Genomic DNA, 115,343 nt, shown 5'->3' with positions numbered 1-115,343 from the left:
ATTTTAGAATCACTTTCAAGCACATTGGTTGACGGAGAGTAAGTCAACTCTTTCTTTTCAAGACGATCAGAGGCGCCATTGGTATTAAAAAAGTCGTTCAACAAAGCGTCAACTGGATTGATACCATAAACCGGGCGATTTACATTTACTAGTTTCATAATTTGTTTCCTCCTAACTAATTGTTTGTTTCTGATTTATATTTTTTCAAAAATTTCATTCGTTTTGACTGCCTAATTTCAAGTTCTGTTCCAATAGTAACTTTCAGACAAATCGTTCAAATCAGGACTCAAGACTATGTCATTATTTCCGAATGCAGCAAAAATATCAAGCCATTTCGTCATGTTGTATATTATTCTAAATACGTTGTTTTGATTTTAGAGCGCTCCGAATTGCAAAATGTTACTACTTTTGCAGCAAAATTTAGAACTATGCGCATTGACATTTTAACCGTTGTACCCGAATTACTGGAAAGTCCCTTTAGCCATTCAATCATCAAACGTGGACAGGACAAAGGATTAGTTGAAATCCATCTGCATAATATTCGCGATTTTTCGACCGACAAACATAAGCGCACCGATGACTATGCGTTTAGCGGCGGCGCGGGCATGGTTATGACCATCCAGCCCATTGAAGCGGCTATTGAGCATTTGAAATCGCAGCGCGAATACGATGAAATTATTTACACCAGTCCGGATGGAGAGCAATTTTCACAAGGAATCGCCAATCAACTTTCGTTAAAAGGCAACCTGATGATTCTTTGCGGCCACTACAAAGGCGTGGATCAGCGTGTCCGGGAGCATTTAATCACTCGTGAGCTTTCCATTGGAGATTACGTACTTACCGGAGGAGAATTGGCTGCAGCTGTTATGGCAGACAGTATTGTTAGGCTGATTCCTGGCGTAATTTCGGACGAAACATCAGCTCTTACCGATTCTTTTCAGGACAATTTGCTGAGCCCACCGGTTTATACCCGGCCTGCCGACTACAAAGGCTGGAAAGTTCCTGAAGTTTTAATCAGCGGTAACGACCGTAAAATCAACGAGTGGAAAGAAAAGCAAGCCTACGAACGCACCAAAAAACTTCGCCCTGACTTACTTAAAGGAAACTAACCCCGTCGGCAAATCACATTATACGGACACATACGGCACTTTCGGTCGTCTTCTGTTTGTGTGTACACATTGTCTTTGCTAAAGATTTCGGCTAAGAATTCATCCAGGCTCGCCTGAAAAGCTTGGGCTACTTGCTGGTAATGGAGCAATTCATTTCCACGCAGCACCTCCGGATGAAACTCATCGCCAAAAAAGTCATCGATTTTATAAATAGTCGGAAGCAAGTTTGTTTGGCCGGTTGATCGTTGAAATATTTCAGAATAAATAAGGGTCTGAAAAATTTCTTTGGGCCTTCCGTGTTTATCCCGTTCATAAAACTGGCTGATCTCTTTGAAGCTCAGTTTCAGGCTACGCCCCGTCTTGTAATCGATAATCCGGGTTCCGCTGGCGGTTTCATCAATCCGGTCAATTGTTCCTCCCATCAAAATCTGCTGTTTCCGATCTCCCAGATCAACATCAAACAGAGCCTCGTATTGCCCTTCCAACGCCACTACCCGAAACGGAGCAAAGGCCAGGTCATTCATCAGCAACTGGCGCAAATAAGTTTCCAGATGATCTTTCACAAGAATATTTTTTCCCGCTATCCGAACGTCATTCAAATTCTTATCCTTATAATATTCCTTGGCAAAAGCCGCCCGGATCACCTGTTCAATTTTTGACTTATTTACCAACAAAGCTTTCAAATGATCTTTTTGAACTTCTTTCCCCACAAAATCCAGGTAGAGCAACTCCATGGCATAGTGAAACAAGTTTCCGAATAAACGAGGGTCCACATCCTCCAGAACATCATCGGTTTCTTTAATGAAGGCGATATGCTTAAAGTAAAACTTTAACTTGCAGTCTAGATAGGTATTTAGTGCGCTGGGACTTAGTTTGCGTTCCGTATAATTCTGAAGTAACTTTTCCTGATGCGCCGCCGTAGCCGGAATTGCAATCGGAGCATTGCCCGATGACTTAAAATTGAAATCGAAATAATATTCTTTGGGCTTCACTTCCGAATCATACTTAAGCTGAAACAAATAGCGGCTCATCTCTCCCGAATTCAACCCGTCAGTGGCGGAGTTGTACACCAACACCACTTCTTCGGCCCGATGCAACAGACGGTAAAAATAATAAGCATACATGGCATCGTGCTCTTCGTAAGCAGGCAAGCCAAAAGCCTTTCTCAGGTGATATGGAATAAATGAATGGACAGGCGTTGACTTGGGCATTTTGCCTTCGTTTACAGAAAATAACACGACCTTTTTGAAGTCGAGCAAGCGCGTTTCCAAAAAACCCATTACCTGTAATCCGGTCAATGGCTCCCCTTCAAAAGGAATGGAAACCCGCTGAAGGTATTGAACAAGCAAGCGAAAGAACAAGGAAACCGATACTTTGGCATCTCCCAGCTCTGCAAGCGTATCGACCAATCGCTGAATGGAGAGATAAGCCTGATAAAGGTACTCTCCTTCCAGTTTTATGGGGCTCTCTTCCCCACTCGAGAAACGCAAACCCAACATGCGAAGAATATCCATAAAGTAGTGCGCACAATCCTTCCAATTGGATGGAGAGGAAAAAAGCAGACTCAGCAAAGCATTGCGCTCCAATTCCTGTTTTCGGATGTAAATTTTGTTTTTACTCAGAATCTCAGCGACTAATCCCTTAGTCTCATCACTCGCAACCAGCTGGTGCTTCAGCAAGGCCAAAACCGGCCGATGATAAAAAGCTGACTCGCCATCCATTCTGCGACTGTTTTTCTGCAAGTCAATCAGCAAGGTGATCAAGCTGTAAACAGGCGTACTCTGCAGCGCATACCCCATGGTTATATTAATCTGCTTGAAACGGGCTCCGGCTGCGGAAATCACCGGCACCAGCATACTTTCATCAGATAATACCAGAGCCGTATCATCAAAACGATTGGCCTTAATATCCTCCTGAAACAAGTTTCGATAATGAATAACTTGCGCCTGCGCCACTTGCCCAGGTACCGACACCAAACTAATTTTGGTATTCTTTTGTGCTCCTGCATCCAACTCAAAACCTTCAGGAGCCGGAAATTCCAATCTGTTTCGACGAATAAAAAGCCCGGCTTCCTGCGAAGAGTCATTCAGCAGCTGCTCCTCATAATCCCAAAAGAAAAGCGCTTTTCCGGCTGACTGGAACCGCTTAAACAAATTATTTTCGCAACGATTTAAGGCATTGAAACCCACAAAAACAAACTGATCACCTTCCGGCAAACCAATTTCGCCATCTTCAAGCTTTTCAACGATTTCACGGTAAACCAAGCCTGTGTAGCCCGAATTCTGCTTCAGCAGTTCCTGGCGAAACCGTTTATAAATGGCAGGTAACTTATTCCAGAAAGCCACAAACTTGTCACGATTCACCGAACTCTCCGAACGCCCAAGACTTCCCCAAAAAGATTCAATTGCTTTTTTTTGTTCTTCAGTCAGGTAATCAAAGCGGGATTCCACTTCTTTGATGTCTTCAATATTCTGAAACAAATCACTGGAATCCAGTCTGTATTTATCGATATCATTAAAATCATTAAGCAGAATTTCCCCCCAAAAGAAAAAGTCATCCAGACTTTCCTCATGCCCTGTTTCGGCCACATAAATGCGGTGCAAATGCAGAATCAGACTAATCTGGTCTGATATTTGCATTCCCGACATTCGTGACACCAATTCGTCGATTGTTATGGCTTCGGGCCCAATAATCGGCGATTCGACCAGTTCATTTAAATAAGCATTAAAGAAAACACTGGCTCGCCGACTCGGAAACACCAACGAAATGCGGTTAATGTCAGAACCATAAGTGGCAAATAAATAACGGGCTACCTGGGTTAAAAAAGGGGTCATGCTAAAAGATTTGTTGTTAAAGATAATACTAAAATTCAGCCGAGCAGAATAGATTTTTTACCATTTGAAATAAAGCGATCAGAATGAATAAATTATAAATTTAAAATAATGACTATGAAAACGAGCAGATTAATTTTGATACTTCTTGTATTTAGCCTGAGTGGCTTTGCGCAAACTGAACTTAATCCATTGGTTTCAACGCCCTATATTGAAGTAACCGGAGAAGGTGAAATGGAAGTGGTTCCGAATGAGATTTTCCTTCAATTTACTTTAAAAGAGCGCTATGAGGGAAAAACCAAAATAAACATTGAAGACCTGGAGAAGAAATTGAAACAACACTTGAAGGTCAACAAGTTTGATTTAAGTAAACTTAGCCTGGCTAATGCTGACGCTGATTTTGTAACCATCAAACGGAAAAACAAAGATGTACTGGCCTCGAAAAACTACTTACTGGAAGTTGGCAGTACCAGCGAACTGGCAAACGTTTGGGAAATTCTGGATGAAATTGATGCACTGAATGCCCACATTCATCGCGTTGATCACAGCCAAATGGACGATTTCAAAAAAGAAGTCAAAATCAAGGCTATTCAAGATGCCCGTGAAAAAGCCAGCTATTTGCTCGAAGCTGTTGACCACAAACTGGGGAAAGTGCTCTTCATCCAGGAGCGGGCAAGCTTCATCCAGCCTTACGCAAAAAACATCCAAATTCGAGGAACAGCTGCCATGATGGATGAAAGCAGCATGGAATCGGAGCCCGAAATTTCATTCGAAAAAATGAAACTCAACTACAAAGTATTTACGCGCTTCGCCATTAGCGAATAGCCCGTCAATCCAGGCATTCAAGCCTTCGAAAGAAGCACTCGGGAATGCCTGGATTTTCTTGTTTTTCACCCCGATTAAAACTAACTTCACCCGGACCAATAGTAAGCAAAACTAAACCTTTCAGAAAAAATTCCGACTTATGAAAACACGAATCAGCCTGCTGTTAACCGTCCTTTCTTTTTCGGTTTTGGCACAAACTCCGGCTTTTGATAAAAACGCGGAACTTGGCCGGGGAATCAACCTGGGCAATATGTTTGAAGCGCCTAGCGAAGAAGCCTGGGGCAACCCGTTCAAGGATCAATACATGTTGACCATAGCCAGTATGGGCTTTGATCATGTCCGTATTCCCATTCGTTGGGAAACCGAAGAGCGGAGTTTAGCACACTCCCCCTACACCATTGACGATGCTTTCTTACAACGCATTCAGCACGTAGTCGATTTAGCCCTTAAAAACAAGATGCACGCAATTATCAACATGCATCACCATGAAGCCTTGTTTGAAAATCCGGAGGAAGAAAAGCCCCGATTTCTGGCCATGTGGGAGCAGCTCTCCACTCATTTTGCAGATTATCCAGACAGCTTGATTTTTGAACTATTGAATGAGCCACACAACAACCTAACCGCTGAAAAATGGAATGTATTTTTGGCCGAGGCTCTTCAGACTGTCCGCCGCACCAACCCCAATCGCTTTATTTTAGTCGGAACTGCTGAATATGGAGGACTTGGCGGTTTGTCAAAATTGCAAGTTCCGAACGACGATCGGCTCATACTGACCCTCCATTACTACAATCCCTTTTCGTTTACCCATCAAGGTGCCGAATGGGTTGGTCCTGAAGCTGACCAGTGGCTGGGAACAGAATGGCATGACACTGAAACGGAACGGCAAAAAGTACAAGCTGACTTTGAAGCAGCAATCCAGTTTAGCACCATCAACAACATCCCGGTTCATGTCGGTGAATTTGGAGCTTACAACCGGGCCGACATGGCCTCGCGCGTGCGTTGGACCACCTACCTTGCCCGGTATTTTGAGTCTCAAAACTTTAGCTGGGCCTACTGGGAATTTAGTGCCGGCTTTGGCATCTTCAGGCCTGCAACTCTGACCTTCAGGCACGAACTGGTTGACGCCTTACTGAAAAATGAGCTACCCGAGCCAACACCGGTTAACCGAAAAGAACTGTTTAAGACAGAGTTTAACCAGAATGGCGACCTGGAAGGCTGGAAACTGTACAACAACTCAGGCGCTTCTTCCACAGGCTTAGTCAGCCAGGGAGAGCTATCACTCGAAATCACCAATGGCGGAACTGAAAACTGGCACATTCAGCTTGTCCTCAGCGATTTGGCTTTAGAAAAAGGCAAAACCTATGAAGTGCAGTATAAAGCAAAGGCCAGCGATGGCAGACCAGTCAGTATTTACACCGGAATGAATCAGGAACCATGGACCTCTTATAGTGGCAACTCCACATTCAACATGACTGCGGAGTTACAGACTTATTCGTTCAGTTTTCAAATGCAAAACGATACGGACTCCAAAGCCCGTCTTGTCTTCGACCTAGGAGATTCAAGCACCAATTTTGTTTTGGATGAAATCGGGCTTTATGAAATCAGCCATGGCACGGACAGCTCAGCTCTAAAAAAGAAAAAATCCTATTTCTACCCGAATCCAACCAATGGCATTCTTAACTTCACCAAAGCCGATAGTGCCGGAAGAACCTCCATTTACAACTACTCCGGGCAACTAGTTATGCAGAAAATCATTTCCACTGATTTACAGATTGATTTAAATGAACTCCCCCATGGGCGCTACCTGATCCGATGGCCACACCAAGGCACCGTGCTATCGGGAAAGCTGATCAAATCGAATTAACAAGCTAGCGAGCTGCGGCAACATCTTCCACAGTAACCGGAGGAAGCTCATTCCCAAAATTGGCACGAACATAAGAAACCACATCTGCCACTTCCTTATCAGACAAAAAATCGTGCGGGGGCATCAAATTATTATACACTTCTCCATTGACTTCAATCTCTCCACTTTGACCATTAAGGACAACCTGAATTATTTTAGCCTGATCCTTTGTCCACTCATTTGGCCCAACCGAAGGATACATGCCAGGAACACCTGAACCATCGGCTTGGTGGCAGGTCAGGCAATACTTTTCATAAACAGACTTACCAGGATGAACTTGCTCCACGGGCCCGGAATCAGCACTTTCCAGCGATTGTTGAAATTTTTCAGCTTGTTGATCACTGGTTGACGAACTACTTTGCGTGCACGAACTCCCAACAAGTGCAACGATAAACGGGATGGAAATAATAAATGCTCTCACAAATTCTTTATTAAAAATTGATACTTCTGACTTTCTATCTTGAAACATGCTTTTGGATTTGTTTGTGGTAAGATTAGAGGGCTGATAAATTCAATGAAACCGAATCTTTCTCGTCACTATTCATACATAATTCTCCAAACCCTCCCTTGCACATCATCGGTAACAAACAACGAACCATCGGGTCCTTGCGCCAATCCGCAGGGACGATAGGCCGCATCACGCGGACTGCTCACTTCATCGATACCTGCAAATCCATCGGCAAAGACTTCCCAATCTCCTGATGGCAGTTTCCCCTCAAAAGGGACAAAGGCCACAAAGTAGCCTTCCTGCACTTCCGGGGCGCGGTTCCACGAACCATGAAACGCGATAAAAGCTCCGTTTTTGTATCGCTCAGGAAACATGTCTCCGGTGTAAAACAATAAATCGTTAGGTGCCAAATGTGCCGGAAATGCCATGATTGGATCATCTTTATCCTCACAGCGGCCCAACATATGCCCATCGCCGCCGTACTCGGGAGCCAACACTTTTCCCTGCTGCATCGGATCATAATAGCAGTAAGGCCAGCCAAAATCGGAATCCTCTTCAACCAATAAAAACTCTTCAGCAGGAAGCTCTGCATTTTGCTTAGCATCATATAAATCCGGAAAAAGCTGACTCAGCTGGTCCCGCCCATGCTGCACTGCAAACAAGCTATTCTCGGTCGTGTTCCAGTCTATCGCAACGGCATGTCGGATTCCTGTTGCGTAGCGTTCCCCATCCAATACCTGATCTTGGTTAAGCTGATCAGCTTTAAATCGCCAAATACCACCATGCCGCTCCAACAGCGGACAAGGATCCATGCCCGGCGAACCTTTCGTTCGGCTTTGTTCCATACAAGCATTTGAAGGGGCACCAACTGTTACATACAAATTTCCGGTCTGATCAAAAATCAATGGTTTGGCGGCATGCTGACTGTTGTGAGGCAAGCCCTGAACAATAATTTCTTCGGCATCGTGCGGCAAAAGTTGACTATAAATCATAGGATATCGTACCACCAGGGTATCTGCCCCGAAGTACAGATAATCATCATTCAAGGCAATTCCCGTTCCATGATGTTTCCCAAAATACTGAATCAAGTCGGCTCGTCCGTCATTTGTGGTATCCCGAAGACAAACGATACCTCCCTCTTTTTTAGGGCGGTTCAAAGAAATATAAATATCTCCCTTGCGATTCACCTGAATATGCCGGGCATGCCCAAGTGTGTCTGCAACAACAAGAGCCGAAAACCCATCTGGCAAAATCAGTCCGCCATTGTCTGCATCGGGCTTAATCACATCAAGTTTGTGATCTCCTGGGTTACAGCTAACCAGGCCAATGAGAAAAAAACAAAACGCGAAAACCCTCATAATCTATTCTTTAAAGTGATGCCGGCTCAAATAAGAATCTTCTATGATAAACCAATGCTTTAAACAGCAAAAGGCACCTAAGAGCTGTGTTGCTTATTGCCGGATAATCATTCAATTAATTTAAACTGAAAACAAGACAAGAAATAATTTGTTTAACTGTGCTACCGTTGCGAACGGTGCCATTAAGTATAATCAACCTCAAATGAGCTCACCGATTGTTTTAATCAAAATCAGAAAAGCCGGTCCGGCACCAGCTTAGCTCGCATGTTTCAAAGGCTAACTCAGCAAATATTGCAACCTAGCCAATATCTATCCGGTATAAACATTCTCGAGTTAGAACCGGGGAAATAGCTCGTAAGTACTCTTTCAGCGAATGCGTTATAAAACACCTTTCTGTTCTTTGCACAAAAGAAATGAATCAAAGCACGTTTTTCCTTTGAATACGCAACTTTTTTTATAAAATTAGTCTCTAGTATATAATGCATTCTGTTTGATAGCTAAAAAATGATGAACCAAGCCCCAAATAACACTCCCAAAAGACTGACCAGATGGATACTGGCGTTTTTCATTGGGCTGGTCATCATAGGTGGGACACTGCTATTTTTGTGGGCTGACAAACTAATACAAAAGGAACTGAACGCCTGGTTGAAAGCTAAAACGGCAAACCAATACGTACTTCACTTTGAAGATTTATCGGTCAACCTGTTCACCCGAAGCATCCGGATTCAAGAGATCGAAATCAAAAAGAAATCCGCAAGCCAAACGGCTGATTTTCTGCAAGCAGAAGCCATTTCAGTGAAAAGGATCAACCTGTACAAGCTACTCACGAAGAATGAGCTACACATCCGGGAACTCGAGATTAATTCACCGGTCTGGACCTTAAAAACAGATAGTACAAAATCCAAAAGCTCTTATGCATTCGTTAAGGAACTTCGTTCCGTTTTTGGTCAAGACCTGCAGTCCTTGGCCATCGATAAGATTAGCCTGACAAACGCCGGATTCATTGACAATCAGCTATCCAACCAGCTGCAGCCCAAAAGCCTGAGAGCCCTGAATCTAAACATTGGGATTTCGAATTTTTACACCGATTCCTCTTTGATCCGTCAAAAAGATGACTTCTTCCGGGCCGATGACATTTTCCTCAGCCTGGATAACTACAGAAAAGCATTAAGCGATAGCATTCACGAACTTAGCATTCAAAACATTCAGTATTCACTAAAAAGCAATGACATTATTGGCCGATCCATTAAACTGTCGCCAACCAGGCAACAACCAACCAGCCGAACCCAATACTTAGTAACAATTCCGGAAATTTCCATCAAATCGAATCAGTTCAACAAGCTGTTTCAGCAGGATAGCATTCACATTGATTCTTTGTTTTTGCATCAGGCCGACATTAAGGTAATTCCTGTGGAAAATGCACCGGAAATGAACTTCAGGCAAATGAAGGAATTCGATTTGTACCAGCTGGCAGAAGGCGAATTCACACAACTTAGCATTGACCATTTGTCGATGAATGCACGCAAACTCCAAATTGACCGAAAAAGCGAAGACAAGGCAAGCATGCAAGAGTTTTATGACTTAAACGTTCATCTGGACAAGTTTGTACTCAATGAGCAGTCATTTAACGATCCCGATCGAATTCTTTATGCGAAGGAGTTTTACCTTCAGCTGGACAACTATTACTTGCTGATGAATGATCAGGTTCACCGCTTTGATGCCACCAACATCATCGCTTCTACTCAAACGAATTCCATACAGGCCGATCAGTTACAGCTAAAACCTAACCAAAATCCATCCACTACCTTAACCCGGGTAGACATGGAATGCGACAGCATCCGCCTCCGGGATATTGACCTGAAAAGGTTGTTTCACAAACGCGAAATGCCCTTACAGTCCATTCTCGCCTATTCGCCCAAGGTTCTTATTAACCAAGGGCAGAAAAAACAAAAAGCTTCGCGCGAAACAAACAGTTTGCTGTACTATTTCATTCGCAACTACATCAAAGGAGTTTATGCCAGTGTTGTTGACTTTGACGAGGGGCGTGTGGTCGTTTTATCTGACGAAGGATCGCAGCAATCCGGGGAGATCTCGTCAAACTTTGATTTCAAGCTCACCGACTTCTCGCTGGATTCCATCAGTGCCGAGCGCACCGATAAGCTGTTTTTTGCAACCAACATTGAACTGACCTTCTCCGACTACAACATGAAGCTGGTGGATCAGATTCACCGCCTGCAAATTGACCGGATTGATGTTTCATCGTACAACAACCGGGCTAGCTTAACCAATTTCAGGCTGTCTCCAGACGATCCGAAGAAGAATGCCCGGCTACTGAAAAAATTCAACCGCTCACAAATTTATGAGATCACCATTCCGCATTTGATTTTGAGCAATACAAATATCCACCAGGCATTTTTTCGAAAAAAGCTGCAAATCAATAATTTTTCAATCATAGAGCCAAGCATCTCCCTTGAGGTGTTTTCACGCCCAAATAAAGAAGCCAAGAGGAACAGCCCGCAAGAGCTTTACGAACTGCTAAACAACTACATCGAAAACATTTCTATCGGAAAGATTGAAGTTCCCAATGGCAACATCCAACTGGTAACACACAGCCGAAAAGGAAAAACCAGCTCATTTAACAACAAGTTTAGTGTTGAACTGGAAAACTTTCTGCTCAATGCCGCCGAAATTGAAAAGAGCCGTTTGTTTTTTGCGGATGATTTTGAGCTTAAAATTGAAGATCAGTTGTTCCAGCTGTCAGACAATGTGCACAACCTTCAGGCCAGTGAGATTGGCATCTCTTCCAAAAAATCGCAAATCTACATACGAAATGCCATTTTGTATCCCGACATAACCAGCAAGATTTATGGCGACTTGCCAATGCATTTTCACATCAACATCCCTGAAATCAAACTACAGGGTGTCGACTTGGAGGAAGCTTATTTTGAGCAACAACTGGATGTTGACCGATTTTTAATCAATCAGCCGGAGATAAATCTATACCGGTCAGAAGTCCCTCAAAAACAGGTAGATTTTAAAGATGTTGTTGTTCCCTTGCCCAAAGAAATGCAGCGCTTGACAATTACCCAATTCAAGCTGACCGGAGGAAAAATCAATATCTTCAAAACCAATGAACTTCAGGAAAGTAAAATTTTGACATCCAACTTACAAATGATTGGCGATAACAACAGTCTTATCAGTCATACCGCCAATACGCCTGCGGCATTTAAATCAGACAATATTTCAACCTCCTTAAGTCAGGTTATTTTCAAACCCGAAAAAGGAAATGTGGATTACACCGCCGACTCGGTGCACTTTTCAACGCGCAAACGTGACCTGACCCTACGCAACCTGCTGCTGACAAACAATGCAGCAACAGCCGGAAAGGGCTTTGTTGAACTCAAGGTGCCGGGACTAACGTTCAAAGAAGTTGACATTCAGCAGGTACTGAATGAGAAAAACCTTCATTTTGAATCGATTCAGGCCGAGAGGCCGCAGCTGACCATTCAGAAAAGTGACAACAGCAATTCCCGGGTTAACCTGTTTCAACTGAAAATTCCGTCAGACATTTCGCCCTTATTTTCTGAAATTGCAGCTCATCAAATTCATTTAACTGATGGCGAATTGATTAGCCGTGTGGGCAATACAACCAAGCACTTTCCGAATCTACAGGTTGAATTGCAAGAATTTAAGCTGGATACTATTCCTGCTGAGCATTTGCTGGGAGCGCAATCGGTGAAGCTGAACCTTAAAAATTATGCTTTCTCTGATAAAGCTAACCTGTACAATTTTCACCTGGGAGACATTCAGTTCAACAACCAGGATAACCAGCTGTCCATTGAGGACATCCAAATTACCCCCCGCTACAGCAAGCAACAATTTCAAACGGTTATTCCTTTCGAAACCGATCATTATCAGGGCTCCATCAACCGGCTGGATTTGATCAACCTCGACTTAAAAAGATGGTACCAGCAGGGAGAACTAACAGCTTCGCAGCTCATTGCCGATGGCGGCACACTCAACATTTACCGGGATAAACGCACAGCAGATGATCCGAACAAACACTCAAAAATGCCACAGGAAATTCTTAAGGACATGGCATTGCCCATTTATTTTGACACCCTGAAATTAACCAATTACGACTTGTATTATGAAGAGCAGGCACCCGAGCGTCCTTTCCCGGGTCTCGTTTACTTCCGCGACATGACCATTCGGGCATTTCCGGTAACCAATCTGCCTTACCTGGCCAATGCAAAACCAGCGTTAAACGTCAAGGCCAGTGCCTGGCTTATGGGCGAATCGTTGATGGAAGTCAGCATGAAGTATGATTTACGCTCTCTGGTCAATCAGTTTCAGGTTTCAGGGCATCTTTCTCCTTTCGATTTGACTTACTTGAATCCGGTAACCCGAAATGCCGCAGGCATCGCAGTCCGCTCCGGCCAATTGGACCGCTTTGAGTTCGATTTTATTGCCGATCAGGAATTGGCCCAAGGACAACTAAAGTTTGCTTATGACAACCTTCGAATAGCCATATTGGAGCAAAAGGATGGCGACACCAAAGAGGCTAAATTCCTAAGTTTCCTCACCAATAGTTTGGTGTTAAAATCCAAGCATCCGCGCACACGCATTCTTCTGCCCGATGATATTTACTTCAAACGCGATCCTCAAAAGTCAGTTGTCAACTACTGGTGGAAATCCATTTTTAGCGGAGCAAAAAACACCTTTGGCATCAAGGAAGAAAAAGAAGAATAGATTCAAACTCTCTTCTACTGACAGCCCATTAGAATTCAGGCAAACCAATGGCAGACCCTACTTTCCATGGAAACTAAAAGCATACGTTTTTAGGCTACTTCATTCTTAGCAAAAGCCTTATTAAATCTATGATAAAACTGAAGGCTTAATTCTTCCTGGTGGTTTCCAGACGACGCACGCGATAAGGCTTTTTCCCCTGCCCTTCGTAGTAAGTCCGCATCAACATTTCAGCCACAATGCCAATGGTCATCAGTTGAATACCACCCATTAACAAAATCATTCCTAAAATAAGGATTGGTTTTCCCCAAATGTCGTAGCCAAAAAGCTTTAAAATCAGAAGATAAAAATTGATTAAGAATCCCAAGGCAAGGGTAACAATCCCAATTCCACCAAAGAAGTGCATGGGCCGTTGCATGTATTTTTTAAAGAATACCATCAAAACCAAGTCACTGAATACACGTGTGGTCCGGCTTAAATTATATTTTGATTTTCCGAACTCGCGGGCCCGGTGGTTTACGTCAACCTGCGTTAAACGGGTCGATCCTTCCAAAGCCAAAAGGGCCGGAATAAACCGGTGCAATTCACCATAAATATGAATGCTTTTAATGGCTTCGTGAGTAAATACCTTCAAAGTACATCCTAAATCTTTCATCCGGATTCCGGTGGCTTCGCGAATAAGGTAATTGGCCACTTTGCTGGGAAGTTTGCGCAAAAAAGCGCCATCTTTCCTGTTGGCACGCACACCGGCAACCATGTCCCACTCCCCTTCAGCCGCCATTTTCAGCATCATGGGAATATCATTCGGATCATTCTGCAAATCGCCATCAATCAAAGCAATGTATTCGCCGGTTGCCGCATCGATACCCGCCTGAAGCGCTGAGCTTTGCCCATAATTTTTCTTCAACTCCAACAACAAGAAATGCTCATCGTTAATGGCCCGAACTTCTTCGCGCGTCCGGTCGGTTGATCCGTCATCCACAAAAATAGCTTCGTAGTCGAAATCTTTAAGGGCTGATTTTATTTGTTCGCTAAGTGGTTTAATGTTCAACTCTTCGTTGTACACACAAATAACCAAACTTAATTGCTTCATAGATTTTCTGTTTATGGCGATAATAGGATATCTTTGCCGAAATTTTTATTATTTAGCGCCACGAAATTAAGAAAAAGCCTGAAAGTTATCTAATAGAATGTTCATTAAAATAGAAATCCACTCATGATCAAACAAATAAGTAACTCCCGATATTATCCATGGTTTGTTTTCCTTATCGCTCTGGCACTTTACCTTTCAAACCTTGGCGGGAGCAGCATTTACATTTTGGATGAAGCCAAAAATGCCACCTGTGCGGCTGAAATGTTTGAGCGATCTGATGTGATTGTTCCCACATTTAACCAGGAACTGCGCACCGACAAGCCGCCATTGCACTATTTCTTCATGATGTTGAGTTATTCCATCTTTGGGGTAAATGCTTTTGCCGCGCGGTTTTTCTCAGCCGTTTTCGGAGCACTTACCATCCTGATCACCTTTCTGTTTGTCCGTCGGTTTCATTCTGAAAAAGCAGCCTTATGGAGCAGTTTTGTTTTACTGTCGTCCATTCATCTCACCATCCAGTTTCACCTGGCTGTGCCCGATCCCTACCTGATTTTCTTTTTCACAGCCAGTATTTATGCGTTCTATGCCGCGGTAAAGGAAAAACGCCTTTCCTACCTGCTGTTGTTGTATATTTCAATAGGACTCGGAACCTTATCAAAAGGCCCGGTAGCCATCGGTTTGCCCGGATTGGTTTTCCTGCTATTCCTGATTTTCAGCAAACGGTTTAAGTGGAGCGAAATCAGTCAGCTGCGTCCGTTCATGGGAGCTGCCATTGTTTTGCTCATTGCCTTGCCCTGGTACATTCTGGTACACCTGAAAACCAATGGACTCTGGTCCGAAGGTTTTTTCCTGAAACACAACCTGGGCCGTTTTTCCAGCGAAATGGAAGGCCATGGCGGATTATTTATTCTCACCCTTTTCTTTGTACTGATCGGTTTGTTTCCCTTTTCTGCATTCATCATTCAAACCCTGAAAAAAGCTTTTGCCAACCGAAAAGACGATTTTACATTATTGAGCTTGGTGACAGGCATCACCATTGTGGTGTTCTTTTCCATTTCGCGTACCAAATTGCCCAACTATACAGTTCCGGCCTATCCCTTTTTCGCCATTCTGATTGGTCTGTGGCTCTCGCAGCTCAAAATGAATGAAGTACGCCTGAAGGGAAGCATGCTCGGACTTCTCATTTTTAGTCTGCTGCTGGTTCCAGCCTTGTACATCGGAATTAAGTTTGATCCGGCGCTGGCTCATTTGAATTACCTGGCGTTGTATTTCTTTCCTATTCCCGTAGGAATGTTGTTCGCCTATTTCTTATTCTCCAGACAGCAAATCAAGCGGTCATTGCAGGTGGTTGGACTAAGTACCATGCTGGGAGCCCTAAGCTTCATTACCATTGTGTTTCCTCGAATTGACCAGGAAAATCCGGTGGCTAAGAGCATTCATTTGCTGGAAGGCAAAGAAGTACGTTACTATGAGAAGTTCAACCCGTCCTTTTCGTTTTATCTGCAGAAGGAAATTGAATATCTTGAACCGGAACAATTTGCCAGTTTCTTTAAGGAGTACCCTGATGGGGTGATTATTTCGACTAAACGTAAATTAGAGGGTGTTGCCTTGCCCGATGATGTTGAAGTTGCCTTCTCATCGCGCGACATTATGGAACGCCCCACTACCGTATTGCTGACTCGTAAACAATAAGCGAGTCAGTCCCCAAAGCACCTTTATTACCGGCTATCGGCAAAACTTATTTCGAAATGAAGAGCCACTAATGGTTCGCGGAAAGAATAGGTTGAATGCTAGTCGAGATGAAGGTGCTTTTTTAGTCGCAATGAGAAAAGCAAAGAGGCAAAAGCCAAACCACTTAAGAAGCCAATCCACACTCCCATTGCGCCAAATTCAAGCACTATTCCAAAGAGGTAACTAATGGGTAAGCCAAAGCCCATGTAACTGATAAAGGCCATAAACATGGGGTGCTTTACATCAGACAATCCCCGCAAGGATGCCAATAAAATTACCTGAATCCCATCAAATACCTGAAAAAGGGCGGCAACAATCAATAGGTTTGCAGCAATGACAAGCACGGCAGCATCTTCGGTAAATAAAAATGGAAGCTGATAGCGTAACAACACAAAGACAACCCCCATGGATGCCATAAACAGGATGACCAGATGAAAAGAAGCATAAATACTCTGACGCAGGCGCAAACGGTTATTCGCTCCCCTGTTATGACTAACCAAGATGGTTGTTCCGGCCCCAAGCCCCAAGCTAATCATGTAGGAGAACGAGGCCAGCCCGATAGCAACCTGGTGAGCAGCCAACGCTTCCTTACTAATCCAGCCCATCATAATGGCTCCAAAACTGAAAGTACTGACTTCTACAATGATTTGCAATCCAATTGGGAAACCAACAGCAAACACCTGTTTCAACATCTTCAGTTTTATCCGGGCATGGTAGGCAATCCGAAATTCCTGTTTGTATTGCTTGTTTTTCAAAATAAAAGGAATCAACATCAAAGGCATCAAAATGCGCGAAATGAGCGTTGCAATACCGGCACCATTCAACCCCCACTCCGGAAATCCGAATTTCCCATAGATCAGCAAATAATTTAAAACGATGTTGACCAAATTTGATGTGAGGGTAATGTACATCGCGATCTTGGTGTTTCCCACGCCCTCCAAAAACTGCTTGAATGTGTAGAAAATTAGCATCGGGAACAAGGATGCCACCAACAACAGGTAATAAGGCCGTGCCTGTGCCACCACCTCGGCGGGTTGTCCCATGCGGTCAAGGAATAAGCTTAAAATTGCCATCACTAAAGTTATCACCAGCGTTGTTACCCCATGAACCACCAAGCCATTTTTCAAGTATTCGCCCACCTCTTGCTCTTTTTTCTGGCTATACACATGGCCTACCAGAGGTGTCAAGCCCAAGGTAATTCCGATTCCCAGCAGCATACCAATATGAAAAATATTGATGGAAAATGCCGCAGCAGCCAATTCAACGGTGCCCACATGGCCAACCATCATATTATCAACTAAACTCACGGTTACCTGGCCAACCTGAGACAAAATAACCGGAAAAGCCAAATGCAGGCTTCTTCGGTACAAGGGGATGTAATCAGAAAATTTCACGGATACAATTCAATTTAAACTGACTTAAACCGTTTGACAAGCCAAAGGTTCAAGCCTTAAAACATGCCAAAGCGCGCAAAAATAAGCCGATGCTTTGGTTTTATAAAGAAAACCTGCAATTAAATTTCAGTATCACTACATTCCGCTGTTTTGCACCTTCAGATCTCCAAAGTATTAAACGTTTTTGAGCTCAGGCACGGGCAAATTTCGTACTGTTCTTCACATTGGGTGGCTTGTTTGACGAGTGTCTCCAATAAAAATTCTCCCCTGCTTTGGTTCCTTCCCTGAAAGCAATTTTGCATAACCAGATCTGTTTTTATTAATTATCATAACTGTTTATTTTAAAAGGACTTTAATCAATACGATGAAAAAACGAATGGTGTTAGCCTTTGAAAGAGCACTGACTGATAAATCAGACTGCAAAACAAGGCTGTCACCATGTAAAGGCACTGTTAGCAGGACTCTTTCATGCGTTTATGTCTTTAAATTCTTCAAACAACAAGCACATAACAACCAACTCAATTCATAACATAACTATTGATCAGACGACGAGTAAATCGCTCTAAAAACAGCCTGAAAGTTGATTTTCAGACACGAACTTTTTTGCAGAAATAGGCGAATTAATGACCGAATGAAGAAACTTTTTAAGGCGAATATGGTTTTTAAGTTAGACTTAGAAACTGGAAAGAGACTATTTAATAATACAAATTATTTGAAGTATTAAAAGTTAATTATGAGGAAAATCAACAAGATCCTGGTTGCCAACCGGGGTGAAATTGCTGTCCGAATCATGCGCACCTGTCGTGAAATGGGCATAGCAACTGTTGCTGTTTTTTCTGATGCCGACCGGACTTCGATGCATGTGCGTTATGCTGACGAAGCCTACCACATCGGTCCGGCCCCATCAAAAGACAGTTATTTAAAATCTGATAAAATAATAGAGGTTGCTTTACAATCAAAAGCCGATGCCATTCACCCTGGTTACGGCTTTTTATCTGAAAACGCCAAGTTTGCCCAGCTCTGTAATGAAAATGATATCATTTTCATTGGGCCAACTCCGGAAGTTATCGAAAAAATGGGTGATAAAATTGAAGCCCGAAAAGCCATGATTGCCGCCGGGGTTCCCGTTGTTCCGGGAACAACTGAAGCTATTCAGTCGGAAGAGGAAGCCATTGAAACCATCAAAACCATTGGCTTGCCCGTAATGATTAAAGCTTCTGCCGGAGGAGGTGGTAAAGGCATGCGCCTGGTTGAAAAAGAAGCCGACATCCTTTCCGGTGTTCGCTCAGCCCGCTCCGAAGCCTTGGCTTCCTTTGGCGATGATGCCGTATACATTGAAAAATACGTTACCTCTCCACACCACATTGAGTTTCAAATTCTGGGCGACCAGCACGGCAATGCCATTCATTTATTTGAACGGGAGTGCTCCATTCAGCGCAGACACCAGAAAATGGTGGAAGAAACCCCTTCTGTTTTAATGACCGAAGAGTTGCGCGAGCAAATGGGAAAACATGCCGTTGATGCAGCCAAGGCAGTCAATTACGTTGGAGCCGGAACCATTGAATTTCTGGTGGACAACAAGCTCAACTATTACTTTCTGGAGATGAATACCCGCCTGCAGGTGGAACATCCCATTACCGAGCGTGTTACCGGAGTTGACCTGGTCAAAAAACAAATACAGGTAGCCGAAGGACAACCGTTAAACCTTGCGCAAGACGAATTAAGACAAAAGGGACATGCCATTGAATGTCGGATTTATGCCGAAGATTCAGACAATAACTTCATGCCAAGTCCCGGCCGCGTGCATTCCATTACCCAACCTTTGGGACTGGGGGTACGAACCGATGGCTACGTCTATGAGGGCTATGAAATCCCGATTCATTATGACCCGATGATTTCCAAGCTGATTGTTTGGGCTGAAACCCGTGGAGAAGCCATTCAACGTATGCGAAGAGCCCTCTATGAGTACAAAATCACAGGAATCCGAACATCGCTGAAATTCCTTGAAAGAATCATGGAATCCGAAGATTTTATCTCCGGAAACTATGACACCAACTTCATCGAGAAGAACCGAAGTACATTACTGGCCGACGATTCCAACGAAGATGAATCGCAGGACATGGTTATCATTGCAGCCTACTTCGACTTCATCAACCGGAAAAACAAAGTGATTCCAAGCAAGGAACTCAATCCGGCCAAAAACCGTTGGAAAAAATATACTTACCAAAAGAATTTTGATCGTTTATAAAACAGACTATTATGCCTATTGAAATCAAATTAGGTGATCGCATTGCATCTGTTAAAATCCTGAATCAAAACGAGAACCTAATCGAGATCATGGTCGATGATAAGGTTTATAACGTTGATTTGATGCATAATGACGAAGGAACTTTTTCAATTATTGAGAATAACCGTTCCCATAATATTTCCCTGGTTCCGTCTCAAAAACCCAAGTCATACACTGCTCACACCCTTTACAACACCTACGACCTGGAGATAATCGATGCTGAGGCTCGTTACATCCGAAATCGCGGAGCGGGCACACTCAGCCAAAGCGAAAAGCAAATTTCGGCTCCTATGCCGGGAAAAATTGTAAAAGTGCTTGTAAAAGAAGGCGAAGCAGTAAGCCAGGGACAAACAGCCGTAATCATTTCGGCCATGAAAATGGAAAGTGAATACAAAGTAGCGGTTGATGGGATGGTTAAAGCCGTTAATGTTGCCGATGGCGACACGGTTGAGTCCAACCAGGTATTAATTGAAATTGATTAATGGAATAAACTATGGATTTAAAAAGCAAGTTTGAACATTTTGAACAACTCAATAAAGAAGCAGAAAGTGGCGGTGGCCAGGAACGTGTTGAGAAGCAACACGCAGCTGGAAAAAAAACGGCCCGCGAACGTGTAGAAGAATTGCTGGATCCCGGCACATTCAATGAAATTGACAAGTTTGTGCTACACCGCGCCACCGACTTTGGCATTGATAAAAAGAAATTTCGCGGCGATGGCGTTGTCACTGGTTATGGAAAAATTCATGATCGTTTGGTGTATGTTTTTGCTCAGGATTTTACCGTTTTTGGCGGAACTATGAGCCGTTCCAACGCCGATAAGATTGTCAAAATTCAGAAAATGGCCATCGAAAACGGAGCGCCGCTTATCGGACTTAATGATTCCGGAGGTGCCCGTATCCAGGAAGGTGTGCAAAGTTTGGCCGGCTATGCCGACATTTTTTACAACAATGTACTCTCATCCGGGGTCATTCCACAAATCAGCACCATTCTGGGGCCCTGTGCCGGAGGAGCCGTTTACTCTCCTGCCCTTACCGACTTTATTTTCATGGTTAATGAAACGAGCCACATGTTTGTTACCGGTCCGGATGTCATCAAAACCGTGACGCATGAAAATGTTACCAAAGAAGATTTGGGAGGAGCCGTTACCCACAGTTCCAAAAGTGGCGTAGCCCACTTTACCGGAGAAAACGAAGAGCAAACCATCATGATGGTGCGTGAACTGGTAAGTTTCATCCCTTCCAACAATATGGAAGATCCGCCGGTTCAAACCACAACTGACCCCATCGACCGAAAAATAGAAGCCTTGCATGATGTTGTTCCGGCTGATCCGAACAAACCTTACGACATGAAGGACATCATTTATAAAATTGTGGATGATGAGCACTTTTTAGAAGTTCAGCCCAATTATGCCTCCAATATCATTATTGGCTTTGCCCGTTTTGACGGAAGGTCTGTGGGAATTGTCGCCAACCAGCCATCGGTTCTGGCCGGAGTGCTCGACATCAACTCATCGGCTAAGGCAGCACGTTTTGTGCGCTTCTGCGATGCCTTCAACATTCCCTTAGTTACCTTGGTGGATGTACCCGGATTCCTGCCCGGAACACAGCAGGAGTTTGGTGGAATTATCAAACACGGCGCCAAATTACTCTATGCCTTTGCAGAAGCAACAGTTCCTAAAATTACGCTCATCACGCGTAAAGCCTATGGCGGTGCATATGATGTGATGTCGAGCAAGCACATTGGCGGCGATATCAACTACGCCTACCCAACTGCCGAGATTGCTGTTATGGGACCTGAAGGAGCCATTAATATACTGAACCGGAACCTGACCAACGAGGAAGAAAAAGCCAAGGCTGTTGAAGAATATCGCGATGCCTTTGCCAATCCTTACCGAGCTGCCTCGCTGGGCTATATTGATGAAATTATTTATCCGGAAGACACGCGGATCAAAATCATCAACGCCTTGGATATGACGCGCAACAAACGCAAATCCAATTTACCACGCAAACACGGAAATATTCCATTATAAAACAACAAATACAGTGTTGCCCGAAGATTCGATGCATTTTCGGGCACACTTTATTGAAGGTTAACTCTTTCCCTCAAATAGTCATCTACAACAAGTTCGTACTCTCCACCCGACGACAAAACAGGCTCAACCTTCGCCATTTTACAGGCTCTAAACAAGCGCTTCGCAAAGACCAAAAATCTTCCTGCTCATTCAAACCACAGGCTAAACAAATATCCGTGACGAGCGTTGTTTAGAATATTTCAGACAGAATAGTCATAAACATTAAAATACAATCAATGCTCTTAGAAAAAGCCGGAATGCTTACAGCAAGCGATCAAAAGAATACCGAAGTTCTGAACGACTATTATGTCGCTTACTTAAGCCGTCAATTAAGCATCTTGGGTAAACGCGAAGTGCATAATGGCCGTGCCCATTTTGGGATTTTTGGAGATGGAAAAGAAGTGGCTCAGATTGCCTATGCCAAAACCTTTCAAAAGGGAGATTGGCGATCGGGGTATTACCGCGACCAGACTTTTATGCTGGCCTTAGGCTTAATGCAACCAGAGGAGTTCTTCGCAATGATCTATGGTGATACGGATGATCAGATCAACCCTTCAACCGGCGGTCGAAACTTCAACAACCACTTCTGCACTGCAAACATTAACGAAGAAGGAGAAATAAAAGACTTAGCCAACCGCTATAATTCCAGTTCCGATATCAGCTCTACCGGAGGCCAAATGCCCCGATTGCTCGGACTTGCTCAGGCTTCAAAAATGGTGCGGAACGACAAGTCGCTGAAGAAACACCTGAACAACAATGTCACCGGAAACGAAGTGGCTTTTGGAAGTATTGGTGATGCCAGCACCTCCGAAGGAATGTTTTTTGAAACCATTAACGCCGCCGGGGTATTGCAAGTTCCGATGGCCGTTGCGGTTTATGACGATGGGTTTGGAATCAGCGTTCCGATTGAACTTCAAACTACCAAATCCAGTATTTCGGAAGCACTCAAAGGTTTTCAAAAACAAAAGGACACCAACGGCATCCTGATTTACACCTGCAAAGGATGGGATTATCCGGAGCTGGTAAAAACCTTTTCTGAAGGCATTAAGCAATGCCGGAAAACTCATACGCCCGTACTTTTCCACGTGCAGGAAGTTACCCAGCTGCTAGGCCATTCCACTTCCGGATCGCACGAACGCTACAAAACAAAGGAGCGGCTGGAATGGGAAAAAGAATACGATGGTATTTACCAGTTCAAACTCTGGTTGATTGAAACTGGCCAGGCCGATATGGACACCATCACTCAACTGGAAAAAAAGGCTGAAAAGGTTGCCCGTGAAGCGCGCAAAAAAGCCTGGGCCAACTACACCAATGGTTATAAGCAAGAAGTGCAAAGCCTGGAAGAAATTTTGCTTCAACTCAAAAAACAATCTAGCGGAACCGTTGATCTGCTGGACGAGCTGGTGGAAATTAAGCAACGTACCTTCCCTACCCGCCGCAAGTACCTTAGTTTTGCCCAACGACTTTATTATGATATTCACCTTCAGGACAATCTGAAACACGAACGTCAGTTGCTGCATCAGTGGATTGAGCAGTTCAAAGCACAAAGTGCCGGGTTCTACAACCAGCAATTATACCGCGAAGGGGCTGACTCTGCTATAAAGGTAAAAGCAGTGCCTGCCACCTATACGGAGCAGCCGGAAGTCGTCAATGGCTCCGGTATCCTGAACCGGAATTTTGATGTGCTGTTTCAAAAATACCCGAACCTTGTCACTTTTGGACAAGACACTGGTAAGCTGGGCGGAGTAAACCAAGGGATGAAAGGGATGCAGGAGAAATACGGCGCCCACCGGGTAGCTGATGCCGGTATTCGCGAAACCACCATCATCGGCCAAGGTATTGGTCTGGCCATGCGCGGATTTCGACCCATTGCTGAAATTCAGTACCTCGATTACCTGATTTACGCCCATTCTACCTTGAGTGACGATTTAGCCAGCATGCAATACCGGACCAAAGGCAAACAAGCAGCACCGCTTATCATTCGCACCCGTGGGCATCAGCTGCAGGGCATGTGGCATGCCGGTTCGCCTATGCAAATGTTGCTCGGCTCACTGCGCGGACTCTATTTGTGCGTACCACGCAACATGACACAGGCAGCAGGCTTTTACAACACTTTGCTGGCAGCCAACGATCCCGCGCTGGTCATTGAGCCCCTGAAAGGCTATAACATGAAAGAAGCCCTGCCCGACAACCTGGGCGAATTCACCGTACCTTTAGGAGTTCCTGAAGTGATGGTTGAAGGAACCGACGTTACCTTGGTTACCTATGCCTGGAATGTCAACCATGCGGTTAAAGCGGCCGAACTTCTGCAAACCAAGGGAATTTCAGTGGAAGTGATTGACGTGCAAACCCTGATGCCTTTTGATATAGATCACCGCATTCTGGAGTCTATCAAAAAAACCGGGAAAGTAGTTTTTGTCGATGAAGATGTTCCGGGAGGCGGAACCGCTTACATGCTACAAAAAGTGATGGAAGAGCAAAAAGCCTTCGATTACCTTGATACGGCTCCAAGAACACTGTCGGCGAAAGAACACCGTCCGGCCTATGGTATTGATGGAGAATTTTTCTCCAAACCCAATGTGGAGCAAATTTTTGAAAGCATCTACGAAATGATGCGCGAAGTGGATGTAAAAAAATATCCCAGTTTGCATTAAATGAAGAAGAGACTATCAAATTTTACTTTAGGAACAGTCTCTTATAATTTCCGAAAATTTGAGGTGGCCTACTTGACCATTTCCTTTTTAAGGACAGCTGCTTTGATCAAAATGCTCCATGCAGGAATTGTCTATTTATACTAGAATAAATAGACAATTCCATAATTAGTAGATATGATCTAACAAACCTGCGGAGTTAGCAGTCTAAGATTCAAAAAATGGCCTTGGCGTTGAAAACTTGTTATAGCAAGACCAAGGGTAAAATACTTACTAAAAGTAACCACTTGATGTGCTAATCGCTAAAGCGATAAACCTTAGGGTTGCAGAATCAGCTCCTTGAGCGTTTCAATCCACAAAGGATGGTCGTTCAAACTTTCCACCAACTGAATTTTTTCGCCTCCGTGTTCTTCAAACAATTCCTGGTATTCAACTCCTAGTTCAATAGTGGTTTCCAGACAGTCAGCCACAAAAGCCGGCGCTACAAACAACATCCGCTTCACCCCTTCTTTGGCTTTCTGAATGACCAGCTCATCTGAAAAAGGCTTGAGCCAGTTTTTGGTTAAGCGCGACTGGAACGAAACCGAGTAATCTTCCCGCTTCAAGTTCAGTGCATTGGCCAGCAAGCGAGTTGTTTCGTAACAGGTAGCTTTGTAACAGTATTTTCCGTGTGCAGGCATTGCTTGCTCGCAAGTACATTTGGTCGAAGCAATCTCCGGGTGCACCTTATCAACCTGCCGGTTGGGCAATCCATGGTAGGAGAACACAATATGATCGTAATCTTCCGGATGATAAGATTTAATGCGCTCGGAGAAGGCCTTGATAAACGTTGGATGATCGTAAAACTGGCTAACCATTCTGATCTCAGGAATTACATTCCACCGGGCTACTTCCTGCGAAACAAACTGGGCAATCGTTCCCGTTGTTGAAGAAGCGTACTGTGGAAACACCGGAATAACAATCATACGGCCAAAGCGTTGATCACGCACTTCACGCAATACCTTTCGCAAATGAGGGTTCTGGTAACGCATAGCTGTAAAAACCTGAAATTCGTCTCCCAGCGCTGCCTGAAGTTTTTCCCGGTTCTTTTCGGCATTTACCAGCAACGGCGATCCTTCCGGTGTCCAAAGCATTTCGTAAAGCTTGGTAGACTTGGGTGCCCGAAAAGGGACAATGATCAAATTAACCAGCAGCTTTTGCGGAATCAGTGGCAGGTCAATCACTCTCCGGTCGTTCAAAAACTCGAATAAATACCGACGCACAGCCGGTACTTTAGGTTCATCGGGCGTACCCACGTTTACCAGTAAAACAGCGGTTCTTTTTGAGTTATCCATCGTTTGCATTCCTGTTAGGTTAATGATTCCAAATTAAATCAGACCAGATGAATCCAGTCAATATCTTTTTTTAACAAGCTTAAAGTCTCTTCTTCGTACGACCCTTTTTCAGCCTGAAAATCGTACGTCCAGGCAGCCATTGGGGGCATGCTTAAAAGGATTGATTCCGTGCGACCATTCGACTCCAAACCAAACTTGGTTCCGCGGTCATACAGCAGGTTAAACTCCACGTACCGGCCTCTTCGCAGGTCTTGCCATTGCTTTTCGACTTCTGAAAACTGTCGATCACGATTGGAATTTAGCAGCTGAATATAGATGCGCGGATAGGCTTCAGCCAAGGCTTGGGTAAAAGCAAAGAACTTGGTAAAGCTAGCCTCATCGGCTCCATCCTGATGGTCGAAGAAAATACCACCCACACCTCGGGTTTCCTGGCGATGGGGCAAGTAGAAATAAGTATCAGCCCATTGCTTATAGTCGGGGTAAAAGTTTTCATCATACGCATCGCACACCTTTTTCAACTCCTGGTGAAACCAACTGGCTTCCGCTTTATTCACATAGTGCGGTGTCAGGTCTATTCCTCCGCCAAACCAGGCTTTGCCTGAACTAAGTTGAAAATAGCGCACATTCATATGCGTAATCGGGGCATGTGGGTTTTTAGGATGAATGATGGAGGAGATTCCGGTTGCAAAATAGGCTTCACCTTCGTCAATTCGCAAGGCTTGGCGCATGCGTTCACTCACTTTTCCGCTTACGGCCGAAAAGTTTACCGCTGCCTTTTCAATGGCATCTCCCTGGTCCATGACCATGGTATAGCCATGTCCGATTTCTTTCTCCCAATAGTCCGTTTTAAAAACAGCCTGTCCATCAGCCGTTTCCAGTTCTGTACAAATTTGTTGTTGAAGCTTCCGGTAAGTGGAAGCCACGAGGTCATTTCTCATGTTGGTCTTTTATTAAAGCTATCCAACCGATTCCGCCAGCTTTCGTCCTTGTTTCATTCGGTCAGCCATTCCAATGCCATCACGAATGTTTCCTCCCAGAAGTAATCCGGGATAAGAGGCCTCGATGGAATCGATAGCCGCCAGACGTTCAGCTGACTCAAAACCGTATTGCGGAATAGCATGCTGATAACGATTAATAACCAACAAATCTGGTTGCCATTTTGTTAAGCCCATCATGCTTTTTAGCTCTTTTTCAACCAATGCTTTAAGCTCATCATCCGACAAATCAACCATTTCCGGCTTTCGGACACCACCTAAAAATGTAGACAACAAGGCTCCTCCTTTGGGGGCACGGCCTTTCAGGAAAGAAGACAAGAACAAAACCCCCAGGATATCGCGATTCTCATGAAATGGAATTAAACCGCCAAATGCTTTGATAGGAATACCCTCCCACTGGTTAAAGCCCACGGAAACCTGCACCACCCGTGCATAAGGCATTGCTTCAATTTTTTCAAGTTTTCCGGAAGGCAGAAATGGAAATAAAGAGCGTAAAGCAAATCCCCCTACCGTTGATATCACATAATCGAATTCTCCAAGCGATTCGTTTCCATTCATAAGCTGGTATTTCTCTGCTGCCTGCGCCACCTTCAAGTCCGTTAAGCTTAAATGAATGTGTTCTTCTCCTATCGCACTGTTCAGGGCATTAATCAGCGAGGACAATCCCCCTTTCATGGAAAAAACTTCTTTGGTGGCTTTTTTGTCCCAGTCGGTCTTGGGTTCTTTGGCCTTTTTAATCGACCCGCCAATGAAACTGCCATAAGTCTGCTCCAGATTGTACAGTTTTGGCAAAGCATATTTTACCACCAGCTTAGCCGGATCTCCGGAGTAAACACCAAGAATAAACGGGTCAATGGCATATTTCAGAAAGCTCTCGCCCATGCGACGACGCACCAACTCTGCCAAGGTTTCATTCGGATTGGTTCCGGGTTTCCGGAATGGCTCTCCCAGTATACGAAACTTATCGTACCAGGTAAACAAAGGCGTTTTTATTCCGCCCAGCAACCCCGAAGGAATAGCATGCCAACGGTCATCTTTCCAAATCCAACGGAATTTGGCATCCTCATCAGCAATTTCCAATTCGCAAGCGCCACCCAGATCTTCAATCAAAGCAGCAGCTTCAGGTTGTCCGAGCACCCCGGTGCTGGGACCATTCTCATAAAGAAAACCATTTTCAGACCGGGTTTGAATGACACCGCCCACATGATCGGCCCGTTCAAAAATCTGAACATCAATTCCTTTTTTCTGAAGATAATAGGCGGTTGTTAAGCCTGTCAAGCCGGCCCCAATTACTGCTACTTTTTTATTCATTGTATTCTATTTTCAATTCGCACCTAAGTCCTGATGTCACAAGCATCCGTCTTAAGCGGCTCGTTTCAGCACAAGCCAACTATAATTTCGTTACACTGATTTGGAGAATTTCTGGATACTCCCTTCCAGCCGGATGTCGAATACCGCCGCAATATTTCGGAGCACAAAACGGCCCAGGTCGGTAATCACAATCTCTTCGGTGGTGTACGACAGCAGATCATCTTTCACAAACTCATCCAGCTTGCTTTCTTCAAAATTCAACAGCGCTTTCAGTCCATCCACCTCAAGGTTAAACTGGCTGGCCACCTGCTTCCACGACAAGTACTGATTGCACATCACTTCGTTGATAATCTGCCGAATTATCTTATCGGTTTCCGAAAGCGCATAGCCTTTCACCACCTGTATTTCGCCTGCATTTATCGAATCAATATACTCTTTCACTGTTCGTGCATTTTGCGCATATACATTCTCCAACTGGCTGATTCCGGTAACACCAAAAGCATATACCTGACCGGTAGTTTCGCGCGTGCAATAGCCCTGAAAATTCCGATGCAAGGAACGATTTTTCAGAGCAATGGTCATATCGTCGTCGGGTTTGGCGTAATGATCCAAGCCAATGGGCACATAGCCCGCTCCGGTCATCTTTGCCCAGGCCACCTCAAACATTTTCACTTTTTCTTCGGGTTCTGGCAGACCATACGACTCAAGCTTTTGCTGCGCTTTTTTCACCCAAGGAACATGGGCATAGGAAAAAGTAACCAAGCGATCGGGATTGATGGCTGCTGCTTTCTCCATGGTTTCGGCAAATGAGGCTGCCGTTTGATAAGGCAAGCCGTAAATAAAATCCAGATTAACCGACACGCCCGGATGCTTTCGGATCATGCCAACCAAATCAGCAATCGGTATTTCAGGCACTTCACGGTGCACGGCATTCAGCACTTTCTCCTGAAAATCCTGAACACCCAGGCTAATACGGGTAAAGCCAAAAGATGCCAAATCGTTAATGTAGGCTTCGTCCAAATGCGCCGGATTACATTCAATGGCGATTTCAGGTTTATCAATAAACTGGTAATTGGACGTAAAAAGCTCCATGATTTCACCAATATAGCTTGATGGCAAAACATTGGGCGTTCCTCCCCCCCAGTGAATCTGTGATATCTTCCGGTTCTTATCGATCAACTTTCCAAGCATGTGAATTTCCTTTTTCAGGGCTTCCACATACGTTTTCATCATATCCTGATCTTTGGTAATATGCGTATTACATCCGCAATACAAACACAACTGCGTACAAAACGGAATATGCAGGTAAATGGAAATATTCTCGGGTTGCGTGTGGTTTGATTCCTTTACCGCCTGCAAATAATCCGCTGTTGTAAAATCATCGGTAAAAAAATTGGCGGGTGGATAACTGGTATAACGAGGAACCGGAACATTATACTTATCGATCAATGCTAAAGGGATTCTCATGTGTCTTGAATTGTTTGTTTTTTAGCTTCATTGGCGCCTGCATGCACAGCAGGCCAGACATTTACCGGCAACGCTCTCTTCAACAAAGGCATGGTGGTAAATTTATTCTATGCGAAAATAACAGAACTCCGTGTAAAACAAGCTTCCAAAAGTCAGTTTTTCCGGGCTTTAAATCTGTTAATCCTATTCAGATGAAGAATCATCCGGACGAACGAAAATAAGCATAAAAAAACAGAACCTAAATTTTTAGCCTTACTCTAGCAACTAATTCACGGATAAAAAGTAATTTGGCTTTATCTAAAAAAATTAATTGATGAACAAACACATTTTAAATCTGCTTGCCATTTTCCTGGTGCTGAACTGCTTGGCGCAAGAAAACAAAAGCAAAGGAAAAGTAGAAGTTTACGACAAAGGCAAAGGGTACTATTACGAATCTATTCTGAAAGATGTAACAGCGGTAGATGAACAGTTGGAAGAAACCACGCCGTTTATCCGTTTCAACATGGATCAGTCGGATTTGGACCTTCCCAATGATCCATCGCTCTACCGAACCGTATGGTGTCAGCCAACCGAGTCGCAAGGCAATGCCGGCTCTTGCTGGTCGTTTTCAACCACTTCGTTTTACGAATCGGAGATTTTTAGGGAAACCGGAAAAAAAGTGGCCTTATCGGAAATTTACACCGTTTACTGGGAGTATGTTGAAAAAGCCCGGCGCTACATTGAAAAGCGAGGCGAATCCTTGTTTGATGAAGGTTCGGAGGGCAATGCTGTTGCCCGCATTATGAACCGCTATGGGGTAGTGCCCGAATCAGCTTACACAGGTTTGCTCCACAACCGCAAGTTTCACACCCACGCCAAAATGATGGAAGAAATGCGTGGTTTTCTGGAGTCCATGAAAAAGTCGAATGCCTGGAACGTAAACTATGGGCTGGAAACCATTAAGGCAATTATGAATCACTACATTGGCGAACCGCCTGTTGAGTTTACAGTGGAAGGCAAAACTTACACCCCAAAAAGCTACATGACTGACTATTTGAAACTGAACCCGGATGATTTTGTCGAAATTTTATCCTATAAGCAAGAGCCTTACTGGGAGCAGGTTGAATACAAAGTACCGGACAACTGGTGGCACAGCGACGAATACTACAATGTTCCGCTGGATGTGTATATGAAAATTATCAAACAGGCAATCAAAGATGGCTACTCGATGAGTATTGGCGGCGATGTTTCAGAAACTGGCTTTAGCCGTGAAACCAACTGTGCCATGATTCCTGATTATGATATCCCTTCGGAATACATCAATGAAGATGCCCGGCAATTTCGTTTTTCCAACGAAACAACGACCGACGATCATGGCATGCACCTGGTGGGCGTGCTGGAAAACTACAAAAACAGCGGCAAAGATTGGTATTTGATAAAAGACTCCAGCTCGGGCTCGCGCAATGTAGGCGAAGACGATCCGAAATTTGGCTACTACTTTTTTCACGAAGATTACATCAAGCTAAAAATGATGGGGTTCACCATTCATAAAGATGCCGTAAAAGCAATTCTGCAAAAGTTTTAAGTAAACAATACTTCTAAAAGAGCTCCTGTTAAAGGGGCTTTTTTTATTTCTGAAAAAATGAAAGTTCATCATTTATCTAAAAAAATGATCAGACCAACCACCTGTTTTGATTGAAATTATTATTTTCAGGGCTGCAAAAATCAAAGGGAAGGCTCACCCCCTCCCTGTTCAATACAATTTTCACAACAAACCAGACTTAATAAATTTAGAATGATGGAAAAGAAATTTACTCCACCCACTTCAATGCTTAAAACATTTATCCCAATTCTTGTAGTTATTCTAAGTTTTACCTCCTGCCAACAGGAAAAAACAGCGAATGGCCCCATCTACAAAAGGGATTACAAGGAAGCAATTTTAGAAAGCCGAAAGGAATTAGGAGCCCACCTCATGACCAGCTTTACCCCCGGAGGCTCGGTTTCGGTTTCGGTTGATGGCGAGTTGGTGTGGTCCGAAGGACTCGGTTATGCCAACAAAGAACTGAAAGCTCCGACACAGCGCAATACCAAATTCCGCATTGGCAACAGCTCTCAGCTTTTTACAGCCTACCTCATTGCCAAAATGCAGGAAGAAAACCAGCTCCATATTGACAGCAGCTTTTATACCTACATTCCCGACTTCCCTAAAAAGCGCGCAGATTTTACCTTGCGCATGCTGATGAACCAGGTAGCCGGTTTCCCGGAAAGCTCAAACCGCGAAGCTCAACAGCTCGACAAGAAAATCAGAACCTTGAAAGACTACATCAAGCTTCACGAAAACGATTCGTTGGTTTACCAACCCGACAGCTACTTTCTGCAATCGAATTTAAGCCTGGCGTTGCTTGGAATTTTAGCAGAAGACATCAGTCAAAAAAGGTTTGCAGACTTGATACAGGAAACGATTATTGACACCCTCCAATTGAACAACACCCAATTGGATAACACCATGGCAATCATTGAAAACCGCAGCAATACTTACGACCGTGATTACATTGCCCGGTTAACCAATGCGCCTCAAATCAACCTTAACCCGCTGGCTCCGGCCTTAGGAATGCTATCAACAGCTGATGACCTGAATCTGGCCGCCCAACAGCTTCTGGAGCCAGGATTTTTCAATGAAGAAACACTCCAGTTATTTTACGAGCCTTACCAATTAAGCACCGGACAACGGTTAAATTCAAGCTTTGGCTGGCTGGTTATTACCGACCGCGAAGGCCGCAAAGTAATTGGTCAGGCTGGCAGCACTACCGGGGGAGCTTCGGCCATTGCCGTTTACCCCGAGCAGAAATTGGTGGTTACTCTCTGTGCCAACCTGGGAAGCGATTTTGAAGATTTGCCGGTGATGCAAATTGCCAATCACTTCCTGAAAATTATAGATCCCAAAGAAGACGCTAAACAAGAATAAAAAAGGAAACCGGGTCAATCCATGATTAACCCGGTTTTTTATTTTCAGTGCCTGAAGCCTCATCTACCAAATGTCCACGCCAAATCCGACACTGTAAATGGGTTCCCATGATTTGTAGGGCGAATTTTTATCCTGAATTACATCAAACAAAACCTGAAAGCTTATAAAAGAGCGGTCAGAAAGCACCTGCCGGTAGCCTCCTCCCACATAAAAAAAAGGAATGAAACTTCGCTCTTCCCGGTTAAAGGAATAATACTCCATGTTGATCATCGAAAACTCACTATGAAGATAAAATTGGGGAATGATGTTGTATTGCCCAAACAATCGCCCGCCATACTGGCTGGCCGTGAGATTCCCATCAGGATACTTGTAGCGGGTATATTGATATTCAATTCCTGCACCGGCATAAAACTGATCGGTTAAGCGGGCACCAATGATCGGACTAATGTTAATGTTGGTATAACTCCCTAGCGAAAGCCCGACACTGCCACCTGTAAAAAGCTTATCACGAAAGCGAACTTCTTTTTCCGGATTGCCACTTGGCTGCCCAAAGGTCAGCAAGTAAGCTCCTAAAAACACTGTGCTCAATAAAAACTTCAACGAATTCATAACGCAATCATTTGGAGGGTAGAAACTCCCTTCAAGTTACGCAAAAGTTCCCCTTACTTCCAAAGCTGCAGTTTCTTTTGAAACAGCTTTGCTGAAAAAAGGACAGCGTACTGGAGCCTTCGCTTCCGCCAAAAGTGCCTAGGAGGCCTGCATCTCTAAATTCAACTTTCGATGCAGGTAACTAAGCCTGAAGTGAAACATTAACGCACAAATACTTAAGCCCACCGGGAAGCCCATCCAAATGCCAATTTCATTGAATCCGCCATGAAAAGCTGCCCAATAACTAAACGGAATAGTGATGATGAAATAGCAAATAAAAGTAAGAATTCCCGGAATCGTGGCATCAGCCATTCCCCGTAAAATACCCGAGTAAATGATTTGAATGGCATCAAAAAGCTGAAAGATAGCCAACACGATAATCATTTGCGAGGCAAGCCGGATCACTTCCGCATCGGTCGTAAACAAAGTTGGCAGCCAGTTGCTCAAGCTCACAAAGGACATGGAAATAATAACCACCATTCCCAACACAATCTGAATCGAAGCATTGGAAGCTCTTTTCAGCAGCGAGGGTACCTGACGTCCGGCAAGTTGGCTGATACGAATGGTTGTGCTCACACCAATTCCCTGGTAAAGCATAAAACCAAAAGTGGAAAGGCTAATCACAATCTGATGTGCAGCCAGTCCGGTTTCGCTGATCCAGCCCATCATAATACCGGCCACAATAAACGCCGAAGACTCCGAAAACATATGCAATCCCATAGGAATGCCGAGCTTGATTATCTTAAGCGTGGAGGCGGTTACCGACTTCACATTAGCAACAACCGACTGCAGTTGCTCGCGATAAAGCTTACGGACAAATATGAGCATCCCCACAGCCATTAACACCCGGGCAATCAAGGTTGACCAACCTGCACCAACAAGTCCCAGTTCAGGCGCTCCCCATTTCCCAAAAATCAGCATGTAGTTCCCTAGAATATTCACAACATTGGCCCCCAGGGTAATCATCATGGCCAGTTTGGTGTTCGACAAACCATCAGCAAACTGTTTTCCGCTCAAAAACAGCATCAAAGGCACAATGGAAAGTCCGATAACACTAAAGTAGTGCCGTGAATAGTCAAGAATACTTTCGGGCTGATGCATAAATGGCATCGCCGAATACAACAGCAGGCAAGCCATAGCCAGCAAAACCGCCATAATGCTGTTGGCAGCAAAAGCCGCTTTCTTCAGCGACAACAGTTCCGCATAATCATTCGAACCGTTAGCCTTCCCGGTTAAGGGAGTAATGGCCATCGCAAATCCCATCCCAAAAATCAGGGGAAGCGAAAACAGGGTATTGGCAAACGCTGCTGCTGCCAGTTCTGTTTTGCCCAAACGGCCAATCATCATATTATCGGCCAAACCAACCGTAATCTGTCCAATTTGCGCCACAATTACCGGCAGGGCAAGCCTACGGGTTTCGGCATAGTGAGGACGATACAAACGCCAAATTCGTTTCATAACTAACAATAAATAAATGGTTGTGATTGAGCGAGACCTTGCCCCTTAATACATACACGACAGGCAGGAGTTAAGCATAGTTTTCAAGCTTCAAGGTGAGAAGCGCTCCCCTGTTGGAAGTTTCATGTAATTAAGGTCGCTAAAAACGGCGGCGAAAGTAATTGTTCTCACGCTGACAAAAAAATAATAGCGAACCAGAATGAAGAAAGGAAAGAAAAAATTAAGGTTTGAAATCCGGAGCTTCATGTTTCACTCCCATTTCAAACCTTAAACAAAAAAATTTAAAAAACTAAGTGGTGCTTTGTTAGTTGACCAACTGGCCTTCTTCCATGATCAGCTCATAAAAATAGCCGGCACCAAAATCTTTATTAAGGGTTACTACGCCTTCAAAAGTATGCTCCTGCCCAACTTCTGCCATCTGGTCCGAAGTAATGGTCAGGTCATAATCCTCGCCGTGCTTAGTTCCATCCTGAATGTGAATCCAGTTGCGCGACATGATGTTTTTATTCACTTTGACAACCTTTCCTTTTACGCGTACGCGTTTTCCTTCGTAATTTCCTTTGGAAGCATACAATTCACCGATTGTCACTCCACCTTCAGCAGGCTCCACTTCAATATTGGAATCAAACGATTCGATGGCTTTCCCTAATGGTTCTTTTTTGGAAGCCACCGGAGCACTCTTCTGAATGGGGTCTTTACTCAGCTTCTGAACAAAAAAGATCGAATCAAACACCCGCCCCAAGGCTTTGCTCTCAAAATCCTTCATTTCCAAAGCTGAAGCATAATAATATTTTTCGCCCACTTTTGCTTCCTGACGACTCACCGCAATCCAAAAGTCCTCACGATTTTCTGAAACTTTTAAGTAAGTATAGCTATCGGTTTGAATCACTTCTTTAACTTCCACCTGGTGCATGAGCGAGCTAGTGTCGAGCGGTTGAACGGATTCTTTCTTTTTCTGAACGCAAGAGCCCATCAGCAGGCTACTCATTAACAATACAATAAATAATCTCATAAGTTACTACATTTTATTTCACAGATAAAAACTTAACAGGACAGTAAAAGTAAACAAACACTTCAAAAGAAAGTTAAATACGACATTGATATTTATCCGATTTTGGTCAGTGGCTGCTTCAAACTGATCCCCTCCAACTGAGCCAAAGACCATTAAAATTTGTCTCAAAAAGCGCTTACCGGTTTTAAGCTCATTCCCTGCTGTTATAAAAGCGATTCAGAATAGCCCCGTCGTTTGTTTCTTTTGAGAGTGATTCAATGGTGTGTTTGGGCACATCGTAAACATCCAGCAAAATCAACCCGTCCAAACAGTTGTTAAATTTTGGATCAACATTAAATCCAATGATTTTGGCGTTTAAACGAATGTATTTTTTCAACAAAACCGGAAGTCCCGGATTTTGGAGGTCAACATCGCCAATAAAGCGATCGAGCTTATTAATGTCATTCAGATTTTCCATAATCACGTTCATATCCGGATCCTGGCTTTTAAACTTGAAAGCTTTTCGGGGAGTTACCAAACGGGCATTTTGCCAATCGAAATGATGCAACATGATAAATTTAATGATCAGCTCTTTCGAGCTTTTCGAATAGTTGGCACTAATACTTACCGGGCCAATCAGGTAACGGTACTCCGGGTTTTTCAGCAGAAAGTACAAAATGCCTTTCCACAGCAAAAACAAGGGCAAAGGCTGACGTTGGTATTCCTTCACCACAAACGAACGGCCTAGCTCAAGCGACTCCCGAAGAATCGGCTCAAAGGCCTCCTTCAGTTTAAACAGGCTTTGAATATAAAACCCGCGCACACCAAACTCATGCAAAATATCGGCTCCTTTACCTATTCGGTAGGCTCCAACCAGTTTCTCCGCCTCATCGTCCCAAATAAAAAGTTGATGGTAATACAAATCAAACTCGTCCAGATCAATGCCCCGGTTGGTGCCCTCTCCCACTTCGCGAAAGGTAATTTCGCGCAAGCGGCCAATTTCATAAAGCACGGTTGGTATTTCGCTGGATGGCGCACAGAACACCTGGAAATTCTTAACCTGAAACAACAAACGTTCGCTTTTCAATCCGGCAATCTCGCTGACCACCAACTCGGTTGATGAAGCCTTGACGATTTCTTCTATGCGCCGTTGTCTTTTCAACGAATAATTGAAAAAACGTCGAATTTCAATCTGCGACTTCAAACTGTAAGTCTTCGCCCGCAGGAAGCGCCCAAACTGGTATACCTCGGGAAAACCAGCTTGCTCATTCACCGATATGGGCGACCCGATTCGAACTTTAACTGGCCGGCGTCTTTTGTTCAGCAATTCCGAAGGAAGTTTTACTTGCTGCAGGTTCGGATTAATCCGCCCAATCAGATGAAACAACCGGCTGTTGTGCCCTCCAAAATAAACAGGAACAACAGGCACCTGGGCGTGTTTTATAAACCGAAGAGAGACATATTGCCACTGGCGGTCAGTAATCTTGTTGTTCGCCTGGTAACCCGAAACCTCTCCAGCAGGAAAAATACATAAGCCTCCACTAGCTTTCAGGTGCTGAAGGGCATTTTTAATTCCTCCAACATCTGATTGTTCGCTCTTTCGTGCGTCAAATGGATTAACCGGCAGGAAAAATTCGCTGATGGGCTCAACTTTTTTCAGCAAAAAATCAGCCATCACTTTAATGTCCGGCCGAACCAGGCTAAGTATTTTTATCAGCAAAATACCGTCAAGCCCACCAAACGGATGGTTGGCAACCACTATAAACGGCCCGGTTTTAGGAATCTTACGCAACTCTGACTCATCAAATTCATATTTAATTTCCAGGATTTTAATCAATTCATCGATAAACGCTATCCCCTGCTTATCGGCAATTTGACCATAAATGCGGTTAAGCTTGTTGAACCGTAACACATACATGATAAATTTAGCGAGGTTTTCTCCTCCAAGGTAAGCCAGGTACGGACTTGCTTTAAGAATGTCTTTGGGTTTTACGATTTCCATAGTTAACCAGATTAAGCACGCATTAAATTTAAGAAGGATACGGCTTACTTTTGCAAAAGCGGATGGGTTCTTAAACATATCCGCCTCTAAAAAAAGAGGACAAAGTCTTTTAAATCAATAAAAGCAGGTTAACTTTGCACATTGAATATTAAGAAAGGATAATACGTGAATCAGTTATACGATAAATATCAGACAACCGATTGGTTGCCTACAACCAAAAAGGAAATTGAAGAACGCGGCTGGGACGAGGTCGATGTGATTTTATTTACAGGCGACGCATACGTTGACCACCCTTCGTTTGGAGCTGCCGTAATTGGACGGGTTTTGGAAGCCGAAGGCCTGCGCGTGGCCATTGTTCCGCAACCCAACTGGCAGGATGATTTGCGTGACTTCAAAAAATTGGGAGCTCCCCGACTTTATTTTGCAGTTACTTCAGGAAACATGGACTCCATGGTAAACCACTATACCGCCAACAAACGCAAGCGCTCAAAAGACGCCTATACGCCCGGCGGTCAGCACGACAAACGTCCGGATTATGCAGCAACAGTTTACTGCAATATTCTGAAAGAATTGTACCCCGACACCCCAATCATGCTGGGTGGAATTGAAGCATCGCTGCGCCGGGTTACCCATTACGATTATTGGCAAAATAAGCTGAAGCCCTCTATTTTGAAAGAGGCAAAAGCAGATTTGCTGTTCTATGGCATGGGCGAAAAATCAATCATTGACTTTACGCGTCTGATTCAACGGGGCGTTGACGCGCGCACCATTACCAATCTGCCCCAAACGGCCTTTTTGATTGAAAAAGATGCGCCATACGCAACCAACAAGAAATGGAATAACATTGATTTGTATTCGCACGAGGAATGCTTAAGCGATAAAAAGAAGTTTGCCAAAAACTTTATGCATATCGAAGAAGAGTCGAATAAAACGGAAGCGAACAAAATCACGCAGCACATCGGCAATCAACAGGTGGTTGTCAATCCGCCCTGGCCCCCCTTGGTTGAAAAGGAAATTGACCGGTATTACGATTTGCCGTACACCCGCTTGCCGCACCCCAAATACAAAAACAAGGGCACCATTCCGGCTTACGAAATGATTCGCCATTCCATCAACATACACCGTGGCTGTTTTGGAGGTTGTACTTTTTGTACCATTTCCGCACACCAAGGAAAATTCATCGCCAGCCGTTCCGAAAGGAGCATTCTGAAGGAGCTGGACCAGGTTACCCAGATGCCCGACTTTAAAGGATATATTTCCGACTTGGGTGGCCCGTCAGCCAACATGTACAAAATGAAAGGGATTCATGAAGAAATTTGCCGCAAGTGCAAGCGTCCCTCGTGCATCTTCCCCGACATATGCAAGAATCTGGACATTAATCACAAACCCATGCTCGACCTGTACCGCAAAGTTCGTCAGCACCCTAAAATCAAGAAAGCCTTTGTGGGCAGCGGCATTCGTTACGACATGATTCTGCACGAAACCAAAGACAAGCAGGTCAATAAAACAAACATGACTTACTTGCGCGAAGTTGTAAAGCACCACGTTTCAGGGCGATTGAAAGTGGCTCCGGAACATACTTCCGACGACGTGCTAAAAATCATGCGTAAGCCTTCATTTAAGCTGTTTTACAAACTGAATAAGACCTTTAACGAAATAAATAAACAGGAAGGCCTGAATCAGCAATTGATCCCCTATTTTATTTCGAGCCACCCGGGTTGCCACAACTCCGACATGGCCAACCTGGCTGCAGAAACCAAGCAACTCGATTTTAAACTAGAGCAAGTGCAGGACTTTACACCTACACCAATGACCTTGGCGACCGTCATTTATTACACGGGCTACCATCCATATACCATGGAAAAGGTTTTTACGCCCAAGTCCAAGAAGGAAAAACTATCGCAACGCAAATTTTTCTTTTGGTACAAAAAGGAGTACAAACAGCAAATACGGCAAGAATTGATTAAGTTGAACCGTAAAGATTTATTAAAGAAAATATTGGATTAACTAAACAAAATCACTTATTGCTGAGTTTTCAATCACAGGGTTTCTGAATTGACCAAAAGCCCTGTAATTGGGAACGCTAACCTTTTATTCCCCATATACAATGAATACAAGACTGATACTCTTAGGATTATTTATGCTGACACTGTCGGGTTGTGCCGAGATGCAGCAAATGGCCAGAACCATTTATGATGAGCAGAAACCATTGTCGACAACAGAAATTATCGCCGGACTAAAACAAGCGCTGGTGGTTGGAACCGACAGCTCAGTTGCCGAACTATCTGCCATTGATGGTTACTTAAAAGATGAAGCAGTAAAGATTTTGCTCCCCCCTGAGGCGGATATGATCACCAACAACCTGAGCAAACTTCCCGGTGGACAACAGCTGGTTGATAAAGTAATTACCAGCATCAACTCCGCAGCTTCAGATGCGGCCAAAGAAGCTACGCCAATTCTGATTAACAGCATCAAATCAATGAGTATTCAGGATGCAGCCAGTCTGCTTACCGGTGGCGATTATGCTGCAACGGAATACTTGAAACGCACCAATTATGATGCACTGGTAGCACTCTATCAACCCAAGATTGAGGGATCGCTGAACAAGAAAATCATTGGCAACTATTCGGCTCAACAGTCGTGGGACGAAATGACGGGAAAATGGAACCAAGTGGCCGGCACCTTCGTTGGGCAGCTTGCTGAACTTGAAACGGTAGAGACCAATCTGAGTGCCTACCTCACCCAACGAGCCTTGGATGGCTTGTTTCTGAAAATTGGAGAAACCGAGAAAAACATCCGGCAAGATCCGGCTGCCCGGGTAACCGACCTACTGAAAAGGGTATTCGCCCGTCAATAAATTGACCAGAAAAGAAGTCCTTAGCCTGGAGCTACTAACGATCAACTGGATAAGCTTACAAACTACTGATGGATGAATTTCAGCACTTAACAAACTGGTGTACGGAGTTCATCCATCAGCAGTCAAACTCCCTATCAAAATTATTCAAACAGCCTACCCTGCCAGGTGTTTCGTTCCGCCAACCGCTTTTCAACCTTAACCACAAATTCAAAATTCTTCAAACCCCATTTGGGAGCAATTAGTAGGTTTTTGGAAGTTTGGCTAACAAATCGCTCAACCACAATTTCAGGGTTCAACAATTCCAGGTAATCCACAATCAGCTCCACATACTCCTCTGCTGTAAACAAGTGAAAATCCTCCGGCTGTCGGGCAAACTCAACGGCCATTTGGGTTCCTTTATGAATTTGCAACTGATGCAGTTTTAGATTCTCAACCGGCAATTGCGAAATTTCCCGCGCCTGATTCAGCAAGTCATTCCGCGTTTCTCCAGGAAGTCCCAAAATCAAATGCGCACAAGTATGAATGTTGCGGCTGGAAGTTTGCTCAATGGCCCACTTCGCCTGCGCAAAATGATGTCCGCGATTAATGCGATCCAGCGTTTTGTCCTGAACCGACTCCACGCCATATTCCACCATCACATAATAGTCCTTGGAAAGCTCAGCCAGATAATCCAGGATTTCCGGAGTCACACAGTCCGGACGAGTTCCAAGCACCAAGCCAATAACCTGAGGATGCGCCAAGGCTTCCTGATACCTTTGTTTCAACACCTCCAAGTCAGCATAAGTATTCGAATACGCTTGGAAATAGGCTAAGAACCGCATGGTTGGATACTTACGGGAGTAAAAATCAATGCCCTGCTGAACCTGCACGGCAATGCTTTTTTCCGGTCCGCAATAGTCGGGTTGGAAAGACTTGTTGTTGCAATATGAACATCCGTTTCGCGCCTTGACCCCATCCCTGTTCGGGCAGGTAAAGCCAGCATCTACAGCTACTTTTTGCACTCTTCCGTTAAACTTATTTTTAAAATAAGTCGGAAAATCATTAAATCGTTTGTCATGTCCCCAGGGGAAATTCTGATCCGTCATAAATAAATTTGTCCGACAAAAGTAAGGCAAATCTGAAAGAAAAAAGACAATATATGCCTCAAAGATCAATTCGCAAGAAGTCAACCAAATACCCCAGATAATCTATCGCTCTGGAAATGAAAAGTCAATCCGGCCTTATCAACAAATGTTGAAAACTTTAAAACCTTGGCATCGCTTATTGGTTCTATTTCTACAAGCTATTTTTTACCTTTAACGTAATCCGTAAAACAACAACCTATGTTTAATGCAGAAGATTTGGTTTTCATTGAAGAGCGCGGAAGTGATTTAACAACCGTCAAAAAACAAGTAAGAAATTTCGAGCAAGGTTTTCCCTACCTTGAAATAATACAAGCAGCCACAATTGGCAAAGGCATCATCCAACTAAACGAGGATCATGCACAACAGTTTATTGATTTTTTTGAGCACAAACTCGAAAAAGGTATCAGCCTGCTAAAGTTTGTGCCGGCCTCCGGGGCAGCCAGCCGCATGTTTAAAAGTCTGTTTACAGCCAAAGCCCGTCTCGAAAACGGAACCCCTGAAAAAGAGGTGCTACAAGACAAGGAGGTGCAGTGCTTCTTTAACGGACTTAAAAAATTTGCCTTTTATGCTGACCTTGAACGATTAACCGGCAAACCAGTAGAACAGCTTTCAGCCCTTGAAGTACTCAATTTGGTGCTCACTGAGCAAGGACTGAACTACGGCAATCTTCCCAAGGGCTTACTGAAATTTCATCAGTATCAGGATCACTCCCGAACCTCCTTTGAAGAACATTGCGCCGAGGGAGCGCTGTACGCCAAAGACCAACAGGGCAAAGTACAAATGCATTTTACGGTTTCGCCCGAGCATAAACCGGTATTTGAGGCGCACCTGAAAGCCATCAAAAGCAAGTACGAAAAGCTGTTTGGTGTGCACTATGAAGTATCTTTTAGCCAGCAAAAACCGGCGACCGACACGATTGCGGTAGACCTGAACAACAAGCCCTTCCGAAACGGAGACAACAGCCTGCTTTTTCGCCCGGGAGGCCACGGTGCATTAATTGACAACCTGAATGACCTGGATGCAGACCTCATTTTTATAAAAAACATCGACAATGTGGTACCCGATTACCTCAAGGCCGAAACCATCAAGTACAAAAAGGCTCTGGCAGGTTTGCTGCTGAACTACCAGAAACGAATTTTCAATTATCAGCGCGTGCTGGACGAAAGACACTACACGGCACTTGATTGCAAGTTTTACGCGGAAGCATCTGCTTTCCTCGAAAATGTTTTAAACGTAAAACCACCCACGAATCAATATTATGCGGAAAAAGAAGAATTGTATCATTACCTGAAATCGAAGTTCAACCGCCCCATTCGTGTATGCGGCATGGTAAAGAATGAAGGCGAACCCGGCGGCGGCCCCTTTTGGGCAAAAAATGCCGATGAGTCAATTTCGCTTCAGGTAGTTGAAAGCTCCCAAATCAATCTTGAGGACAAAAAACAGGCTGACATTGTAAAGCATGCCACCCACTTCAACCCGGTGGATTTAATTTGTGGAACAAAAAACTACCTCGGAGAACCTTATGATTTGTTATTGCTAAGAGACCCCAGAACCGGATTTATATCCTACAAGTCTAAAGATGGCAAAGAACTCAAAGCGCAGGAACTTCCGGGGCTTTGGAATGGAGCCATGGCGGATTGGAACACCCTGTTTGTTGAAGTTCCGATACTGACTTTCAACCCGGTAAAAACCGTGAACGACTTATTACGAAAAGAGCATCAGCCCGATTAAGTAATTCTAAAAAGTATTATTAAATTTGCAGCTGCATTTTTTTGGGATTCTATGGAAGAAGATTCAAGAGACTTTTACGACAGTGAGGAAATAGGAGAAGCCGTTAAACGCTTTGAAAGGATGATGAAGGCCAACCAAGTTGACTATTTTGATGTTTTTGAAGTAGAAGGCATTGTGGATTATTTTATGGATGAAGGCCAAATGTCAATGGCCAACCTGGCAATTGACAATGGATTGAAAATTCATCCGTCTTCCACTTCACTCCAAATTAAAAAAGCACAGCTCCTTTTGGTGGATGGCAAAGTGGATGAATCACTGGCCATCGTTAATGTTGTTGAGTTAATCGAAGACAGCAACCCCGACATTTTCCTGATCAAAGGCTCGGCCTTAATCATGGAGGGCTTGGTTGAAGAAGCCATTACCGCTTTTGAGCAAGCCATCATGTACAACTACGATGAGAAAGATGAACTGCTTTACAATATCGGAATCACCTTAGGACAGGCCGGAGAAGTCAAAAAAGCCGTTACGTTTTTAGAGCGGGCACACACTGCCAACCCCAAAAACGAGCAGGTTCTTTACGAGCTGGCTTATTATTGCGACAAAGATGATCAGGATGAAAAAAGCATCCTTTATTACAACAAATACCTTGACATTGATCCATTCAATCCCTCGGTTTGGTACAACCTTGGCATCACTTTTAACCGAATTGGTGAGCATGACAAAGCCATTGAAGCCTACGATTTCTCGATTGCCCTAAACGATCAGTTTGAACAGGCCCTGTTCAACAAAGCCAATGCATTGTCGAACAACAACCAATACGAAGAAGCCATTGAATGCTACCTGGAGTATTTGAAAAGCGATAAAAACAATGATGATGCCTACTGCTATTTAGGTGAATGCTACCTGAACATGGATCAGTACAACGATGCATTGGCCAATTACAAAAAAGCATTACGCATCAATAAAAATAATGCCAATGCCTGGTATGGTTCAAGCTTGATCCGATGGATTGAAAACGACCTGCCCGAAAGTCAAACGCTGGTCAAAAAAGCCCTCAAGCTGGATGACACCAATCCGGACTTCTGGCTTATGTACGGGAAAATAAATCATGAACTGGCGGCTTACGAGCAAGGAGAATCAGCCTTTGAAATGGCAACGTCGCTGGATCCGGACAACCGCGAAAGCTGGATTGCCTATGCTGAGATGCAGTACCATCGTGGTATGTTGCAGCAATCCATTAATATCTTGAAAAAAGCACTGGAAGTAATTGCCGACGATTCAAATATCAATTACCGGTTAACAGCTTACCTGCTTGAAAATAATGAAGAACGCTCCGCAACGGATTATTTTGAAATAGCCCTAAGAGCCGATTTCAATAGTTACCGCGATTTATTTGACTATTATCCCAAAGCACAGCAAAACGAGTCGATCAAACAACTCATAAAAGAATACCAATCAACCAATTATTAAAAATGAATTTCAACTTACCCTTTATTCCTGGACGTCCTGAAAAGCCAAGATCATCAGGCATTACGATGGTGATGGACAAAGGGCTTAGCCTCCGCGAAGCCGAAGACTTATGCGAAGTCGCATCAGAATACACTGATTTTGTCAAGCTAGGATTTGGTACCGGCCTGCTAACTCCAGGTGTAAAAGAGAAAATCAAACTGTATCAGCAAGCAGGCATTAAACCCTACTTTGGAGGTACACTGTTCGAAGCATTTATTGCCCGCAATATGTTTGACGACTACCGCAAATTTATTACTGAAAGTGGTGTTGAAACAGCCGAAGTGTCTGACGGTGTTCTTCCCATTGAGCATGACAAAAAATGCGAATACATCAACCTGCTGGCAAAAGATTTTCAGATTTTTTCAGAAGTCGGAACCAAATTAAAAGGCAAGGAGATTAGCAACGAAGAGTGGGTTTCCTGGATGAAAACAGAATTGGAAGCCGGTGCCTGGAAAGTCATTGCTGAAGCACGCGAAAGCGGAAACATGGGTATCTACAAAGAAGATGGCTCAGCCAACAGCCAACTCATCATGGACATTAAAAAAGAAATTGACACCGAACATATTTTATGGGAAGCCCCGCTTAAAAGCCAGCAAGTATGGTTTATCAAATTGTTGGGCTCCAATGTCAACCTGGGGAATATTTCCCAATCGGAAGTCATTCCATTGGAAACACTCCGAAGAGGTCTTCGCGGCGATACGCTGCTAAGCTTCATTCCTTAAACAAGCAGTTTATAGATTATACCCTCTAAACCATCAAGATTCTCTTGGTGGTTTTTTTTTGCAAACTAGCTACCAGCGCCTTACACAACAGCGCTCAGCGAACACTCCCCTTTACGTTCTTCAAAAAAGAACATATTTTCACTTCCCGAATGCAAACCTGACCTTCCTTTTATTTATTCTAAATAAAGAAAAACAGCTTTAAAACATCTAAATAGCTACATATTTTATCACCAAAAATTTGATATCTTAAGCCTATCACAGGAAACCTTTAGCCCTTGTTTTTGTTAAGGAAGATGTAAATATTAAACCGGAAATTACAACCGATTAAAAAACCACAATATGTTTGATTTAGATTTAATAAAGAAAACCTACGAGAATTTTGGCCCTCGTATAACCAAAGCCAGAAACATTTTAAAAAAACCACTCACACTTTCTGAAAAGATTTTGTACACGCACCTTTTCAATCCTGAAGAAGTTGTCAATTTTAAACGTGGCGTTGACTACGTTGATTTTGCGCCCGACCGGGTAGCCATGCAGGATGCAACGGCTCAAATGGCTCTGCTTCAGTTCATGAACTCAGGCAAAAGCCGGACCGCAGTTCCATCTACGGTGCATTGCGATCACTTAATCCAAGCCAGTGTGGGCGGACGAACAGACCTAAAATTTGCCCTCGAAAGCAATAAGGAGGTGTTCAATTTTTTGGAGTCTGTCTCCAATAAATACGGCATCGGATTTTGGAAACCGGGTGCCGGAATTATTCACCAGGTGGTGCTTGAGAATTATGCATTCCCCGGTGGAATGATGATCGGAACCGATTCGCATACAGTAAATGCCGGCGGGTTGGGCATGGTGGCTATTGGTGTCGGTGGTGCCGATGCGGTAGACGTAATGGCCGGTATGGCTTGGGAACTTAAATTTCCCAAATTAATCGGTGTAAAACTCACTGGAAAATTAAACGGCTGGACAGCCCCAAAAGACATTATACTAAAAGTAGCTGGCATACTGACCGTAAAAGGCGGAACAGGTGCTATTATTGAATATTTCGGAGAAGGTGCGGAATCACTTTCTGCAACCGGCAAAGGAACCATCTGTAACATGGGTGCCGAAGTTGGGGCAACCACATCAACCTTTGGCTACGACCAAAGCATGGAACGTTACTTACGGGCAACCGACCGCGCAGAAGTCGCCGATTTGGCCAATGGCATTAAAGAACATTTAACTGCCGACCCCGAAGTTTACGCTCAACCTGAAAAGTACTTCGATCAACTGATCGAAATCAACCTGGATGAGTTGGAACCTCACTTAAACGGGCCGTTTACGCCCGATTTGGCAACTCCAATTTCACAAGTCGCTAAAGTTGCGAAGGAAAAAGGATGGCCAACCAAAATTGAAGTTGGACTGATTGGTTCCTGTACCAATTCATCCTACGAAGATATTTCGCGTGCGGCATCACTGGCACAGCAAGCGGTCGACAAAAAGCTGAAGACCAAATCGGAATTTACCATTACTCCGGGCTCGGAGCAAGTGCGCTACACCATCGAGCGTGATGGATTTATCGATATTTTCAATAAGATTGGAGCAAGTGTTTTTGCGAATGCTTGCGGCCCATGCATCGGACAATGGAACCGCCCGGGGGCCGAAAAAGGAGAAAAGAACACGATTGTGCACTCGTTCAACCGTAACTTCTCTAAACGGGCTGACGGAAACCCCAACACCCATGCCTTTGTAGCTTCTCCGGAACTGGTTACCGCCTTGGCTATTGCTGGTGACTTAACCTTTAACCCGCTCACCGATAAGTTGCTTAATGAGGATGGAAAAGAAGTTAAACTGGATCCGCCAACAGGAGAAGAATTGCCCAGCAAGGGCTTTGCTGTTGAAGATGCCGGTTATCAGGCACCTGCCGAGGATGGCTCTTCAGTTGAAGTCATTGTTTCCCCCGATTCAGAGCGTTTACAACTGCTGAAAGCTTTCGAACCGTGGGATGGTCAAAACCTGAATGGAGCGAAACTGCTGATCAAAGCCGAAGGAAAATGCACCACCGACCACATCTCGATGGCTGGTCCCTGGTTACGCTTCCGTGGGCACCTGAACAACATCTCCAACAACATGCTGATTGGTGCGGTAAATGCCTTTAACAGCGAAACCAACAAGGTGAAAAATCAACTGACAGGAGGCTATGATGAAGTGCCTAAAGTGCAACGCGCTTACAAAGCTGCAGGTATTCCAACCGTTGTTGTTGGTGACCACAATTATGGCGAAGGATCTTCACGCGAACATGCGGCCATGGAGCCTCGCCACCTGGGAGTTAAAGCGGTAATTGTAAAATCCTTTGCCCGGATTCATGAAACCAACCTGAAAAAACAAGGAATGCTGGCACTTACTTTTGCCCAGGAAGCCGATTACGATAAAATTCAGGAAGATGACATCTTTAATTTCATCAACCTGGCTGACTTTGCTCCTGGCAAACCTGTGCAGTTACAGTTGGTTCATGCCGATGGTTCACAAGAAACAATCGAATTAAATCATACTTACAACGCCCAGCAAATTGAATGGTACAAGGCGGGCTCAGCGTTAAATCTGATCAAACAACAAAATAACTAATCAAAATAAGACACCCGTAATGGATAAAATTAAAGTAGCAAATCCAGTTGTTGAACTGGACGGAGATGAAATGACCCGGGTTATTTGGTCATTTATTAAAGAAAAACTCATTTTCCCTTACCTCGATCTGGATATAAAATACTACGATCTGGGAATGGAAAAGCGCGATGAGACGGATGATCAAATTACTGTGGACGCGGCTCACGCCATCAAAAAGTATGGTGTGGGAATTAAGTGTGCCACCATTACTCCTGATGAATTGCGTGTAACCGAGTTCAATTTGAAAAACATGTGGCGTTCGCCGAATGGTACCATCCGTAACATTCTGGGAGGAACTGTTTTCCGCGAACCCATTATCATTAATAACATCCCGCGCCTGGTTCCCGGGTGGAAAAAACCCATTTGCATTGGTCGTCATGCCTTTGGTGACCAATACCGGGCAACCGACTTCCTGACTAAAGGAAAAGGCAAACTTACCATCACCTTCACCCCTGAAGATGGTGGCGAAGTGCAATCGTATGATGTGTATGACTTTGAAGGCGATGGAATAGCCATGGCTATGTACAACACCGATGAATCAATAATTGGATTCGCCCGGGCTTGTATGAATCAGGCACTAAGCAAAAAATGGCCCCTGTACATGTCCACCAAAAATACCATTCTGAAAAAGTACGATGGCCGCTTTAAGGATCTGTTTGAAAAAGTCTTCAATGAAGAATTCAAAGAAAAATTTGAGGCAGCCGGCATCACCTATGAACACCGTTTGATTGATGACATGGTTGCAGCCGCAATGAAGTGGGAAGGAGGCTTTGTGTGGGCTTGTAAAAACTACGATGGGGATGTACAGTCAGATACCGTAGCACAAGGGTTTGGTTCTTTAGGACTGATGACCTCTACGCTGATAACGCCCGATGGAAAAACCATGGAAGCTGAAGCAGCCCACGGCACGGTAACCCGCCACTATCGCCAGCATCAACAAGGAAATCCCACGTCAACCAACCCCATTGCGTCAATTTTTGCATGGACGAGAGGCCTGGCCTTCCGTGGAAAATTGGATGAGAACCAGGCATTGATTGACTTTGCCAACACCTTGGAGCAGGTATGTGTTGAAACGGTTGAAAGTGGCAAAATGACCAAAGACCTGGCACTGATTATTCACGAGAAAGACCTTAAGCAGGAACATTACCTGACAACCGAGGAATTCTTAAATGCCATCGATCAAAACCTGAAAAGCAAAATAACAGCTATAACTCATGGGAGAAAAGATTAAACTTGAAAATGGTCGTTTGATAGTTCCTGATCATCCCATCATTCCCTTTATCCAGGGTGATGGGATTGGCAAGGACATTACCAAGCCGGCCCAAAGCGTATTGGATGCCGCTGTTGAGAAAGCTTATGGTTCTTCCCGAAAACTCATTTGGAAAGAAGTTTTGGCCGGACAAAAGGCATTCAAAGCAACTGGCGATTACCTGCCTCAAGAAACGCTGGATTCCTTTAAAGAGCACTTGGTTGGTATAAAAGGGCCGCTCGAAACCCCTGTTGGCGGCGGCATTCGCTCGCTTAACGTAGCCCTGCGGCAAACACTTGACTTATACGTTTGCCTACGCCCGGTACGTTGGTTTAAAGGGGTCCCCTCTCCTGTTCGCTACCCCTCCATGGTTGATATGCATATCTTCCGGGAAAACACCGAAGACATTTATGCTGGTATCGAATTTGAAATTGGCGATGAGAAAACGAAAAAGTTTCAGGATTTTCTGATCAATGAAATGGGCATAAGCACCCAAATACGTTTTCCGGAAAGCAGCGCTTATGGCGTTAAGCCAATTTCCAAAGATGGCTCCGAGCGATTGGTTCGCTCAGCCATTCAGTATGCCATTACTCGTCATCTCCCATCTGTAACCTTGGTCCATAAAGGAAACATTATGAAGTTTACCGAAGGTGCTTTTAAAAACTGGGGATATGACCTGGCTGAATCGGAATTTGGCAAACAGGTTTTCACCTGGCGCCAGTATCAGCAAATTCAAGCGGAAAAAGGACAGCTTGATGCTTCCAAAGCACTGGAAGAAGCCAAAAAATCCGGAAAAGTCATCATTAAAGATACGATAACCGATGCCTTTTTACAGGATAGCTTGTTACATCCCTATGACCATTCGGTGATTGCCACCATGAACTTAAATGGCGATTACATTTCTGATCAGCTTGCAGCCATGGTCGGCGGCATAGGCATCTCACCAGGCGCCAACATCAACTACCAAAGTGGGTTTGCCATTTTTGAAGCTACCCATGGAACTGCTCCTGATATTGCCGGAACTGGGAAAGCCAACCCCAGCTCCTTGCTTTTGTCCGGAGTGATGATGTTGGAATACCTCGGATGGCATGAGGCTGCTGAACATGTGTTTGATGCCATGGAGCACACCTTTTCCAAACGTCGGGTCACTTCAGATTTGCACACCATGATGGAAAGCGCAACCTTGCTGTCTACTACGGAGTTTGCTGATGAAATAATCCGAAACATTCACTAACTTAAAAGAGAAATCAAACTAAAATACTTTTTAAAATGGAATACATTAAGAATAGGTTTTATCAAAAGGCGAGCAAATGCGTTAGCGAGTACCAACGGATCAAAAATGAGCATGGTGATAAAGTGATTGCCAATGTTACTATTGGTCAGGTAATGACAGGGATGAAAGGCGTTCCCAGCTTAATTACTGACACTTCTAAGTTAGACCCAACCACCGGAATTCGCTTTCGCGGATATACCATCCCGGAACTACGCGAAAAGCTACCCCGCTTAAACCCAGACGGAGAACCACTTCCCGAAGGCTTGTTTTACCTGATGCTCATTGGCGAAATACCAGAACGCGATGATGTTTTAAATATTAGCAAGGACTGGGCCACTCGTGCACATGTACCTCAGCATGTTTTTGACGTGATTGACGCCATTCCGAAGAACTCACGTCCCATGACTCAGTTCAGTTCGGCCATCCTCAGTATGGCTACGGATTCTATTTTTCAAAAAGCTTATCGCGCAGGCGTTCATAAAAAATACTATTGGGACACGACCTATGAAGATGTGATGAACCTGATTGCCCGTCTGCCGCGAATTGCCGCATACATTTACCGTCGTCAGTTTTTCAACGATGAACACATTGAGCCGGATCCACGCTTGGACTGGGCCGGTAACCTGGCACATATGATGGGACACGACAGCGAAGAAGTAAAGCGTTTGCTTCGTTTGTACATGGTTATTCATGCCGATCATGAAGGAGGAAATGTTTCAGCACATACCACCCATTTGGTTGGATCAGCACTTAGTAACCCCTACTATGCTTATGCCGCTGGTATGCTTGGCTTAGCAGGCCCGCTTCATGGTTATGCCAACCAGGAGGTCATCAACTGGATTTTTAGCATGATGCAGGAATTGGACACGGATAGCCCAAGCGAAGAGCAAATTGTAGCCTACACCAAACGTACATTGGATGAAGGACGCGTCATTCCAGGTTATGGGCACGCCGTACTTCGCCAAACCGATCCCCGTTTTACGGCACAACAAGAATTTGCCAAGAAATATGTAAAAGATGATAAGCTCATCAACATTGTGAATACGCTTCACCGTGTCGTTCCTCCAATTCTGGAAGCCACTGGCAAAGTTAAAAACCCTTGGCCTAATGTTGATGCTTACTCGGGCTCCTTGTTGTATTACTATGGCGTGAAAGAACATTCCTTCTACACCGTCCTGTTTGGCGTGTCCAGAGCACTCGGAGTTTTGGCCAGCTTGGTAATGGATCGGCTGTACGGTCTTCCAATTGAACGGCCATCATCTTTCCCGCTCAAGTGGTACCATGAAAAAGCAGGAGAACAAACTCCTCCTAGATGCTAATTCAATAAAATTATATAGCTCTGAAATGCTCTCTTTTACCGGAGAGCATTTTTTTTGCCCAACAACCTAGCTTCACGATAAACCAAGCACAGGCTCATCCATAAAAACCGAAATCCATCTACTACTATCCGGTTTCTCTTTTGCAAAACACTTGCAATTGTTACATTTACTGATAAAAATCACAGCATGTCATGCTTGGCTCACCTTAATTTGCAATAAAAACCGAAACTTATGGCCTTCCTTCAAAAAGAAAAATTATTTACAGTACAATGGTTCAAGGAGTATAGCTTCATCACCATTGGTGCTTTTATTCTTGCAGTTGGTTTTGTCTATTTCATTTCACCACATAAGATTGTTCCTGGTGGCGTATACGGTATTGCTATCGTTGTGCACTACCTTACTGAAGGTGTTTTTTCTTTTTGGCCCGAAGGAATTCCCATCGGACTGTTTGGCTTGATCTTAAACATTCCGTTAACCATTGCCGGAATTAAAATCCTGGGCCCCCGCTTTGGCGTAAAAACAGTGATTGGCTTTGTACTTTCATCCGTATTTATGGATCTGATAACTTACATGCGTGCTGATGGCAATGCTCCTTTAGTTGAAGACGTATTACTATCCTGTGTGTTTGGAGGCGTGCTTATTGGCTTTGGTTTAGGCCTCATTTTTAAGTCACGTGCCACCTCTGGCGGATCGGATATTATTGCCATGATCATTGCCAAGTACACCGGCATCCAACTTGGGCAACTCCTGATTTATGTTGATTCAGCCATCGTTCTGATTGGGCTTGCAGCTTTTGGCGAATGGCAAATTCCCCTCTACTCCTGGTTGGTGATCTACATCACGGGCCGTGCTATTGACATTACCATCGAAGGATCTAATTACAACAAGGCTTTGTTTATCATTTCCGACAAACATGATGAAATCAAAAATAAAATTCTGGTCGATCTGGAACGTGGAGGAACTTACTTGAAAGGGCAAGGAATGTTTAGCGGCGAAGAGAAAGAAATTATTTATACCGTTGTCAGCCGTCGCGAAGTGATTATTTTGGAACAATACATTAGTCAAATTGACCCGAATGCCTTTATTACCGTAATGGACACCAGCGAAATTCTGGGGGAAGGATTTCAGAACCTAAAAGTGAAAATTGACCCATAAGTATATTTTATTTCTTCAGCAAAAGGAAAGTTAGGGCACAAATGCTTAATTTAGTAGGTCAAAAACCTGTTACTAGTTATTATTCCCATGAAAGCTTTTCTTCTTACACTCCTGTTGTCTGTTTCAATCCTTTTTGCCAATGCTCAATCTGTTGGACTTGTTCTTAGCGGTGGCGGAGCAAAAGGTCTGGCACACATTGGTGTTATTCGGGCAATGGAAGAAAACAACATCCCTATTGACTACATTTCCGGAACTTCCATGGGGGCTATTGTAGGCGGACTTTATGCTGCCGGTTACACCCCCGATGAAATGGAAGAGCTCTTCCAGTCGGAACAGTTTATGTTTTGGGCCACCGGAAAAATACAGGAAGAATACCGCTACTACTTCAGAAAACTGGAACAAACCCCGGCGTGGCTGAATCTTGATCTTCAGAAAACAGAAGATAGACTTAAGATTTTACTGCCGACCAATATTATCCCTGAAGAGCAAATTGACTTTGCCTTTATGGAGATGTTTTCATCCACCAACGCCGTGTGCAACTATGATTTTAACAACCTGATGGTTCCTTTTTTGTGCATTGCGACCGATATTTATGAAAACAAAGAGGTTGAACTGAGGGATGGCGATTTAGGAGAAGCTATCCGTGCTTCCATGACCTTTCCTCTTTATTTTAAACCCATTACAATTGATGGTGTTTTGGTGTTTGACGGCGGAATTGTCAATAACTTTCCGGTTAAAAATACCATTGAAGCCTTTCAACCCGACATCATTATTGGACATAAAGTTGCCAACAACTCAAAACAACCAAGTCAGGATGACGTAATGGCACAGCTGGAAAACATGATCATGCAAAAAACCGATTATGAAGTTCCGGAAAATAAAGGGCTTTTGCTGGAAACCTCCTTTTCCAATGTCAACTTACTTGATTTCAACAAAATTTTGACCATTGAAGAGGCCGGCTACAAAACCACGCTGGCTCAAATGGATAGCATCAAAATGCTCATAAAAAGAAGAGTTTCTCAAGAAACCCTGACACAAAAACGACGAAACTTCAATCTTCGGAAACCGGAACTGCTGTTTCAAAACATACAGGTTGAAGGCGTTACCGACCCCATGCAGCGCAAATACATCATACAGAGTGTGAAGCACAAAAACAATGTGATCAACCTGGATGAACTTCGACATGAATATTTTAAACTTGTGGCCGATCCTCAGCTCCGGTCGATCCGCCCGGTCTCCTTTTATAACAAAGAAACCGGCTATTTTGACCTGCACCTGAAAGTAACGAAAGAAAAGTCGCTGGAAATCAAGTTTGGTGGCAATGTTTCAACCAAGCCCATCAACCAAGGCTTCCTGAGTCTGGACTACCTGTTTTTTGATAACCGGGCCTATACCTTGAGTACTAACATTTATTTTGGACGTTTTTACAGTTCAATAAAAGCCGGTGGACGCATTGATTTTCCCACCAGTCTTCCGTTTTACCTTTCGGGCTACCTCACCCTTAACCGCTGGGATTTTTTCACCAGCAGCAACGAATTTTTCTTTGAAGATGTAAGTTCTCCCTATATTATTCAGGATGAAAACAACGTTCGCTTCGAACTTGGTTTTCCGGTGAAAACCCATGGAAAGCTAACCCTTGGCACCAGCTTCTCGTCGGCAGCAGACGCTTATTATTTTAATGAATCGATTAAAAAAGATGATAGCTCTGAAGAAACAAAGTTCGATGCTTTTTCGACCAAAATCAGCTTTGAGCGTAATTCTCAAAACTACAAGCAATATGCCACCGAAGGCTTGTCTTCGGAATTGAATTTTACTTACACCGTTGGCAGTGAGAAACACAAACCAGGCACCAATTCTCCTCTTAACCGGGAGTATAACGGCTCGCAAGATTATTACACGCTAAAGGCCAAATATGAACGCTACTACCCCATCAGCCGGAATTTCAGCCTGGGTTTTGAAGTTGATGGCGTGTTTAGCAACAAAAAGTTTCTGAATAACTATACGGCAACCATGCTCGCAGCCAATACTTTTTCACCAACTCCTTTTAGTCAAACCCTGTTTATGAAGAAATACCGGGCCAATAAATACCTGGCTTCCGGCTTAAAAACAATTTTTAACCTCAGCAACCAAATGCACTTCCGCCTTGAAGGCTATTCATTTACTCCGGCCCAGGAAATCATCCTTGGTGAGAATTTTCAGGCAGCCTATGCCTCTGATTATTTTTCAACCTTAAACCTAATGGCAATGGGAGGTCTTGTTTATCATTCCGGACTTGGGCCATTAAGTTTAACGCTGAATTATTTCGACAAAGAGAATACGAAATTTTATGTGGTGTTCAGCTTTGGCTATGTCCTTTTCAATAAACGGGGGTATTAATATAAAAAAAGGCTGTTCAGTTATAGTAATAACCAAACAGCCCAACCAATTATTTTTTTCTGTTTTTAAGATTTTCTCTTTTGATAAAACCTAACCCAGTCCACATCAAACTGATGGGAAGCTGACTGGCTATCCTGAATAACCAGCGATGTTAAGTTCAAAAACATCGGATAGTCCGGAACATTGGAATTTACTGCAAACAACTCCTTGTCATTGATTTTCCAGCTAAGCTTGCCTTTTTCCCAAACCATGGAGAAAATGTACAGCTTGCCGGCTGATAAGCCCGACAAGGAAAAGTTCACTTCTGCCTGCCCTGCTGGTGAAGCACTTAAGCCAAACTGACTCTTGGCCCCACACTCGAATAAATTAAGCCGTGCCCCATTTTGTTCGCCTCCCAAGTAAAAAACATCCTGAAAGTTCTTATCCGGGTTATACTTAATTTTGGCTTCTAAAATACCATATTGAGCTTCAAAAATTCCACCTGTGGTCAGGCTGTCCGACGAATAATCCATTTCCTTTTCAACAAAACCCAAAACCGGGTTCCAAACCAAGCCTTTCCGCTTTTCCTTTTTGACTTGAATTCGAAGGCGTTCCCCGGCTATTTGTACATTTTTCCCATCGGCGAAAGCCTGTAAATCGCCATGTTGCGAAAAATTCTTTCCGACGGTCTTCTCGGCCCAATAATTAATGGTTTTCCATTTGGACCGATCCAACTCCGTGTTCTCAAACTGGTCCTCAAAAACCAGTTCCCAGTTTTTAGGAAAATCCAGAGCATTGGTATTCTTGTATTTTTGATAGAGCTGTATTTCCGGCTTATTTTTCAATTCCAGGTAACGCTGTTCTTCTTTGTGCTCCTGACTTTTCTCCCATTTCTTCGGGTCTTCCAGGTAGTTTTTGCGCTCTTTAAATTCGTCCGACTCAATCACAGCTTTCAGCTCATTAAAGGTACGTCGTTCCTCTGATTTCTGCATGTGCAGATAGTTCTTATAAGCTGCTGAATTGGGGTATTTCAGGAAGAACTGTACATCGGCTGATGCTTTTAGCTGCTTAAACTCTTCCCTAAGGGCTTTGCTTTCTTCTTCGGAAGCACCTGCTCCTTGTTGGATAATTCTTTCCAGTTCGAAATAACGATCCAAGTCATTTCCCTCTTTCAGATTTTCGTAGCGTTTCAAATCGGCCGAATCTGCCACCTGCAAGTATTGCTGCAAGCGTTTGTTTCGTTTTAGTTTGTTAAACTGTTTCAATTGCCGCTCTTCAGAGCTGCCTTTAAATTTCAATTTTTTCAGTTGTGCCTTCGCTTTCTTGAAAGAACCAGACTTTACTTTTTCTTCCAACAGCAAAAACTCTTTCAGTTCATCCGATTGTTCAACTTGTACAAATACATGATAATCTTTCCAAAGAGAGTCTTTTTGCGATTCGATCTTTGAAGTGGCTTTAATACCGCCAAAGGTATTTAGCAGAAACAGTTTTAGAGACATGTTGATCCTTTTACTTCAGGTTTATGAGATTTAAAAATAATAATAAAAAAGTTAGTTAGTAACATTTTTTAGCATCTCTCAGAAAAATATTAATTTCAACACCTGAAAAACAATCCTGCACCTATGAAAATGAATAAACGTACGCTCCTCTTTCTGTTTGTTTTAAGCTTTATCTTCCACTTTCCAATCTTTGCTCAGGATTATTTCAAGGATGGTGGAGAAGCGGGAAAGACTTACCTGCTTATGGCGCATCCTACAGTAGAGAACATAAAAACCATGAAATACCTGATCGACAATAATATTCTGTTTGTAGGCGAAACAGAGATTGTTGGCGTTTACTATAGTTTCGAAAACTACAACTACAGCCAGTCGGTGGATTACATTCATGAAAATGAACTGGAGAATTTCCACCTTCAACACTTAACAGGCATGTTAACGCCGGAAAACATTTATACGGAAAATGACTTCTCGGCCAATTTTGAGATTATCTTTCAGCAAACCCTGGGCATCTTTTTCTTTGGTGGTCCCGATATTCAGCCAGCTTTATACCAGGAAGAAAATAACTATGCAGTCGTTACCGATCCTTACAGGCACTTGTTCGAGCTTAGCTTTCTGTTTCATCTTCTGGGAGGACCTCAAAACCCCGACTTTGTGCCGCTGCTGGAGCAGAACCCCAAATATTTTATTGGTGGATTTTGCCTGGGTATGCAAAGTATGAATGTGGCCACCGGTGGAACTTTGGTTCAGGATATTCCGGCTGAAGTATACGGGATTGATGAGCCGGCCGAAATTGTTCAATTAGAACAGGATAAAATACACCGGAACTACTGGCAGGAAATTTTTGAAAATGACCAGTTGATGTCTGTCAGCTTTCATCACCTGCATTTGCCAGAAGATGGTTTTTTTAGAAATGACGTGAAGTGGCGTGGAACCACCTCTCCGCCTGTACTCAGTTCTCACCACCAGGCCGTTGAAAACTTAAATGACTGCTGGGAAGTAACAGCTTGGTCAAAAGACAAAAAAGTCATTGAAGGCATTCGCCATAAAAAGTACCCCAATGTTTTTGCCTTCCAATTTCATCCTGAAGATACAACCTTGTTTGCTCCGGCAGACTCCTTGCTGTTCTCTCCTTCTGATCAACCCCGAACATACAACGAACGGATTGGAGCGGAAGGGGTGAAATTTCATAAAAAGATATGGCGATTGATATCCAAATCCATTCAATAAACCGACACCTGATTATTCTACAAAAAATTCTATTTTTGCAGCTCAAATAAAATGTATGGGCTTAAAAGACGAGATTAAACGCAGAAGAACTTTTGGAATTGTAAGTCATCCGGATGCCGGAAAAACAACCCTGACAGAAAAGCTTCTGCTCTTTGGTGGCGCCATTCGCGTAGCCGGAGCTGTAAAAAGTAATAAAATCAAAAAAGGAGCCACTTCCGACTTCATGGAAATTGAGCGGCAAAGGGGAATCTCGGTAGCCACTTCGGTTATGGGCTTCGAATACCGGGATTATAAAATCAATATCCTGGATACTCCGGGTCACCAGGATTTCCAGGAAGACACGTTCCGGACACTTACTGCGGTTGACAGTGTTATTATTGTCATTGATGCAGCCAAGGGGGTAGAACCACAAACTGAAAAGTTGATGAATGTTTGCCGAATGCGCAAAACACCCGTCATTGTTTTTATTAATAAGCTCGACCGCCCAACTCAGGATACATTTGACCTGTTGGATGAAATTGAAAATCAACTTCAGATTAAAACCCGCCCTTTAAGCTGGCCCATCAACAGTGGTCCCGACTTTAAAGGCGTATATAACATATACAACCAAAGCCTTCGCCTGTTCGATGCTAATGTGCAGGAAATTGAAGAAGGAATCGCCTTTAAAGACATCAACAGTCCGGAGCTTGAAAAATACATTGGCGATGATGCCGATGAGTTACGCGAAGAACTGGAACTGGTGGAAGGCGTTTATCCCGAATTTAATCACGAAGACTACTTACAAGGTAACCTCGCTCCGGTATTTTTTGGTAGTGCCCTTTACAATTTCGGAGTTCAGGAGTTATTGGATGCTTTTGTAGAAATAGCCCCTACTCCTCGTCCTAGCTTTACGGAAGAGCGGGAAGTAAAACCAGAAGAGGATCAGTTTAGTGGGTTCATTTTCAAAATTCACGCGAATATTGACCCCAACCACCGCAGCCGAATTGCCTTCGTAAAGATCTGCTCCGGAAAGTTTGAACGAAACAAACCCTACAAACACATCCGCAGCGGAAAATCACTCCGCATATCAAGTCCCACTGCTTTTATGGCTTCTCAAAAAGAAATCATTGAAGAGGCCTATCCGGGTGATATCATTGGTGTTCCTGACTCCGGAAACCTGGTTATTGGCGATTCTATTACCGGGGGTGAAGAAATTCATTTTAAAGGTCTGCCCAGCTTCTCGCCCGAACTGTTCCGCTACATTGAAAATGCGGATCCAATGAAATCGAAGCAATTAGCCAAGGGAATTGACCAGCTGATGGACGAAGGTGTTGCACAGCTGTTCACCAACCAATTTAACGGTCGAAAAATTATTGGAACCGTAGGTCAGCTTCAGTTTGAAGTAATTGAGTATCGTTTGCTGCACGAATATGGCGCAAAATGTCGCTTTGAAAACCTGCCCATGCACAAAGCCTGCTGGATTGAGTGCAGCGATCCTAAGCGTCTCCGCGAATTTAAACAACGGAAACATCAGAAAATGGCAACTGACAAACGCGGACGTGACGTATTCATGGCCGATTCCAGCTTCATTCTGCAAATGGCCCAGGATGAGTTTAAAGACATCAAGTTCCATTTTACCAGCGAATTTTAGGTAACAGGCGGACTTTTAGTCCGCTTGCCTTTCAAGGTATATTTTTCTACTTTTAGAAAAAACATGACAGACTGACTATGGAAATTCTAACCCTTAATTTTACCGATGGCGATCTGTTTTCCTATATTCTTCTGCCACTATTAATTTTCTTTGCCCGCATTAGTGATGTAACCGTTGGAACCCTTCGTATTGTGATGGTCTCCAAAGGACAAAAACTAATCGCTCCCCTACTTGGATTTTTCGAGGTCATTATCTGGTTGATTACCATGAGTAAAATCATCCAAAACATTGACAATTGGGTCGCTTATGTTGCCTATGGTGCCGGGTTTGCAACCGGAAATTATGTTGGATTAATTATTGAAGAAAAGTTGGCTGTTGGCATTGTTCAACTTCAGATTATAACCCGAAAGAGTGCCCAGAATTTAATTGCCAAGCTGAAAGCCAGTGGCTATGGCATTACTCACCATGAAGCCCAGGGAGCTGTCGAAAAAGTCGCTGTCATCTATACCATCATCAAACGTAATGAATTAAACAAAGTGCTTGAAATCATGCGCACTTACAACCCCAACGCATTTTATTCCATTGAAGACGTCAAATCGATCGGCAAGAGCATGCCCCAACAGGTAAAAGGCAGTTTTCGGTGGCGCAAAGGGAAATAAGTTTCTTCCTTCCTGTTCCTCCTTTTAGCATTGTGTACGGAACGTTATCAAAAGCTTCAGATTCTTAAAAAACAAAAACAAAAAAGATCAATTCTTAAATAAAATTCTGATATTTGTCAGACTTTTTTAAACTTCTCAAACAAAGCTAAAATCATAACATCAAAAAATTTAATAATATGTTTAAGATTCAAACCTTAAATAAGATTGATCCTGTTGGTTTAAAAAACTTCCCTTTAGATCAATACGAAATTGCCAGTGAGTTTTCAAATCCCGATGGAATTATTGTGCGCAGCATGAAAATGCACGACATGGAATTGCCATCAAACCTGAAAGCCATTGCCCGTGCGGGAGCAGGTGTCAATAATATTCCAATTGAAAAATGCACCAACCAGGGTGTTGTTGTTTTTAATACTCCCGGAGCCAATGCCCACGCTGTAAAAGAATTAACCATTGCCGGCCTCCTGCTGGCTTCGCGCGATATTGCAGGTTCTATTGAATGGGCCAAAACATTGATTGGCAAGGGCGATGAAGTTCCTGCTTTAATTGAAGCAGGCAAGAAGAACTTTGCCGGACAAGAGATTCGTGGAAAAACGCTGGCTGTTATCGGACTGGGTGCTATTGGTGTTTTAGTGGCCAACGCCGCACAAGCTCTTGGCATGAATGTTTTAGGATATGACCCGTTTATTTCGGTAAAACATGCCTGGAAACTAAGCCGCAATGTAAAACAAGCCGAAGGCATGGAATCGTTGCTTGCTAATGCAGACTACGTAACCCTGCAGATCCCCTTAACTCCGGAAACCAAAGGTTTTATCAATAAGGATAAATTCAAGATGATGAAAGACGGCGTTCGGGTGCTCAACTTCGCGCGTGGAGGTCTGGTGAACAACCAGGATTTGGCCGCTGCTATTGAGGCAGGTAAAGTTGCACGCTACATCACGGATTTTCCCGATGAAGAAACCCTGAAAATGGACAAGGTAATTTCCATTCCTCACCTGGGAGCTTCAACGGCTGAATCGGAAACCAACTGCGCTGTGATGGCTGTTGATGAAATCAGAGAATTCCTGGAAAACGGCAATATCATTAACTCGGTAAATTTTCCTGCAGCTGAAATGGAGCGCACAGGAGGAGCACGTATTGTGGTGGCTAACAAAAACGTCCCCAATATGGTTAGCCAAATCTCGACCTTATTAGCTGGCGAGGGCTACAACATTGCCAACATGCTTAACCGCAACAAAGCAGACATTGCTTACAACATCATTGATGTTGACCGAAAAGAAGCTGATCTTTCCTTAATTGACAAAATTGGAGCAATCGATGGAGTCATCATGGTAAGAATCATTCAATAAGGATCTTACAACACAAACGGATACCGGCTCGCATTAAGCTTTTTGCTTTATTCAGCCGGTATCTTTCTTTTTATTCTTCTCACTTCGTAAATAATCTTAATTTTGCAAGCGTTTGAAAAAACGCACTAGAACTGGATAATTTTAATTCTGGCAAAAAATAGAATCATGAGTAACAAGTTGATCGAAAAAGCTGCAGATAATGTTCGCATTCTTTCTGCCGCAATGGTTGAAAAAGCAAAATCCGGCCATCCTGGTGGTGCCATGGGCGGAGCTGATTTTGTAAGCGTATTGTATTCTGAGTTTTTGAACTACGACCCTTCAGACATGAGCTGGGCTAATCGTGACCGCTTCTTTTTGGATCCGGGACACATGTCGCCCATGTTGTATTCCATTTTGTCTTTAACAGGCAAATACAGTATGGAAGACCTGGCAAACTTCCGCCAGTGGGGAAGCGTTACCCCCGGGCATCCCGAGGTGGATGTTGAGCGCGGCGTTGAAAATACGTCTGGTCCGCTGGGACAAGGACACACCATGGCCGTTGGTGCAGCAATTGTTGAGCGCTTTATGGTAGCTCGTTTTGGCGAATGGATGGCTCATAAAACCTACGCTTTCATTTCAGACGGTGGTATTCAGGAAGAAATTTCGCAGGGAGCCGGACGAATTGCCGGATTTTTGGGATTGAGCAACCTGGTCATGTTCTATGATTCAAACGATATCCAGCTTTCAACAGAAACAGACGAGGTATCAACTGAAGATACTGCTAAAAAATACGAAGCCTGGGGATGGAATGTCCTCACAATTGATGGCAACAGCCACGATGCTCTTCGTGAGGCTCTGAAAACAGCTAACGCAGAAACTGAAAAGCCAACCCTGATTATTGGTAAAACCATTATGGGTAAAGGTGCGATGACAGAAACTGGCGAAAGTTTCGAACGCAAAGTTTCAACACACGGACAGCCTCTGGGAGCTGCAGGAGCATCATTAGACAAAACAATTGCCAACTTGGGCGGCGATCCTAAAAACCCGTTCCAAATCTTCCCTGAAGTGGAAGACTTATTCAAAAAGCGCAACGAAGAGCTAATTGCAGCAGCAGCTGTGAAGAAAGCCGAGCAAGCCGAATGGGCAAAAGCCAATCCGGAACTGGCCCAAAAACTGGAGAAATTCTACTCACAAGAAGCGCCTGAATTTGACTTTAGCAAAATCCAACAAAAAGCGGGAACAGCCACTCGTGCTGCTTCGGCAACCGTATTGGCCGCTTTTGCTGAAGAGGTTGAAAATATGATCGTATCTTCAGCTGACTTGTCAAACTCAGACAAAACCGATGGTTTCCTGAAGAAAACAACTGCTTTCAGCAAAGGTGACTTCACTGGAGCTTTCCTTCAAGCTGGTGTTTGTGAGTTAACCATGGCCTCCATCATGAATGGTATGGCCCTGCACGGCGGTGTAATTCCGGTGTGCGGTACTTTCTTTGTTTTCAGCGATTACCAAAAACCAGCTATCCGAATGGCTGCCTTGATGGAATTGCCTGTAAAATACGTATGGACACACGATGCTTTCCGCGTAGGAGAAGATGGTCCTACCCACCAGCCTGTTGAGCAAGAGGCTCAAATTCGTCTGATGGAGAAATTGAAAAACCACAAAGGTGAAAATTCAACCTTGGTATTGCGTCCGGCTGATGCAGAAGAAACAACAGTAGCCTGGAAACTGGCTTTGGAGAACACAAAAACGCCAACAGCATTAATCCTGTCGCGTCAGAACATTCCGAACCTTCCGGGTGAAAATCGTTATGCCGATGCGTTAAAATCGGAAAAAGGTGCTTACATCGTTACTGATTCTGAAGGAACACCGGATGTTATTTTGCTGGCCAGTGGATCTGAAGTTGCCACATTGGTTGCCGGAGCTGAATTACTGGAAAAAGAAAACATCAAATGCCGCATTGTTTCAGTTCCTTCCGAAGGACTATTCAGAAGCCAAACACCTGAATACCAAAATGAAGTACTGCCAGCAGGCGTGAAAAAATTTGGTTTGACTGCTGGCTTGCCTGTTAACCTTGAAGGGTTGGTTGGCGCTGATGGAACTGTTTTCGGATTGGATTCGTTTGGATTCTCAGCCCCTTACACGGTGCTGGATGAGAAATTAGGATTCAACGCACAAAACGTTTACAATCAACTGAAAAAGCTGTTAGCTTAATCACACACTATAATAAATCAGAAAAGGCCGGAATAACCGGCCTTTTTTTGTTTCTTACTAAAAGTACTGAGTTAAAAAATGGACCATTAAATCCTATCGTTTTAACACAATACGGTAACGGGCTTTTCCCTTTTCAAGATGTTCGAGGGCTTCATTCACCTGTTCCATCGGAAATTCTTCAACCATCGGGTAAATGGCATGACGCTTACAGAAATCAAGCATGGTGCGTGTTAAAGCAGGACTACCCAGCGGACTTCCACCAACCGATTTTTCTCCGATGATCAATGAGAAAGCCGGAATAGCCATGGGCTCCAGTACCGCTCCTACCGTATGAAATTTACCTTTTGGAGCCAACGTTGACAAATAGGCATTCCAGTCAAGCGTTACATTGGTTGTGTTTAAAATGAAATCAAGCGTTCCGGCAATACTCTCCAACTGCTTCGGATCGCGCGAATTAATAACTTTAGTTGCTCCCATGGCTTTGATTTGCTCCTCCTTGTCCGGACTGGAACTAAATGCGACCACTTCACAGCCCCACTTATTTAAAAATTTCAACGCCATATGACCAAGTCCTCCAATTCCAATCACCCCCACTTTATCGGTTGGTTTTATTCCCCAATGCACAATCGGATTAAAAACGGTTATGCCTCCACATAGCAGCGGACCGGCTTTTTGACTATCCACTCCATCAGGAATAGCAATGGCCCACGACCAGTGGCACCTCACATAATCCGCAAACCCGCCATGACGCCCCACAATGGTGCCTTCAACAGTATAACACAAGTTATGGCTGCCACTCATACATTGGTCGCAATGCATACATGACCCCGAGTTCCAGCCTAGTCCAACACGATCTCCTTCCTTAATATTTTTAACCTCCAGCCCAACACTCACCACTTCTCCAATCACTTCGTGCCCGGGAACAAACGGGTATTGCGTCATTCCCCATTCGTTGTTAAGCATACTTAAATCCGAATGGCAAATTCCGCAGTAATGAACTTTAATATCGACCTGATCCGAACCGATATCCGGCAATTCGTAAGAAAAAGGAACGAGCTTTCCTCCTGGCTCATTCGCTGCATAGGCATTTACTGTTCTCATAATATCTGTCGTTTATTATTAATATTCGGAAGTGAGCATTAAGCCACTGTCAAAAGGAGTTGATAAAATCCGGACAACCGACAACTTGAGGTATTTATATGAATAAAATCCTCGGCATGCCCTGGTGTGAAAATCTTGGCGAACAAAAACCAATAAGGGATTCCTGTTCGCTAAGATTCGTTTGAGTTACGGCTTAATGATCGCTGCCGAATCAGCCGCCTGAAAAAAATGAATTGCTTTTCCATCTTTAAAAGTCCAGGTATGTGTGGCATTGGCCTTGAACTTTTTCCCTGTAGCTTTCCAGGTTCCCGTGTAATGACCAACCATCACAATTTTATCTCCGCCATCAACGAAGTCAAAAACTTCAATTTTAAAGTTTTCATAATACTCCGGAATGAGTGCCAAAACCTCATCTACAACAGTTTGTGCGCCTACATAGCGACCATCATCATTTACATACGGAAAACCGATACATTCTTCCCAAACAATATCTTTATGCCAAGAAGAAAGAACTCCTTTAATGTTACCAGACGCAAAATCCTGGTAGCCCTTTTTTAAAATCTCTAAATTACCCATGTTACCCATTTAAAATTTGTTTCCATTACCCCTGATTTCTCAATCTGCTTAATCTTGCAGCCGCTGGTCTTTTCCATTGCACAATCGAACTCTTTCATGCATTTCCGAGTCCAGCTAAAGCAATAGCAGTACGAATGAACACTTCATTCAACGAATAAAGAGAAGCGATTTTTGGCGAATCATACAGTTTAAGACAGGCAGTGAGTTTGAGAGAGAACGGACTATCAATCAGTCCCATAGTCTTGCAAATGAGGAATCAAGTTACGCCTTATCTAAATTAATTCAAAATAATAGGCTGATTTATTTTGAGTAAAAAAAGAAGCCTGCCTGGGACAAATAATCATCAGTACAACACACGAAAAAAGGCCGGGATTTTTCCCGACCTTCCTATATCTTCGATAGCAGAAACGAAAGCTAAGCAAAATCAAGCTGTCGTCTATTTCCGTTTTGATTTATCTGTTGGTTATTTTACCACTTTTAACCAAGCGCTGGCCATCAGCTGAGCTCCGGCCATCGAAGGGTGAACTCCGTCCCCACTCCAGTAGGTTGCCGGCGCATAGTTCATGGCCTTTTCGAAAATCTTTTGATAAGGAACAAACAAGGTTTTGTATTCGTCAGCCAATTTTTTGGCAACTTGCTGGTAAGGTGTAAATTCCTCCATCCAGCCTTCGCCAATGGCTGATCCGCCAGGAACAGAGAACGGCTCACAAATCACCAAAGTCACTTCAGGCAGGGCCTCTTTCGTGCGTTTCAGCAAAGCCCGGAAATCGTTTTCGTACACCTGCACCGTTCCTTCGTAGTTTCCGTTACGCTTGTGCCAGTAGTCATTCACACCAATCAGAATACTTAAAACGTCTGGTTTCAGATCCAGGCAGTCTTCATACCAACGGTCATGCAGCTGATACACTTTATTTCCACTAATTCCTCGGTTATAAATCGTCAGGTTCTTCTCAGCCTGCTTGGTCAATAAACTCGCTCCCGCCATCAGGGCATATCCATTTCCAAAAGAACTGGCGTCATTGGGGAGCTGCCTTTCCCGGTTTCTTCCGGCATCAGTAATCGAATCGCCCTGAAAAAGAACAGTCCCATCTTGAGGCAAGATTGCAAACTGATCCTTTTTTTTCTTTTTCTTTTCAGGTACGGTGGCCGACAAAATCATTGGGATGCTGGCAATTCCGGCCGCCTGAACAGCAGAGCGTCTAAAAAATTTTCTTCTTGATAAACTCATAATTTAGTTGCGTTAGATATTTTTGAATAAACACGACCCGTTCTGGAACCGGGACTTTGGGCGCTTCAACCAACTGCTAGCCTAGCTCCTGGTATGTCTTTTCAATTAATTTGTGAATTTGGCATGCCTCTTCAAAGGACTCCGTTCAAATCCTATCCTCTCTGTAAATATCTTTCCAGGGGGCATCAAAAAAAACACCGGAAAATAACGATATTTTTTAGCATTGTCAACCAGAAACTTTGGATTTTGAAATCTCCGATAGCGCGCAAATGCCTGTTGATCCGGAATCCCGCGGTCAGCAAAGGCCCATCCCGCCCCTTGCTAGGTGTTATAACTGAATCTTCGATAAACTAAAGAAAATCATTCGCACGAAGAATTAACTGTTCCAGGCGTACCGAAATCGCCGGTTGAATAGGCAAGTGTCGATGAACACCAGTTCAAACCATCCTGAGCGGCCACTGCATCACGAACTACCGGATCAAGCTGAATAGACTTCCCTTCTCTATCAGGCACAAAACTTCCAGCCCCATAGTCTACAGAGCATATGACAAGTCCATCTGTTCCATCAGTCCCATACGTATTTAGTAAAAGTTCATCTCCTCCGTTTACCAAGCCTATACTACTGCCATACACATAATCAACACGGTCTGCTGCTAATGTAGTTCTCCCCAGAACAGCATAAGCTTCAGGAGGCAAAATCAGATCTGTTGCTATTTGATGAAATGCATTGGTTGAACCTCGTCTAAGTACAAGGTCTTTCAAATTAATTTCTTCAGCTGAATTATTAAACACTTCAATCCATTCTCCTTCAGAGTCTACTATAGCTCCAGGATTATACATGATCTCCGTAATCAGCAAATCACCAAGAGCTAATTCTCTACTACCTCCATTTGCCCCATCTGAAAAGGTAACTATTTCAGTCTCCACCATGTCTGATTGTGAAATATTGAAAAGAGCACGACCATCATCCACCGATGCATCTATATGAATTTCATAATGTTTACCCAACTGAGGACTGTTAATTGTACCGCTAATTGTTTTGGGTTGACTGGTTACTCCATCTCCAGACCTAAGTTCTGATTCAATGTTTAAAGGTCCAGCATTAAAATAGCCAGCTCTTTCCTCCCCTTTGGTGAATATTAGGCTTCCGCCTGCATTGCTCACTGTAGTGCTGTAATCGGTAAAAGAACTAATCACCTGGTCGGAATATAAAACAGTCACCATGATATTTGCCAACGAACAGGCAATATCTACTTGGGTTGTTTCTCCCTCCATTATAGTAAATGATTCAGATTCACCATAATAATAAGGAGCGTCAAATGCAGCAACTGGATTGTCCTGCGAGAAGGCAGTTGCATAGTATTCACCTGTGGATAGTTCAAGCACCTCCGGAATATCAAGCACACTATCAAAGGTCATAACAGGTTCAGTACTCCCAATACTGAATATTTCCACACCAAAATTACCTGTAGATACTGATTTCAAAGGATTGTTGACTTCTTTTACGACTAAAGACAAGCCCACTTTAAGTTTTAGTTTTCCGGTAATCTCTTCAGGTAAGGGTTCATTGTTACGGCAAGCGCTTGTTAAAAGACAAATGGTGACAACTACTATCGCGTAAATGGACTTCTGATTGATTGATTTCATGGTAGTTAAAATTTGTTTTACAAAACAATTTATAACTCTTCCTGAAATAAGTCAAGAATAAACTGAAATTTAGAATCATTCTAACTAACTGATTGTTAACTAAAAAATCAAAGGATAGCAATACTATTTAGAAGAAATAAGTTTACTGACTCTGAACTTACAGCTTGATCGTTAATAAAAATATTCTTTACATTTTTTAAATATCCAACGTCCCTAGTGAAACAAGATTTTCTTTAAAAGAGTAAATAGAATAGTCGATAAATGACAACAGAAATTGCATCAGGAAGAATTTTATTTCATCGTAAAATATTCAGCCATAAATCCTGTTATAATTTTACCGCAGTCAATTTTTCACTACAGAACATCGAATTTGCTTAATTCCCTATGCAAGGTGAGATGAAGTCAACAACTATCTTTTTATGTTAGACGATGAAAAGCTGTTTAAAGATAATTTAACGTCAAAATCCAGATACAAATTAGGGGAATTTCAAAAAATAGTATACTTTCGTCGACCGAATCGTGTGCGAACACGGTTTTTTTATGCGTCAATTTCGTGTGCGAACACGGTTCTTTTTAAATAACTCAAAAACAATAAAATGAAGCTTAATAGATCAAACGTAAAAGATGCAGCTCAATATCCTACCCGAATTCTTCAGTTTGGAGAAGGTAATTTCTTAAGAGCCTTTGCCGATTGGATAGTACAAAAAATGAATAATGAAATCGGGTTTAACGCCGGAATTGATGTCGTTCAACCCCTTCCCGGTGGCATGGTGGATTTGCTGAACCAGCAAGACGGTCTGTATCATGTTTACCTGAAAGGAATTAAAAACGGGAAACCGGTTAAGGAATATGAATTTATTCAATGTTTGAATAAAGGGATCAATCCATACACCGAATTCGGAACGTACCGCGAATCCGTTGTTAATCCGGATTTACGCTTTGTGATTTCGAATACCACGGAGGCCGGTATTGCTTATGATCCGACTGACTCACTGGACATGAAGCCCCAAAAATCTTTCCCTGCTAAAGTAACGGCTCTGCTGTACGAGCGCTTTAAAGCTTTTGAAGGGGCCCAGGATAAAGGACTCATTTTCTTCACCTGCGAATTGATAGACCGCAATGGTGATATGCTGAAAAAATATGTGTTGCAACATGCCGACAACTGGCAGTTGGGCAATACATTCAAGCAATGGGTGGACACAGCCTGTGCATTTTGCAACACGTTGGTCGACCGCATTGTACCCGGATTCCCGAAAGATGATATCAAAGAAATTCAAGCCGAGCTGGGCTACGAAGACAACTTGGTTGTTGTGGGCGAATATTTTCACCTGTGGGTGATTGAGGCGCCCGAGTGGGTTGCCGATGAATTTCCTGCTGCCAAAGCTGGTCTTGATGTAAAATTTGTAAAAGATATGACCCGTTTCCGCGAACAAAAAGTTCAGGTACTCAACGGCTGCCACACCGGAAGCTATGCGGTATCGTACTTAAGTGGTATTGAAACGGTGCGCGAAGCTTATGACAACCTGGAAACAGGAAGTTTCATGAAAGAATTGGTTTACGATGAAGTTTTGACGGTTCTGGATGGCTCAGAGAAAGAATTGAAAAACTTTGCCGGTAAAATTCTGGAGCGCTTTTCAAACCCTTACATTCGTCACCAATGGCAAAGTATTGCTCTGAATGCCATGTCGAAATGGGAAACACGTAACCTCCCCTCTTTACGCAATTTTGTGAAGCTTCATAACATGCTGCCACAAAAGCTGGTATTCTCGCTGGCTGCTATGATTGCCTATTTCAAAGGCGAAGCTGAAGGTAAGAGCTACCCTATTCAGGAAGATCAGTGGATTCTGGATTTTTACAAAGAAGCTTGGGAAGCCTGCGATGGCCGTCCTATTTCAATTTACCAGTTAGTTGAAAAAGTGCTGGCTCTGGACAAAGTCTGGAAACAAAACCTGAATGAAATTCCAAACTTAACAATCACCGTTAGCCACTACCTTTTCCTGATTCAGCAGGTAGGCATGAAAAAAGCTGTAAAAGCTGTGCTGAGCGAAAATAACCCGCTGATGGAAATGACCATCGAAGGAAAAGCCAAAGAAGCTGAGGCTACAATTAATTAGGAAAACATGGCAAATACCATTAAAATAAATGCGCAGGACAACGTTGTCATCGCATTAAAAGACTTTTCTGCCGGAGAGTTCATCGAACTGGAAGATCAGAAAATCACCTTAAAAACAGATGTTCCACGAGGACATAAAATTGCTCTGAAAACCATCGCTAAAGGGGACAACATCATGAAATATGGTGTCCCCATTGGACATGCCACCGAAGCGATTCAGGCCGGTGACCACGTTCATGTACACAACACAAAAACCAACTTGTCGGGAACGATGGAGTATAAGTTCAATCAAAAATTGAATCCCCTGCAAGCTGTGGAAGAAGAGCGAAGCTTTAAAGGTTTCCAACGAAGCAATGGTCAGGTTGGTATCCGCAACGAGCTGTGGATTGTACCAACCGTGGGCTGTGTAAATGGGCAGGCCGATCAGATCATTAGCCAGTTTAAGGCCAGCCATCCGGCAAACGACATTGATAATGTGCAGGTATTCAGACACAGTTATGGCTGTTCTCAATTGGGCGATGACCATGAAAACACCCAGAAGGCTCTGGCCAACCTCATCAACCATCCCAATGCCGGCGGTGTGCTGGTGATGGGCTTAGGATGCGAAAACAATCAAATCAGCCATCTCAAAAAGTTTATTGGTGATTACGATGAGCAGCGTATCAAGTTTTTGGTAGCTCAGGAAGTTGAAGATGAAGTGGAAAAAGGGCTGCAGCTTTTGGAAGAGTTGTACGAGGTTATGCGTTACGATCAACGCACCGATTGTCCGGTTTCAGCCTTAAAAATTGGTCTGAAATGTGGAGGATCTGATGGCTTGTCCGGAATTACAGCTAACCCGCTGGTGGGCTCGCTATCCGACTTCCTGATCGCCCGCGGAGGCACCACCATTCTGACGGAAGTACCAGAAATGTTTGGAGCCGAACACTTGCTAATGGAGCGCTCAGCCAACAAGGAAGTCTTTGACAAAACAGTTCATCTGATTAATGACTTTAAAGAATATTACCTGAGACACAAGCTTCCGGTATACGAAAACCCATCACCCGGTAACAAGCAAGGTGGTATTACCACACTCGAAGATAAATCGCTGGGATGTACCCAAAAAGGAGGAACAGCAACTATTGTTGATGTGCTGGGCTATGCTGAACCACTGCGCAAAAATGGGTTAAACCTGCTTTCGTCGCCGGGTAACGACTTGGTTGCCGCCTCTGCACTTGGCTTCAGCGGATGCCAGTTGGTACTGTTCACCACCGGACGTGGCACCCCTTTCGGTAGCTTTGTGCCAACCATGAAAATAGCCACGAACACAGCACTTTACGAAAAGAAAACAAACTGGATTGACTTTAATGCAGGAAAACTTCTTGAAGGTTGTTCCATGGAAGAATTGACCAACGAATTATTTAACGAAATAATTTTCGTCGCAGAAGGTAAAAAATTAAAACATGAGCTTAGCGGGTTCAAAGAAATTGCTATCTTTAAAACCGGAATAACCCTGTAAAAGATTAAAATATCCCCTCGGGTAGGGGTAGTTAGTAGTAATTGAGTAGTAGTAGTAAAAATCCCTTCGGAGTGCCGGAGGGATTTTGTTTTATATAGCTGACCCTACTTAATGACAAAAAATAATGCCTGCTAAATTACTTTAACAGGCATTACTCCAATGTTCAGCCACTCCCCTCTTTTCTCAAAAGAGAAAGAATAGACCTGACAGATGCTCAATTACTCAGCTAACAATTTATCAGCCATCGCATTGGCCATTTCAATGCATTCCTGGTACTTATCTTTTTTCAAAGCGCCTTTTTCTTCTACGGGCTGATAAACCAAATCCCAGTTAATTTTTTCGGCAAACTTCATCAGGTTTTTCACACCACCACCATTCCAGGCAAAGTTACCAAACACGCCCAGGTAATGATCTTTAACTCCCATATGCTCAATGGTTGTCAGCAAGGTTTGCACATTGGGGAACATGGCATTGTTGTAGGCACAGCTTCCAACAATAAACCCTTTGTATTTAAAAATATCGTTGATGATGTATGAATCGTGCGTTTTAGATGAATCGTAAACACGAATGTTTTTAATTCCACGCTCACTTAGCTGACGAGCAATTACCTCAGCCATTTTTTGCGTATTTCCATACATCGAGCCATACACAATCACCACCCCTCTTTCAGTATCGTAGGTGCTCCATTTGTTGTAACGGCTCAGCACCCAATCCAAATCCGTACGCCAGATTGGTCCGTGTGTAGCCGCAATCATCTGGATATCCAAAGGAGCCAGTTTTTTGATGGCGCGCTGCGTATGTGGGCAGTATTTACCGACAATGTTGGTGAAGTAGCGCATGATTTCAACCTCATAAAAATCCAGGTTAATTTCATCGTCAAAAACACCACCATCCAACGTTCCGTAGCTACCAAAGGCATCACCCGAAAACAGAATTTTGTTGGTTTCATCATAAGTCACCATCGTTTCGGGCCAGTGCACCATCGGAATGGTTTGAAATTGAAGCTTCACTTTTCCAAGATCCAGAGTTGATCCGTCGTTTACCTCCAACGTATTTTCAGGTTTGAAGTAAAAACTTTCCACAAAACCGAATGTCTTTTTATTTCCAATCAGCGTAATATTCGGATACTTGGTTTTTACGGCTTTGATGGCTCCTGAGTGGTCCGGCTCCATGTGATTGATGATCAAATAATCAACCTGACGGTCACCGATCAATGTTTCAATCTGATCCAGGTAATCATCAATGAACTGACGCTCTACCGTATCAACCAAAGCGATTTTCTCATCAACAATTAAATACGAGTTGTACGAAACGCCGTGAGGAATTGGCCAGATGTTTTCAAACAAGGTTGTTCTTCGGTCGTTATAACCTAAGTAGTAAATATTTTCAGCAAGCTTAACCTGATGCATAATTATCTAATTTTTTAAAGTCATTCTTCGGGTCACGAAAATAACGAATTTAGCCCAGACCTGAACCTCCGGGCTTTCAATTCTTCAAAAATTAAGGTAAAGCTCACACAGCCGAAAAGTCCCAGAAAAGATTATTTTTGTAACCTAACTACGAAATTAGAGAAGATATAATGGATTTGAAATCGAATAATCGTTTACACCTTTTCCCAAAGCTCAACAAATGGGTGCTTATTTTTTTTGCTGCCGCGTTTATCGTTGCCGGTCTACGTGGGTACCAGCTTTTTCAATACATTTTTGCTGAAAACGTGAAACAGTCCGGAAGCATTACCATTCCCAAGGAAGCGACCTTCCAGGAAGTGCTGGATTCGCTGAATGCACATCAAATTTTAGAAAATGAGAAAGCGTTTCGATGGGTGGCTAAAAAGAAGAACTACCCTGCGGCCATCAAAAAAGGAAAATATGTTTTCAACCGGGGCATGAACACCAATCAGATTGTGAACATGCTGCGGGCAGGTAATCAGAAACCGGTAACCCTTACGTTCAACAATCTGCGTTTTATTGATGAGCTGGCCGGTTCAATTGCCCAGCGCCTGGAGCCGGATTCCATCGAATTTCTGACTTACCTGAACGACAGCAATGTTATTGCAGCAAATGGGTTTGACCGCTACTCGTTTCACGCCATGTTTATCCCAAACACCTATGAGTTTTACTGGACCACAACTCCGGAACAATTCGTTGAACGCATGCACTCGGAATACCAGCGTTTCTGGAACAAAGAGCGTCTGGCTAAGGCTGAAGCCCTGGGCCTAACTCCGGTTCAAGTTTCAACCGTAGCCTCCATTGTTCAGGAAGAAACCATTAAAGCCGATGAAAAGCCCCGAGTGGCTGGCCTCTACCTGAATCGTATTAAGCGGGGTATGCTTTTGCAAGCCGACCCAACCATTAAGTTTGCTGTGGGTGATTTCAGCATCAAGCGCGTGCTGAACAAACACCTTGAGGTCGATTCGCCCTACAACACCTACAAGCATGCAGGACTACCTCCGGGTCCCATCAACTTTCCGGAAATATCAAGCATAGAAGCCGTGCTAAATGCGGAAAATCACAGCTACTTGTACATGTGCGCCAGCGACGAATTTAACGGATACCATAACTTTGCACGCACGCTTCGGGAACACAACAAAAATGCCCGTCGTTACCAGCAAGCCTTGAATGCAAAGAAAATATGGAAATAACTTTCAGGCATAGTTTGGCAACAGGAAATGCCCGCGCAAACAAGCTTTCCTAAGACGAAAAAAGCGGAATTGTAGATACAATTCCGCTTTTTTCATTTAACATGCGTAAAGCTTCGTTTGCCAATCTTCAATTTTAATATTGATGAAAAGCGTCTGATATAAATGACAGGACTACTGGCAATGACTCGCGCCAGTAAGTCCAGGTGTGACCTCCTTGCCGAATGCGAAATTCATGCGGAATTCCTTTTTTACGCATGGCAATGTGCACCAGTGAATTTCCTTCAAACAGAAAATCATCATCGCCGCAATCAATAAACCAGCGCACCGCGTTTTTTTGATCTTCCGGCATGCTCTCAATTAAAGCCAAGGCACTGTACTTTTGATAGTAAGCTTCGATTTCCTCATCCGTAGCGCCCGTTTCACCCCAGCGCTCATAGTATTTCCGGGCATCTGCTTTAGTTACCGGCCCCATGGCTGCACTCAACGGACAAGCCGACGAAAATAACTCAGGATGATGCATGGCGTACATGAAAGTACCGCCACCACCCATGGAGAGTCCGGCAATGGCCCGGTAGCGCTTTTCACTTTTAATCCGGTATTTCTTTTCTACATGAGGCATCAACTCACTGAAAAAGAAATCTTCGTAACGCCAGTCTCCTTTGATGTTGTTAAAATAACCACGCTGCCCCGTATTGGCATCCGGCATAACAATAATCATCGCTGTGGCCGAACCGTTCAGAATGGCTTCATCAGCAATACGCAACACTTCGCCAAACTGAACCCAGCCTGTCTGATCATCACCTGCTCCATGAAGCAAATACAAAACCGGATAGCTGCGCTCCGAAGTTTCATAATCAGGTGGCAGATAAATGGCGTAGTTGCGATCCATATTCAGGATCTCACTTTTTAAAGAAAGCTTGTCGAATACTTTTCCAGTTTGTGCAAACAGGGATGCAGACAAACCCAAGAAAAGCAGTGTGAAAAAATTTCTCATCATGATTTCTATAGTTGGTTTACAATCGAAAGATACAATTTCGTTGGCAAAAGAGAAGACAGCATGTCGTTAAACAGTCCAATTCTCCGTTTAACCGATCTTTAACCGGTTACAAAATGTTGGCCTCAGGCTCAAGCTCAACCCCAAACCGATCGGCTACGGAACTTTTGATTCGTTCAGCAAGCTGAAACAACTCCTCTCCCGTGGCCGAACCGTAATTCACCAACACCAGCGCCTGATGCTCATGCACGCCGGCATCGCCCTCCCGAAAGCCTTTCCATCCACATTGCTCAATCAACCATCCAGCGGCCAGTTTAACCTTTCCGTCTTCTGCCGGATAAGCAGGCATCTCCGGGTAGTCTGCCTTCAGCTTTTCAGCCAGTTGCGCATCCACCACCGGATTCTTAAAAAAACTTCCGGCATTGCCCAATTCCATCGGATCCGGAAGTTTGGACTGACGAATAGCAACCACTGCCTCACGAACGTGCAAAGGATTCAGTTCGCCGCGTTTTTCCACTTCAGCTTTCAGGCTGCCATAATCCAGCTTAAATTCCGGAAATTTCTCCAGGCGAAAAACAACAGAAGTAACGATGAAGCGGTTTTTCAATTCATTCTTGAAAATACTGTTCCGATAAGCAAACCGACACTCTTCGGCCGGAATGGAATAGCTGGTCATGGTTTCCAGATCAAAGCCATTCACCGTATCAATGTAGTCTTTCACTTCTACTCCATAAGCCCCAATATTCTGGACAGGTGCTGCTCCCACAGTTCCCGGAATCAGCGATAAGTTTTCCAGTCCATAAAATTCAGACTTCACACAATAATCCACAAAACGATCCCAATCTTCACCGGCGCCAACCTCCAACCACACCTGATTTCGGGTTTCGCGCACCACTTGCACACCCGGCACATTAGGATGAATAACCAAGCCATCGAAATCATGCACTAGAAGCAGGTTGCTTCCTCCACCAAGCAACAAAAACTGCTCTTCCCGCCAGCTGGTATTTTGTTGCAGAAACTCAGTCAAATCGTCTAATTCAGTAAACTCAAAAAAGAAACGGGCTTTGGCATCAATGCCAAATGTATTGTAGTTTTTTAAGGAAAAGTCTTCAAAAAAGCGGATCATAGAATTTTTTGGGCAAAGATAATAGAAGCTGTTTCAATTTCGTTTATTTTGTAAAAAAGTAAAAAGCCCGTTGAAAAAAGTTATTCTTTCTGTTACGAATGATTTAGTTACCGATAGCCGGGTGCATAAAGTAGCTCTTACCCTCCTGAAGATGAATTTTAAGGTGGTGCTGGTTGGACGCAAACTTCCCGGTAGCCCCAAATTGGGTCATCGTCCCTATAAAACCAAACGTCTCAAGCTTTTCTTCAAAAAAGGCCCGCTTTTTTATGCCGAATACAACATCCGGCTCTTTTGGTTTTTACGCCTTCGGAAAGGAGATGTCTTTTTAGCCAATGACCTGGACACCCTTCCGGCCAATTTCCTGATTTCAAAACTAAAAGGAAAGCCCCTGGTTTACGACAGTCACGAGCTATTTACAGAAGTGCCCGAGTTGCTTAACCGCCCTGGGAAAAAAGCCTTTTGGCGGGCCATCGAAAGACTCATTCTTCCTAAAATTTCAAAAGCCTACACGGTATCCGAGTCCATTGCCCGCTTGTATCAAAAAAAGTATGGCACCCCTTTTCGGGTGGTTCGCAACCTGCCCCACCGCGAAGAACTATTAATGGTTCCGCCAGAAAAAAGCCTGGCTGCAGATGAGCGAAAACTGATTCTCTATCAGGGCGCTTTAAACATTGGGCGCGGGCTTGAATATGCAATCAAAGCCATGCAACACCTCGAAGGCGCTCGTTTGTTGATTGTCGGAGATGGCGACATTACCCTGCCATTGAAAAAGCTGGTTGCCGACCTGAAGCTGGCTGACCGGGTTAGCTTTATGGGCAAAATCCCTTTGCAGGAACTCAAATACCTCACAGCACAAGCTCACCTGGGATTATCCATCGAGGAAGACTTGGGGCTGAATTACCGCTATGCACTCCCCAACAAGTTGTTCGACTACATCCAGCAGCAGGTGCCCGTTTTGGTAAGCAACCTGCCGGAGATGAGAGCCATTGTGGAAACTTACCAGATCGGGATGATTCTGGAGAAACATGATCCTGAAGTTTTAGCCAAACAGCTTCAGGAGGCTTTGTTCAACCGCGACCTCCGCGAACAATGGATTGAAAATCTTCCACTGGCTGCCCGCGATTTATGCTGGGAACACGAAGAAAAAATACTCGAAGATATCGTTCGTGAGCTTCGCTGATACACCTTTAGCGATTGATGAAACTGGCAATCTTTCCAAAAACACGCTTAAATTCCACGTCAATCAATTCCTTGTTTTTTTCGGTAAATGGGAAAGGACTTACATGATCGTAATCAAATGGAAAATCAAGAATCTCAACCGAAATCGGGATATCGCGCGCAGCCCCTTGTAAAGTGTTTACAATTTCGTAGGATGGGATAATCGTATCTTGCTTTAAGGAAATCGCCATCAAATCGGAACTCACGTTTTGAAATAATTCTTCACGATAAGCCCGCTTCACTTTATAGTCAAGCATTGAATAAAACACCTGACCTTCCAGGTGCGGTCCATTTAAATAATGTTTTAGATGCGGGTTGTGCTCCATATGTTTTTCGATATGCTCCACCATGTATGTGTACAAAGCAATGTTGGCCTCGCTGTCCAATATGTATTTTGAAACGGGCGACAACCGGTTAAAAACAGCCCCTCCGCAGAACAAGCACAACTTCGATTTTTCAAAGTAATTGTTGTAATTGCTCAGCTTCAGAATTTCGGCCAGTAAACAGCCAATGGAGTAAGCCACAATATGAAAACGCGCATCGGGTGCAATCAGTGGATGATCTCCCCGCTTGCACTCTTCCATCAACTGAATCACATCGTAGTAGGTTTGTAAGCCGGACCAGATGAACCGTTGCGGGCGGGCATGCAAACGCAGGCTGATGGCCACATTGGAAAGCGATGAGTTCACCACGTTGGGAAACATTTCCTTCCGTTTTTCGCTCAATAAAAACATCTTTCGTTTATCGCTCCAAACCGACAACGTCCGGTTCATGTGAAAAGCGATGGGGAATAAAATGACAGCACACTGGGTTTGCTCTGCCAGAAAATGGGCCCAGGGCAAGTATTTGTCCCAATTTTTTTCGTTGAACCCATGAAAAAGGAAAATGGCGCATTTTGCACGCTTCATTCCTTTCGGCATAAATACCCGGTAAGAAAACCGCTCATTTTCCTGAATATCCACATCATGCCTGTAAATCTGGCCATCAATGGTTCCCAAATCATTGAAAAAAGTTTGTGGCGTATAGAATTCTTCATCGTGTTCTTTACAGGAATAATGCTCTTCGCCTGGAAGCAATCGCTGTGATTTTGAGTGGAAATCCTGCTTGTAAATATCCAGGTTTTCAAATTCAATCCGGTTGCTCTCCAATGCTAAAACAGCCCTAAGCTTTTGATAAGAATCAAGGTAATTCATGGTACTAGACATTAACGTGCCCAAAAGGCACGGTTGATTATTAAACAATGAAACGTGATTCAGAAAGAGGAATTCACCTTCTCCTAATTTCGGATTTTGCAGTTTTGAGAAACGTCTGTTCCTCCAACTGGAAATCTCCAATTAGTGTGTAGCTAATGTATAAAATTCACCTTGAATGAAGCGGCTGAAAGCCCGCCCAATTATGCAACATAAGTTGCAAAATAAGCCGGAAGATGCCTTGCGATCCGCTTAGTCCTCCAGCAATTCAGAAAAATCAACTTCGCTTTCAGTTTTTGAAGAATCGCTTACCTTTTGCTCACCGCAAACCAAGGTACGTGCCGGATAACGATTTAAAATATGGTAATCATGGGTAGCCACCAGGATGGTCTTGCCCTGCTCATTGATTTCTTTAAAAATGCCCATCAGTTCATCCGAAGTTTCCGGATCCAAATTGCCCGTAGGCTCATCGGCCAGAATGATGTCCGGATCGTTCAGAATAGCCCGTGCAATTACAATGCGTTGCTGCTCTCCTCCGGAAAGTTGATGGGGCATGCTTTTCAGTTTCGACTTCATCCCCACCCGTTCCATCACTTCATTGATGCGATTTTCAATGGCTCGTTCTACTTTCCAGCCAGTTGCTTTCAACACAAACGACAGGTTATCGTGAACATTGCGATCAGTCAGCAACCGGAAATCCTGGAAAATAACTCCCAACTTCCGCCTTAAAAACGGAACTTCGGACCGCTTCAGCTTACCCAAATTAAAGCCTGCCACCTGCGCCTGTCCGGTATACAGGTCCAGTTCTGCATTCAAAAGCTTAATCAAACTCGATTTTCCACTGCCTACCTTGCCAATTAAATACACAAATTCTCCCGCTTTAACATCCAGATTAACTTGACTTAAGATCAACTGGTCTTGCTGAAAAACATCGACACCCTGTAGTGAAATAATAGATTCGGAGTTCATAGAGCTGATTTTGGTTACTCAGTACAAAACTAATTTTTTTTAAACAACCAAATAATAAAGCCCGGGAATAAACAGTTTTTTGTTAAGAAATCAATGCATTATTCCGCTTGAAAAGCAAACAGAATCGCTATTTTTATGCAAAAAATAAAACGAAGTCTATGAGAACAAGAATTTTGCTGTTCACACTATTGTGGAGCACCCTCATTGTTACCGCCTTAGCGCAAGAAACAGCTTATTATCCTTCTCTCGAAGCCGAGATCCATCAAGCCAAAGAGCTTTTCGAAAAAGATAAATTCATTGTTGCCCAGCAGCAATTTGCATCCATTGCCGAACAAGCAGAGGCTGATTCCGAGATCCAGTCTGAAGCCAAATTCTACATGGCACTCAGCGCGCTGCGTCTGAATGCTAAAAATGGCGAAAAACTGATCGAAAATTTCATTGCCGAAAACCCGGTCAGTCCCTACGCCAACAAGGCTTGGTTCGAACTTGGAAGCAGTCAGTTTAATAAGGGGAAATACGCCCAAATGCTTCGTTCTTACCAAAACATTCAGGGCAAAACCCTGAGTTCGGAAGATCAAATCAAGGTTCACTACCAAAAAGGCTATGCTTTTTTTCAAACCGAGAAGCACCAACTAGCCGAAAATGAGTTTGAAAAAATCAAGGATACCAACAACCTGTATGCGGGGCCTGCCAAATACTACTGGGCACACATTCAGTATTTAAAAGAAGACTACGATGCGGCCCTTTCGGAGTTTAACAAGCTGAAAGACAATCCGGCTTTTGCGGAAGTAATTCCGTTTTACATGAGCCAGATTTATTACAAGCGTGCGCAATACGAAAAGGTGATTGAGTTTACGATCCCTTTGTTGGACGAAGTTTCCGAAGATAAAAAACCAGAGCTGGCCAAAATTATTGCGAACAGCTATTTTCACCTGAAGAACTTCGACAAGGCCATTCCGTATTTCGAAGCCTACTTTGAATTTACCGAAAGTAAGCTGCGCGAAGAAAGCTACATGCTTGGCTATTGCTATTACCAAACCCGTCAGTATGAAAAATCCATTTCCCCGCTTGAAAACGCTTCACGTGGCAAAGACGAGTTAGCACAAAACGCCTATTACCATTTGGCCGACAGCTACATCAGAACCAACCAGAAAGACAAAGCCCGAATTGCTTTCGAGTCGGCTTCCGAGCTGGATTTCAACCCTGAAATAAAAGAAGATGCGTTGTTTAACTACGCTAAAATAACATACGAACTTTCGTACTCTCCTTTCAATGAAACCATCAAGGCTTTTGACAAATACATTTCGCTTTATGCCAATTCAGAGCGCAATGATGCCGCCTATGATTACTTGGTCAATGTTTACATGAGTACCAACAATTACAAGGAAGCCATTGAATCAATTGAAAAAATTCAGGTCAAAAGCCCGGCGGTAAAAAAAGCCTACCAGCGCGTTACCTTTTTCCGAGGACTGGAGTTGTTCAACAACCTGCGCTATGAAGCTGCAATTGCATTGTTCGACCAATCGCTTGAAAATGCAGCTGTCAGCTCCGACATCAAAGCCGGAGCGTTATTCTGGAAAGCGGAGGCTAATTACCGGCTGGAGAATTACCAGCAGGCAATCAGTGGCTTCAATCAGTTTTTAAAAACGCCGGGAGCCAAGGCTCGAGCTGAGTTTCAGAACGTATATTACAACTTGGGCTACGCCTATTTCAAGGAAAAGAATTACACCAACGCCATCCAGTCTTTTCAAACGTTTTTGAATTCAAACAGTGAAGAAGAAGGCCAAAAAGTAGCTGATGCATTCAATCGTTTGGGAGATTCGTATTTTGTCAGTCGTGATTATGGCAAGGCCATCAAAAATTACGAGCAAGCTTACCGGTTGAAACAATACGATCCGGATTACGCGCTGTTTCAAAAAGCCATTTGTTTGGGCATTCTGCGTGAGCAAAATCAAAAAATCAGCAACCTGCGCACCTTGATTCAAACCTTCCCAAATTCATCGCTGGTTGATGACGCCATGTATGAACTGGGCCGGACCTACGACCGAACAGGCCAACTCAAGGTTGCTGAAGGCTATTACCGCGACATCATTAACGATTACCCGCAGAGTAGCTACCGAACCAAAGCAATTCTGCAACTTGGTCTGGTGCTGTACAACCAGTCGGAGTTCAACCAATCTCTTGAAGCCTATAAGCAAGTGGTTGAAGAATACCCGAACAGCCCGGAAGCCCAGTCAGCTTTAATTGGCATCAAAAACAACTACGTTGAGCTGAATAATATTGATGCTTACTTTGCCTACACCCAACGCCTCGGTTCAGGCGCCCAGGTTTCGGTTTCAGAACAAGACTCGCTGACCTATTTGGCAGCCGAAAAACTGTACATGGCCCGCGACGAAAATGCCAAACAGCAACTGGAACGGTATCTGCGTCAATATCCCAAGGGAAGCTTCAGCGTAAACGCGCAGTTCTACCTGGGCGAAAAGCGCTATTCAGACAAGGAATATGCACTGGCACTAAAAAACTATGAATATGTGCTCGGTCAAGGCGATAATATTTTCACAGAACCAGCCCTCGAAAAAGCGTCAGAACTACAATTCAATGCCTCAAACTTCGAACAAGCTTTGAGCTACTACGAACAGCTGGAGCAAATTTCCAACACGCAATGGAACCTGCTTCGGGCTCGTGCCGGAAAAATGCGTTGCCAGTATAAACTGGCCAACTATCCGGCCTGCATCGAAGCGGCCAAAATGCTGTTAAGTTCAGAAAAGTTAACTGACATATTAAAACGGGAAGCCCAATACAAACTGGCTAAGTCGTACTACCAAACCAAGCAATTGGACGAAGCACTTCCGGTGCTGGGCACGTTAGCCGAAGACACCAAGTCAGAAGAAGGAGCCGAAGCCAAATACCTGTTAGCGGAGATTCTGGTTGCAAAAAATAAACTACCGGAAGCCGAAGAGCAAGTGATGGACTTTATCTCGAAAAACACGCCTCATCAATATTGGCTAGCCAAAAGCTTCATTTTGCTTTCTGACATTTACCTGAGCCAAGGCGACCATTTTCAGGCCCGGCACACCATCAAGAGCATTATTGAAAACTACCCCGAAACCGATGACGGCATCATTGAAACAGCCCAAGCTAAGCTGCAGCACCTGGAAGAACTGGAAGCACAGCAAGAGCAAGATGGCAAAAGCCCAATGAAAATCAACATTAACGAACAGTAAAAACAAGCATGATGAGCCAATCATATCTTAATTATATCCCTACTTTTTTATTAACCGTGTTAAGCTGCAACCTGGCAACAGCACAACAGGACACCACGCTGACCCAAGAAGTAGAGGTGGTAAAAGCATACCAGCCAAGCGTTTCTGATGTTTTTAAAATCAATGACATTCCTAAAGTTCAGGACGAAAAACGCGAAAAGCCGGTATTTGACTATCAAATTAACGCACAGCCCGTTTTCAGTACTTTTGAAGTAGAACCTGTACCTGCCGCACAAATGGTGGGCGAACCTCAGGCACAGCTTGGTAGAGGGCTGCTAAAAGCCGGTTTTGGGAATTACATGACTCCCTACGGCGAATTGTTCTTCAACACACAGGCTGGGGAGAATGCCATTTTGGGCATGCATTTCAAGCACCTTTCCTCCCATGGTTCGGTCAAGCTGGAGAATGATGACAAAGTAGATGCTCCTCACAGCGAAAATGGCGTTGAACTATTCACCAAGCACTTTTTCAAACGGTCAAGCCTGAACACCAAGCTGTTTTTCAATCGTCAGGCGCATCGCTATTACGGTTACACCGGAGAAGCACTTCCTGATGCAGACAAAGAGCTGCTCTTCCCCTACTGGAACGAAGATCAGGCCTTTTCGAAAGGCGGGATTCAGCTTAACCTGAACAACGATGAAGACTCGCGTGCAGACATGAACTATGGCGTAGATTTATACTTCCATCACTTCGGAACCAAAACCGACCAGACCGAGAACTACATCAAACTGGGAACATCACTCCAAAAAGATTACGACAGCTACCAAGGACTTCTGGATGCCTCCGTATCCTTCCTGAAAACCGATGGAGTTATTAAAGAAATTACAGAAGATTATGGCGACAAGCAACAAATCCGAATTGATTTGAACCCAGCCTTTTTGCTGCAAGCTGACCTGGCAAAATTACAATTGGGCTTAAACGCTTTCTCTCTTTTGGATGACGATGATGATGCACGCATACTGGTGACGCCGAACATCAAGGCTGACTGGTCGCCCATCGAAAATACAATGACCCTGTTTGCTGCCATTGACGGACGCCTGGAACAGAACCACTATTCGGTTATCGCTGCGGAGAACCGGTTTGTCACCCCAACGCAGGATATTCGCAACACCGAGTACCGTTACATCCTTTCCGGAGGTATTAAAGGAAAGTTCACACCAAAGCTCAATTACCGCTTTCAGGCCGAATATGCCAACATTAAAGACGAACACTTTTACCTGATCAACACGAAAACGATCATTCCACCGGTATCACCGGTAATTGATCTGCCAACTGTTACCCGTTCAAACACGTTTGATGTTCTTTACGACGACCTGAAGCAGGTAACTTTAGGCACTGAGTTTTATTATACAGCATCTGAATTGGTCAACTTTCATTTACAAGCCAACTACTTTTCCTATACCTTGGATTCGCTGGAAGAAGCCTATAACAAACCCGATTTTGAGCTGACGCTATCAACCATTATCACCCCGGAAGGACCCTTGAAGTTTAACGCCGACATTTTCTTTAAGGGGGAACGGAAAGCACTTGAGCAAAACGAGCTCTACTTCCCAATGGAATCAACCGTTGGTCCTCAAGAGGTAAACAGAACCATCCATACGCTTGGCTCCTATGTTGACCTAAACGTAGGCGTTGAGTACCAATACAGCCCCAATCTTAGCTTCTGGGGACGCATGAACAATGTTGCGTTCCAGAAATATGAAAACTGGCTTGGCTACTCACAACAAGGCCTCAATTTACTAATTGGCGCCAGTTTTTCATTTTAACTAGAGCAAGACTCTAATAAAATGGAGGTGATAAATATCACCCCCAAACAAAAACCAGATTAAACCACTCATAAACTGGCAATTACATGCAAAAAGCCCGTAGAAAAAAATGCCTTTTTCTACGGGCTTTTTCAGTCGGTTTTAAGCATATTTTTCTTATATTTGTGAGTTGTGATTTTGAGACAAAAGACAACTTTTAATCAACTGTAAATTAGACACTTTTTCTCATATCAGCCCAATTTGATCAACAACCAAATGGCAACAGGCTAATTAACCTGAAGCCAACCAATTATTCATCATTCACACAAGATGAATGAAGTATTTTTTTGATAAAAATAAACATACAATAGATGAGTGAATTAGAAAACAAGCAGAATAGAGACAACGGGAGTTATTCTGCAGACAGTATTCAGGTACTGGAGGGTTTGGAGGCAGTACGCAAGCGTCCGGCGATGTACATTGGAGATGTAAACGAAAAAGGACTTCACCACTTGGTCTATGAAGTTATTGACAACTCCATCGACGAAGCCCTTGCAGGGTATTGTAACAACATTGAGGTTATTATCAACGAAGATAATTCAATCACCGTTACCGATGACGGTCGTGGTATTCCCACGGAAAACCATACCAAAGAAAATAAGTCTGCCCTTGAAATCGTAATGACCGTGCTTCACGCCGGAGGTAAATTCGACAAAGACAGTTATAAGGTATCCGGGGGATTGCACGGAGTGGGTGTTTCCTGTGTAAACGCGCTTTCAACACAATTGATTGCCGAAGTGCACCGCAATGGAAAAGTCTACCAACAGGAATACCGCAAAGGAATTCCTCAGTACGATGTTAAAGAAATTGGACAAACGGAAAAATCAGGAACCATCGTAACATTCAAGCCCGATGATTCCATTTTCCTGACTACCACTTACAAATACGAAATTTTATCTGCGCGTCTGCGCGAACTGGCATTCTTGAATGCTGGAATCCGGCTGATATTGATCGACAAGCGGGAACAGGATGAAGAAGGAAACTACAAAATGGACAACTTCTATTCGGAAGAAGGGTTGAAAGAGTTTGTTGAATTTCTGGATCATACCCGGGAAAGGCTGATTGAGGAAACGATTCATATTTCCTCTGAAAAAGCCGGAGTTCCTGTTGAAATCGCCTTGCATTACAACACGTCCTTCTCAGAAAACATCCATTCGTATGTCAACAACATCAACACCATTGAAGGAGGAACACACCTCACCGGATTTCGTCGTGGGTTGACTCGCACCTTGAAAGGATACGCCGAAACTTCAGGCATGCTTTCAAAATTGAAATTTGACATTAGTGGTGATGACTTCCGCGAAGGGCTGACGGCTGTTGTTTCAGTAAAAGTACAAGAGCCACAGTTTGAAGGACAGACTAAAACCAAATTAGGAAACTCCGAAATCAGTCTTCCTGTAGATCAGGCGGTAAGTGAAATGCTCGCCAACTATCTGGAAGAAAACCCTAAAGCAGCGCGCGCCATTGTAAACAAAGTTATTCTTGCTGCACAAGCGCGTCATGCGGCACGTAAAGCCCGCGAACTGGTTCAGCGTAAAAACGTGATGACTGGCGGCGGACTACCCGGAAAACTGGCCGACTGTTCGGACAAAGACCCGTCACAATGCGAGATTTACCTGGTCGAGGGAGACTCGGCAGGTGGAACAGCCAAGCAAGGACGTAACCGTCGCTTCCAGGCAATCCTTCCCTTGAGAGGAAAGATTCTGAACGTGGAAAAAGCCATGCAGCATAAAGTGTTTGAAAGCGAAGAGATTCGCAACATCTTCACTGCACTTGGTGTGTCTATCGGAACCGAGGAAGACAGCAAAGCACTGAACATGAGCAAAATTCGTTACCACAAGATCATCATCATGACGGATGCCGACGTGGACGGAAGCCACATTGCCACCTTGATTATGACTTTCTTCTTCCGCTTTATGAGAGACCTGATTAAAGAAGGTTACCTGTACATTGCGACTCCACCTTTATACTTGGTTAAAAAGGGTAAACGCGAATCATACGCATGGAGCGAGCAGCAACGCTTACAGCTGATTAACGAGTGGGCTGACGGAAAAGAATCACAAGTACACACCCAACGTTATAAAGGTCTTGGAGAGATGAACGCAGAACAACTGTGGTCAACAACCATGGATCCGGAGCGCCGGACACTTCGCCAGGTGACGATTGAAAATGCAGCAGAAGCTGATCACGTTTTCAGTATGCTCATGGGTGATGAAGTTCCTCCACGCCGGAAATTCATCGAAGACCATGCGATCTATGCCAACATTGATGCTTAATTAATAGATGACTTAAAGAATGCCATTCGCTGTGATGGCATTCTTTTTTCAACCCAATAAATCCCTTTCATGAAAGTTTGTGTTTTCTCTTCCTCCAGCAATGCAATCGACCCGGTTTACATTCATGAAGCCGTTAAGTTGTCGCACCTCATTGGCCAGAAAAAAATGACCTTGGTGAATGGCGGAGCCAACGTAGGCCTCATGGAAACAGTGTTAAAAGAAGTTGTTACTTCCGGAGGGAAAACCATTGGCATTCTTCCCGAAAAACTGAACGGCCATAAGCTGGCCTCCGAATATGCTCAGGAATTGATCATTTCGAAAGACATGATGGAACGCAAATCGCTTATGCGCGAACTTTCGGATGCCTTTATTGCCTTGCCTGGCGGTTTTGGTACCTTAGAAGAAATTCTTGAAGTCATTACCCTCAAGCAACTCGATTACCATAAAAAAGCCATTGTTTTTGTCAACACCAATGGTTTTTACGATCACCTCTTTCAACAGTTCGAACGATCTTTTAACGAGAACTTTGCCAAAGCCAGCTACCGCGATCTTTACTTTGTTGCCAAGGACAGTGAAGAAGCCATTAACTATTTACTGAACTACGCACCACCTGCCCCAGTCAATAAATGGTATAAGGTTCCGCAAAAATAATACAACTGGTTCAGCTCATACGACTTCATTTTCTAAGCTCTGCAGGCCATTTTAACTGCAGATCTGAAAGGTCAGTCAACGTTCCATGAATTCTAAGTCAGGGGAAAAAACGTTTCCCAAAGAAAAACACTTCTTACAGAAACTTAAGCTCCTTTGGGTTGTTGTGTTAGCTGAATAAGGAAATAAAGAATCATTGGAAACACAAATAGAGGACAACAAAGTCTGCAAAGGCTGATATCAAAAAGCATAAACATGATTGTTAAACATGTCAAATCATTGATTAATATCAATCCGTTTATAGTCGTTTTTCGATAGACATTGTTAATTTTGTTTCTGAATTATAATTGAGAACTATGTTTTTTCTGGGATTAGTTGGTCCATTTATGCCTTACCTGTTGTTAATGGGTGCATTGTTTGTCCTCACCTTGGGGATAAACCTGAGGGGTGATGATGACGCCGAGGTCATTGCAGAAAAGACAATCGAGTACCAGCAGTCCGACAAGCAGGAATTCAACACCGAAAACTGTTGTCACTTTCACCAGACCAATGAAGATAGCCCAAGTACCCAACTTGCTTCTGCAGCTGCTTTCTTCCAAAAAACGGACTTCATAATCTATGAGCCTCGTGGGAAAACGATCTTTAGTTTAGTACATCATACTTATTCCTTCAAATCACACCACACCTACTGTGGCCTGTCGCCTCCGGTATTGGTTTCTTAGTACATTCATAAAAGAAATCAATAACCAACCTTTCATTTATTTTCAACGCGCATGATTGGAGTAGTAGGCTTAAGTCATAAATCGGCACCCGTACATATACGTGAAAAGTTTGCTCTTAATAAAGAAGAGTACACCGATTTGTCACAGACCATTTTGAAAAATAAGAATATTGGAGAACTCGTAATCATTTCGACCTGCAATCGCACCGAATTGTATTTTGCCGCTGATGAATGTTGCTCTCCGGGCGCATTCCATATCTTATTTCATTATCTAAAAAAACACATTCAGGAAGAAGACGGCATCGAATCCCACTTTTATCAGTACGAAGGAAAATCGGCTGCCAGCCATTTGTTTCGTGTGGTGTCCGGATTGGAGTCAATGGTTTTGGGCGAATATCAAATTGTAGCTCAAATTAAAGAAGCAATCAGCCATGCCGAAGAAATTGGTTCAGCCGGGAAATTGCTAACCCGCTTGTTCCATAAAGCTTTGGAAACCGGCAAGCAAGTGCGCACCAAAACAGCTATGAGCACCGGAGCTTTTTCGGTAAGCTATGCCGCAGTAGAAAAGTGCAACAGCATTTTTGATCAACTTCCCGACAAAAAAATTCTGCTGATTGGTGCCGGCGAAACAGGAGAACTAGTCATCAAAAACCTGTATAAAAAAGGCTGTCAAAACATTCTGGTAACCAACCGGACCACTGCCAAAGCCGAAGAACTAGCCAAGCGCTATGGTGGCCAGGTGATCGATTTTAAAGCCATGCAAGAAGGCATTCAGGAGGCTGACATTGTGGTTAGTTCCATCTCTTGTAAAAAGCCTTTAATCACCCCGCAAATTCTAAGCAAAGAAAACACACAGAAACAAACCGTGTTTATTGATTTGGGTGTTCCACGTAACATCGACCCAAAAATTACCGAACAGGAATCCGTTAGTCTGTACAATGTGGATGACCTGGAAGAAGTGGTTGCCCAGAACATGGAAAAAAAGAAAAGCTACATTGTCACTGCTGAAAAAATAATTTCCAAAAAGCTGAATGAATTCTCCGACTGGTTAAGTATTCAGAACTTGTCACCAGCCATTCAGAATATCATTTCGGGTGTCAATGAAATCAATGCATCCGAGCTGGCCGTCTTCAAACGATTCCACAATGAAGAGGAATACCACAACATGGAAAAATATGGCAAACATATCGCCGAAAAACTAGTTAAATCCATGATTCGGAACCTGAAAAACATCAGTGACAATGGCCGAAAAACCGAATATATTAAAGTAATCAACGACCTTTTCTCTCAAACTCATGAATAAAAACACCATTAAAATAGGAACGCGTGGCAGCAAGCTTGCCCTTTGGCAGGCTGAAACCGTAAAAAGCGAACTCGAAAAAGCTCACCCCAACCTCCAATTCGAATTGGAAATTATCAAAACCAAAGGGGATAAAATATTGGATGTTGCCCTCTCCAAGATTGGCGACAAAGGGTTGTTTACCAAAGAAATTGAACAGGCACTTTACGACAACACCATTGATTTGGCGGTACACAGTTTAAAAGATTTGCCTACTGAGCTGCCCGAAAACCTCATCATTGGCGGCATGCTGAAACGGGCCGAAGTGCGGGATGTTTTCATCTCAAAAGATGGCCGAAAATTAGCAGACTTTACAGCCAAAGATAAAATTGCAACCTCAAGCCTGCGACGTCAGTCTCAGTTGCTGCATTTCAACCCCGATCTGCAGATTGTAGATATTCGTGGGAATGTGGAGACCCGCCTGAAAAAGATGAACGACGGGCACTGCGATGCACTGATTATGGCTGCAGCCGGAATCTTACGTTTGGGTTACGAGGATGTAATTACAGAGATGCTGGATACAGAAATCATGCTTCCTGCCATCAGCCAGGGAGCCATCGCCATTGAAATTCGCGAAGATGATGAACGCACTCAGCTTCTGTTGGATGCCATTACTGATGAAGCAACCCGGGCAACTACCCTGGCCGAACGCTCACTCTTGCGCGAACTTGAAGGAGGTTGTCAGGTTCCGGTTGGTTGTTTTTCGGAAGTGAAAGGCGATCAAATCAAGCTAACCGGCATGGTAGCCAGTCTCGACGGAACCAAATGCATCCGGAAATCGATTGAGGCAAGTCTGGAAGAGGCATCAGAAAAAGCCATCGAATTGGCCCAGGCCATTCTGGACGATGGTGGCAAGGAAATTCTGGACAGTATCCGTCCCACATCCGAAGCTTAGTGCAGCTTGGTCTCAAATTTTACCAAACGGCAATCCATGCTATTAAAGTGCAACAAAGGCTCCCGAAAATAGAATACCAATGATCGGCTCGTCCTGAACCATGCACCCCAATAGCACGAATTCATGAATCATTTCAAGAAGCGTGTGAAACAAAATACAAACATATTACAAGGCAAGGTGATTATTTGTACCTATCCCAAAACCGGACAGGATGAATTGGCTGAAATGCTGACTGCTCAAGGAGCAAGCGTATTCTCCATGCCAGTAATTGAAATTTCACCTCTCCCCTTTCAGCTACAAACAAATTTAAACGATTACGACTGGCTCATTTTCACCAGCAAAAATGCGGTTGAACCGTTCACCAGTCGGTATCCTTCTATTCCGTGCAAAGTAGCAGCGCTTGGGGAAAAAACAGCCATCCACCTCCGAAAATACCAAGTGGATCCGGCATTCATTGGCTCCGGGAAATCAGCCGTTGACTTTGCAACTCAGTTTATTGATGTGGTACAAGTCAATGAAAAGATCTTGCTGGTTTTGGGCAATTTAGCTCCCGATACGTTGAAACAAAAACTAGGCTCGAAAGCCTCGATTGACCGGATCAATGCTTATCAAACCTGCTCCAGCGAGCAGCTAGACCCAAGATTTATGGAATGGGTGGAACATGATCGTTACGATCTTCTGTTGGTAACCAGCCCATCATCGGTTAGGGCAATTTTGGAGAAGGTCAGCAAGTCTGCAGATCAACTGCGCTTTGTCAGCATCGGAACCACAACAACAGCGGCCATTCGCAAGTATGGAGGTGAGCCTGTGGCAACTTCAGAAGAGCCAAGCTACGAAGGCATGGCTCAAACAATAATCGACTATTATCAGGCAAAAATTAAAAACTAAAAAATATGAGCTTTCCAATAACACGACTAAGAAGACTAAGAAAATCGGCTACCATTCGCAATATGGTACGCGAAACAGAAGTGAACCGTGATGATTTAATCATGCCCTATTTTGTTCTTCCTGGAGAGAATATCTGCAACCCCATCAAATCCATGCCCGGCAACTTTCAGCTGTCGATCGATTTATTGGTAAAGGAAGTCAAAGACCTGGTGGATCGCACAGGGGTCGATAAAATTTTGCTTTTCGGTATTCCTGCCGAAAAAGATGAAACCGGTGAAGTTGCCTGTCAACACGATGCCATTGTTCCTCAGGCCATTCGTGCCATTAAAGCTGAAGTGCCGCAAGTTATGATTGTAGCTGATGTATGTAACTGTGAATACACCACTCACGGGCATTGCGGAACCATTGTTGATGGCGACGTGGATAACGACAGCACCCTGGCAACACTGGCTGCTCAATCGGTGACCTTAGCCAAATCTGGTGCCGACATTATTGCTCCCAGCGACATGATGGATGGCCGGGTTGCTGCTATTCGCGAAGCACTGGATGCCAACGGATTTTCAAACACGCCAATTATGGCTTACTCAGCCAAATATGCCTCCGGATTCTACGGTCCTTTCCGCGATGCGGCCGAAAGTGCTCCTCAATTTGGAGACCGCAGTACTTACCAGATGGATCCGGCCAATGGCGATGAAGCCTTACGCGAGGTGGAAACCGACTTGGAAGAAGGGGCTGACATGGTGATGGTAAAACCGGCCTTAAGCTACATGGACATCATCAACCGTGTAAAATCAACCTACAATGTACCTGTGGTTGCCTACAATGTAAGTGGCGAATTCTCGATGGTAAAAGCAGCTGCAGCCAATGGCTGGATTGATGAACAACGTTTGATCAAGGAAATTCTGACTTCCCTGAAACGGGCCGGAGCCGATGTGATTATCACCTATCACGCCAAAGAATTTGTTTTAAGTGAACTTGAAAAAGGCAACCGGGTCTAAAAAATTGAAGCCTCTGAGAACGGAATTTGGAACCTGAAATTTGAAACTGAAATATGGAACTACACAAAAGCATACAAGCATTTGATAAAGCAAAACAACTGATTCCCGGTGGGGTTAACTCGCCTGTGCGTGCCTTTAAAAGCGTAGATGCCGATCCGGTATTTATTGCCAAAGCCAAAGGAGCTAAAATCTGGGACATCGATGGAAACGAATACCTGGACTTTGTGGCTTCCTGGGGCCCAATGATTTTGGGGCATGCGCGCGAAGAAATTGTGCAAGCAGTTAAGCAAGCCGCGGAGCTGGGAACCAGCTATGGTGCCCCCACCCTCATTGAAAATGAGATGGCTGAGCTAATTACCAGCATGGTGCCTTCCGTAGAAAAAGTACGGATGGTCAACTCCGGAACCGAAGCAACCATGAGCGCCTTGCGACTGGCTCGTGGATTTACCGGCCGCGATTTGGTAGTCAAATTTGCTGGCTGTTACCACGGTCATGCCGACAGCTTTTTAATTAAAGCCGGCTCTGGTGCAATTACCCTCAGCTTGCCCGACAGCCCCGGCGTAACCAAAGCGTCAGCCAAAGATACGCTGACAGCCGACTACAACAACCTGGAGTCGGTTGAAGAACTGTTCAAACAACATGGCGACAACATTGCAGCCATTATTTTGGAACCGGTGGCCGGAAACATGGGCGTGGTCTTGCCTGAAGAAGGTTTTTTGAAAGGCTTGAAGAAAATTACCCAGGAATATGGTGCACTGCTGATCTTTGATGAGGTGATTACCGGCTTCCGCCTGGCTGCCGGAGGAGCACAACAACGTTTTGGCGTTGAGCCGGACCTCACAACCATGGGGAAAATTATTGGCGGCGGACTTCCTGTTGGCGCTTATGGTGGCCGCAAGGAAATTATGGACAAGCTGGCTCCCGACGGGCCCGTTTACCAGGCCGGAACGCTCTCGGGCAATCCCTTGGCCATGGCAGCAGGTTGTGTGATGCTCAGCACCCTAAAAAACAATCCTTCCATTTACGATGAACTGGAGCGAAAAGCAGCCCTGCTGGAAGCAGGTTTGAAAGCCAACCTGGAGAAAACAGGCATCCCCGCTGTGATCAACCGGATTGGAGCAATGATGACGATGTTTTTCACTGAAAACCAAGCCGTCAAAAGCTTTGACGATGCCATGACATCGGATACTGCGCGCTATGCGGCCTATTTCAAAAAATCGCTGGAAAGCGGTATTTACCTGGCTCCTTCGCAGTTTGAGTGTTTATTCATTACCGATGCGCACACCGATGAGGATATTGCCCGGGTAATTGAAGCCAACGAACAGGCCCTGAAAAGCCTGTAAATACCCGCAAGGCTGTGTTCCGCCACAAACAACTATTAATCACTAATGACAATCAAATGATGCAATCACTATTTCTAGATACACTTCAGGGAAAGAAGACCGAAAGGCCTCCGGTATGGTTTATGCGCCAGGCCGGACGTGTGTTGCCCAACTACAACCAGTTGAAAGAAAAATACACCTTCCGCGAATTGATGGACGATGCCAAGCTGGCTGCCGAAGTAACCCTGATGCCTATTTACGATTTGGGAGTGGATGCCGCCATTCTGTTCTCCGATATTCTGGTTATTCCCAACGCCATGGGCATGGAGCTGGAATTTACCGATCACGGGCCGGTGTTTAACAAGCCTTTGAAAGGCCTTACCAACCCGGCCGATCATCTGAATCCGGATCCCTCCAAACTGGAATACATCTATGGTGCCATTGATGAAATCATCCGTCAGCGTCCGGCCAACATTCCTTTGATCGGGTTTTGCGGAGCGCCGCTAACCACCTTGTGCTACATGATTCAGGGAATCAGCTCGAACCCGAATTTCCCGGAGGCGATCAAGTTCTTGTTCCAGCACAAAAAAGAAGCCAAACGGCTGATCGATGCCATTGCTGACCTGTCGGTGATTTACGCCAAAAAGCAAATTGAGCATGGCATCAATGCCTTCCAACTGTTTGAAACGCACGCCAACCTTATCCCGGTTGAATTGTATAACGAATTGTTTATGCCTGCTGTAAAACAAATCAGTCGGGCTGTTCGGGAGACCGGTACACCGTTTATCTTTTTCCCGAAAGGAATTGGCACCGGCTTAAAATATGTGACGCCTGAGATTGCCGATTTTGTGAGTATCGACTGGCAAATGCCCATTGAGGATGCCCGCGAAATGGTTCATCCCGAAGTTGGTTTGCAAGGGAACCTGGATCCTCGGCAACTGTATGCCCCGCAAGAGGAAATTGCCCGGGAACTGGAAAAATTCATACCATTCTTCCAAAAGAACGACAAATGGATTTTCAACCTGGGACATGGTTTTCTGCCAGACATCCCTTACGAAAATGCCAAGTTTGTGGTCGACTGGATTAAGTCTACCAACTGGTCCAAATAAGCCAGCCAAACGCATTAAATACAACATCGAGAAATCCGACACTAGACGTGCCGGATTTTTTTATGCCCGAATTGATCCACGCCCAACTTCCCCTCCGCAAAACGGAAATAGCCCGGGAATAATCGATCCTTATTTATTCCCAATTATCGGAAAACGCAAACATATTGAGAAACAAAGCGTTTCTATTACGATGATTTCGTTTTCATTGATTCCTTAATTGACAAAGATGAAAAGGCTAAACCGCTTATTGATTGTTTTCGTTTTCATACTGCTTGGAAGCCCAGGCAATGCCCAGTCGGACAGTATCACACAGCACAACGATTCTGTTAATTCAGTGTTATTACAGGACTTTAACCAAAAGCTTTTGGAGATTGAACAACTGCGTTTGGCCGACTCCATCCGGAAAGTAGAGCTTGAAAAGGAACTGAATTCCCTAAAAACGACCGACAATCTCAAGAAAGAAGAACTGCAGCTGCAACTTCAGCAAATTGAAGAGGCCGAAATACAACGCATCAATAACAAGAGAGCCCGGATTGATGCGCTTCGCAATTCAGCCATTGGAGCTCCGGTGGTAGGCGTATTGCACGACACCTTGTTTCACATCTACTCCAAAATCGGAGCCTTTACACCAGCCGAACGGGCCGAAAACATCAGCAAGCGCATCCGACAACTGTACAACGACGACTTTCTGAAGCTGGATTCAATTTCCGTTGTGGCTTCCGAAAACAGCTACGAAATTGTGTACGGCGAAACCATTGTTATGAGCGTCACCGAAACCGATGCGTTTTGGACCAACCAAACCACGCATGACCTGGCACTTAGTCACACCGACACCATCAAACAAGCCTTGTCTCATGCCAAAAAGGAAAACAGCCTGATCAAAATCCTGATCCGGGTGGGGCTGGTCATTCTCGTTTTTATCATTGCGCGGCTGATTATATGGCTCATTGGCCGGGGCTACCGACGCGCCCTGAGACTCATTCACCAAAAAAAGGGAACCTGGCTAAAAAGCCTGTCGTACCGCGATTACACCTTCCTGTCCATTGAGCAGGAAATGCAGGCCATCCTCTTTTTATTGAAAATTGTGCGCTGGTTCCTCTACGTTCTGATGCTGTACATTACCCTGCCCCTGGTCTTCAGCATTTTTCCGTTCACCCGTGGCTGGGCCGACCAGCTGTTTAAGTTGGTGTGGTCGCCCTTTAAAGCCATATTCATTGCGGTTTGGGACTACCTGCCCAATTTATTCAGCATCCTGGTCATTTATTTTGTCATGAAATACTTCATCCGGTTTGTGCGGTACATTTTTGCTGAAATTGAATCGGAGAAGCTTAAAATATCCGGCTTTCATGCCGACTGGGCCATGCCCACCTACAGCATCGTTCGCTTTTTGCTGTATGCCTTTATGTTTGTGTTGATATTTCCTTACCTGCCCGGTTCCGACTCCAACATTTTCAAAGGCGTTTCGGTCTTTATCGGGGTGTTGTTTTCGCTGGGATCATCCTCGGCCATTGCCAACATGATTGCCGGACTGGTGATTACCTACATGCGTCCGTTTAAAATTGGCGACCGCATTAAAATTGGCGAAATCTTTGGCGATGTGGTCGAAAAAACCTTGCTGGTTACCCGCCTCAAAACCATTAAGAATGAAATCATCACTATTCCCAATTCAACCATTCTTTCGGGCAATACCATCAACTACAGCAGCGAAGCCGTTGAAACCGGTTTGATTATTCATTCCACCATAACCATTGGCTACGATGTGCCCTGGAAGGAAGTGCACCAGGCCTTGATTGACGCCGCCTTGCGTACCGAGCATTTGTTGCACGAGCCCAGCCCCTTTGTGCTGCAAACCAGCCTCGACGACTTTTTTGTGTCGTACCAAATCAATGCTTACACGCAGGTGCCCACCAAGCAGGCCCTTATTTATTCCAACCTGCACCAAAACATTCAGGATGTGTGTAATGAAAAAGGAATTGAAATTATGTCGCCACACTACCGGGCTGCACGCGACGGCAACCAATCGACTATTCCGGCCGATTACCGGCCCAAAGATTACCAGACCCCCAGCTTTCGGGTGAAGGTTGATCCGGAGAAAGGAGACAAGCAGTAGGGAGTCAGATAACTGAGCTTAGAATGTGAGAGGGAGAGATGATGTGAGAGGGAGAACGGACGAAGGCACGAAAGGATAACAGACAATAAACTTTAGACCTTAGATTCTAGAAGCAGGACAGGCAGTAGGGAGAAGGGAGTCGGAGGAAGGAAACCGGAGGAAACTACTGATCGGATGAACTTTGCCCTATCTGATAAGGTCTAAAAACTTCAGTCTAAAATAAGAAGCTTTTCTTCACCCATTTACTTGTAGTTTATTTAAGATAAAAATACTACTTTCATGTTTTCATAATAAATAAGTATGATTATAGAATCACAATTAAACATTTAAACATGAAGAAAAAGTATTTTTTACTAATGCTGGTTTCCCTACTAGTCCTAAACGTATTTGGTCAGGAAAAGCAGACACAACTAAGTTTTTATAACGGTGATCGTTTATCGTTAAGCCTCTTTACTGCCAGTAAGTTTTACCCCGAAATTCAGATTGAAAGCAATCACCTCGAGTTTCAGGATGCCCGATATGCTATTCTGCTGCGCAACGATATCCCGGTTAAAGAACTCTCTCTTTCCTGGGGACTTGGTTATAGTTATTCTGACCTTTTTGAAAGTTACTGCGTACTGCCCGTGGAGTTAGAAAAAACAAATATTTTTAATGAGAATATTTCCCTATCCATCGGTCTTGAATTGGCAAGCGATCTGAATGAAGAACTAAGATTAAAACCGCTAATCGGCTTATCCATTAACTTTTAACGCAGCCAACCAACAAATTTAGGAAGGAAACCGGAGGAAGCTACTGATCGGATGAACTTTAAGTCATCCGATCAGCAGCCAAAACTTCAGCACACACATAATTTCTGGAGATCATCAACAGGAATGAAAGTGTCTAAAAGGAAAAAAATCTAATTTGAGCTGTTTTTTTAGAACCGGATGGGCCTATTTTTATCAAGGCCGAAATCAAACTAAAAGCTTAGTGCAAACGAGAAGTTCCGACAAAGGAGGAAATCACTCGTTGAACTTAGCTTTTAGAAAGATAGAGGGTAAAGATAAAAATCAGCCTTGAATTTTCTGTTTACTCTTTGTTTCAAGACAAAGAGTAAAATCCGTCTGATAAGACGTTCAAAAAAAGGGGTATTGCCAACGGATTGACGCTACCCCTTTTATCCCTATAAACCTAAAAATCAGATTCCAGTTACTCCACTAGTTTGACTGTTTTGCTCCGTCTTTTGACGTTTTCGTTGTTGCTGGCAATAATTTCGGCCACGGTTCCGCCAAAGGAGCCATAGGTTTCGGTATCCACTTGCACCATTGCCCGTAAATAAATCACCAGCTTTTTATTAATTACCCCTGCCACCTTCCGCTTCAGGGCGGTGGCATTCTGCAGGGTGGCTTCCGCTGCTTTGCCCTCTTCGTAGGCCAAACGAGTGGCTTCAAAATTGTCTTCGGCGGTTTTCAGGGCGGCAATCAGTTCGGCACAGCCCGACAAAGCGGCAATGTCAGCCTGTAAATTAGATCCTTCCAAATCCAGAAGTAGGGAATCAATCAGTGAAGACTCGGAGCTATAGCTTTCATCGATCATCGATAAACCATAATGCTCAATAACTTTAAAAATGCGTTCGGCAGCCTGCTTGACTGCTGCGTCAGGATGGTGTAAAAAACCCAGGATCAGGTAGTACAGCGCCCGCATGGCGTCATCTCTCAACTCATCTTGTTCTTCCAGTTCCGACGCGATTTTAATTCGCTTGATGGCCGCAATTAATAAAGCCAACATATTCCCCAGCTCGGTCATCAGACCGGCCAAATAGGCATCGCTGCTTAAGCTGGTATTATTATAGGCATCAACGATACGTGATCCAACATCATTAATTTCGGTAGCGCGACTAACTGTAATTACTTTTGGAATCATATTCGTTTCTTTTAAGTGATGTATGATTATCAGTCTCTTAATCAAGCTAAAAATCAAATAAAAAAGCGACTGATTGATTAATTGTACAACAATTTACAATAAAATAGTTTAATTATTTTACTGCCAAAATGTTTTCTTCAACATATTAATCGGCGAATTCATCTCCAGGCTTTGTTTTGAAACGGCATGAGTTAAACATCTGTCTGAATGATTTTTGCTAAGCAAATAAGAAAACCAACATGCTCTTACTTTTTAATTGAGGAGGTCATAACTAAACCGTCACGCCTTCACTTTTTGGTTGGAGAAGCCGTGACTAAATCGTCATGCCTTTACTTTTTGGTTAGGGAGGATGTGACTAAACCGTCATGCCTTTACTTTTTGATTGGGGAGGCCGTGACTAAACCGACACGCATAGAACAGCGACATCTCTTGCCGGTGTTATTGACTGACCGGATGAACTTCGAGTCATCCGATCAGCAGTATGATACAAACAATCTACAGTTGTTCGAAATACTTCACCTGCAGGTAGTCGGGCATGTGCAAGGGGGTGTTTACCACAAAAGCGCCCATCAATACCACCTTTTCGGCTTTAAAGCGTTCCTTGATGCGTTGCGATTGGCGGACGATAAACTCATGGCTTTCGTCAAACAGAATATCCATCACCTTGGGTTCGGGCTGCAGCGTGGGAATAAGATCGAGCTTGGGCGCCAGCATTTGCCGGATGCGGCCTTGCTGATAATCGTCGGGGTTTAAAACCACCGGCTCGCCGGGTTGCTCCAGCAACATGCGGTAAGCTCCAAAGGCCGCGCCGCAGGAAAGGGTGCCACGCGCCTGCCCGATGCGGTGCACAAAGCCGAGGCTTTTTTCATCGATGGCCAGGTGCGGTCCGAAAAAGATAAAGGCGGTTCCATTGTCGGGAATGTGATCGCCGAAAGCGTTAAAACCGGTTTCGCCCGAAAACGGATAGCCGGCCAGGCCTCCCAGGTGAAACACATTGCCAAAATAACTTCGAATTTTTTCAATGACTACGTTGTTCAGCTCGTCGGGACAAAGCGAAACGGCGGCAATGGTTTTATCCATTTCCATACCAAATTCCGTAATCATCCGGTAGTAATATTCATTGATTACCTGCTCATGCGGCAAGGCATTCGGAAAAAGCGCTTTGATGCGCTTGTCAATCGTACTATTCATTCTCAATCGTTTTTATCCGGTTGAACCCAGTGCGTTGGCAATCGCATTCACACATTGGAGCAAAGCAAAAAGATGATCTTTTTCCTCTGGTAATTGCTTGCTTCTGCTTGTCCGCCACTTGCGGAGCAGTTGGATTTGGGCTTCATGTAAATTATTTAGAGCTTCGGCCCGCAACAGGGTTGAAAAATAATGATTTTTTCGTCTTTCGTAAATTGGTTTTTGCAGTAAATCACTCAACATTTCGCGCGTTAAGCTCAATTCCTGCTTGATGCGTCCCATCAGGCGTTCGCGAATAGCGGCATCTTCAACCAAACTGGCATACTTATCCATGATTTTTTCGTCGGTCGATGCCAGGCTCGAATCGAGGTTGGTAATGACGTAGCGCACAAACGGATCGTAAGCCACCAGTCGGCACAGTTTGTCGTATTCTTCTGATTTTTGGGTTTGAAGTTCTTTCAGGGTCGAACCCACGCCGTACCAACTCGTAATGTTGAAGCGCGACTGCGACCAGCTAAACACCCACGGAATGGCCCGCAAATCGTCCATCGAGCGTTTACCCGTTCGCCGTGCAGGCCGCGAGCCAATTTTGCTCGACTCAATCACATCGATGGGTGTGGCCTCGGCAAAAAACCGAATGAAATCGGGATCGCCAATCAGTTCGCGGTAAAAAGTGCGTCCCCGTTCCCCCAGCTGATGAAACAAGCCCGCCACCTCTTCATTTTCCTCCGGAAAATGTTTGTGCAAGAGCGACTGGGCCGTCACGCTGGCCAGCATCAGTTCCAGATTATAGGCCGCATTCACCTTGTGCGCATATTTGCGTTCGATGGTTTCGCCCTGTTCGGTAACCCGCAGGTTTCCGTTGATGGAGCCCAGCGGCAGGGTTTTAATGAACCAGTGCGAAGGCCCCGATCCCCGACTGATGCTTCCACCGGTACCATGGAAAAACCGGATGATGACGCCATGTTTCCGGCCTACTTCCGTTAGTTGTTGCTGCGCTTCGTGCAAAAACCAGCTGCTGGCCAAAATTCCACCGTCTTTATTGCTGTCGCTGTAGCCAATCATCACATCCTGGTAAAGCTGCTCGGATTGACGCAGTTCCTGCTGGTACTTCAGGCTGTTTTTCACCACCGGATGACTCAGGAAATCGTCCAGAATGGCCGGACTGGCCTGTAAATCCTCAATGGTTTCAAACAACGGAACCACCGGCAGCTTGGCCGCCAGCCATTGCCCGTGTTTCAAAGCCAGACCAACTTCGCGCATAAAGAGGTAAACGGTCAGCAAATCTTCGGTGTTCCGGGTCATGCTGATAATGAGCTTCCCGATGGACCGGGAGCTGTATTTGTTGACGTGGTCACTCACCACCTGCAAACTTTCAATCACATTGCGGGCTTCCGCACCAATGTCGGTATGGTTCACCAGAAACGGCCGGTTGGTTTTCAGTTCCGTGTCCAAAAAGGCCCGCTTTCCCTCAAGTGACGCGCCCATCCGGCTGTCTTTGTTCTCGCCCAGCGAAGCCACCACCAGCTGCGAAAGGGCTTTTTCGTGGTACTGGCTGTTCTGCCGGATATCCAGCTGCGCCAAATGAAAGCCAAACACTTTCAGCAAGCGTTTGCAGCGCCCCACATCCACCTGAGCCACTTCCGGAATGCCGTAGTGCACCATTTCCCTGCCCAACTCATTCAGGTCTTCAATCAGCTGATCGGAATTTTGGTAACTGTTGGGCCGGTCATCCAGTTTCATGTTGTATTCCTGGCTTAAATCAATCGGTATTTTGTGAAGCAAAAGCATCACATAAGCCTTGAAAATTTCCTTGTTGTGTTCGTGAAGAATCTTTTGTCCGGGGCCTTCCAGCTCCTCGGCCAATTGCCGAACACGCCAGGCAAAGGCATCGCTTACCTCCTCAATATCGAGGTAAATGCTTAGTTTTTGCGCCAGGGCCAGCAATTCTTTTTTAACAATGATAAACGCATGGGTCCGCAGCTTGGTCAAGGTCATGCGGGTAATCTCCGGACTTACCAGCGGATGTCCGTCGCGGTCGCCGCCCACCCAGTTTCCAAAGGCCAGCCCCGGAAACAAATCGCAGTCGTTCAACAGCGAAAGGTCAAAGTCAGACTCTTTCCAGGCTTGCCTCAGGCGCTTGTCCAGTAAAACAACCACATCCGGAAACACCTCGGTAAGGTAATGCAGAATGTTGTCCAGCTCCGACTCCAGCCGGGGCTTTTCAATATATATTTCACCAATATTCCACAGGCGGTGAAGAATTTGCTTAATCTCGTCCCGGATATCGTCCTGCTCAATCCGGGTATACATCTGGTTTTCGCGCTTAAGCAGCAGCAAATACAATTTGCGGTACTCCTGCAGCACCACCGAGCGCTTGGCTTCGGTAGGATGCGCGGTAAGCACAGGCTCAACCAACACCTGAGGCAAAACCTCCAGAATTTGCTGCTCGGTAATCCCTTTCTCCTTCAGCATTTTGAAGTTGATGGCCCACAAGCCATTCACATGACTCATGTCCTCCTCCTCTTTGGTTCGCCGGCTTTGCACGGCTCCATTCACTTCCACCAGGTTGAGTAGCTGAAAACACATGGATTGCATGTGAATATAGTCGCTGCTAAGTAATAAATGCTGAGGGGGTTCTACTGAAGGGCTGATCCAGGGAATATAAGTCACTAATTCCTGCTTGTTGCTTTCCGTTAAAACTTCGGCAAAGCACTTCAGCAAAAAATTCAGATCTCTATACGGTTTTCCCAAGGCTTGTTGTACTTGAATAAATACTGAATCCATGGTTATTTTTTAAAATCTTCCAGCACTTAAACAGCTTAAATAAAGTAACAGTTCACCAAAAAATGCAAGTAAATAACGATTAAATCCTCCCGTGTTTTTATTCGGACAGGCTATGTGGCTGAAAACAAAAAAACAAAAGCCCCTCAACGCGCGTGAGAGGCTTAAAAAAAACATAAAACAAATCTTACTCTCCACTAATTTGGCCCCGTATTTCACCCGCAGGATACGCGCTGGTATGCACATTGACATAAGTTCCACCCTTCTTCATCTCCTTAACCAAATCATGCAGTGTCATTCCGGCTAAATCGCCTACCAAATGGTCTGCCATAATCGTTCCTTCAGCCAGTATTCCGTTTGTTGTTCCAGCCAGAAGCGCCGGAGGAGGACCTGATGGATACAGCCAGGCCACAACACCTCCATTAGCACCGGCAGGTGCCATGTGGATATGCGCCATCAAAACATCTTCCAGATTTGCAACAATCAACTTATAGTGCAAACTCATTCCATCTTTGCTTAGCTGGAAAATTGCCTGCCCCGTAGCCATGGATTCTACCGGAACAGCAGCGACCTCCTGATCGGAAGAGAGATGAGCCCTGAAATTCCGGGTCATTTTCATTTCAGCACTTTTTAACGCGACTTCCTCTGAAAAACCATCCTGAAAATCTGCTCTTTCACAAGATGTTGTAATCAGAAGCCCAAGAACAAAAAGAAACACAGTAAACTTTCGCATAACTTTAAGATTTAAAAACGTTTACAAGAATATACCTTGAAAACATTTTTAATGTTTCGAAATTAAGACCATTTCGTCTTTATTGGGAAGTAATTCTCCTAAGGAGAAGAATAGAGTTGACTCTTAAAGTGTGTAAGCTGGATTAAAATACGGTGGTTGCGGTAACCTGATGGGCATGGCTACCAATGAGGATAACCGATGGCATCGGAGGATCGATTCGAGTTAAATCCGATTCAATTTGTGCCAGGGAAGAGGTGAACAACTGCTGATCGGGGTGCCCTACCCGACTAACGATTTGGAGCGGTACATCGCCCGAAACTTCCCGGCGCTGCAATTCGCTGGCCAGCAGCTGCAGGTTTTTCAGGCCCATGTAAACCATAACCGGAGCTTTGGCTTTGATTACCGCAGCTACTTCATCCATGTTTTCAAAACCGCCGTTGCGTTTATGCCCCGTATAAAACAGGGCCATGCTATTGACATTTCGCAGCGTTACCGGAATGTGAAAACAGCTGGCGGCAGCCAGTCCGGCTGTAATGCCCGGCACGACTTCCACATTTAGTTTTTCCTGAAAACAAAAGGCCAGTTCTTCGGCGCCCCGCCCAAAAATAAAAGGATCGCCTGCTTTCAAGCGCACCACCCGCTTGCCTTCCCCAGCAAATTGTTTCAACTGGCGGTGTATGTTGTCCTGCCGCTCGGTTTGGTGCTGACCATCCTGGTAATGTTTGCCGGCATAAATTTTCAGGGCTGACGGTTTTGCCAGCTCCAAAATCCCGGTGCCATGCAAGGCATCGTACAGGATCACATCCGCCTGTTCCAGCCGGCGAAGAGCCCGAATGGTAAGCAATTCCGGATCTCCCGGCCCTGCGCCCACAATGGAAATCAAGTGGTTTTTCGGGCTTCGTGCCTCCTTGTTTGAGTGCTCTGTTTTAGTTCTTGACATGGATACTTTTTCCTCCTAACTACTTTCTACTCGCTACGCACAACTTGTTCCAGGTAATCTATCGGACTTGGATAAATAAACTGGTAATCGAGCAGATGCATCAGCTTGCTGCTGTCCACCAATTTGTAAGGCTCTGGTTCATCATGAAAGGCAGGTGCCGGCACACCGGATACCGCTGCGGCTTTCTCGTAAAACTCCTGACGCGATGGATGAGCCGGACAGCAGGCATTCAGGGTTTCGCCCCAAAGCTGCTTGTCGATGATGCGTTGAATAATCTGCAGGCAATCCTCCAAATGAATCAGGTTTACGGGCTTGGAGCCACTGATGGCTGTTGTTTTACGACTCAGAAAGCGCGCCGGATTCCGGTCGGCTCCAATCAAACCGCCAAATCGAAGCACGGTTGTTTTAAAATGCGAATTACTGGTCAACAGGTACTCCGCCAGCACCAGCGCTTTCCCCGATGATTTTTCGGGCAGCAAAACATCGTCCTCGCGAACCACTCCGTCCAGCTCATTGTAAACCGAGGTGGAGGAGATAAACAGTACCCGTGGCACCTGAAATTCTTCCAGCAACTTCACCAACTGCTTGATTTGCTCCGGAAAAATGGTTTCGATATACGCATCGCGTTTGGGAGGTATAGCCACAATAACCAGGTCCGTATCAAAAAACGACTGATCTTTCAGCTGAACCTTATCGACGTCAAGCACCAGGCGGTAGGGCTTTATTCCGGCGGCCTTCAGCGTTTTCAACTTCGATCGGCTGGTCACCGACCCTTTTACCTCAAAACCCTTGGCAAGCAATTGCCCGGCCAGGGGAAAGCCCAGCCAGCCACAACCTAATATGGAAATTCGTTTCATTATTACCTTTCTTTTAAACCGTTTATTTCTTTCTAGTTTCCGGCAAACAGCCTGTGACACCTTTATTCAATGATGATTCGGTGCTTGGGTTCCGGCTCATTCAATTTCTCGGTAATCCGCCGAATCGCATATTTAACAAACGAAAGCTCTTCCTGCTCATGCGACTCGAGAACTAAGTTAGGGAATTCGGCCCAGGCAGCCTGCGCCGTCCGGTTGCCATTGGCTAGAACCGGAGCCTTGGGTGGCGGGAAATTACCCGACGCCTTGTAGCTCTTAATGGCGCTCTCGCTAAAAAACAGGTAGCCGTCAAACACCTCATTCATCAAAATTTCGATGGAGGTATTTTTGTAGACTTCTACAGCCTGCCAATCCTGCTGGTATTGATCCAACATTTCCTCCAAAGGATTAAGCGATTTATTTCCGCGCAGGTAAACAATCTTTTTATGCTTATCCTCCTTCAGCAGCAGCTCGGCCAAAGCATAGGCATTGGGCGATGCAGGCCGTAGGACCTTCACCCCACAACGTGCTAAAATTCCTTCCTGCTTTTCTGAAAGGCAATACACCTGCTCTCCTTTTTCAAAGCCAATACGATCCGCAAAACGCAACAGCCAGTGGGCTGCATACGAACTGGTTACCACCCACTTTTTACTGCTGCCTTGCCAGGAATTAAATAAGGCGACATCCGGTTTACGATATGTAATCCGAATCAGCGGCTGCTCAATAAAACGAATCTGCTCGCTGACCAGCCATTTTCGGGTCAATGCTGATAATTTTCTACCTATAAATATTGCCGGTAATTCCATGATTCCCTCCGTTTCAATGTTTAAAATCTTTTCCTTGTTTGGTTTCCTTAACGTATCCCTTCCGAATTACAAAATCACCAAAGCCTTCGCCTTCTTCTCTGCTGATGGCATAATCGGCAATAATGGGCCGCAGCTCAGCCAGTATTTCTTCTTCGGAAAGAGTTTCCTTGTAGAGGGTATTCAAACGTGTACCGTTGAAATTCCCTCCCAAATAGAGGTTGTAATGCCCCAGTGATTTTCCGATGAAACCAATCTCGGCCAGGTATGGACGTCCGCAGCCATTGGGGCAGCCCGTCATGCGAATCACAATTTCCTGTTTCAGCAAATCATATTCTTCCAAAATGGTTTCAATCTTTCCAACCAGGCTTGGCAGGTAGCGCTCGGCTTCGGCAAAAGCCAGTCCACAGGTATTCAGAGCCACACAGGCAATGGTGTTTTGACGAAGACCAGACAAAGGCATGGGCCAAACCCCATACTTGCTCATAATCCGGTTCACTACGTCTTTATCGCTGGTTCCGGCAATAATCAGGTTTTGGTTTCCGGTGAGAATAAACTGGGCATCTTTCACTTGTTCAGCCACTTCGCGCAGGGCTGTCTTCAACTGAAGCGTGTCGGTATCTTTTACCCGGCCGCCCTCAACAAACAGGTTCAAACTCCATTTTCCATCGGCACCTTGCTTCCAACCGTAACGATCGCCATTGCGGATGAATTTGAACGGTTTGGCCGGCTGCAGATCATAGCCTAAATACTTGTTCACTTCTGCTTTAAACCAATCCAGCCCTTTGCGGTCGATGGTGTATTTCAAGCGAGCCTGCTTGCGGTTGGTTCGGTCACCATGGTCTTTTTGCACCAGCACGATTTTCTCGGCTACATCTACCGCCTGCTCGGGCGTGCAAAAACCAATAACATCGGCCAGACGGGGATAAGCTTCGGGAATTCCAAAGGTTGAGCCCAGCCCACCGCCGGCAGTAACATTGTAACCAAGCAGTTTCCCATCCTCTTCAATAGCTATAAAGCCCAGGTCCTGCGAGAAAATGTCCACATCGTTGTACGGAGGAATGGCGACACCAGTCTTAAATTTTCGTGGCAAATAGCGATTGCCATAAATGGGCTCCACTTCGGTTTTGCTGTCGGCTACTTTCTGCTTATCCAGCCAAATTTCGTGATACGCTGACGTTTGAGGGGTCAGGTGAGCAGAAATATCGCCGGCCAGTTTATAAACCGCCGCGTGCAATTCCGATTCAGCGGGGTTAGCATGCGACATCACATTTCGATTCACATCGCCACAAGCGGCAATGGTGTCCATCAAGGCCTCATTAATTCCACGGATGGTTGGTTTCAGATTTTTCTTGATCACCCCGTGCAATTGAAAAGCCTGACGGGTCGTCAGCTTCAATGTTCCGTTGGCATGGGTATCTGCCAACTGATCCATTTGTAACCACTGCGCGGGGCTGGCCACACCTCCAGGCAGGCGCACCCGAATCAAAAATGAAAAGGCCGGCTCCAGTTTTTGGCGTTTACGTTCCTTCTCCAAATCACGGTCGTGTTGCTGATAAATGCCGTGGAATTTCGACAACTGCGTATCATCGGCCGCAATAGCGCCGGTAACTTCGTCGGCCAAACTCTCCTCCAAAGTTCCTCTAAGGTAGTTGCTCTCGTATTTTATGCGTTCCACTTCTGCCAGTTTGCTCCAATCTATAGTATCGCTCATAATCGTCTGTCTTTAGTTTTGTGTTTATGCTTTCGTCCTGATTCTGTTTCAGGAAACTTCGTTGATGGGGGTCGTCTTCTTAATACACATCGGCCATAAATCGTTTTTCCTTCTTCAGCTTTTTGAAATAGGCACGGGCCTTCTTATCGGTCATCCCTCCTTGTGTTTTGATGATATCCAACAGCGTAATCTGCACATCTTTGGCCATGTATTTCATGTCGCCACACAAGTAAAAACTAGCACCATCTTCCAGCCAACGAAACAATTCCTCTTGCTGTTCTTTTAGCTTATGCTGAACGTAAACCTTCTCCTTCTGATCGCGCGAGAAAGCCAGGTCAATTTTTTCGAGGTAGCCCTTTTGCAGGTATTTTTGCCATTCAAGCTGATACAGAAAATCGGACGAAAAGCGCCGTTCTCCAAAAAACAGCCAGCTTTTTCCTTTCTGGTTGCCCGATTCGCGTTCCTGCAAGAAAGCCCGGTAAGGAGCAATTCCTGTTCCGGCACCAACCATGATAATTGGCTTCCCATTTTTAGCCAGGCGGAAATTCGGATTTTTATCGATGTAGATGAGCACCTGGTCATCCACTTCCAGCCGATCAGCCAGGAAGGTGGAACAAGCGCCGTAACGCTGGCGCCCTTTGTTTTCGTAACGAACACGTGACACCGTGATGTGTACTTCATCTTCCACGGCCTTTTGGCTCGACGAAATGCTGTACAGACGTGGTGGCAGCGGACGCAGCATCTCCAAAAATTCGGTAGCGGTCAGCCTGGCCGGAAACTCCTGAAGGAGGTCGAGCACATCATGTCCGTATAGGTACTGATCCAGCTTTTCGTCAGATTCCGCAATGGCTTTCACCTTTTTGTCTTTGGTCTTTTCAGCATATTTCTGAATAAGATCACGCGTTAACAAGGTGATTTCATAATCGTGTTCCAAGGCCTCCTTAAAAGGCAGCTTTCCAATGCGGGTTTCAACCACTTCCGTATCAATTACCCCCAGGCTTTTGATAATTTCCTTCACCAGCTGAGGTGGGTTTTGAGCAATCACTCCAAGCGCATCACCCGGTTCGTAGGTAATGCCGGAACCTTCCAGCCCAAATTCCAAATGATAAACTTCCTTATCCGAATCGCGACCGGTAATACGCACTTTATCCAACACGGATGCCTTAAACGGGTTCTTTTTGGAATACTCCTCTCCCCCTTTAGCTGTTGCCGGTACTGCTGCGACAACCGGTGCCTGAGGCTGCAATTTGCCCAATTCAGCTAGTACATCCTGAGTCCATCGGGCAGCATCCGATTCATAATCAACATCGCATTTTACCAGAGGCACCAACGTCCGGGCACCGGCTTTTTGCAGGGCCTGGTCAATTTCAATCCCGGTTTGGCAAAACAGCTTGTAGCTCTTATCGCCCAAAGCCAATACGGCATAATTCAACCCATCCAGTTTAGGCACCCGCTTACCGGTAATAAACTCGTAAAAGTCTTCCGCCATTTCAGGAGGTTCGCCCTCGCCGTGGGTGCTTACAATCACCAGCAGGTTTTTCTCTTCCTTCAGTTGCTTGGGTTTATAATCGTCCATCGGTTTTAAAAGGCAAGTTATATTTTGTGCACGGGCCTGCTCACAAAGAGCCTTGGCCAATGCCTCGCTTCGTCCGGTGTGCGTGCCATACAAAATGGTCAGGGGAAGTTTCTCAACAGTGCCGGTGGCCTCATCATCCTGCGGAAGTTGAACCGCCGATTTTGCCGTAGTTAAGCCTCCGGCCAATCCCTGAAAATAGCCATTCAGCCAAATGGCCTGTTCAGGCTGAATTCCCTGGGTGAGCTGCTCCAGTGCTTTCAGTTGAACATCGTTTAATGGGGATAATTTAATACTCATTGTTCTGGTCTTTATCTGTTTGGGATTCTAAAAATTCTTTTATTTCATTGCGAACACGAATAGACGCATAAACATCTTTCGCATTGGAGCTGACAGCCACACGCACGCTCTCGTTTTGGTAGATTGCGGGCGAAACAAACTGGCAAAGAGCCGGATTATCGTGAATATTAACCAACACTCCGGCTTCCTTGCCATCCTGAGCAATCCGGGCGTCCAGTTCGGGATTGTTGGTGCACGAATAAAACATCAAATAACCATCCAGGTCAGCCTTATCGTAGGCCTTTATCTTGAAAGGGATGCCGCTGTTTTTTATTTCCGGACAAACCTGCAGCGCTACAACTTCCAGATCAGCATCAAAGCGTTGCAGAATCTGAATCTTGCTCCAGGCCGACTGCCCTCCTCCGATGATTAAGATCTTCTCTCCGGAAATATTCAGTGCGATGGGTAAAAAGTTCTTTTCCATGGTTTCTTAGATTTGGTATTCGATGTCTGAATCATCCAGCCGTCCAAACTTGATTTTGTTCCAGGTTCGTTCGTGGAAATAGTACAACACCATTTTGGTAAACAATTCAATTCCGCCAATAGTCACGGCAAATTCCAGCCGCCCGATCACCAGCCAGGCTATCAGGATGGTGTCAATGGTCCCCACCGTTCTCCATGAAATCGTCTTAACCACACTGCGATAAGCTTTCTCTCTCATACTCCTTGGATGTTAATTTTGAACATAAAAAAAGGCCCTCCTGTTTGTACAGAAGGGCCTTTCCTACGATTGTTATTTTAACGTATAGTCAAATCATATCTTTTCCCCCTTCTGCATAAAAAGATTGCAACACATACACATCATCATGGCACATGCTGTCATCATCATTTTATATACAGAAGTCTGGAATTTCATTTGCGCTATTCTTGCGTTCTAATTCGGTTCAAAAGTAGTTACATGTTTTTTAAAAATAAAAGATTTGTAAGTATTTTTCTCAATAAAATTGAAAACAAACTCACAAAACACTAAAAACCAACTTTTTTGCATGTCAATTTAAAAGTTAACACAGCGCTAACGTTACATTTTAAAATCTCCGCCTTGCTTTCGTGTTCTCAAACTGAAACGATCGGACAAAAATGGATGAACACGTTGGCACACCTTCTTGAGGAAACCGGCAAAATCCTTTTCTATTTAAATGAAAAATGTATTTTTGTGAAGCAGTTTAAGTAAATGGTTCAGAAAAACAGACATATAGGAGCCTTGTTTATGTGGATGGCGATGCTGGTAATCATCGGGCATAGCGTCATTCCGCACCATCATCATGCCGAGGAGCTTAGTTGTGAGCAGGAATGCAGCCACAGCCCTAAGGTTCCTTCGGGTAATAAAGCCCTGTTTGTGGATCATTCGCTGGCATTAAGCTTATGCCAGGCAGAGCATCAACATGAAGATTGCCAAGGTTGTAACTTCACTACTGTTGCAACGACATCCATTTCCAAATTGGTACTGAACTACAGCTACCTGGTCAGTTCGATCCTGCGTATTTACCTTTTTCCGCAAGACCAGCTTACCCACTATGATTCGTGGTCGAACCACTATTCATACTGTTTTCTTTCCCGCGCAGCTTCCCGTGGTCCTCCCATGTTAAGATAACTCCACCCCTACATCAATTTTATTTACATCCAATTCATTTTTCAGTAAGTAACTGAAAAAACGATTTAATATCCTAATCATGAAGAAATTAGTATTCCCCTTATTAATAATGGGTTATTTACTTTGGGCGTCAGCGTGCACCCATAACACCGAAGGACACAATCACCAGGAAGAATCAACAGCACATGACCATGCAGATCATGAGGGGCATGATCACGACCATGAAAGCCCGGCAGATGAGCATGAAGGACATGACCATGAAGCCGAGGAACATGATCACAGCGACTGTGAAGGAGATCATGCACATGACCACAGTGAAGAGGCCCATGCTCATGAAGATGACGATGCCTACGGAATCATTGAAATTAAGCCGCAGGACTTTCAGGAGGTGATTCACTGCAGTGGTAAAATTATGGCTGCACAAGGCGATGAAATTACCCTGACAGCCACCCACGATGGCATCGTCGTTTTTGGAGACAAAGCACTGTTTCCGGGCAAGGCTGTGCGTAGCGGGCAAAAGCTGGTTACCATCTCGGGCAAAGGCATGATCAATGACAACATTGAAACCACCTTCATTGAATTGAAAACCAGCTACGAAACAGCTAAAGCCAATTATGAACGGGCACAAGCGCTGAATGAAGACAAAATTACTTCGGATAAAGAGTTAGCTGACATCAAAATGACCTATGAAATAGCCCAAAATAATTACGACATTGTACGTAAAAACTACACGGCAGCTGGTCAAAACATAACAGCCTCAACCAGCGGTTTTATAAAAGACATCCTGGTTACCGAAGGACAATACGTAAGCAGAGGGCAAGCCTTGGTCAAAATCACCAAAAACAAACGGCTGGTGATTCAAGCTGATGTTCCGCAGCGCTATTTCAGCATGCTGCCCCAAATTCAATCAGCCAACTTCATTACTGTCTACGACCAGCAGTTGCATAAAACCGAAGCGTTGAACGGCAAACTGATTTCCTACGGCAAAACAACCGGTGATAACTCCCTGTTTACTCCCGTCTATTTTGAAGTTGATAATGTGGGTAATTTGCTGGCCGGCTCCTTTGTAGAAATCTATTTGAAGACAGCGGCAATCCCCAATGCGATTGTCATTCCCAAGTCTGCTCTGCTGGAAGAAGCCGGTAGGTATTATGTTTTTGCCGAAGAAGGTGAAGAGTTCCAGAAACATTACCTGACCATCGACTGTAACGACGGCGAAAACTACCACATTGTAGACGGGCTGGAAGTTGGCGATCATGTGGCCACCAAAAACCCTTACCAGATCAAACTGGCATCCATGTCGAATGCGCTGCCGGCACACAGTCACCAACACTAACATTCAACTGATTAATTATGCTGAATAAAATTATAGACTATTCGCTGAAGAACAGGTTGGTCGTGCTGATTATGACCACCCTTATTCTTGGCGCTGGAATTTTTGTGAGCACCGAAATGGAGGTCGATGTCTTTCCGGACCTGAATGCCCCAACGGTTGTGGTGCTAACCGAAGCCAATGGCATGGCTCCCGAAGAAGTAGAACGCCTGGTTACCTTCCCGATTGAAACGGCGGTAAACGGCGCAACCAATATACGTCGTGTCAGGAGTTCCTCAGCCATGGGTTTCTCCATTGTTTGGGTTGAATTTGACTGGAACATGGACATTTACAATGCCCGTCAAATTGTAAGCGAAAAGTTGGCTACCATTGCCGACCAAATGCCAACCGGAGTGGGTTCCCCCACCCTGGCCCCCCAGTCTTCCATCATGGGTGAAATCATGATGATTGCCCTTACGGCCGACGAAACCTCTCCCATGGACTTACGTACCCTGGCCGAATGGAATATTCGTCCGCGCCTGCTTTCGGTAGGAGGAGTGGCTCAGGTGGCCATTATTGGCGGCGAGCTGAAAGAGTTTCAAGTGCTGGCCGATCCGTTAAAAATGGCTTTCCATAAAGTATCTTTTTCAGAACTGATTGAAGCCTGCCAGTTTTCCAACGAAAATGTTTCCGGTGGTTTTTTGAATGAGCACGGCCAGGAATACCTCGTTCGGGGCATTGCACGCAGCAACAGCACCGATGAGATTGGGAACAACCTCGTAAAAATGAATGATGGAATGCCGGTGAAAGTCAGCGATGTGGCGACCGTTAAAATCGGGGCAGCACCTAAAATTGGTGATGGCGCCTATCGAGCTGAAGATGCCATCATTATGACCATCACCAAGCAACCCAATGTCAATACGCTGGAGCTAACCGAGAAAATCCATGAGTCATTGAGCGACTTGCAAAAAACGCTTCCGGCTGATGTTGGCATTCACACCGACATTTTCGAACAGGCCAAGTTCATTCAAACATCGGTCAACAATGTTCAGAAAGCCCTGATCGAAGGCGGTATCTTTGTGGTCATTATTCTGTTTGTTTTCCTGATGAACTTCCGGACCACGCTTATTTCGGTACTGGCCATTCCCCTGTCCTTGCTGGTTGCCATTCTGGCCATGAAATGGATGGGAATTTCCATCAATACCATGACTTTGGGTGGAATGACCATTGCCATCGGATCGCTGGTAGACGATGCCATCATTGATGTGGAAAACGTCTTTAAACGCTTGCGCGAAAACAGTTTGCTCCCTAAGGCAGATCAGCACTCCGTGTTTAAGGTAATTTACAAGGCTTCCGTTGAAATCCGTGCCTCGATTCTCAATGCCACTCTCATTATCATTGTCGCTTTTGTTCCTTTGTTTTTCCTGTCAGGCATGGAAGGACGCATGCTTAAACCGCTGGGAATCGCCTACATTGTTTCGCTTTTTGCCTCGCTTTTTGTGGCACTGACGGTGATTCCTGTGCTCTCCAGCTATTTGCTCACCGATGAAAAACGTTTGCAAAAACAAGCCCGGGGCAGCCGTGTTGAGCGTTTTTTGAGACACCATTATACCTCCACGCTGGACAAAGCCTTGCGCTACCGCAAAATGGTACTGGGTGTTTCCATCGCGGCCTTTGTACTTACGATGTTGCTGCTTACCGGTTTTGGACGAAGCTTCCTTCCTCCGTTTAACGAAGGATCGTTAACCATTAACACAACCACCATGCCCGGCATTAACCTGGAAGAAAGCAATAAAATAGGCACTCAGGCCGAAAAACTTCTGCTCACTATTCCGGAGATTAGCAGCGTTGCC

General features: G+C 44.4%; 83 protein-coding genes (2 of these 83 cut by a window edge). 47 read left to right on the top strand and 36 right to left on the bottom strand.

Features of this window, described 5'->3' with window-relative positions:
• Positions 1–158 carry the beginning of an Hsp20/alpha crystallin family protein gene (locus ACRD6K_RS02570; RefSeq protein ID WP_430971955.1) on the bottom strand. 304 nt of this gene lie to the left of the window's left edge, so only the first 158 of its 462 coding nucleotides appear in the window; it begins with the start codon at positions 156–158; its stop codon lies beyond the left edge, outside the window.
• 270 nt (positions 159–428) lie between these two features.
• On the opposite strand from ACRD6K_RS02570, the gene trmD reads away from it, so the two are divergent.
• Entirely contained in the window at positions 429–1,109 is a 681-nt protein-coding gene (gene trmD, locus ACRD6K_RS02565) for a tRNA (guanosine(37)-N1)-methyltransferase TrmD (protein WP_430971954.1), read from the top strand.
• On the opposite strand, the gene ACRD6K_RS02560 is transcribed toward trmD, so the two are convergent.
• The gene (locus ACRD6K_RS02560) at positions 1,106–3,943 is read right to left on the bottom strand and encodes a PD-(D/E)XK nuclease family protein (protein ID WP_430971953.1); all 2,838 of its coding nucleotides are present in this window, start codon (positions 3,941–3,943) and stop codon (positions 1,106–1,108) included. The genes trmD and ACRD6K_RS02560 overlap by 4 nt on opposite strands.
• A gap of 114 nt (positions 3,944–4,057) precedes the next feature.
• On the opposite strand from ACRD6K_RS02560, the gene ACRD6K_RS02555 reads away from it, so the two are divergent.
• Both ACRD6K_RS02555 and ACRD6K_RS02550 read left to right on the top strand, forming a co-directional pair.
• Positions 4,058–4,765 carry an SIMPL domain-containing protein gene (locus ACRD6K_RS02555; protein WP_430971952.1) on the top strand — a complete coding sequence of 236 codons (708 nt, stop codon included), beginning with the start codon at positions 4,058–4,060 and terminating at the stop codon, positions 4,763–4,765.
• Positions 4,766–4,904: 139 nt separating this feature from the next.
• A complete protein-coding gene (locus ACRD6K_RS02550) occupies positions 4,905–6,629 on the top strand; it encodes a cellulase family glycosylhydrolase (RefSeq protein ID WP_430971951.1) in 1,725 nt (574 codons plus the stop codon).
• A gap of 4 nt (positions 6,630–6,633) precedes the next feature.
• On the opposite strand, the gene ACRD6K_RS02545 is transcribed toward ACRD6K_RS02550, so the two are convergent.
• The gene (locus ACRD6K_RS02545) at positions 6,634–7,089 is read right to left on the bottom strand and encodes a c-type cytochrome (protein ID WP_430971950.1); all 456 of its coding nucleotides are present in this window, start codon (positions 7,087–7,089) and stop codon (positions 6,634–6,636) included.
• A gap of 116 nt (positions 7,090–7,205) precedes the next feature.
• Positions 7,206–8,474, bottom strand: coding sequence for a PQQ-dependent sugar dehydrogenase (locus ACRD6K_RS02540; protein WP_430971949.1), 1,269 nt, complete (start codon positions 8,472–8,474; stop codon positions 7,206–7,208).
• A gap of 504 nt (positions 8,475–8,978) precedes the next feature.
• Here ACRD6K_RS02540 and ACRD6K_RS02535 point away from each other — a divergent pair.
• Positions 8,979–13,226: an AsmA family protein gene (locus tag ACRD6K_RS02535; RefSeq protein ID WP_430971948.1), complete on the top strand. Its 4,248-nt coding sequence runs from the start codon at positions 8,979–8,981 to the stop codon at positions 13,224–13,226.
• A gap of 145 nt (positions 13,227–13,371) precedes the next feature.
• Here the strand turns inward: ACRD6K_RS02535 and ACRD6K_RS02530 are convergent, their stop codons facing one another.
• Complete coding sequence (locus ACRD6K_RS02530) at positions 13,372–14,316, bottom strand: glycosyltransferase family 2 protein (protein WP_430971947.1); 945 nt, start codon at positions 14,314–14,316, stop codon at positions 13,372–13,374.
• Between the two features lie 123 nt (positions 14,317–14,439).
• Here ACRD6K_RS02530 and ACRD6K_RS02525 point away from each other — a divergent pair, with 123 nt between their 5' ends.
• Positions 14,440–16,008: an ArnT family glycosyltransferase gene (locus ACRD6K_RS02525; RefSeq protein ID WP_430971946.1), complete on the top strand. Its 1,569-nt coding sequence runs from the start codon at positions 14,440–14,442 to the stop codon at positions 16,006–16,008.
• Between the two features lie 98 nt (positions 16,009–16,106).
• Here ACRD6K_RS02525 and ACRD6K_RS02520 read toward each other — a convergent pair whose 3' ends face one another.
• A complete protein-coding gene (locus ACRD6K_RS02520) occupies positions 16,107–17,441 on the bottom strand; it encodes an MATE family efflux transporter (protein ID WP_430971945.1) in 1,335 nt (444 codons plus the stop codon).
• Between the two features lie 733 nt (positions 17,442–18,174).
• On the opposite strand from ACRD6K_RS02520, the gene accC reads away from it, so the two are divergent.
• The 4 genes from accC (at position 18,175) to ACRD6K_RS02500 (ending at position 24,453) form a co-directional block, all read left to right on the top strand.
• Complete coding sequence (gene accC, locus ACRD6K_RS02515) at positions 18,175–19,689, top strand: acetyl-CoA carboxylase biotin carboxylase subunit (protein ID WP_430971944.1); 1,515 nt, start codon at positions 18,175–18,177, stop codon at positions 19,687–19,689.
• 11 nt (positions 19,690–19,700) lie between these two features.
• Entirely contained in the window at positions 19,701–20,210 is a 510-nt protein-coding gene (locus ACRD6K_RS02510) for an acyl-CoA carboxylase biotin carboxyl carrier protein subunit (RefSeq protein ID WP_299577674.1), read from the top strand.
• An 11-nt stretch (positions 20,211–20,221) separates the two neighbouring features.
• Positions 20,222–21,757 (top strand): acyl-CoA carboxylase subunit beta, encoded by a 1,536-nt coding sequence (locus ACRD6K_RS02505; protein WP_299577673.1) that lies wholly within the window; start codon positions 20,222–20,224, stop codon positions 21,755–21,757.
• Positions 21,758–22,035: 278 nt separating this feature from the next.
• Complete coding sequence (locus ACRD6K_RS02500) at positions 22,036–24,453, top strand: alpha-ketoacid dehydrogenase subunit alpha/beta (RefSeq protein ID WP_430971943.1); 2,418 nt, start codon at positions 22,036–22,038, stop codon at positions 24,451–24,453.
• Between the two features lie 314 nt (positions 24,454–24,767).
• Here ACRD6K_RS02500 and hemH read toward each other — a convergent pair whose 3' ends face one another.
• The 4 genes from hemH to hemN form a co-directional block, all read right to left on the bottom strand.
• The gene (gene hemH / locus ACRD6K_RS02495; protein WP_430971942.1) at positions 24,768–25,793 is read right to left on the bottom strand and encodes a ferrochelatase; all 1,026 of its coding nucleotides are present in this window, start codon (positions 25,791–25,793) and stop codon (positions 24,768–24,770) included.
• A 29-nt stretch (positions 25,794–25,822) separates the two neighbouring features.
• The gene (gene hemF / locus ACRD6K_RS02490) at positions 25,823–26,722 is read right to left on the bottom strand and encodes an oxygen-dependent coproporphyrinogen oxidase (protein WP_430971941.1); all 900 of its coding nucleotides are present in this window, start codon (positions 26,720–26,722) and stop codon (positions 25,823–25,825) included.
• Between the two features lie 18 nt (positions 26,723–26,740).
• On the bottom strand, positions 26,741–28,090 hold the full coding sequence (hemG, locus tag ACRD6K_RS02485) for a protoporphyrinogen oxidase (RefSeq protein ID WP_430971940.1): 1,350 nt from the start codon (positions 28,088–28,090) through the stop codon (positions 26,741–26,743).
• Positions 28,091–28,180: 90 nt separating this feature from the next.
• Complete coding sequence (gene hemN, locus ACRD6K_RS02480) at positions 28,181–29,557, bottom strand: oxygen-independent coproporphyrinogen III oxidase (protein WP_430971939.1); 1,377 nt, start codon at positions 29,555–29,557, stop codon at positions 28,181–28,183.
• 313 nt (positions 29,558–29,870) lie between these two features.
• On the opposite strand from hemN, the gene ACRD6K_RS02475 reads away from it, so the two are divergent.
• Positions 29,871–31,121 (top strand): C1 family peptidase, encoded by a 1,251-nt coding sequence (locus ACRD6K_RS02475; RefSeq protein ID WP_430971938.1) that lies wholly within the window; start codon positions 29,871–29,873, stop codon positions 31,119–31,121.
• Between the two features lie 210 nt (positions 31,122–31,331).
• Complete coding sequence (locus tag ACRD6K_RS02470) at positions 31,332–32,501, top strand: serine hydrolase domain-containing protein (RefSeq protein WP_430971937.1); 1,170 nt, start codon at positions 31,332–31,334, stop codon at positions 32,499–32,501.
• A gap of 63 nt (positions 32,502–32,564) precedes the next feature.
• Here the strand turns inward: ACRD6K_RS02470 and ACRD6K_RS02465 are convergent, their stop codons facing one another.
• The 4 genes from ACRD6K_RS02465 to ACRD6K_RS02450 form a co-directional block, all read right to left on the bottom strand.
• Positions 32,565–33,110: a hypothetical protein gene (locus ACRD6K_RS02465; protein WP_430971936.1), complete on the bottom strand. Its 546-nt coding sequence runs from the start codon at positions 33,108–33,110 to the stop codon at positions 32,565–32,567.
• Between the two features lie 138 nt (positions 33,111–33,248).
• Positions 33,249–34,607: an MATE family efflux transporter gene (locus tag ACRD6K_RS02460; protein ID WP_430971935.1), complete on the bottom strand. Its 1,359-nt coding sequence runs from the start codon at positions 34,605–34,607 to the stop codon at positions 33,249–33,251.
• 304 nt (positions 34,608–34,911) lie between these two features.
• The gene (locus tag ACRD6K_RS02455) at positions 34,912–35,619 is read right to left on the bottom strand and encodes a GW dipeptide domain-containing protein (protein WP_430971934.1); all 708 of its coding nucleotides are present in this window, start codon (positions 35,617–35,619) and stop codon (positions 34,912–34,914) included.
• A 190-nt stretch (positions 35,620–35,809) separates the two neighbouring features.
• Positions 35,810–37,600, bottom strand: a complete 1,791-nt coding sequence (locus ACRD6K_RS02450; protein ID WP_430971933.1) for a GNAT family N-acyltransferase — start codon at positions 37,598–37,600, stop codon at positions 35,810–35,812.
• A gap of 165 nt (positions 37,601–37,765) precedes the next feature.
• On the opposite strand from ACRD6K_RS02450, the gene ACRD6K_RS02445 reads away from it, so the two are divergent.
• The gene (locus tag ACRD6K_RS02445; protein ID WP_430971932.1) at positions 37,766–39,607 is read left to right on the top strand and encodes a YgiQ family radical SAM protein; all 1,842 of its coding nucleotides are present in this window, start codon (positions 37,766–37,768) and stop codon (positions 39,605–39,607) included.
• Between the two features lie 100 nt (positions 39,608–39,707).
• A complete protein-coding gene (locus ACRD6K_RS02440) occupies positions 39,708–40,457 on the top strand; it encodes a DUF4197 domain-containing protein (RefSeq protein WP_430971931.1) in 750 nt (249 codons plus the stop codon).
• A 140-nt stretch (positions 40,458–40,597) separates the two neighbouring features.
• Here the strand turns inward: ACRD6K_RS02440 and mnmL are convergent, their stop codons facing one another.
• Positions 40,598–41,542 (bottom strand): tRNA modification radical SAM protein MnmL/YtqA, encoded by a 945-nt coding sequence (mnmL, locus tag ACRD6K_RS02435; RefSeq protein ID WP_299577659.1) that lies wholly within the window; start codon positions 41,540–41,542, stop codon positions 40,598–40,600.
• Between the two features lie 237 nt (positions 41,543–41,779).
• Here mnmL and ACRD6K_RS02430 point away from each other — a divergent pair, with 237 nt between their 5' ends.
• The 9 genes from ACRD6K_RS02430 (at position 41,780) to ACRD6K_RS02390 (ending at position 55,555) form a co-directional block, all read left to right on the top strand.
• Complete coding sequence (locus ACRD6K_RS02430; protein WP_430971930.1) at positions 41,780–43,312, top strand: DUF4301 family protein; 1,533 nt, start codon at positions 41,780–41,782, stop codon at positions 43,310–43,312.
• A gap of 51 nt (positions 43,313–43,363) precedes the next feature.
• A complete protein-coding gene (locus ACRD6K_RS02425) occupies positions 43,364–44,782 on the top strand; it encodes a tetratricopeptide repeat protein (RefSeq protein ID WP_430971929.1) in 1,419 nt (472 codons plus the stop codon).
• Positions 44,783–44,784: 2 nt separating this feature from the next.
• Positions 44,785–45,543 (top strand): phosphosulfolactate synthase, encoded by a 759-nt coding sequence (locus ACRD6K_RS02420; RefSeq protein ID WP_299577656.1) that lies wholly within the window; start codon positions 44,785–44,787, stop codon positions 45,541–45,543.
• Positions 45,544–45,882: 339 nt separating this feature from the next.
• Positions 45,883–48,144: an aconitate hydratase gene (locus tag ACRD6K_RS02415; RefSeq protein ID WP_430971928.1), complete on the top strand. Its 2,262-nt coding sequence runs from the start codon at positions 45,883–45,885 to the stop codon at positions 48,142–48,144.
• 19 nt (positions 48,145–48,163) lie between these two features.
• Complete coding sequence (locus ACRD6K_RS02410; protein ID WP_299577654.1) at positions 48,164–49,414, top strand: isocitrate dehydrogenase (NADP(+)); 1,251 nt, start codon at positions 48,164–48,166, stop codon at positions 49,412–49,414.
• On the top strand, positions 49,398–50,666 hold the full coding sequence (gene icd / locus ACRD6K_RS02405; protein WP_430971927.1) for an NADP-dependent isocitrate dehydrogenase: 1,269 nt from the start codon (positions 49,398–49,400) through the stop codon (positions 50,664–50,666). Before ACRD6K_RS02410 ends, icd begins: the two co-directional genes overlap by 17 nt.
• A gap of 35 nt (positions 50,667–50,701) precedes the next feature.
• A complete protein-coding gene (locus ACRD6K_RS02400) occupies positions 50,702–52,024 on the top strand; it encodes a citrate (Si)-synthase (RefSeq protein ID WP_430971926.1) in 1,323 nt (440 codons plus the stop codon).
• Positions 52,025–52,255: 231 nt separating this feature from the next.
• Positions 52,256–53,179 carry a YitT family protein gene (locus ACRD6K_RS02395; RefSeq protein ID WP_299577651.1) on the top strand — a complete coding sequence of 308 codons (924 nt, stop codon included), beginning with the start codon at positions 52,256–52,258 and terminating at the stop codon, positions 53,177–53,179.
• An 87-nt stretch (positions 53,180–53,266) separates the two neighbouring features.
• Entirely contained in the window at positions 53,267–55,555 is a 2,289-nt protein-coding gene (locus tag ACRD6K_RS02390) for a patatin-like phospholipase family protein (RefSeq protein WP_430971925.1), read from the top strand.
• Between the two features lie 65 nt (positions 55,556–55,620).
• Here ACRD6K_RS02390 and ACRD6K_RS02385 read toward each other — a convergent pair whose 3' ends face one another.
• Entirely contained in the window at positions 55,621–57,033 is a 1,413-nt protein-coding gene (locus ACRD6K_RS02385; RefSeq protein WP_430971924.1) for a glycoside hydrolase family 16 protein, read from the bottom strand.
• Positions 57,034–57,156: 123 nt separating this feature from the next.
• On the opposite strand from ACRD6K_RS02385, the gene ACRD6K_RS02380 reads away from it, so the two are divergent.
• The 5 genes from ACRD6K_RS02380 to ACRD6K_RS02360 all read left to right on the top strand — a co-directional run bounded on the left by ACRD6K_RS02380 (position 57,157) and on the right by ACRD6K_RS02360 (position 64,085).
• A complete protein-coding gene (locus ACRD6K_RS02380) occupies positions 57,157–58,260 on the top strand; it encodes a gamma-glutamyl-gamma-aminobutyrate hydrolase family protein (RefSeq protein WP_299577648.1) in 1,104 nt (367 codons plus the stop codon).
• Positions 58,261–58,315: 55 nt separating this feature from the next.
• Positions 58,316–59,890 (top strand): peptide chain release factor 3, encoded by a 1,575-nt coding sequence (locus ACRD6K_RS02375; RefSeq protein ID WP_299577647.1) that lies wholly within the window; start codon positions 58,316–58,318, stop codon positions 59,888–59,890.
• 77 nt (positions 59,891–59,967) lie between these two features.
• Entirely contained in the window at positions 59,968–60,549 is a 582-nt protein-coding gene (locus ACRD6K_RS02370; protein ID WP_299577646.1) for a DUF2179 domain-containing protein, read from the top strand.
• A 176-nt stretch (positions 60,550–60,725) separates the two neighbouring features.
• Positions 60,726–61,895: a phosphoglycerate dehydrogenase gene (locus ACRD6K_RS02365; RefSeq protein WP_299577645.1), complete on the top strand. Its 1,170-nt coding sequence runs from the start codon at positions 60,726–60,728 to the stop codon at positions 61,893–61,895.
• 165 nt (positions 61,896–62,060) lie between these two features.
• Positions 62,061–64,085, top strand: a complete 2,025-nt coding sequence (locus tag ACRD6K_RS02360) for a transketolase family protein (RefSeq protein ID WP_430971922.1) — start codon at positions 62,061–62,063, stop codon at positions 64,083–64,085.
• Between the two features lie 93 nt (positions 64,086–64,178).
• Here ACRD6K_RS02360 and ahr read toward each other — a convergent pair whose 3' ends face one another.
• The 4 genes from ahr to ACRD6K_RS02340 all read right to left on the bottom strand — a co-directional run bounded on the left by ahr (position 64,179) and on the right by ACRD6K_RS02340 (position 68,637).
• Entirely contained in the window at positions 64,179–65,186 is a 1,008-nt protein-coding gene (ahr, locus tag ACRD6K_RS02355) for an NADPH-dependent aldehyde reductase Ahr (RefSeq protein ID WP_430971921.1), read from the bottom strand.
• Positions 65,187–65,372: 186 nt separating this feature from the next.
• Positions 65,373–65,762, bottom strand: a complete 390-nt coding sequence (locus ACRD6K_RS02350; protein ID WP_299577642.1) for a nuclear transport factor 2 family protein — start codon at positions 65,760–65,762, stop codon at positions 65,373–65,375.
• 463 nt (positions 65,763–66,225) lie between these two features.
• Complete coding sequence (locus tag ACRD6K_RS02345) at positions 66,226–66,990, bottom strand: SGNH/GDSL hydrolase family protein (protein ID WP_430971920.1); 765 nt, start codon at positions 66,988–66,990, stop codon at positions 66,226–66,228.
• A gap of 360 nt (positions 66,991–67,350) precedes the next feature.
• Positions 67,351–68,637 (bottom strand): DUF4493 domain-containing protein, encoded by a 1,287-nt coding sequence (locus ACRD6K_RS02340; RefSeq protein WP_430971919.1) that lies wholly within the window; start codon positions 68,635–68,637, stop codon positions 67,351–67,353.
• A 596-nt stretch (positions 68,638–69,233) separates the two neighbouring features.
• On the opposite strand from ACRD6K_RS02340, the gene ACRD6K_RS02335 reads away from it, so the two are divergent.
• Both ACRD6K_RS02335 and ACRD6K_RS02330 read left to right on the top strand, forming a co-directional pair.
• Positions 69,234–70,751 (top strand): tagaturonate reductase, encoded by a 1,518-nt coding sequence (locus tag ACRD6K_RS02335; protein WP_430971918.1) that lies wholly within the window; start codon positions 69,234–69,236, stop codon positions 70,749–70,751.
• A gap of 6 nt (positions 70,752–70,757) precedes the next feature.
• Positions 70,758–72,245, top strand: coding sequence for a UxaA family hydrolase (locus ACRD6K_RS02330; RefSeq protein WP_430971917.1), 1,488 nt, complete (start codon positions 70,758–70,760; stop codon positions 72,243–72,245).
• A gap of 218 nt (positions 72,246–72,463) precedes the next feature.
• Here ACRD6K_RS02330 and ACRD6K_RS02325 read toward each other — a convergent pair whose 3' ends face one another.
• Positions 72,464–73,654, bottom strand: coding sequence for an FprA family A-type flavoprotein (locus ACRD6K_RS02325; RefSeq protein WP_430971916.1), 1,191 nt, complete (start codon positions 73,652–73,654; stop codon positions 72,464–72,466).
• A 170-nt stretch (positions 73,655–73,824) separates the two neighbouring features.
• Between ACRD6K_RS02325 and mltG the strand changes: the two genes are divergently transcribed.
• Positions 73,825–74,886 carry an endolytic transglycosylase MltG gene (gene mltG, locus ACRD6K_RS02320; RefSeq protein ID WP_430971915.1) on the top strand — a complete coding sequence of 354 codons (1,062 nt, stop codon included), beginning with the start codon at positions 73,825–73,827 and terminating at the stop codon, positions 74,884–74,886.
• 133 nt (positions 74,887–75,019) lie between these two features.
• Here mltG and ACRD6K_RS02315 read toward each other — a convergent pair whose 3' ends face one another.
• Together ACRD6K_RS02315 and murB are read right to left on the bottom strand one after the other, a co-directional pair.
• On the bottom strand, positions 75,020–75,883 hold the full coding sequence (locus tag ACRD6K_RS02315; RefSeq protein WP_299577630.1) for an alpha/beta hydrolase: 864 nt from the start codon (positions 75,881–75,883) through the stop codon (positions 75,020–75,022).
• A gap of 106 nt (positions 75,884–75,989) precedes the next feature.
• Positions 75,990–77,006, bottom strand: a complete 1,017-nt coding sequence (gene murB / locus ACRD6K_RS02310) for a UDP-N-acetylmuramate dehydrogenase (protein WP_430971914.1) — start codon at positions 77,004–77,006, stop codon at positions 75,990–75,992.
• A gap of 70 nt (positions 77,007–77,076) precedes the next feature.
• On the opposite strand from murB, the gene ACRD6K_RS02305 reads away from it, so the two are divergent.
• Positions 77,077–78,186 carry a glycosyltransferase gene (locus ACRD6K_RS02305; RefSeq protein ID WP_430971913.1) on the top strand — a complete coding sequence of 370 codons (1,110 nt, stop codon included), beginning with the start codon at positions 77,077–77,079 and terminating at the stop codon, positions 78,184–78,186.
• A 7-nt stretch (positions 78,187–78,193) separates the two neighbouring features.
• Here the strand turns inward: ACRD6K_RS02305 and ACRD6K_RS02300 are convergent, their stop codons facing one another.
• Positions 78,194–79,417 (bottom strand): DUF6051 family protein, encoded by a 1,224-nt coding sequence (locus tag ACRD6K_RS02300; RefSeq protein WP_430971912.1) that lies wholly within the window; start codon positions 79,415–79,417, stop codon positions 78,194–78,196.
• 249 nt (positions 79,418–79,666) lie between these two features.
• Positions 79,667–80,383 carry a cell division ATP-binding protein FtsE gene (locus ACRD6K_RS02295; protein ID WP_430971911.1) on the bottom strand — a complete coding sequence of 239 codons (717 nt, stop codon included), beginning with the start codon at positions 80,381–80,383 and terminating at the stop codon, positions 79,667–79,669.
• 158 nt (positions 80,384–80,541) lie between these two features.
• Here ACRD6K_RS02295 and ACRD6K_RS02290 point away from each other — a divergent pair, with 158 nt between their 5' ends.
• The 13 genes from ACRD6K_RS02290 (at position 80,542) to ACRD6K_RS02230 (ending at position 98,506) form a co-directional block, all read left to right on the top strand.
• Positions 80,542–83,607 carry a tetratricopeptide repeat protein gene (locus tag ACRD6K_RS02290; RefSeq protein ID WP_430971910.1) on the top strand — a complete coding sequence of 1,022 codons (3,066 nt, stop codon included), beginning with the start codon at positions 80,542–80,544 and terminating at the stop codon, positions 83,605–83,607.
• Between the two features lie 8 nt (positions 83,608–83,615).
• Positions 83,616–85,412 carry a hypothetical protein gene (locus ACRD6K_RS02285; RefSeq protein WP_430971909.1) on the top strand — a complete coding sequence of 599 codons (1,797 nt, stop codon included), beginning with the start codon at positions 83,616–83,618 and terminating at the stop codon, positions 85,410–85,412.
• Between the two features lie 350 nt (positions 85,413–85,762).
• Positions 85,763–87,727, top strand: coding sequence for a DNA topoisomerase (ATP-hydrolyzing) subunit B (gene gyrB / locus ACRD6K_RS02280; RefSeq protein ID WP_299577616.1), 1,965 nt, complete (start codon positions 85,763–85,765; stop codon positions 87,725–87,727).
• Positions 87,728–87,796: 69 nt separating this feature from the next.
• Positions 87,797–88,378, top strand: coding sequence for an LOG family protein (locus ACRD6K_RS02275; RefSeq protein ID WP_299577614.1), 582 nt, complete (start codon positions 87,797–87,799; stop codon positions 88,376–88,378).
• A gap of 353 nt (positions 88,379–88,731) precedes the next feature.
• Positions 88,732–89,097, top strand: a complete 366-nt coding sequence (locus ACRD6K_RS02270; RefSeq protein WP_299577612.1) for a hypothetical protein — start codon at positions 88,732–88,734, stop codon at positions 89,095–89,097.
• 51 nt (positions 89,098–89,148) lie between these two features.
• Entirely contained in the window at positions 89,149–90,399 is a 1,251-nt protein-coding gene (gene hemA / locus ACRD6K_RS02265; protein WP_430971908.1) for a glutamyl-tRNA reductase, read from the top strand.
• The gene (gene hemC / locus ACRD6K_RS02260; protein WP_430971907.1) at positions 90,392–91,330 is read left to right on the top strand and encodes a hydroxymethylbilane synthase; all 939 of its coding nucleotides are present in this window, start codon (positions 90,392–90,394) and stop codon (positions 91,328–91,330) included. The genes hemA and hemC overlap by 8 nt, the downstream gene beginning before the upstream one ends.
• Positions 91,331–91,453: 123 nt before the next feature.
• Positions 91,454–92,218 carry a uroporphyrinogen-III synthase gene (locus ACRD6K_RS02255; protein ID WP_430971906.1) on the top strand — a complete coding sequence of 255 codons (765 nt, stop codon included), beginning with the start codon at positions 91,454–91,456 and terminating at the stop codon, positions 92,216–92,218.
• 5 nt (positions 92,219–92,223) lie between these two features.
• Positions 92,224–93,216 (top strand): porphobilinogen synthase, encoded by a 993-nt coding sequence (gene hemB, locus ACRD6K_RS02250; protein WP_430971905.1) that lies wholly within the window; start codon positions 92,224–92,226, stop codon positions 93,214–93,216.
• A 53-nt stretch (positions 93,217–93,269) separates the two neighbouring features.
• A complete protein-coding gene (gene hemL, locus ACRD6K_RS02245; RefSeq protein WP_430971904.1) occupies positions 93,270–94,559 on the top strand; it encodes a glutamate-1-semialdehyde 2,1-aminomutase in 1,290 nt (429 codons plus the stop codon).
• 56 nt (positions 94,560–94,615) lie between these two features.
• A complete protein-coding gene (gene hemE, locus ACRD6K_RS02240) occupies positions 94,616–95,647 on the top strand; it encodes a uroporphyrinogen decarboxylase (RefSeq protein ID WP_430971903.1) in 1,032 nt (343 codons plus the stop codon).
• A 226-nt stretch (positions 95,648–95,873) separates the two neighbouring features.
• Positions 95,874–97,757: a mechanosensitive ion channel family protein gene (locus tag ACRD6K_RS02235; protein ID WP_430971902.1), complete on the top strand. Its 1,884-nt coding sequence runs from the start codon at positions 95,874–95,876 to the stop codon at positions 97,755–97,757.
• Positions 97,758–98,089: 332 nt separating this feature from the next.
• Entirely contained in the window at positions 98,090–98,506 is a 417-nt protein-coding gene (locus ACRD6K_RS02230; RefSeq protein WP_299577596.1) for a hypothetical protein, read from the top strand.
• Positions 98,507–98,945: 439 nt separating this feature from the next.
• Here the strand turns inward: ACRD6K_RS02230 and ACRD6K_RS02225 are convergent, their stop codons facing one another.
• The 11 genes from ACRD6K_RS02225 to ACRD6K_RS02175 form a co-directional block, all read right to left on the bottom strand.
• Entirely contained in the window at positions 98,946–99,659 is a 714-nt protein-coding gene (locus tag ACRD6K_RS02225; protein WP_430971901.1) for a DUF6261 family protein, read from the bottom strand.
• A 495-nt stretch (positions 99,660–100,154) separates the two neighbouring features.
• Entirely contained in the window at positions 100,155–100,850 is a 696-nt protein-coding gene (locus ACRD6K_RS02220; RefSeq protein WP_299577590.1) for a hypothetical protein, read from the bottom strand.
• A 12-nt stretch (positions 100,851–100,862) separates the two neighbouring features.
• Positions 100,863–103,634: a phosphoenolpyruvate carboxylase gene (locus tag ACRD6K_RS02215; RefSeq protein ID WP_430971900.1), complete on the bottom strand. Its 2,772-nt coding sequence runs from the start codon at positions 103,632–103,634 to the stop codon at positions 100,863–100,865.
• A gap of 184 nt (positions 103,635–103,818) precedes the next feature.
• Complete coding sequence (locus ACRD6K_RS02210; protein WP_299577586.1) at positions 103,819–104,364, bottom strand: CHRD domain-containing protein; 546 nt, start codon at positions 104,362–104,364, stop codon at positions 103,819–103,821.
• A gap of 142 nt (positions 104,365–104,506) precedes the next feature.
• Positions 104,507–105,304: a uroporphyrinogen-III C-methyltransferase gene (cobA, locus tag ACRD6K_RS02205; RefSeq protein WP_430971899.1), complete on the bottom strand. Its 798-nt coding sequence runs from the start codon at positions 105,302–105,304 to the stop codon at positions 104,507–104,509.
• A 26-nt stretch (positions 105,305–105,330) separates the two neighbouring features.
• Complete coding sequence (locus ACRD6K_RS02200; protein WP_430971898.1) at positions 105,331–106,161, bottom strand: SDR family oxidoreductase; 831 nt, start codon at positions 106,159–106,161, stop codon at positions 105,331–105,333.
• 62 nt (positions 106,162–106,223) lie between these two features.
• On the bottom strand, positions 106,224–106,964 hold the full coding sequence (locus ACRD6K_RS02195; protein ID WP_430971897.1) for a uroporphyrinogen-III synthase: 741 nt from the start codon (positions 106,962–106,964) through the stop codon (positions 106,224–106,226).
• A gap of 13 nt (positions 106,965–106,977) precedes the next feature.
• The gene (locus tag ACRD6K_RS02190) at positions 106,978–108,675 is read right to left on the bottom strand and encodes an NADPH-dependent assimilatory sulfite reductase hemoprotein subunit (RefSeq protein WP_430971896.1); all 1,698 of its coding nucleotides are present in this window, start codon (positions 108,673–108,675) and stop codon (positions 106,978–106,980) included.
• 79 nt (positions 108,676–108,754) lie between these two features.
• Positions 108,755–110,548: an assimilatory sulfite reductase (NADPH) flavoprotein subunit gene (locus tag ACRD6K_RS02185; protein WP_430971895.1), complete on the bottom strand. Its 1,794-nt coding sequence runs from the start codon at positions 110,546–110,548 to the stop codon at positions 108,755–108,757.
• A complete protein-coding gene (locus ACRD6K_RS02180) occupies positions 110,538–111,011 on the bottom strand; it encodes a precorrin-2 dehydrogenase/sirohydrochlorin ferrochelatase family protein (RefSeq protein WP_430971894.1) in 474 nt (157 codons plus the stop codon). Before ACRD6K_RS02180 ends, ACRD6K_RS02185 begins: the two co-directional genes overlap by 11 nt.
• 6 nt (positions 111,012–111,017) lie before the next feature.
• Positions 111,018–111,248 carry a DUF2061 domain-containing protein gene (locus tag ACRD6K_RS02175; RefSeq protein WP_299577572.1) on the bottom strand — a complete coding sequence of 77 codons (231 nt, stop codon included), beginning with the start codon at positions 111,246–111,248 and terminating at the stop codon, positions 111,018–111,020.
• Between the two features lie 510 nt (positions 111,249–111,758).
• Between ACRD6K_RS02175 and ACRD6K_RS02170 the strand changes: the two genes are divergently transcribed.
• The 3 genes from ACRD6K_RS02170 to ACRD6K_RS02160 form a co-directional block, all read left to right on the top strand.
• Positions 111,759–112,178, top strand: coding sequence for a DUF6769 family protein (locus tag ACRD6K_RS02170; protein WP_430971893.1), 420 nt, complete (start codon positions 111,759–111,761; stop codon positions 112,176–112,178).
• Positions 112,179–112,257: 79 nt separating this feature from the next.
• A complete protein-coding gene (locus tag ACRD6K_RS02165; RefSeq protein ID WP_299577568.1) occupies positions 112,258–113,514 on the top strand; it encodes an efflux RND transporter periplasmic adaptor subunit in 1,257 nt (418 codons plus the stop codon).
• A 17-nt stretch (positions 113,515–113,531) separates the two neighbouring features.
• Positions 113,532–115,343, top strand: partial view of an efflux RND transporter permease subunit gene (locus ACRD6K_RS02160; RefSeq protein ID WP_430971892.1) — the 5' portion only. 1,287 nt of this gene lie beyond the right edge of the window; the window shows 1,812 of its 3,099 coding nt (coding positions 1–1,812); the start codon lies at positions 113,532–113,534; its stop codon lies beyond the right edge, outside the window.

This window comes from Sunxiuqinia rutila, from assembly GCF_050589705.1.
In the GTDB taxonomy this organism is placed as follows: Bacteria; Bacteroidota; Bacteroidia; order Bacteroidales; family Prolixibacteraceae; genus Sunxiuqinia; species Sunxiuqinia rutila.
Note: the sequence above shows the minus strand (reverse complement) of the source record. Positions and strands in the feature narration are given on the sequence as shown.

Excerpts from the sequence above, each read along its gene's own strand:
- murB (WP_430971914.1), bottom strand. The coding sequence starts at position 77,006 with ATGATCCGCTTTTTTGAAGACTTTTCCTTAAAAAACTACAATACATTT.
- cobA (WP_430971899.1), bottom strand. The coding sequence starts at position 105,304 with ATGTCAAGAACTAAAACAGAGCACTCAAACAAGGAGGCACGAAGCCCG.
- ACRD6K_RS02555 (WP_430971952.1), top strand. The coding sequence starts at position 4,058 with ATGAAAACGAGCAGATTAATTTTGATACTTCTTGTATTTAGCCTGAGT.
- ACRD6K_RS02465 (WP_430971936.1), bottom strand. The coding sequence starts at position 33,110 with ATGAATTCGTTGAAGTTTTTATTGAGCACAGTGTTTTTAGGAGCTTAC.
- ACRD6K_RS02185 (WP_430971895.1), bottom strand. The coding sequence starts at position 110,548 with ATGAGTATTAAATTATCCCCATTAAACGATGTTCAACTGAAAGCACTG.
- ACRD6K_RS02395 (WP_299577651.1), top strand. The coding sequence starts at position 52,256 with ATGGCCTTCCTTCAAAAAGAAAAATTATTTACAGTACAATGGTTCAAG.
- ACRD6K_RS02345 (WP_430971920.1), bottom strand. The coding sequence starts at position 66,990 with ATGAGTTTATCAAGAAGAAAATTTTTTAGACGCTCTGCTGTTCAGGCG.
- ACRD6K_RS02230 (WP_299577596.1), top strand. The coding sequence starts at position 98,090 with ATGAAGAAAAAGTATTTTTTACTAATGCTGGTTTCCCTACTAGTCCTA.
- ACRD6K_RS02350 (WP_299577642.1), bottom strand. The coding sequence starts at position 65,762 with ATGGGTAATTTAGAGATTTTAAAAAAGGGCTACCAGGATTTTGCGTCT.
- ahr (WP_430971921.1), bottom strand. The coding sequence starts at position 65,186 with ATGAGAACAGTAAATGCCTATGCAGCGAATGAGCCAGGAGGAAAGCTC.
- ACRD6K_RS02255 (WP_430971906.1), top strand. The coding sequence starts at position 91,454 with ATGAATCATTTCAAGAAGCGTGTGAAACAAAATACAAACATATTACAA.
- gyrB (WP_299577616.1), top strand. The coding sequence starts at position 85,763 with ATGAGTGAATTAGAAAACAAGCAGAATAGAGACAACGGGAGTTATTCT.
- ACRD6K_RS02420 (WP_299577656.1), top strand. The coding sequence starts at position 44,785 with ATGAATTTCAACTTACCCTTTATTCCTGGACGTCCTGAAAAGCCAAGA.
- hemC (WP_430971907.1), top strand. The coding sequence starts at position 90,392 with ATGAATAAAAACACCATTAAAATAGGAACGCGTGGCAGCAAGCTTGCC.
- ACRD6K_RS02505 (WP_299577673.1), top strand. The coding sequence starts at position 20,222 with ATGGATTTAAAAAGCAAGTTTGAACATTTTGAACAACTCAATAAAGAA.
- ACRD6K_RS02450 (WP_430971933.1), bottom strand. The coding sequence starts at position 37,600 with ATGGAAATCGTAAAACCCAAAGACATTCTTAAAGCAAGTCCGTACCTG.
- ACRD6K_RS02415 (WP_430971928.1), top strand. The coding sequence starts at position 45,883 with ATGTTTGATTTAGATTTAATAAAGAAAACCTACGAGAATTTTGGCCCT.
- ACRD6K_RS02340 (WP_430971919.1), bottom strand. The coding sequence starts at position 68,637 with ATGAAATCAATCAATCAGAAGTCCATTTACGCGATAGTAGTTGTCACC.
- ACRD6K_RS02175 (WP_299577572.1), bottom strand. The coding sequence starts at position 111,248 with ATGAGAGAGAAAGCTTATCGCAGTGTGGTTAAGACGATTTCATGGAGA.
- ACRD6K_RS02425 (WP_430971929.1), top strand. The coding sequence starts at position 43,364 with ATGGAAGAAGATTCAAGAGACTTTTACGACAGTGAGGAAATAGGAGAA.
- ACRD6K_RS02460 (WP_430971935.1), bottom strand. The coding sequence starts at position 34,607 with ATGAAACGAATTTGGCGTTTGTATCGTCCTCACTATGCCGAAACCCGT.
- ACRD6K_RS02440 (WP_430971931.1), top strand. The coding sequence starts at position 39,708 with ATGAATACAAGACTGATACTCTTAGGATTATTTATGCTGACACTGTCG.
- ACRD6K_RS02325 (WP_430971916.1), bottom strand. The coding sequence starts at position 73,654 with ATGCATCAGGTTAAGCTTGCTGAAAATATTTACTACTTAGGTTATAAC.
- ACRD6K_RS02210 (WP_299577586.1), bottom strand. The coding sequence starts at position 104,364 with ATGCGAAAGTTTACTGTGTTTCTTTTTGTTCTTGGGCTTCTGATTACA.
- ACRD6K_RS02165 (WP_299577568.1), top strand. The coding sequence starts at position 112,258 with ATGAAGAAATTAGTATTCCCCTTATTAATAATGGGTTATTTACTTTGG.
- hemG (WP_430971940.1), bottom strand. The coding sequence starts at position 28,090 with ATGAATAAAAAAGTAGCAGTAATTGGGGCCGGCTTGACAGGCTTAACA.
- ACRD6K_RS02215 (WP_430971900.1), bottom strand. The coding sequence starts at position 103,634 with ATGGATTCAGTATTTATTCAAGTACAACAAGCCTTGGGAAAACCGTAT.
- ACRD6K_RS02200 (WP_430971898.1), bottom strand. The coding sequence starts at position 106,161 with ATGAAACGAATTTCCATATTAGGTTGTGGCTGGCTGGGCTTTCCCCTG.
- ACRD6K_RS02550 (WP_430971951.1), top strand. The coding sequence starts at position 4,905 with ATGAAAACACGAATCAGCCTGCTGTTAACCGTCCTTTCTTTTTCGGTT.
- ACRD6K_RS02170 (WP_430971893.1), top strand. The coding sequence starts at position 111,759 with ATGGTTCAGAAAAACAGACATATAGGAGCCTTGTTTATGTGGATGGCG.
- ACRD6K_RS02390 (WP_430971925.1), top strand. The coding sequence starts at position 53,267 with ATGAAAGCTTTTCTTCTTACACTCCTGTTGTCTGTTTCAATCCTTTTT.
- ACRD6K_RS02300 (WP_430971912.1), bottom strand. The coding sequence starts at position 79,417 with ATGAATTACCTTGATTCTTATCAAAAGCTTAGGGCTGTTTTAGCATTG.
- ACRD6K_RS02400 (WP_430971926.1), top strand. The coding sequence starts at position 50,702 with ATGGAATACATTAAGAATAGGTTTTATCAAAAGGCGAGCAAATGCGTT.
- ACRD6K_RS02235 (WP_430971902.1), top strand. The coding sequence starts at position 95,874 with ATGAAAAGGCTAAACCGCTTATTGATTGTTTTCGTTTTCATACTGCTT.
- ACRD6K_RS02360 (WP_430971922.1), top strand. The coding sequence starts at position 62,061 with ATGAGTAACAAGTTGATCGAAAAAGCTGCAGATAATGTTCGCATTCTT.
- hemF (WP_430971941.1), bottom strand. The coding sequence starts at position 26,722 with ATGAGAAATGACCTCGTGGCTTCCACTTACCGGAAGCTTCAACAACAA.
- ACRD6K_RS02285 (WP_430971909.1), top strand. The coding sequence starts at position 83,616 with ATGATGAGCCAATCATATCTTAATTATATCCCTACTTTTTTATTAACC.
- ACRD6K_RS02500 (WP_430971943.1), top strand. The coding sequence starts at position 22,036 with ATGCTCTTAGAAAAAGCCGGAATGCTTACAGCAAGCGATCAAAAGAAT.
- hemN (WP_430971939.1), bottom strand. The coding sequence starts at position 29,557 with ATGAGAATCCCTTTAGCATTGATCGATAAGTATAATGTTCCGGTTCCT.
- ACRD6K_RS02330 (WP_430971917.1), top strand. The coding sequence starts at position 70,758 with ATGGCAAATACCATTAAAATAAATGCGCAGGACAACGTTGTCATCGCA.
- ACRD6K_RS02380 (WP_299577648.1), top strand. The coding sequence starts at position 57,157 with ATGAAAATGAATAAACGTACGCTCCTCTTTCTGTTTGTTTTAAGCTTT.
- ACRD6K_RS02190 (WP_430971896.1), bottom strand. The coding sequence starts at position 108,675 with ATGAGCGATACTATAGATTGGAGCAAACTGGCAGAAGTGGAACGCATA.
- ACRD6K_RS02220 (WP_299577590.1), bottom strand. The coding sequence starts at position 100,850 with ATGAATAGTACGATTGACAAGCGCATCAAAGCGCTTTTTCCGAATGCC.
- ACRD6K_RS02275 (WP_299577614.1), top strand. The coding sequence starts at position 87,797 with ATGAAAGTTTGTGTTTTCTCTTCCTCCAGCAATGCAATCGACCCGGTT.
- hemE (WP_430971903.1), top strand. The coding sequence starts at position 94,616 with ATGATGCAATCACTATTTCTAGATACACTTCAGGGAAAGAAGACCGAA.
- ACRD6K_RS02525 (WP_430971946.1), top strand. The coding sequence starts at position 14,440 with ATGATCAAACAAATAAGTAACTCCCGATATTATCCATGGTTTGTTTTC.
- ACRD6K_RS02410 (WP_299577654.1), top strand. The coding sequence starts at position 48,164 with ATGGATAAAATTAAAGTAGCAAATCCAGTTGTTGAACTGGACGGAGAT.
- ACRD6K_RS02385 (WP_430971924.1), bottom strand. The coding sequence starts at position 57,033 with ATGTCTCTAAAACTGTTTCTGCTAAATACCTTTGGCGGTATTAAAGCC.
- mltG (WP_430971915.1), top strand. The coding sequence starts at position 73,825 with ATGGATTTGAAATCGAATAATCGTTTACACCTTTTCCCAAAGCTCAAC.
- ACRD6K_RS02530 (WP_430971947.1), bottom strand. The coding sequence starts at position 14,316 with ATGAAGCAATTAAGTTTGGTTATTTGTGTGTACAACGAAGAGTTGAAC.
- ACRD6K_RS02270 (WP_299577612.1), top strand. The coding sequence starts at position 88,732 with ATGTTTTTTCTGGGATTAGTTGGTCCATTTATGCCTTACCTGTTGTTA.
- ACRD6K_RS02180 (WP_430971894.1), bottom strand. The coding sequence starts at position 111,011 with ATGGAAAAGAACTTTTTACCCATCGCACTGAATATTTCCGGAGAGAAG.
- ACRD6K_RS02375 (WP_299577647.1), top strand. The coding sequence starts at position 58,316 with ATGGGCTTAAAAGACGAGATTAAACGCAGAAGAACTTTTGGAATTGTA.
- ACRD6K_RS02225 (WP_430971901.1), bottom strand. The coding sequence starts at position 99,659 with ATGATTCCAAAAGTAATTACAGTTAGTCGCGCTACCGAAATTAATGAT.
- ACRD6K_RS02455 (WP_430971934.1), bottom strand. The coding sequence starts at position 35,619 with ATGAGATTATTTATTGTATTGTTAATGAGTAGCCTGCTGATGGGCTCT.
- accC (WP_430971944.1), top strand. The coding sequence starts at position 18,175 with ATGAGGAAAATCAACAAGATCCTGGTTGCCAACCGGGGTGAAATTGCT.
- ACRD6K_RS02560 (WP_430971953.1), bottom strand. The coding sequence starts at position 3,943 with ATGACCCCTTTTTTAACCCAGGTAGCCCGTTATTTATTTGCCACTTAT.
- ACRD6K_RS02335 (WP_430971918.1), top strand. The coding sequence starts at position 69,234 with ATGAAGCTTAATAGATCAAACGTAAAAGATGCAGCTCAATATCCTACC.
- ACRD6K_RS02475 (WP_430971938.1), top strand. The coding sequence starts at position 29,871 with ATGAACAAACACATTTTAAATCTGCTTGCCATTTTCCTGGTGCTGAAC.
- ACRD6K_RS02315 (WP_299577630.1), bottom strand. The coding sequence starts at position 75,883 with ATGATGAGAAATTTTTTCACACTGCTTTTCTTGGGTTTGTCTGCATCC.
- ACRD6K_RS02540 (WP_430971949.1), bottom strand. The coding sequence starts at position 8,474 with ATGAGGGTTTTCGCGTTTTGTTTTTTTCTCATTGGCCTGGTTAGCTGT.
- ACRD6K_RS02470 (WP_430971937.1), top strand. The coding sequence starts at position 31,332 with ATGATGGAAAAGAAATTTACTCCACCCACTTCAATGCTTAAAACATTT.
- ACRD6K_RS02510 (WP_299577674.1), top strand. The coding sequence starts at position 19,701 with ATGCCTATTGAAATCAAATTAGGTGATCGCATTGCATCTGTTAAAATC.
- mnmL (WP_299577659.1), bottom strand. The coding sequence starts at position 41,542 with ATGACGGATCAGAATTTCCCCTGGGGACATGACAAACGATTTAATGAT.
- hemL (WP_430971904.1), top strand. The coding sequence starts at position 93,270 with ATGGAACTACACAAAAGCATACAAGCATTTGATAAAGCAAAACAACTG.
- ACRD6K_RS02290 (WP_430971910.1), top strand. The coding sequence starts at position 80,542 with ATGAGAACAAGAATTTTGCTGTTCACACTATTGTGGAGCACCCTCATT.
- ACRD6K_RS02195 (WP_430971897.1), bottom strand. The coding sequence starts at position 106,964 with ATGGAATTACCGGCAATATTTATAGGTAGAAAATTATCAGCATTGACC.
- hemH (WP_430971942.1), bottom strand. The coding sequence starts at position 25,793 with ATGCAAACGATGGATAACTCAAAAAGAACCGCTGTTTTACTGGTAAAC.
- ACRD6K_RS02370 (WP_299577646.1), top strand. The coding sequence starts at position 59,968 with ATGGAAATTCTAACCCTTAATTTTACCGATGGCGATCTGTTTTCCTAT.
- icd (WP_430971927.1), top strand. The coding sequence starts at position 49,398 with ATGGGAGAAAAGATTAAACTTGAAAATGGTCGTTTGATAGTTCCTGAT.
- hemA (WP_430971908.1), top strand. The coding sequence starts at position 89,149 with ATGATTGGAGTAGTAGGCTTAAGTCATAAATCGGCACCCGTACATATA.
- hemB (WP_430971905.1), top strand. The coding sequence starts at position 92,224 with ATGAGCTTTCCAATAACACGACTAAGAAGACTAAGAAAATCGGCTACC.
- trmD (WP_430971954.1), top strand. The coding sequence starts at position 429 with ATGCGCATTGACATTTTAACCGTTGTACCCGAATTACTGGAAAGTCCC.
- ACRD6K_RS02535 (WP_430971948.1), top strand. The coding sequence starts at position 8,979 with ATGATGAACCAAGCCCCAAATAACACTCCCAAAAGACTGACCAGATGG.
- ACRD6K_RS02430 (WP_430971930.1), top strand. The coding sequence starts at position 41,780 with ATGTTTAATGCAGAAGATTTGGTTTTCATTGAAGAGCGCGGAAGTGAT.
- ACRD6K_RS02365 (WP_299577645.1), top strand. The coding sequence starts at position 60,726 with ATGTTTAAGATTCAAACCTTAAATAAGATTGATCCTGTTGGTTTAAAA.
- ACRD6K_RS02295 (WP_430971911.1), bottom strand. The coding sequence starts at position 80,383 with ATGAACTCCGAATCTATTATTTCACTACAGGGTGTCGATGTTTTTCAG.